At 47.5% G+C, this 115343-nt stretch carries 110 protein-coding genes and 1 tRNA gene (2 of these 111 cut by a window edge); 34 read left to right on the top strand and 77 right to left on the bottom strand.

Annotated features, from left to right (window positions below; genetic code table 11):
- The 3 genes from HGH92_RS16010 to HGH92_RS16000 all read right to left on the bottom strand — a co-directional run.
- Positions 1 to 575, bottom strand: partial view of a shikimate dehydrogenase family protein gene (locus HGH92_RS16010; RefSeq protein WP_168871791.1) — the 5' portion only. The gene continues 157 nt to the left of window position 1, outside the view; only the first 575 of its 732 coding nucleotides appear in the window; its start codon is at positions 573 to 575; its stop codon lies off the left edge, out of view.
- Positions 576 to 669: 94 nt separating this feature from the next.
- Positions 670 to 1434 (bottom strand): phosphosulfolactate synthase, encoded by a 765-nt coding sequence (locus HGH92_RS16005; RefSeq protein WP_168871790.1) that lies wholly within the window; start codon positions 1432 to 1434, stop codon positions 670 to 672.
- A 182-nt stretch (positions 1435 to 1616) separates the two neighbouring features.
- On the bottom strand, positions 1617 to 3038 hold the full coding sequence (locus HGH92_RS16000) for a tetratricopeptide repeat protein (protein ID WP_168871789.1): 1422 nt from the start codon (positions 3036 to 3038) through the stop codon (positions 1617 to 1619).
- Between the two features lie 149 nt (positions 3039 to 3187).
- Between HGH92_RS16000 and HGH92_RS15995 the strand changes: the two genes are divergently transcribed.
- Positions 3188 to 3583, top strand: coding sequence for a hypothetical protein (locus tag HGH92_RS15995; protein WP_168871788.1), 396 nt, complete (start codon positions 3188 to 3190; stop codon positions 3581 to 3583).
- Positions 3584 to 3754: 171 nt separating this feature from the next.
- Here HGH92_RS15995 and HGH92_RS15990 read toward each other — a convergent pair whose 3' ends face one another.
- The 3 genes from HGH92_RS15990 to pafA form a co-directional block, all read right to left on the bottom strand.
- Positions 3755 to 4405 carry a hypothetical protein gene (locus HGH92_RS15990; RefSeq protein ID WP_168871787.1) on the bottom strand — a complete coding sequence of 217 codons (651 nt, stop codon included), beginning with the start codon at positions 4403 to 4405 and terminating at the stop codon, positions 3755 to 3757.
- 40 nt (positions 4406 to 4445) lie between these two features.
- Positions 4446 to 5225 carry an enoyl-CoA hydratase/isomerase family protein gene (locus HGH92_RS15985; RefSeq protein WP_168871786.1) on the bottom strand — a complete coding sequence of 260 codons (780 nt, stop codon included), beginning with the start codon at positions 5223 to 5225 and terminating at the stop codon, positions 4446 to 4448.
- 83 nt (positions 5226 to 5308) lie between these two features.
- A complete protein-coding gene (gene pafA, locus HGH92_RS15980; RefSeq protein ID WP_168871785.1) occupies positions 5309 to 6979 on the bottom strand; it encodes an alkaline phosphatase PafA in 1671 nt (556 codons plus the stop codon).
- Between the two features lie 170 nt (positions 6980 to 7149).
- Here pafA and HGH92_RS15975 point away from each other — a divergent pair, with 170 nt between their 5' ends.
- The 3 genes from HGH92_RS15975 to HGH92_RS15965 all read left to right on the top strand — a co-directional run bounded on the left by HGH92_RS15975 (position 7150) and on the right by HGH92_RS15965 (position 12447).
- The gene (locus tag HGH92_RS15975) at positions 7150 to 8391 is read left to right on the top strand and encodes an aminotransferase class I/II-fold pyridoxal phosphate-dependent enzyme (RefSeq protein WP_168871784.1); all 1242 of its coding nucleotides are present in this window, start codon (positions 7150 to 7152) and stop codon (positions 8389 to 8391) included.
- A gap of 652 nt (positions 8392 to 9043) precedes the next feature.
- Positions 9044 to 10120: a PepSY-associated TM helix domain-containing protein gene (locus tag HGH92_RS15970; protein ID WP_168871783.1), complete on the top strand. Its 1077-nt coding sequence runs from the start codon at positions 9044 to 9046 to the stop codon at positions 10118 to 10120.
- A 2-nt stretch (positions 10121 to 10122) separates the two neighbouring features.
- Positions 10123 to 12447, top strand: coding sequence for a TonB-dependent receptor (locus HGH92_RS15965; RefSeq protein ID WP_247655010.1), 2325 nt, complete (start codon positions 10123 to 10125; stop codon positions 12445 to 12447).
- A gap of 80 nt (positions 12448 to 12527) precedes the next feature.
- On the opposite strand, the gene purL is transcribed toward HGH92_RS15965, so the two are convergent.
- Positions 12528 to 14750, bottom strand: coding sequence for a phosphoribosylformylglycinamidine synthase subunit PurL (purL, locus tag HGH92_RS15960; RefSeq protein ID WP_168871781.1), 2223 nt, complete (start codon positions 14748 to 14750; stop codon positions 12528 to 12530).
- A gap of 495 nt (positions 14751 to 15245) precedes the next feature.
- Between purL and HGH92_RS15955 the strand changes: the two genes are divergently transcribed.
- Together HGH92_RS15955 and HGH92_RS15950 are read left to right on the top strand one after the other, a co-directional pair.
- The gene (locus HGH92_RS15955) at positions 15246 to 17435 is read left to right on the top strand and encodes a glutamine synthetase III (RefSeq protein WP_168871780.1); all 2190 of its coding nucleotides are present in this window, start codon (positions 15246 to 15248) and stop codon (positions 17433 to 17435) included.
- Between the two features lie 216 nt (positions 17436 to 17651).
- On the top strand, positions 17652 to 17987 hold the full coding sequence (locus HGH92_RS15950; RefSeq protein ID WP_168871779.1) for a hypothetical protein: 336 nt from the start codon (positions 17652 to 17654) through the stop codon (positions 17985 to 17987).
- Between the two features lie 62 nt (positions 17988 to 18049).
- Here HGH92_RS15950 and accC read toward each other — a convergent pair whose 3' ends face one another.
- The 3 genes from accC to efp all read right to left on the bottom strand — a co-directional run bounded on the left by accC (position 18050) and on the right by efp (position 20678).
- Entirely contained in the window at positions 18050 to 19387 is a 1338-nt protein-coding gene (gene accC, locus HGH92_RS15945) for an acetyl-CoA carboxylase biotin carboxylase subunit (RefSeq protein ID WP_168871778.1), read from the bottom strand.
- Positions 19388 to 19514: 127 nt separating this feature from the next.
- Positions 19515 to 20003, bottom strand: coding sequence for an acetyl-CoA carboxylase biotin carboxyl carrier protein (gene accB / locus HGH92_RS15940; RefSeq protein ID WP_168871777.1), 489 nt, complete (start codon positions 20001 to 20003; stop codon positions 19515 to 19517).
- A gap of 108 nt (positions 20004 to 20111) precedes the next feature.
- Positions 20112 to 20678, bottom strand: coding sequence for an elongation factor P (gene efp, locus HGH92_RS15935; protein ID WP_168871776.1), 567 nt, complete (start codon positions 20676 to 20678; stop codon positions 20112 to 20114).
- 190 nt (positions 20679 to 20868) lie between these two features.
- Here efp and HGH92_RS15930 point away from each other — a divergent pair, with 190 nt between their 5' ends.
- The 3 genes from HGH92_RS15930 to HGH92_RS15920 all read left to right on the top strand — a co-directional run bounded on the left by HGH92_RS15930 (position 20869) and on the right by HGH92_RS15920 (position 23107).
- Entirely contained in the window at positions 20869 to 21384 is a 516-nt protein-coding gene (locus HGH92_RS15930) for a peroxiredoxin family protein (RefSeq protein ID WP_168871775.1), read from the top strand.
- A gap of 78 nt (positions 21385 to 21462) precedes the next feature.
- Positions 21463 to 22404 (top strand): malate dehydrogenase, encoded by a 942-nt coding sequence (gene mdh, locus HGH92_RS15925; protein WP_168871774.1) that lies wholly within the window; start codon positions 21463 to 21465, stop codon positions 22402 to 22404.
- 241 nt (positions 22405 to 22645) lie between these two features.
- Entirely contained in the window at positions 22646 to 23107 is a 462-nt protein-coding gene (locus HGH92_RS15920; RefSeq protein ID WP_168871773.1) for a MarR family winged helix-turn-helix transcriptional regulator, read from the top strand.
- Here HGH92_RS15920 and HGH92_RS15915 read toward each other — a convergent pair.
- The 3 genes from HGH92_RS15915 to HGH92_RS15905 form a co-directional block, all read right to left on the bottom strand.
- Positions 23104 to 24339 (bottom strand): MFS transporter, encoded by a 1236-nt coding sequence (locus HGH92_RS15915; RefSeq protein ID WP_168871772.1) that lies wholly within the window; start codon positions 24337 to 24339, stop codon positions 23104 to 23106. The genes HGH92_RS15920 and HGH92_RS15915 overlap by 4 nt on opposite strands.
- Before the next feature lie 77 nt (positions 24340 to 24416).
- On the bottom strand, positions 24417 to 25103 hold the full coding sequence (locus HGH92_RS15910) for a DedA family protein (RefSeq protein WP_168871771.1): 687 nt from the start codon (positions 25101 to 25103) through the stop codon (positions 24417 to 24419).
- Positions 25104 to 25151: 48 nt separating this feature from the next.
- Positions 25152 to 26468: a dicarboxylate/amino acid:cation symporter gene (locus HGH92_RS15905; RefSeq protein ID WP_168871770.1), complete on the bottom strand. Its 1317-nt coding sequence runs from the start codon at positions 26466 to 26468 to the stop codon at positions 25152 to 25154.
- 250 nt (positions 26469 to 26718) lie between these two features.
- Between HGH92_RS15905 and HGH92_RS15900 the strand changes: the two genes are divergently transcribed.
- Both HGH92_RS15900 and HGH92_RS15895 read left to right on the top strand, forming a co-directional pair.
- Positions 26719 to 28152 carry an amino acid permease gene (locus HGH92_RS15900; protein WP_211092656.1) on the top strand — a complete coding sequence of 478 codons (1434 nt, stop codon included), beginning with the start codon at positions 26719 to 26721 and terminating at the stop codon, positions 28150 to 28152.
- 179 nt (positions 28153 to 28331) lie between these two features.
- The gene (locus HGH92_RS15895) at positions 28332 to 29042 is read left to right on the top strand and encodes a YebC/PmpR family DNA-binding transcriptional regulator (RefSeq protein ID WP_168871768.1); all 711 of its coding nucleotides are present in this window, start codon (positions 28332 to 28334) and stop codon (positions 29040 to 29042) included.
- A gap of 78 nt (positions 29043 to 29120) precedes the next feature.
- Here the strand turns inward: HGH92_RS15895 and HGH92_RS15890 are convergent, their stop codons facing one another.
- The 3 genes from HGH92_RS15890 to HGH92_RS15880 all read right to left on the bottom strand — a co-directional run bounded on the left by HGH92_RS15890 (position 29121) and on the right by HGH92_RS15880 (position 33690).
- Entirely contained in the window at positions 29121 to 29849 is a 729-nt protein-coding gene (locus tag HGH92_RS15890; RefSeq protein WP_168871767.1) for a response regulator transcription factor, read from the bottom strand.
- Between the two features lie 274 nt (positions 29850 to 30123).
- Complete coding sequence (locus tag HGH92_RS15885; RefSeq protein WP_168871766.1) at positions 30124 to 31089, bottom strand: D-2-hydroxyacid dehydrogenase; 966 nt, start codon at positions 31087 to 31089, stop codon at positions 30124 to 30126.
- A gap of 222 nt (positions 31090 to 31311) precedes the next feature.
- Positions 31312 to 33690: a thiamine pyrophosphate-dependent enzyme gene (locus tag HGH92_RS15880; protein WP_247654957.1), complete on the bottom strand. Its 2379-nt coding sequence runs from the start codon at positions 33688 to 33690 to the stop codon at positions 31312 to 31314.
- Positions 33691 to 33915: 225 nt separating this feature from the next.
- Between HGH92_RS15880 and HGH92_RS15875 the strand changes: the two genes are divergently transcribed.
- Positions 33916 to 34308, top strand: a complete 393-nt coding sequence (locus HGH92_RS15875; protein ID WP_168871764.1) for a DUF1573 domain-containing protein — start codon at positions 33916 to 33918, stop codon at positions 34306 to 34308.
- A 109-nt stretch (positions 34309 to 34417) separates the two neighbouring features.
- On the top strand, positions 34418 to 35617 hold the full coding sequence (locus tag HGH92_RS15870) for a pyridoxal phosphate-dependent aminotransferase (protein WP_168871763.1): 1200 nt from the start codon (positions 34418 to 34420) through the stop codon (positions 35615 to 35617).
- A gap of 685 nt (positions 35618 to 36302) precedes the next feature.
- Here the strand turns inward: HGH92_RS15870 and carA are convergent.
- The 32 genes from carA to rpsJ form a co-directional block, all read right to left on the bottom strand.
- Positions 36303 to 37415 carry a glutamine-hydrolyzing carbamoyl-phosphate synthase small subunit gene (carA, locus tag HGH92_RS15865; protein ID WP_168871762.1) on the bottom strand — a complete coding sequence of 371 codons (1113 nt, stop codon included), beginning with the start codon at positions 37413 to 37415 and terminating at the stop codon, positions 36303 to 36305.
- Positions 37416 to 37550: 135 nt separating this feature from the next.
- Positions 37551 to 38375, bottom strand: coding sequence for a hypothetical protein (locus HGH92_RS15860; RefSeq protein WP_168871761.1), 825 nt, complete (start codon positions 38373 to 38375; stop codon positions 37551 to 37553).
- Positions 38376 to 38503: 128 nt separating this feature from the next.
- A complete protein-coding gene (gene rplQ, locus HGH92_RS15855) occupies positions 38504 to 38998 on the bottom strand; it encodes a 50S ribosomal protein L17 (RefSeq protein WP_168871760.1) in 495 nt (164 codons plus the stop codon).
- A gap of 111 nt (positions 38999 to 39109) precedes the next feature.
- Entirely contained in the window at positions 39110 to 40105 is a 996-nt protein-coding gene (locus tag HGH92_RS15850) for a DNA-directed RNA polymerase subunit alpha (RefSeq protein WP_168871759.1), read from the bottom strand.
- Between the two features lie 67 nt (positions 40106 to 40172).
- Positions 40173 to 40778, bottom strand: a complete 606-nt coding sequence (rpsD, locus tag HGH92_RS15845; RefSeq protein ID WP_078666998.1) for a 30S ribosomal protein S4 — start codon at positions 40776 to 40778, stop codon at positions 40173 to 40175.
- A gap of 154 nt (positions 40779 to 40932) precedes the next feature.
- Positions 40933 to 41334 (bottom strand): 30S ribosomal protein S11, encoded by a 402-nt coding sequence (gene rpsK / locus HGH92_RS15840; protein WP_078666997.1) that lies wholly within the window; start codon positions 41332 to 41334, stop codon positions 40933 to 40935.
- Between the two features lie 111 nt (positions 41335 to 41445).
- A complete protein-coding gene (gene rpsM / locus HGH92_RS15835; protein WP_073083235.1) occupies positions 41446 to 41826 on the bottom strand; it encodes a 30S ribosomal protein S13 in 381 nt (126 codons plus the stop codon).
- A gap of 58 nt (positions 41827 to 41884) precedes the next feature.
- The gene (gene rpmJ, locus HGH92_RS15830) at positions 41885 to 42001 is read right to left on the bottom strand and encodes a 50S ribosomal protein L36 (RefSeq protein ID WP_073083232.1); all 117 of its coding nucleotides are present in this window, start codon (positions 41999 to 42001) and stop codon (positions 41885 to 41887) included.
- Between the two features lie 70 nt (positions 42002 to 42071).
- On the bottom strand, positions 42072 to 42290 hold the full coding sequence (gene infA, locus HGH92_RS15825) for a translation initiation factor IF-1 (protein ID WP_012789309.1): 219 nt from the start codon (positions 42288 to 42290) through the stop codon (positions 42072 to 42074).
- A 148-nt stretch (positions 42291 to 42438) separates the two neighbouring features.
- Positions 42439 to 43239 carry a type I methionyl aminopeptidase gene (map, locus tag HGH92_RS15820; protein ID WP_168871758.1) on the bottom strand — a complete coding sequence of 267 codons (801 nt, stop codon included), beginning with the start codon at positions 43237 to 43239 and terminating at the stop codon, positions 42439 to 42441.
- 147 nt (positions 43240 to 43386) lie between these two features.
- The gene (gene secY, locus HGH92_RS15815; RefSeq protein ID WP_168871757.1) at positions 43387 to 44727 is read right to left on the bottom strand and encodes a preprotein translocase subunit SecY; all 1341 of its coding nucleotides are present in this window, start codon (positions 44725 to 44727) and stop codon (positions 43387 to 43389) included.
- 78 nt (positions 44728 to 44805) lie between these two features.
- Positions 44806 to 45252, bottom strand: coding sequence for a 50S ribosomal protein L15 (gene rplO / locus HGH92_RS15810; protein ID WP_078666993.1), 447 nt, complete (start codon positions 45250 to 45252; stop codon positions 44806 to 44808).
- A gap of 130 nt (positions 45253 to 45382) precedes the next feature.
- Positions 45383 to 45568, bottom strand: coding sequence for a 50S ribosomal protein L30 (gene rpmD / locus HGH92_RS15805; protein ID WP_078666992.1), 186 nt, complete (start codon positions 45566 to 45568; stop codon positions 45383 to 45385).
- 102 nt (positions 45569 to 45670) lie between these two features.
- Positions 45671 to 46189 (bottom strand): 30S ribosomal protein S5, encoded by a 519-nt coding sequence (gene rpsE / locus HGH92_RS15800; protein WP_168871756.1) that lies wholly within the window; start codon positions 46187 to 46189, stop codon positions 45671 to 45673.
- Positions 46190 to 46239: 50 nt separating this feature from the next.
- A complete protein-coding gene (rplR, locus tag HGH92_RS15795) occupies positions 46240 to 46593 on the bottom strand; it encodes a 50S ribosomal protein L18 (RefSeq protein ID WP_168871755.1) in 354 nt (117 codons plus the stop codon).
- An 84-nt stretch (positions 46594 to 46677) separates the two neighbouring features.
- Entirely contained in the window at positions 46678 to 47232 is a 555-nt protein-coding gene (gene rplF, locus HGH92_RS15790; protein WP_168871754.1) for a 50S ribosomal protein L6, read from the bottom strand.
- A gap of 128 nt (positions 47233 to 47360) precedes the next feature.
- Positions 47361 to 47759, bottom strand: coding sequence for a 30S ribosomal protein S8 (gene rpsH, locus HGH92_RS15785; protein ID WP_168871753.1), 399 nt, complete (start codon positions 47757 to 47759; stop codon positions 47361 to 47363).
- A gap of 106 nt (positions 47760 to 47865) precedes the next feature.
- Positions 47866 to 48135: a 30S ribosomal protein S14 gene (gene rpsN, locus HGH92_RS15780; RefSeq protein ID WP_168806964.1), complete on the bottom strand. Its 270-nt coding sequence runs from the start codon at positions 48133 to 48135 to the stop codon at positions 47866 to 47868.
- A 20-nt stretch (positions 48136 to 48155) separates the two neighbouring features.
- On the bottom strand, positions 48156 to 48731 hold the full coding sequence (rplE, locus tag HGH92_RS15775) for a 50S ribosomal protein L5 (protein WP_168871752.1): 576 nt from the start codon (positions 48729 to 48731) through the stop codon (positions 48156 to 48158).
- Positions 48731 to 49069 carry a 50S ribosomal protein L24 gene (rplX, locus tag HGH92_RS15770; protein ID WP_078666985.1) on the bottom strand — a complete coding sequence of 113 codons (339 nt, stop codon included), beginning with the start codon at positions 49067 to 49069 and terminating at the stop codon, positions 48731 to 48733. The genes rplE and rplX overlap by 1 nt, the downstream gene beginning before the upstream one ends.
- Positions 49070 to 49236: 167 nt before the next feature.
- Positions 49237 to 49605, bottom strand: a complete 369-nt coding sequence (gene rplN, locus HGH92_RS15765) for a 50S ribosomal protein L14 (protein ID WP_078666984.1) — start codon at positions 49603 to 49605, stop codon at positions 49237 to 49239.
- 66 nt (positions 49606 to 49671) lie between these two features.
- On the bottom strand, positions 49672 to 49932 hold the full coding sequence (gene rpsQ, locus HGH92_RS15760; RefSeq protein ID WP_078666983.1) for a 30S ribosomal protein S17: 261 nt from the start codon (positions 49930 to 49932) through the stop codon (positions 49672 to 49674).
- A gap of 50 nt (positions 49933 to 49982) precedes the next feature.
- The gene (gene rpmC / locus HGH92_RS15755) at positions 49983 to 50183 is read right to left on the bottom strand and encodes a 50S ribosomal protein L29 (RefSeq protein WP_078666982.1); all 201 of its coding nucleotides are present in this window, start codon (positions 50181 to 50183) and stop codon (positions 49983 to 49985) included.
- A gap of 66 nt (positions 50184 to 50249) precedes the next feature.
- The gene (gene rplP, locus HGH92_RS15750) at positions 50250 to 50669 is read right to left on the bottom strand and encodes a 50S ribosomal protein L16 (protein WP_078666981.1); all 420 of its coding nucleotides are present in this window, start codon (positions 50667 to 50669) and stop codon (positions 50250 to 50252) included.
- A 55-nt stretch (positions 50670 to 50724) separates the two neighbouring features.
- Positions 50725 to 51513 (bottom strand): 30S ribosomal protein S3, encoded by a 789-nt coding sequence (gene rpsC, locus HGH92_RS15745; RefSeq protein ID WP_168871751.1) that lies wholly within the window; start codon positions 51511 to 51513, stop codon positions 50725 to 50727.
- A gap of 61 nt (positions 51514 to 51574) precedes the next feature.
- Entirely contained in the window at positions 51575 to 51925 is a 351-nt protein-coding gene (gene rplV / locus HGH92_RS15740; RefSeq protein ID WP_078666979.1) for a 50S ribosomal protein L22, read from the bottom strand.
- Positions 51926 to 52016: 91 nt separating this feature from the next.
- On the bottom strand, positions 52017 to 52283 hold the full coding sequence (rpsS, locus tag HGH92_RS15735) for a 30S ribosomal protein S19 (RefSeq protein WP_078666978.1): 267 nt from the start codon (positions 52281 to 52283) through the stop codon (positions 52017 to 52019).
- Positions 52284 to 52346: 63 nt separating this feature from the next.
- Positions 52347 to 53180 (bottom strand): 50S ribosomal protein L2, encoded by an 834-nt coding sequence (rplB, locus tag HGH92_RS15730; RefSeq protein WP_168871750.1) that lies wholly within the window; start codon positions 53178 to 53180, stop codon positions 52347 to 52349.
- A gap of 88 nt (positions 53181 to 53268) precedes the next feature.
- Entirely contained in the window at positions 53269 to 53568 is a 300-nt protein-coding gene (gene rplW / locus HGH92_RS15725) for a 50S ribosomal protein L23 (protein ID WP_168871749.1), read from the bottom strand.
- Positions 53569 to 53637: 69 nt separating this feature from the next.
- Complete coding sequence (rplD, locus tag HGH92_RS15720; RefSeq protein ID WP_168871748.1) at positions 53638 to 54276, bottom strand: 50S ribosomal protein L4; 639 nt, start codon at positions 54274 to 54276, stop codon at positions 53638 to 53640.
- Position 54277: 1 nt separating this feature from the next.
- Positions 54278 to 54895 (bottom strand): 50S ribosomal protein L3, encoded by a 618-nt coding sequence (gene rplC, locus HGH92_RS15715; protein WP_168871747.1) that lies wholly within the window; start codon positions 54893 to 54895, stop codon positions 54278 to 54280.
- A gap of 194 nt (positions 54896 to 55089) precedes the next feature.
- Positions 55090 to 55395 (bottom strand): 30S ribosomal protein S10, encoded by a 306-nt coding sequence (rpsJ, locus tag HGH92_RS15710; protein WP_012789286.1) that lies wholly within the window; start codon positions 55393 to 55395, stop codon positions 55090 to 55092.
- Between the two features lie 2993 nt (positions 55396 to 58388).
- Between rpsJ and HGH92_RS15705 the strand changes: the two genes are divergently transcribed.
- Positions 58389 to 58682: a hypothetical protein gene (locus HGH92_RS15705; protein WP_168871746.1), complete on the top strand. Its 294-nt coding sequence runs from the start codon at positions 58389 to 58391 to the stop codon at positions 58680 to 58682.
- A gap of 219 nt (positions 58683 to 58901) precedes the next feature.
- Here HGH92_RS15705 and HGH92_RS15700 read toward each other — a convergent pair whose 3' ends face one another.
- The 4 genes from HGH92_RS15700 to fusA all read right to left on the bottom strand — a co-directional run bounded on the left by HGH92_RS15700 (position 58902) and on the right by fusA (position 64069).
- Entirely contained in the window at positions 58902 to 59519 is a 618-nt protein-coding gene (locus tag HGH92_RS15700; protein ID WP_168871745.1) for an outer membrane beta-barrel protein, read from the bottom strand.
- A gap of 565 nt (positions 59520 to 60084) precedes the next feature.
- Positions 60085 to 60852, bottom strand: coding sequence for a polysaccharide deacetylase family protein (locus HGH92_RS15695; protein ID WP_168871744.1), 768 nt, complete (start codon positions 60850 to 60852; stop codon positions 60085 to 60087).
- A gap of 2 nt (positions 60853 to 60854) precedes the next feature.
- Entirely contained in the window at positions 60855 to 61640 is a 786-nt protein-coding gene (locus HGH92_RS15690) for a glycosyltransferase (RefSeq protein WP_168871743.1), read from the bottom strand.
- A gap of 284 nt (positions 61641 to 61924) precedes the next feature.
- Complete coding sequence (fusA, locus tag HGH92_RS15685) at positions 61925 to 64069, bottom strand: elongation factor G (RefSeq protein WP_211092655.1); 2145 nt, start codon at positions 64067 to 64069, stop codon at positions 61925 to 61927.
- A gap of 501 nt (positions 64070 to 64570) precedes the next feature.
- Between fusA and HGH92_RS15680 the strand changes: the two genes are divergently transcribed.
- The 9 genes from HGH92_RS15680 (at position 64571) to HGH92_RS33835 (ending at position 74639) form a co-directional block, all read left to right on the top strand.
- Positions 64571 to 65077, top strand: coding sequence for a T9SS type A sorting domain-containing protein (locus HGH92_RS15680; protein WP_168871742.1), 507 nt, complete (start codon positions 64571 to 64573; stop codon positions 65075 to 65077).
- Positions 65078 to 65118: 41 nt separating this feature from the next.
- The gene (porV, locus tag HGH92_RS15675; protein WP_168871741.1) at positions 65119 to 66294 is read left to right on the top strand and encodes a type IX secretion system outer membrane channel protein PorV; all 1176 of its coding nucleotides are present in this window, start codon (positions 65119 to 65121) and stop codon (positions 66292 to 66294) included.
- A 27-nt stretch (positions 66295 to 66321) separates the two neighbouring features.
- Complete coding sequence (locus tag HGH92_RS15670) at positions 66322 to 66720, top strand: hypothetical protein (RefSeq protein WP_168871740.1); 399 nt, start codon at positions 66322 to 66324, stop codon at positions 66718 to 66720.
- A 24-nt stretch (positions 66721 to 66744) separates the two neighbouring features.
- Positions 66745 to 69669 (top strand): beta strand repeat-containing protein, encoded by a 2925-nt coding sequence (locus HGH92_RS15665; protein ID WP_168871739.1) that lies wholly within the window; start codon positions 66745 to 66747, stop codon positions 69667 to 69669.
- A gap of 598 nt (positions 69670 to 70267) precedes the next feature.
- Complete coding sequence (locus HGH92_RS15660) at positions 70268 to 70774, top strand: T9SS type A sorting domain-containing protein (protein ID WP_168871738.1); 507 nt, start codon at positions 70268 to 70270, stop codon at positions 70772 to 70774.
- A gap of 15 nt (positions 70775 to 70789) precedes the next feature.
- Positions 70790 to 71974, top strand: coding sequence for a type IX secretion system outer membrane channel protein PorV (gene porV, locus HGH92_RS15655; protein WP_168871737.1), 1185 nt, complete (start codon positions 70790 to 70792; stop codon positions 71972 to 71974).
- Positions 71975 to 72327: 353 nt separating this feature from the next.
- Positions 72328 to 72516: a hypothetical protein gene (locus HGH92_RS33850; RefSeq protein ID WP_247655042.1), complete on the top strand. Its 189-nt coding sequence runs from the start codon at positions 72328 to 72330 to the stop codon at positions 72514 to 72516.
- Between the two features lie 207 nt (positions 72517 to 72723).
- Complete coding sequence (locus HGH92_RS33840) at positions 72724 to 74178, top strand: hypothetical protein (RefSeq protein ID WP_247655041.1); 1455 nt, start codon at positions 72724 to 72726, stop codon at positions 74176 to 74178.
- Positions 74166 to 74639: a hypothetical protein gene (locus HGH92_RS33835; protein ID WP_247655040.1), complete on the top strand. Its 474-nt coding sequence runs from the start codon at positions 74166 to 74168 to the stop codon at positions 74637 to 74639. The genes HGH92_RS33840 and HGH92_RS33835 overlap by 13 nt, the downstream gene beginning before the upstream one ends.
- 453 nt (positions 74640 to 75092) lie before the next feature.
- On the opposite strand, the gene rpsG is transcribed toward HGH92_RS33835, so the two are convergent.
- The 3 genes from rpsG to HGH92_RS15635 form a co-directional block, all read right to left on the bottom strand.
- Complete coding sequence (gene rpsG / locus HGH92_RS15645) at positions 75093 to 75560, bottom strand: 30S ribosomal protein S7 (protein WP_143307685.1); 468 nt, start codon at positions 75558 to 75560, stop codon at positions 75093 to 75095.
- A 30-nt stretch (positions 75561 to 75590) separates the two neighbouring features.
- Positions 75591 to 75971 carry a 30S ribosomal protein S12 gene (rpsL, locus tag HGH92_RS15640; protein ID WP_012789278.1) on the bottom strand — a complete coding sequence of 127 codons (381 nt, stop codon included), beginning with the start codon at positions 75969 to 75971 and terminating at the stop codon, positions 75591 to 75593.
- A 284-nt stretch (positions 75972 to 76255) separates the two neighbouring features.
- Positions 76256 to 77356 (bottom strand): branched-chain amino acid aminotransferase, encoded by a 1101-nt coding sequence (locus HGH92_RS15635; protein ID WP_168871735.1) that lies wholly within the window; start codon positions 77354 to 77356, stop codon positions 76256 to 76258.
- Between the two features lie 129 nt (positions 77357 to 77485).
- Between HGH92_RS15635 and HGH92_RS15630 the strand changes: the two genes are divergently transcribed.
- From HGH92_RS15630 to HGH92_RS15615, 4 genes are all read left to right on the top strand, one after another.
- Complete coding sequence (locus HGH92_RS15630) at positions 77486 to 77983, top strand: hypothetical protein (protein ID WP_168871734.1); 498 nt, start codon at positions 77486 to 77488, stop codon at positions 77981 to 77983.
- An 81-nt stretch (positions 77984 to 78064) separates the two neighbouring features.
- Entirely contained in the window at positions 78065 to 78646 is a 582-nt protein-coding gene (gene rdgB, locus HGH92_RS15625; protein ID WP_168871733.1) for an RdgB/HAM1 family non-canonical purine NTP pyrophosphatase, read from the top strand.
- Between the two features lie 29 nt (positions 78647 to 78675).
- On the top strand, positions 78676 to 79134 hold the full coding sequence (locus HGH92_RS15620; protein WP_168871732.1) for an acyl-CoA thioesterase: 459 nt from the start codon (positions 78676 to 78678) through the stop codon (positions 79132 to 79134).
- A 122-nt stretch (positions 79135 to 79256) separates the two neighbouring features.
- Positions 79257 to 79850 carry a nitroreductase gene (locus tag HGH92_RS15615; protein ID WP_247654956.1) on the top strand — a complete coding sequence of 198 codons (594 nt, stop codon included), beginning with the start codon at positions 79257 to 79259 and terminating at the stop codon, positions 79848 to 79850.
- 76 nt (positions 79851 to 79926) lie between these two features.
- Here the strand turns inward: HGH92_RS15615 and HGH92_RS15610 are convergent, their stop codons facing one another.
- Complete coding sequence (locus HGH92_RS15610; protein ID WP_168871731.1) at positions 79927 to 81495, bottom strand: glycerol-3-phosphate dehydrogenase/oxidase; 1569 nt, start codon at positions 81493 to 81495, stop codon at positions 79927 to 79929.
- A 177-nt stretch (positions 81496 to 81672) separates the two neighbouring features.
- On the opposite strand from HGH92_RS15610, the gene HGH92_RS15605 reads away from it, so the two are divergent.
- The 3 genes from HGH92_RS15605 (at position 81673) to HGH92_RS15595 (ending at position 86685) form a co-directional block, all read left to right on the top strand.
- Positions 81673 to 84252, top strand: a complete 2580-nt coding sequence (locus HGH92_RS15605; protein ID WP_168871730.1) for a mechanosensitive ion channel family protein — start codon at positions 81673 to 81675, stop codon at positions 84250 to 84252.
- A 91-nt stretch (positions 84253 to 84343) separates the two neighbouring features.
- Positions 84344 to 84417, top strand: a tRNA-Met gene (locus HGH92_RS15600).
- Between the two features lie 714 nt (positions 84418 to 85131).
- Positions 85132 to 86685, top strand: a complete 1554-nt coding sequence (locus HGH92_RS15595) for a DUF262 domain-containing protein (protein WP_168871729.1) — start codon at positions 85132 to 85134, stop codon at positions 86683 to 86685.
- A gap of 315 nt (positions 86686 to 87000) precedes the next feature.
- Here the strand turns inward: HGH92_RS15595 and HGH92_RS15590 are convergent, their stop codons facing one another.
- The 10 genes from HGH92_RS15590 to HGH92_RS15545 all read right to left on the bottom strand — a co-directional run bounded on the left by HGH92_RS15590 (position 87001) and on the right by HGH92_RS15545 (position 100301).
- Complete coding sequence (locus HGH92_RS15590) at positions 87001 to 88149, bottom strand: TlpA disulfide reductase family protein (RefSeq protein ID WP_168871728.1); 1149 nt, start codon at positions 88147 to 88149, stop codon at positions 87001 to 87003.
- Positions 88150 to 88243: 94 nt separating this feature from the next.
- Positions 88244 to 89161 carry a peroxiredoxin family protein gene (locus HGH92_RS15585; RefSeq protein WP_168871727.1) on the bottom strand — a complete coding sequence of 306 codons (918 nt, stop codon included), beginning with the start codon at positions 89159 to 89161 and terminating at the stop codon, positions 88244 to 88246.
- 55 nt (positions 89162 to 89216) lie between these two features.
- The gene (locus HGH92_RS15580) at positions 89217 to 90503 is read right to left on the bottom strand and encodes a TlpA family protein disulfide reductase (RefSeq protein ID WP_168871726.1); all 1287 of its coding nucleotides are present in this window, start codon (positions 90501 to 90503) and stop codon (positions 89217 to 89219) included.
- 107 nt (positions 90504 to 90610) lie between these two features.
- Positions 90611 to 92068, bottom strand: coding sequence for a RagB/SusD family nutrient uptake outer membrane protein (locus tag HGH92_RS15575; protein ID WP_168871725.1), 1458 nt, complete (start codon positions 92066 to 92068; stop codon positions 90611 to 90613).
- Between the two features lie 15 nt (positions 92069 to 92083).
- Positions 92084 to 95641: a SusC/RagA family TonB-linked outer membrane protein gene (locus tag HGH92_RS15570; RefSeq protein WP_168871724.1), complete on the bottom strand. Its 3558-nt coding sequence runs from the start codon at positions 95639 to 95641 to the stop codon at positions 92084 to 92086.
- Positions 95642 to 95873: 232 nt separating this feature from the next.
- The gene (locus HGH92_RS15565) at positions 95874 to 97079 is read right to left on the bottom strand and encodes a FecR family protein (RefSeq protein ID WP_168871723.1); all 1206 of its coding nucleotides are present in this window, start codon (positions 97077 to 97079) and stop codon (positions 95874 to 95876) included.
- A gap of 90 nt (positions 97080 to 97169) precedes the next feature.
- Positions 97170 to 97769, bottom strand: a complete 600-nt coding sequence (locus tag HGH92_RS15560; RefSeq protein WP_168871722.1) for an RNA polymerase sigma factor — start codon at positions 97767 to 97769, stop codon at positions 97170 to 97172.
- Between the two features lie 229 nt (positions 97770 to 97998).
- Positions 97999 to 98487, bottom strand: a complete 489-nt coding sequence (locus tag HGH92_RS15555; protein WP_168871721.1) for a RidA family protein — start codon at positions 98485 to 98487, stop codon at positions 97999 to 98001.
- Positions 98488 to 98882: 395 nt separating this feature from the next.
- Positions 98883 to 99668, bottom strand: coding sequence for an alpha/beta fold hydrolase (locus tag HGH92_RS15550; protein WP_168871720.1), 786 nt, complete (start codon positions 99666 to 99668; stop codon positions 98883 to 98885).
- 66 nt (positions 99669 to 99734) lie between these two features.
- Positions 99735 to 100301 carry a Crp/Fnr family transcriptional regulator gene (locus tag HGH92_RS15545; RefSeq protein ID WP_168871719.1) on the bottom strand — a complete coding sequence of 189 codons (567 nt, stop codon included), beginning with the start codon at positions 100299 to 100301 and terminating at the stop codon, positions 99735 to 99737.
- A gap of 133 nt (positions 100302 to 100434) precedes the next feature.
- On the opposite strand from HGH92_RS15545, the gene HGH92_RS15540 reads away from it, so the two are divergent.
- A complete protein-coding gene (locus HGH92_RS15540; protein WP_168871718.1) occupies positions 100435 to 101061 on the top strand; it encodes a class I SAM-dependent methyltransferase in 627 nt (208 codons plus the stop codon).
- A gap of 7 nt (positions 101062 to 101068) precedes the next feature.
- Here the strand turns inward: HGH92_RS15540 and HGH92_RS15535 are convergent, their stop codons facing one another.
- The 5 genes from HGH92_RS15535 to HGH92_RS15515 form a co-directional block, all read right to left on the bottom strand.
- Positions 101069 to 101518, bottom strand: a complete 450-nt coding sequence (locus HGH92_RS15535; protein WP_168871717.1) for a DUF1569 domain-containing protein — start codon at positions 101516 to 101518, stop codon at positions 101069 to 101071.
- Complete coding sequence (locus tag HGH92_RS15530) at positions 101502 to 101936, bottom strand: VOC family protein (protein WP_168871716.1); 435 nt, start codon at positions 101934 to 101936, stop codon at positions 101502 to 101504. Before HGH92_RS15530 ends, HGH92_RS15535 begins: the two co-directional genes overlap by 17 nt.
- Positions 101937 to 102001: 65 nt before the next feature.
- Entirely contained in the window at positions 102002 to 102466 is a 465-nt protein-coding gene (locus tag HGH92_RS15525; RefSeq protein ID WP_211092654.1) for a helix-turn-helix domain-containing protein, read from the bottom strand.
- Between the two features lie 45 nt (positions 102467 to 102511).
- A complete protein-coding gene (locus tag HGH92_RS15520; RefSeq protein WP_247654955.1) occupies positions 102512 to 103327 on the bottom strand; it encodes a helix-turn-helix domain-containing protein in 816 nt (271 codons plus the stop codon).
- A 52-nt stretch (positions 103328 to 103379) separates the two neighbouring features.
- Positions 103380 to 104270, bottom strand: coding sequence for an SDR family NAD(P)-dependent oxidoreductase (locus tag HGH92_RS15515; protein ID WP_168871715.1), 891 nt, complete (start codon positions 104268 to 104270; stop codon positions 103380 to 103382).
- A gap of 318 nt (positions 104271 to 104588) precedes the next feature.
- On the opposite strand from HGH92_RS15515, the gene groES reads away from it, so the two are divergent.
- Entirely contained in the window at positions 104589 to 104870 is a 282-nt protein-coding gene (gene groES / locus HGH92_RS15510; RefSeq protein ID WP_168807040.1) for a co-chaperone GroES, read from the top strand.
- A gap of 34 nt (positions 104871 to 104904) precedes the next feature.
- On the top strand, positions 104905 to 106533 hold the full coding sequence (gene groL, locus HGH92_RS15505) for a chaperonin GroEL (protein ID WP_168871714.1): 1629 nt from the start codon (positions 104905 to 104907) through the stop codon (positions 106531 to 106533).
- 40 nt (positions 106534 to 106573) lie between these two features.
- Here the strand turns inward: groL and HGH92_RS15500 are convergent, their stop codons facing one another.
- Entirely contained in the window at positions 106574 to 107185 is a 612-nt protein-coding gene (locus HGH92_RS15500; protein WP_168871713.1) for a class I SAM-dependent methyltransferase, read from the bottom strand.
- A gap of 96 nt (positions 107186 to 107281) precedes the next feature.
- Entirely contained in the window at positions 107282 to 108100 is an 819-nt protein-coding gene (locus tag HGH92_RS15495; RefSeq protein WP_168871712.1) for a helix-turn-helix domain-containing protein, read from the bottom strand.
- Between the two features lie 125 nt (positions 108101 to 108225).
- Here HGH92_RS15495 and HGH92_RS15490 point away from each other — a divergent pair, with 125 nt between their 5' ends.
- Positions 108226 to 110565, top strand: a complete 2340-nt coding sequence (locus HGH92_RS15490; RefSeq protein WP_168871711.1) for a TonB-dependent receptor — start codon at positions 108226 to 108228, stop codon at positions 110563 to 110565.
- A gap of 79 nt (positions 110566 to 110644) precedes the next feature.
- Here HGH92_RS15490 and HGH92_RS15485 read toward each other — a convergent pair whose 3' ends face one another.
- The 4 genes in view from HGH92_RS15485 to HGH92_RS15470 are tightly spaced (at most 44 nt apart) and all read right to left on the bottom strand, a layout consistent with a single transcriptional unit that may run on beyond the window.
- A complete protein-coding gene (locus tag HGH92_RS15485) occupies positions 110645 to 112072 on the bottom strand; it encodes a trehalase family glycosidase (protein WP_168871710.1) in 1428 nt (475 codons plus the stop codon).
- A 3-nt stretch (positions 112073 to 112075) separates the two neighbouring features.
- A complete protein-coding gene (locus HGH92_RS15480; RefSeq protein ID WP_168871709.1) occupies positions 112076 to 113281 on the bottom strand; it encodes a glycoside hydrolase family 27 protein in 1206 nt (401 codons plus the stop codon).
- Positions 113282 to 113306: 25 nt separating this feature from the next.
- Positions 113307 to 114332: a hypothetical protein gene (locus HGH92_RS15475; RefSeq protein ID WP_168871708.1), complete on the bottom strand. Its 1026-nt coding sequence runs from the start codon at positions 114330 to 114332 to the stop codon at positions 113307 to 113309.
- Between the two features lie 44 nt (positions 114333 to 114376).
- Positions 114377 to 115343, bottom strand: the 3' portion of a protein-coding gene (locus HGH92_RS15470) for a RagB/SusD family nutrient uptake outer membrane protein (protein WP_168871707.1). The gene runs 713 nt beyond the window's last position; 967 of the gene's 1680 nt are visible here — the last part of the coding sequence; its start codon lies beyond the right edge, outside the window; it ends in the stop codon at positions 114377 to 114379.

The raw sequence follows: 115343 nt of genomic DNA, 5'->3' as shown, positions 1-115343 counted from the left end.
TCATAGGGGATCTCCGGACAGGCGTCTACGTTAGGGTACATGCCCAGCGGCGTAGTGTTGATGATCAGCGTGTGCGCCTCCATGATAGCCTGGTCCAGCGAACTATAGGCCACTGTTCCGTTACCGGGCGTACGACTGGCCACCATGTAAGGGATGTTCATTTCCTGCAATGCATACATCACAGCTTTGGCCGCGCCGCCGGTGCCCAGCACGAGGGCTTTTGTATGGTGCTGTTGCAGCAGGGGTTCCAGCGAATTGCGGAATCCGATCACGTCAGTATTAAAGCCTTTCTTTTTGCCATCTTTAAAGCGGATGCAGTTGACAGCCCCGATGTTAGCGGCGGCATCGCTGAGTTCATCGAGATAAGGGATCACCTGTTCTTTATAGGGAATAGTGACGTTCAGGCCGCACAGGTCCGGGTGCTCGGCCAGCAACGCGGGGAACCCGGTGATAGCCGGTATGGGGAAGGTTTCATACTGATGTCCGGCGATGTGTTCTTTTTCAAATTTTTCGGTAAAAAACCCTTTGGAAAAAGAGTGGCTGAGCGGAAAGCCAATAAGGCCGTATGTTTTCATGTGTTGTTTTTTAAAAAAGAAGAGACCTGATTATTTAGAATGTTTTGTTGCATCATAAATAATCAGGTCTCTAATATATCATTCCTTTACGGAATTATTCTTTGTCAAGAAACAGGTGGAAGGTATCGCCTCTCAGGCCTACGCGCATCGCTTCGAGGGAGATCACCTCGTTGGGCGCCAGGTTGCCGAGGTTGGCATTGCAGCCTACCAGCTCCAGGAAGTACAGTTGTTGTGCTTTCTGAGGTGCTTCCCAGATGATTTTTTCAGCGGGGATCTGGGTCAGGATTTCCTGTACCAGGCCTTCGCGTACTTCACCGGTACCGCGGTAAATGCCTACGTTACCGCTTTCGCGGGCTTCTGCGATCACATAGGTAGCGCCGGCAGACAGTTCCGCTCTCATTAATTCGATCCATTTATAAGGAGGAATAATATGTTCCGCGTCTTTGGAGCCCACTTCACTCAGTACCAGGCCGATTTTAGACAGTTTTTCGATGTAGCCGCATTTTTCAGCATGCGGGATGATGATGGAACCATCAGACACCTCCATGTAATTGATACCGTAGTCTTGTACCAGCTTCACGTATTCATCAAACTGGTTACGGATGAGAAATGCTTCAAACAAAGTACCGCCAAAATATACCGGAATATTGGCCGACTGGTAAAGCTCAATTTTCGCGCGCAGGTTGGGCGTGACAAACGCAGTACCAAAGCCGAGTTTCAGGATATCCACGTGTGGTCCCGACGCCGATAAAAAATTTCTTGCTTCTTCCAAACTAAGCCCCTTGTCCATCACCATGGTAAGCCCATGGGTGCGGGGTTTCTTCGTCCTTTCCGGGATTTGTGTCAGATTAAAATTCATTTGAAATATTTTTATCTTCTTATAGGTCAGTAAAACACATACTATTTTTCACCCGGGCAAGTTGGGATAGTGTAGCTGCAATTTTAGTAACCGGAAATACAATGGCTTATGTCCATGACAATTTAAAAAGCCGGCGCAAAAATAAGAAGACTATACTTTATTTTAAAAGTAAATAACATTGGTTAACGTTTCTTGCGGTATTGAGCGATCAGGTCTACCACACTCACATGTTGTAAAATGGCGGGGTCCAGCTCCACCAGCTTTTTGAGGGCCTTGGGAGCCTGCTGCAGCGCGGTTTCCAGGTGCAGCAATCCTTCTTTGGTCTTGCCCTGCGCTATCAGGATAGCGGCCCGGTAATATTGGAACACCGGTTTTCGACCGGCTTTTTCCTCAGCAGCAGCCAGTTGATCGAGCGCTTCTTCCAGAAAACCAAATACATACAGGCCTTTTATCAGCTCCTGCCAGGGCTGCACGCTCTTTGGACGGATACGCACGGCGTTCACGAAATAAAGCAGCGCGTCTTTTTCCTTGCCCAGCTGCAGGTAACATTCGCCGAGGCTCATATTGTATTCTGCACTCTGTTTGTTTATTTTCAATGCGTTAAGCAATGATTTGACGGCGTTGTCCCAGTTTTCCTCCATCATATAGGCCACGGCGATCTTGTAAAACAATTTATCGTCGTTGGGGCTCAGGTGGGAAGCCTTCCGGTAGTAATAACGGGCCTGGGTGTACTTGCGCTGCCGCTCATAACAATGTCCGATGGCCTCATAGATCACATCTTCCGGTTTGGCGATTTCCAGGTGCTTCTGCAATACTTCGATCGCATCAGCATATTTACGCAAACGGATATAGGCATCGCCCATGTTCCGGTAAGCGTAGTCAAATTTCTCGTCAATGGCCACTGCGTATTGATAGGCGTCTATCGCCTTTTCGTACAGCTTCAGCCCCTGGTAGGCAGTGCCCAGGTTAAACCACGCCAGGTGGTTGAACGGGTGCTCGTCTATGATCCAGGTATGTAACCGGATACTCTCTTCGTTTCTGCCGGTAAACTCAGTCCAGAAGCAGATCTTATGCAACGCTTCCTCATTGTTGGGTTCATGTTCCAGCGCCATTTTCAGGCAGTCGAACACTTTCTCGAACTCCTCCCAGTCATCATATACGTCCGCCAGTTCCAGCAACAGTTCCGTCTTGTCTTCCCCCTCAAACTGGTCAATCTGCTCATTCAGTACGTCCGCAGCCTTCTGATGCTGGTTCAGCGCCAGGTATACGTCGGTCTGCAGGATATACAAATTGATATCGTTGCGGTCCAGTAAAGCGGCTTTGTCCAGTAAATGAAGGGCTTCTTTGTACTTTTTGGTTTCTATCAGTAAGTTGGCCTTTTTCAGAAGAAGTGCGGAGGAATAGGGAAACTGTGCTATAGCTATTTCGGCGGCCTGCAATGCAATCGGCATTTCATCCTGCTCGTCATAATAGTCTATGATCTGCTCAAATGAGTCCTCGTCCAGAAAAGAGTGAGATTTACCCGCCCTCAGATTTTCAAACTGCTGCAACAAGTCTCTCAGATCATCAAAATCCTCGTTTAAAAAAGAAAAATCTTTACTCATTAATGTAAATATAAGACTTTTATGTATCCACCAATTCGCAGTATTTAAAACCGTTTATAATTTTTTTAACATTTTATTAAGAATTTATTGTAATTTGCGTTAAGGATTTGTTATATAATAGATCGAAAAGTTTGTATATTTGTGTTACAATGAAAACGAAAATTCACATATCAAGGACTTTTTCATTGTCTTGCCTATTGGCAGGAGCTATGGCCCTGTTCGCCATTAGCGCCCTGGCAAATAATACCATTTTGCCCTCCGATAATGAAAAAGACAAGGCGAAAAAGACCGATAACCACTTCGTGTTGAATACCGCCATGCCCAAAACCAACCTGGCCCTCGACGCCGGTTACAGATTCACAGGCAGCTACAATTCAAATTTTAAGTTCACCAATACCAATGTGATTAACTTTCAGTCTGTAATGTCCTACACCAAAGGCAATACGACTTATGTTGTGCCTTACACTGTACAACCTGTACAGCCGCCGGTCAACAATATGAACTTTCAAAAACTGCAGATTATCCTGCCGCTTAAGAAAGGCTGACCTTAACGTTTCTTCAAGTACAAATACGGGCCTATCAAAAAGTTTAACAACTTCTTGATAGGCCTTTTTCTTTTTATAATTTTTTCGGGAGATGTCCGGGCCCATGCCCAGCCCGGCTGCTGCTTTGCGGAGCATGTGCCTGTCTTTCAGGCCGCCGCTTCGGCCCCTGTCTTACTGCATCGTTTTCAGCTCTTCCGGGCTTACGATCTTGTAACCGGTCTTAGGCACATCAAAATAAGAAGCAGGAATAGGATACAGCTCTACCTTGGTTGCTATTACACGCATTTTAGAGCCGGTTTTGGTCACGATCTCGAATTCAAGGGGTATCCCTTTCAGGTTAACAAACCGGCGGTTATAATGCTTGTTTTCAGGCACTAAATCGGGCGTGTAATACACTTCGAAGGTGGTGCCGTCCGGCATGGTGCCAATCGTCTTTTTACAGGTATAACCTGCTATCTGCCGGGTTTCAGCCTGGTCCTTAAACTGAACATTTTCATACTGCTTCAGCTCCTTTTCGTACTGCCCCTTGTTGGCACGGATGAGGTACTTGTTGCCATGCTGGTCTATCAGCGTGGTCAGCGTTTCATCTTTACTGTTGATCAGGTAAGTGTATTTGACAATGTTGAAGTCCATGTCTATCCTGCTCAACTGGCCCCGCATATACTGGGTAAGCGTACTTCCTTCCTGCATGGCGTCCATCTGGGCGCGCTCAGGCGGCAGGTCTATCTTGTAAACTATCTTGGCGTCGGAAATAACGCGTTGTGCCAGTATAGGGCTGGTTATCCACAGCAGGAAATATGTTAAAAACAACCGGTATGACATAGTTGTGGTGTTGGTTAGTGGTTGTGACAGCAGGTATAGTTTACCATACAAGCTTTTCTTTATGCAAAAACGCAGCTATCCCGCGTTTACAGTCTTCATGTCCACGGGTGGCGGCATTCAGTTCAGCTGCATGCTCCAGTCCGTCTTTTATAGGTAAGTCCAACACTGTGCCAATCAATTTTTTGGTCACCTTCAGGGAATTGCCGGATGCGTCGTTACATAAGCTGGCAGCCACTTTGGCCACATGCGCCTTAATTTCTCCGGCAGGGATAACGGCGGTGATCAGGCCATCATGGGCAGCTTTTTCGGCGGTCACCAGCCGGCCGGTCAACAATAATTCGCGGGCCCTGCCCTCTCCTATTTTTCTGACGAGGAAAACAGCTACCAGCGCAGGGATAAAGCCAATTTTCACTTCGGTGTAGCCCATCATGGCTTGGGGTACGGCGTAACTCAGGTCGCAAACGGTCACCAGCCCGCAGCCTCCCGCCACAGCATGGCCCTCTACCTGGGCTATCACTACCTTATCAAGCAGATAAATTTCCTGGAACAACTGCATCAGCTCCCGAGAGTCTGCGAGGTTCTCATCATAGGTATTTTGTTGCAACTGCTGCAGGTATTCCAGGTCTGCCCCGGCACAAAAAGCTTCTCCGTTGCCTTTCAATACAATCACTTTCACGCCTTCATCTGCGGCAGCTTTGGCGAATGCCTGCCGGAGCTCCGCCACCAGCTGGCCATTCAGCGCATTCCGCTTATCAGGCCGGTTCAGGGTGATGGTGGCTGTGCGGGATGCCACCTCATATTGCAACAAGTTGAATTCCATATGGTAAAGAATTACACAGTACGGATGGCCACAGCGTGCCGGCAACCATCCGTACTTTCATGAGCAATATAAGGAATAAACTTTTAATGAGTAATCTCCTGGATCACTTGTCCTACGTTGCCGCTTGGCATCTGGATATGCAACAGGGCGGCCAGTGTGGGCGCAATATCGGTCATACCCACGGTACGGTTGGTTTTACCCGGCCGAACGCCCCATCCCATCCATACCAACGGGATATGCGCGTCGTAAGGATACCATAAACCATGCGTGGTGCCGGTTTTGCCGCCATCGATATAAGCCGGCGACAATACGATCTGAATATCTCCGCTCCGTTTGGTATTGTAACCGTTGGTCATCATGGTGCGCATAGGCTCAGGCAGCACGGTCACCATCAGGTCACGGATAGGGAACGCCTTCGCAATAGCGGGGGATTTCTGCAGGTTGCTGATGATAAACTGCTGGATATCGTTGTAGTTCTTGCCGGACACCTCGATCACGTCGTGGTTCATCCACAGCTGATAGTTGTCCACAGCTTTGATCGCGTCTTTCACGCCAAATCTGGCAGCGATTTTTTCGTTCAGGTCTTTCATGGCAGCGTGGTCGTCCCAGGTGCCGCCCGGCAGTTTGTTTTCTTCCAGGAATCCCGGTACATGGGCTACGCCGTGATCTGCGGTGATGAAGAACAGGTATTGTCCTTTGCCGATATTAGCGTCCAGGTACTGGAAGAACCTGGCCAGGTCGTGGTCCAGGCGCAGGTAGGTATCTTCCGCTTCGATGGAATTAGGTCCAAACTGGTGGCCTACATAATCGGTAGAAGAAAGGCTGATGGCGAGAAAATCGGTCGCGGCGCCTTTACCCATATTATACGCTTCCATGGCCTTTTTCGCAAACTCCAGAGTCATGGTGTTGCCAAATGGGGAAGCAGCAATAGCGCTGTTGGCAGCTCCGCTCAGGTCATGTGGAAAAGAAGTGCCGGTAGTGCTGTTTTTATATTTGCCTTCATACACTTTTTCATCAGCGGTGCTGAGCGTGTAAGAAGATACAGGATACAGTGTGGTCCAGGGTTTAGACAGGTATTGCTGTGGCCATTTTTCGTTGTTGAACTGTTGTGCCCAGCCTGGCAGCTCATTCATGTAATAGGAGCTGGTTACCCAGTTGCCGGTAGTACCATCATACCAGTAAGCGGCGTTGGCACTGTGGCCGGCCGGCAGGATAGCGCCACGGTCCTTAATGGCCACGCCTACCACTTTGCTCTGGAAATGGTTGGACAGGCGCAGTTCATCACCAATAGTGGTGACCAGCATATTGCGCGGGCTCATTTTACCCGCAGCGGAGGTGCTGCCAACGGTAGTCATGGTGGTATCTTCCGCGCAGTACATAGTGCGGCCTATTTCGGGGCTGTACCAGGTGTTGCCAATGATACCATGGATAGCCGGCACAGAACCGGTATATACGCAAGTATGGCCACAGGCGGTGATGGTGGGTGTATAGTTGATCAGTGTATTTTCGCAGGAGAAACCTTCCTGCAACAGTCTTTTAAAGCCTCCGGCAGCATACCTGTTGCTATAGCGGTACAGGTAGTCCCAGCGCATCTGGTCTACTACCATGCCTACGATCAGTTTGGGTTTGGCAGCTGTTTTGCTGCTTTTGGCTGTCGCCAGATGATTGAAAGGTTTTGGTGAAGTGGCCTTTTGAGCCCGGGTGCCTGTGGTGGCGATCACCAGGGCAAAGGCAAGCAGGGAGATCCTTTTCATTAGATATTATTGCTTTTTATAAGATAAACGTACTTTTGCCGGCAGAGGCCGGTGAAACCGCAGCATTAAAATGACGCTGGCAAATGTAATCGAAGTTTAGAAAAAGCAATATTTTAATACCTTTGTGTCCTCTTTTTATCAAAGCATTTAACTATTACATAATATAGCGTATGGATATTTTCGAGAAACTGCTGAAGCACATGGGCCCCATTGGGGAGCATTCAGACAGAGCCCATGGCTATTTCGCCTTCCCTAAGCTGGAAGGGGAAATAGGCCCCCGCATGAAATTCCGGGGCAATGAAAAAATAGTTTGGAGCCTCAATAACTACCTGGGGCTGGCCAATCTTCCGGAAGTACGGGCTACCGACGCAAAAGCGGCAGCCGACTTTGGTCTTGCAGCGCCCATGGGCGCCCGCATGATGAGCGGCAACACCAACTATCACGAGCAGCTCGAGCGCGAACTGTCCGATTACATGGGTAAAGAAGATACCACCTTGCTGAACTACGGCTATCAGGGCATCATGAGTGCCATCGATGCTATTTGCGGCCGCAGGGACGTTATCGTGTACGACGCAGAATGCCACGCCTCCATCCTGGATGGCCTGCGCCTCCACCCCGGCAAACGTTATGTGTTCAAACACAATGACATCGAAGATTGCGAAAAACAACTGAGACGCGCTACTGAACTGGCTAACGCACAAGGTGGCGGCATCCTGGTGGTAACAGAAGGCGTATTCGGTATGGCGGGCGACCAGGGTAAACTGAAAGAAATCGCCGCACTGAAAGATAAATTTGAATTCCGCCTGCTGGTAGACGACGCCCACGGCTTCGGTACCATGGGTAAAACCGGTGCAGGTACCGGCGAAGAACAAGGCGTACAGGACAAAATCGACCTGCTGTTCAATACCTTCGCTAAATCCGGCGCTTCTATCGGCGCTTTCATCAGCGGCGAAAAAGCCATCATCAACTATCTGCGCTATAACATGCGCTCCCAGATCTTTGCTAAATCTATTCCGCTGCCAATCGTTATCGGCCACCTGAAAAGAGTGGAACTGATGCGCAAACACCCGGAAATGAAAGCAAAACTGTGGGAAAATGTGAATAAACTGCAGAACGGCCTGAAAGCCCGCGGTTTCAACATCGGTAAAACCAACTCTCCCGTTACCCCGATCTACCTGCAGGGCGATATTCCGGAAGCTACAGCCATGTGCCTGGACCTCCGCGAAAATTACAACATCTTCTGCTCTATCGTGGTATATCCCGTTATTCCAAAAGGCCAGATCATCTACCGACTGATCCCAACCGCTGCTCACACAGACGAGGACATTGAACTGACACTGAAAGCTTTCAGCGAAACCAAAGCCAAGCTCGATGAGAAAGTTTACCAGGTAGCTGAAATCCCAATGGTATAAACCATCTGTCTATTCTGACATTTGATATTTATCAGACTATCTATAAGCAAAGGCCTTCTTGTAATACAAGAAGGCCTTTGTCTTTTATAACAATTTAAAATCAATCAGATAAAATCAAAAAATATCAGTCTCCCCCAATAATAAAATGATAAAATATTAAAATACAAAAGGGCTGAGTTTCCTCAGCCCTACTCAAATCGTTCTTTCACTAGGTGTAAAATTTCACTAAATTTTCATCAGGACATGGTAGAATATATGGTCTTCATAGAATTTGGAATAACCAAGTGATTCCAAGTATTTTATATAAATATCTTTTTTAGATTTCGCGTTGTGTTCATTGTTACATTTCAAATGTAGAGCAGTTTTCTCACTATCACATAACACAAATGTGGTATTTTGTTAATAGCTTGTTAAAGTATTCTACTGCAACAATAAATCAGCTAACTGTCAAAAACGCCGGTTTTTCCCGTTCAGCTGAATAAATTTCCCGATTGCGTAAATGCTTCCCGCAGGACAGCAGTACCTTTGCAGCCACGACTGCAAATAGTTGGTGCAACAGCTAACTGATCATTATCAACCGCCGGGACATAGCACTTTCGTGCCCGCCCTGTAATCGTCACCCACTTGCAGCCGGTAAAAACTAATAAGGAAATTGAAGCAATACCTGCATAAACAGCTTTTCACTGTTCACCGCATTACCGGCCTCATCGTAGGCATTATGCTGCTTTTTGCCAGCATAACAGGCACCCTTCTGGTTTTCAGTGAGGAAATAGATGAAGCCCTGCATCATGAAACCTATCACATTGCACCGGGAACTCAACGCAAACCACTGTTCGAACTGCTGCAGCAAGCCGGTAAATCCCTTCGTGGCGGCACCCCCTATCTGTTTTTCTCCCGGCTGCCGCAAACACCGGAAGAACCAGTGATCGTAAGGGCTGAATATGGGCCGGACAATAAAGTATATCTCTTCCTCAACCCCTATACCGGGGAGGTCGTCCATCAGCATACCAACACCGGCTACTTCTCCGGCTTCCTGGTGTACCTCCATTTTTCCCTGCTTAGCGGAAAAACGGGCGCCAAAGTGATGCTGACAGTCGCCGTACTACTATTTATATCGCTCCTCACCGGCATCTGGGTATACCGGAAATCAGTGTTTAAAGTACTGACCTTCCGCCTGAAACCCGAATGGAGCAGCCGTACCCGGCGCTGGCGCAACCTTCACCGCATTACAGGCGTATGGGCATTGCTGTTCAATCTCCTCATCGCATTCACCGGCTTCATGATGCAGCTGAAAGTACTGGACAACCGGAAAACAACCGGGCCTTTTCCCGATGTGGGCGCTCCCATTCCTGTTGACTACGAATCGTTACTGACCAAAGCGGCCGCACAGATCCCTGGCTTTGAAGCGATGGGCATCCGCCCGCCTAAAAAGGCCGGTGACCCTGTCCGTATTCTGGGCCATGCCCACGAAGCCGCTGTCTGGGGCCGTTACAGCTCCTCCGTGCATTTCGATGTCAACGGACAGGTAAAAAAGACCGTTGATTTCAGTAAAGCGCCCCTGGGCGATAAGTTCAACGCTGCCATGGCGCCGCTGCATTTCGGCAACTATGGCGGTATTCCCGTTAAAATACTCTATGCCCTTCTGGGCCTTACGCCCGGCATCCTTTCCATATCCGGTTTCCTGATATGGTACCGCCGGAAATACATCATTAAAAAACATCAGCTTTGAAAATGAAACAATACCTGGTACTGTGCGCACTCACACTCCTGGTTACACTACAGACGACTGCACAAAAAATCACCGGCACCATCCGCGACACGGCACAAACAGCTGTTCCCATGCTGCGCCTTTATCTGGCAGGCACACAGAAACATACTGTCTCCGGCCCGGACGGCTCTTTTACCATCAATAACGTAAAACCCGGCAGCTATAAACTGATCGCTACCGGTATTGGGTACAATACACTGGAACAAGCGGTTACCATCACCGACAGCATCACCACCCTCTCCCTTACGATACAACCGTCAGACATTGGCCTGAATGAAGTAGTGGTGACCGCCGGCCGTAACAAGGAAACACTGGGTACCGTTCCCTCTTCCATCACCATCATCAGCGGTAAACAACTACGGGAACAAAGTGCTATCACTACAGACATCAACCAGCTACTGAGCATGAACGTACCAGGTCTTACGCTGGGCACCAATACCTCCACCAACAAAGGCCAGACACTGCGCGGCCGCGGCATGCTGATCATGATAGACGGTATTCCGCAATCCACCCCGCTGCGTAACGGCGATAAAGACATGCGCAGCATCGATGTTTCTGTCATTGAAAGAGTGGAAGTGATCAAAGGTTCCACCGCTATTTATGGCAACGGCGCTGACGGAGGCATCGTCAATTTCATCACCATCAAAGCCAATCCCAATAAACGTTTCAGCGGCAGCACAGACATCAGCACCAGCGGTTCGCTCACCAGCGCGGCCAACAGCCTCGGCGCACGCGTGGCACAACAGTTTAGCGGCCGGCTCAATAAATTCGATTATGTGGTGGCCGGCACCTACGAACAAACAGGTGTCAACAAAGACGCCAAAGGACAGGTCATAGCTCCTTTCCAGTCACTCAGCCAAAACGAAAACGTAAACCTTTTTGCCAAGCTGGGCTACAACTTCAATGACAATAACCGCCTGGAGGTGATGTACAACTATTACCGCACCATGCAAAACAGTACCTACATTGATTCCGGCGGTAAATTCGGGCAACGCCCCATTATCGGTATAGTAGGTACCAACCCTGGCGATAAACAGGGTACGCCGTATAACCATAACGCCTATGTGAATTTCACCAGTAAAAACATTTTCCGTAACACCTCGTTGAATGTAAACCTATATTACCAGGACTTTTACACCGTATTTGAATACTCCGATTTTTATGCACCACCGGGCAACTCCGCCATTACCTCCAAAAAAATGGGAGCCCGCGTGAATTTCAATACCCTGTTTAACTTCCATCCTAACCTGCATGGCGATGTGACCTGGGGAATAGACGTACTGAACGACAAAACCGCCCAACCGCTTACCGATGGCCGCTCCTTTGTTCCGGAGATGAATATGAAAAATCTGGCGCCTTATGCCCAGCTGAAAACATATTTATTTAAAGACTTCCTGGTGAAAGCTGGTCTGCGTTACGAAAACATTCGGCTCGATATTCCTGATTACACCACCATTAAGTTTGGTAACTATGCCGGCGGCGTGTTCGTAAAAGGCGGCAATTTGCCCTATGAAGCACTGGTATTCAACACGGGCCTGCGATACACGCGTTTCCCCGCTTTCAACCCGTTTGTAAGCTATTCACAGAGTTTCTCCCTGTATGACCTGGGCCGTACCCTGCGATTGGCCAAGGCCGTCAGCAATGGCTCCACCAGCATCAACATCATCGAAACCAAAGCTATTATCACCAACAACTATGAAGCTGGTTTCAACAGTAATATCGGCAAATTCAACGCTTCAGGTTCTTACTTCATCAGCACGTCTGATCTTGGTACCAGCCTGAAAGACGTGAATGGCGTGGCCGTACCCGAAAGAGCGCCTGAGCGGGTACAAGGCTTTGAACTGACAGCTGGCTATCAGTTCCTGCCAAATCTCTCTGCCAGTGCGGCTTACACGCATGTAGAAGGTAAAAAAGACGTGAACGGGGTCAAAACCTGGTTGCCTACAACCCGCATTACGCCGGATAAAATGACTGTCAACGTGAATTATTCTCCGCTGAAACAATGGGACCTGGGCGTGTATTATATCTATTCCGGCATGAGGAAACGTTTTGATCCCAATCCCACTACCAAAGAGTATGACCTCGGCAACGGGCCTGTAGGGGACTTTTCGCTGGTAAACCTGTACACTGCCTATCGTTTCAGCACTGCCGCTTCCATCCGGCTGGGGGTAGACAACCTGCTGAATGCCGATTATTACCCGGTAATGTCACAGGCGAGAGTGAGAACAGATTCTTATATTAAAGGCAGCGGCGCCCGGTTTAACCTGGGTTTCCGTTACGCATTCTGATCAATAACCAGTCTGCATAAAAAAGGGAAGGCGCGAAATTCGCGCCTTCCCTTTTTTATAACATTTATCTGTAAATCAGACTATTTCAGGTGTTCTTCCACAGAAGTATTGTAGATCTGTTTCCAGTCGTTTACTTTACCCCAGTCTTCGCCACCTACTTTCACATGGTCACCGGTTACGGCGCCTACTTTCTCATAACGTACAGAAACGTCGGAGGCGTCTACCAGACCGTGCATCAGTGCTTCGAATTTCTCTTTGTTTTCCGGTTTAACGGTGACGATTACACGGCTTTGGCTTTCACCGAAGAGGTAAGCGTCTTTACGGAATTTATCGTTCAGGTTCAGTTCAAAGCCCAGGCCTCTTGGCATAGCGCTTTCCATCATGGTAACGAACAGGCCGCCTTCGCTGATATCGTGCGCAGACTGGATCAGGTGGGCTTTGTTCAGTTTGGTGATGGCTTGCTGCAGCTGCAGTTCCTCTTCGAGGTTGAAGTGCGGCGCAGGGCTGTATTCGATACCGATGATTTTGTGCAGGTATTCAGAGCTGTTGATATCATTACGGCTGCGGCCGATCATGTATATCAGGTCACCCGCTTCCTTGAAGTCAAGGGTGATACGTTGGTCGATGCTGTCGAGCAGGCCCACCATACCGATAGTTGGTGTAGGATATACCGCGCCATCAGGTGACTGGTTATAGAAGCTCACGTTACCGCCGGTAACAGGGGTATTGAATTTACGGCAAGCTTCGCCCATGCCTTGTACAGCGTGTACGAACTGGTAGTAAACTTCGGGATCGTAAGGGTTACCGAAGTTGAGGCAGTTGGTGATAGCCAGTGGTTCACCGCCGGAGCAAACGATGTTGCGGGCAGCTTCCGCCACGGCGATCTGGCCACCCTTGTGCGGATCAGCAAAAACGTAGCGGCTGTTACAGTCGGTCGTCATTGCCAGTGCTTTTTTGGTGCCTTTCACCAATACGATCGGAGCGTCGCTCGGAGCGTTGGTAGAAGCGTTGGCAGTACCTACCATGCTGTCATACTGGTTATAGATCCAGCGTTTGGAAGCGATGTTAGGCAGTGCGATGATTCTTTCCGCTGCGAAGCGGGCGTGTTCTGTATCCGGAACGTTCTGAATATCGAACGTCTTTATTTTCTGGAAGTAGGCAGGTTCAGTATAAGCGCGGTGATATTGAGGAGCGCCGCCGCCGAGCACGAGGCTTTCAGCAGGAACGTCCGCTTCCAGTTCACCGTTCATATAAAACTTCAGGTTGGTGTCTTTGGTTACTTCACCGATCTGAACGCAGTGCAGGTCCCATTTTTCGAAGATATCGAGGACTGCTTTTTCCTGGCCTTTTTTTACTACGATGAGCATGCGTTCCTGGCTTTCGCTCAGCAGCATTTCCCATCCTTTCATATTTTCCTGGCGGGTAGGAACTTTATCCAGCCAGATGTGCATACCATGTTCGCCTTTGGCGCTCATTTCGGCAGTGGAGCAGGTGATACCGGCAGCGCCCATGTCCTGCATACCAATGATCGCATTGGTTTTAATTACCTCGAGGCAGGCTTCCAGCAGTTTCTTTTCCTGAAAGGGGTCACCTACCTGAACGGCAGGCAGGTCTTCCGCGCTGTCTTCCGTGATATTGGCAGAAGCAAAGGAGGCACCGCCGATACCGTCTTTACCGGTAGCGGAACCTACGATGAAAACCGGGTTGCCTTCACCGTGGGAGGTAGCGGAAACTGTTTGGCCAACTTTTACGATACCCACGCTCATGGCGTTTACCAGCGGATTGGTGCCATAGCAGTCTTCAAAATAGGTTTCACCGCCTACGGTTGGAACACCGAAGCAGTTACCATAGTGGCCGATACCATGTACGATACCTTTTACCAGGTGCTGTGTTTTTTTATCATTGATATTGCCGAAGCGCAGGGAGTTCAGTGCCGCAATGGGGCGGGCGCCCATTGTGAAGATATCGCGGTGGATACCGCCAACCCCGGTAGCAGCGCCCTGGAAGGGCTCAATCGCTGAAGGGTGGTTATGGGATTCTATTTTAAATACAACTGCGTATCCATCACCGATATCTACCAGTCCGGCGTTTTCCTCACCAGCCTTTACGAGGAGGCGGTCACCTTCACGTGGTAATGACTTCAGCCATACGATTGAGTTTTTGTAAGAGCAGTGCTCACTCCACATAACGGAGTACATACTCAATTCGGTAAAGTTGGGATTACGCCCTAAGATAGATTCAATACGTTCAAACTCGTCAGCAGTAAGGCCCAGCTGTTCAGCAATTTCTACGGTGGTTTGCATGTAGTTTAAGTATAAAAAAACGAGTAATTAAAAAGAAGATGCAAACCTACAAGATTTTATGGCAAATGCCAAGAATGAGGGGCCAAAGGGCTTAAAAATGGACGCATTTGTTCCCGGGGCTGAAGCCCCCGGGGCTACGATGTGTTTAGGGTCGTTGTCAAAAAATGCCGATAACCAGGGCTAACCTTCTTCCCGGTAACGTGGATAACCTATTGTTGATTACAAAGGGAAGCTCTTAACGTCCGCATTGCTATAAAAAGGGAGCTCTCTGAACACATCGTAGCCCTGGGCCGCCGAAACGCATAAAAATTTCATCCAATTCATATTAGTAATTTTTTAATTTATCAGTTTCAGACATCAACGATCTATTTTTTTTATTCATTTCTCAAAAAAATCGCCTTTATAAACCAATAAATGTAATTTTTTGGTTAAAGTGAACAATTTATTTGCATTTCCAACGACGTTGGCGTTCTTTTGTATTAAAATTATTACAGCATGCAATCGTTACGTTTCACCGCGCTGGAAGGATTAGCTGGCGTAGACACTAAACTTACCGAACACAACGGAAAAATCACCGAGGTATTTGGCAGCAATGTTTTTGCCGGAAGAATTGTAAGGGAATACCTGAGTGATGAGGCTTATAAAAGCCTGATGAACTCCATTAAAAATGGCACCAAACTGGAACGCAAAATGGCGGAGCAAATTGCTTCCGGCATGAAAGCCTGGGCCATGAAAAAAGGAGTGACTCACTACACTCACTGGTTTCAACCCCTGACCGGCACCACTGCAGAAAAGCATGACTCCTTTTTTACCCTGAAAAGCGATGGCTCTGCACTGGAAACTTTTGACGGCGATGCGCTGGTACAGCAGGAGCCTGATGCCTCCAGCTTCCCTAACGGCGGCCTGAGAGCTACTTTTGAAGCCCGCGGTTATACTGCCTGGGACCCTTCCTCCCCAGCCTTTATCCTGGAACAGGGTTACGGTAAAACACTCTGCATCCCTACTATATTCGTATCCTACACCGGCGAATCACTTGACTATAAAGCTCCGCTGCTGAAAGCACTGGTAGCTATCGACAAAGCCGCTGTGGACGTATGTAACTATTTCGATAAAAATGTTACCAAAGTAACGCCTACCCTGGGTTGGGAACAGGAATACTTCCTCGTTGACGAAAATCTGGCCAATGCCCGTCCTGACCTGATCATGACCGGCCGCACCGTGGTAGGTCACGCTCCTTCCAAAGGTCAACAGCTGGAAGACCACTACTTTGGCTCTATCCCTGAGCGCGTATACGCTTACATGCGCGATTTTGAAGAAGAGGCTTACAAACTGGGCATACCTTTAAGGACCCGTCACAATGAAGTAGCTCCTTCCCAGTTCGAATGCGCTCCCATCTTTGAAGAAGTGAACATCGCCGTGGACCACAACTCCCTGCTGATGGACATCATGAATAAAGTGGCCAAACGCCACAAACTGAAAGTGCTGCTGCACGAAAAACCTTTCGCAGGCATCAACGGTTCCGGTAAACACAACAACTGGAGCATGGCCACCGATACCGGTGTAAACCTGCTGGCTCCGGGCAAAACCCCGAAAACCAACCTGATGTTCCTCACGTTCTTCGTGAACACCATCAAAGCGGTACATGACTACGCCGACCTGCTGAGAGCTGCTATCGCCTCTGCCAGCAACGACTTCCGTCTGGGTGCCAACGAAGCTCCTCCGGCTATCATCTCCGTATTCTCCGGTAAATATCTTTTCGATGTACTGCAGGAAGTAAAATCCCGCGTAAACAACAAGTTCGACGAACAAGACGAGGCCATCCTTAAACTGGACCTGCACCGTCATATTCCTGAACTGATGCTGGACAATACCGACCGTAACCGTACCTCTCCCTTTGCGTTCACCGGCAACAAGTTCGAGTTCCGCGCCGTAGGTTCTACCGCCAACTGTGCTTCCGCTATGACCGTACTGAACACCATCGTGGCCAAAACCCTGACCGACTTCAAAGTGGAAGTGGACGGCCTGATCGAAAAAGGTGAGAAAAAAGAGATTGCCATCATGCAAACTCTTCGGAAATATATTGTAGATTCGGAAAAAATATTGTTCGAAGGCGACGGCTACAGCGAAGAATGGGAAAAAGAAGCCGAAAGAAGAGGTTTACAGAACATCAAAACCACGCCTAAAGCGCTGGATGCGATGATCACTCCTAAAGCCGCCCAGCTGTATTCCGAAACCGGTGTTTATACCGAAAAAGAATTACACGCCCGTCACGAGATCCTGCTCGAAGATTATGTGAAGAAAGTTCAGATCGAAGCCCGTGTAATCGGAGACCTGGCCACCAACACTATTTTACCCGCAGCTATCAGCTACCTCAATGACCTGATCAGCAACATCCGCGGACTGAAAGAAATTGGCATGGGTGAAGCTGCCTACAAAGCACAAACACAAATCGCTGCCAAAATATCTGAACACATCAACGTGATCAGTGAAAACGTTCAGGCAATGATCGAGCAACGTAAAGTGACCAACAAGTTGACCGACAGCCGCCAGAAAGCGATTGAATACTGCGAAAAAATTAAACCGTACTTCGATATTATCCGCTACCACTCCGATAAACTGGAATTCCTGGTAGATGATAAAAGATGGGCACTGCCTAAGTACAGAGAACTGCTTTTCTTGCGATAAAACCGTAAGATTGTTTTGGTGTATGATTAGCCCCGGATTTTTATCCGGGGCTTTGTTTTTTCCACAATTTCTCTGTACGCTACCGGCCACATTATCCGGGACACCACATTTGCCTTCGGTACGTTTGATACGACCACTACTCCTGTCAGCATCAGCGGCCAACAACTCCGCAGCACTACCTATCAGTACGACAGCCTTAACCGCATCGTTCGTGCTGTGACGACAGATCTGACACTACACCCGCCCATCTTCCGCACTACTGTTGACTACTCCTACAACAGCAGCGGTAACGCCTGGAAAATCCAAAGCATCCTGGAAGAAATCACTTCCATGGGTATCCCCAGTGATACTACCGTCACCTATCCAACATATGACAACAAAACCAATTTCCATCGCCTGCATCCGTTGTGGCAGTTCATCGACAGGAACTACAGCCGTAACAATAGCGGCAGCATAAGCAGTTACAACAACGCCGGCCTGCCTACGGAGCTGTCTGCGCCGGCTTTAATATTAGGTATCCCGTTCCAGCATACCTTTATCCGGTATCAATAACCATCTTAAAACAGAAAAGCTCCGGAGACATCTCCGGAGCTTTTCCAATACAGTGCACTTTCCTATACCAGTTTGAAGGTTTCGGTAAACTTGGTCGTAAAGTTGCCTTTACGGAAGTCCTCGTTGCGCATCAGTTGCTGATGGAAAGGAATAGTTGTTTTAACACCTTCAATCACGAACTCGCTCAGCGCGCGCTCCATGGTATTGATGGCTTCCTCACGGGTTTGCGCCATGGTGATGATCTTAGCCACCATAGAGTCATAGAACGGAGGAATAACATAACCAGCATAGATGTGGGAATCCACGCGTACGCCGTGGCCGCCCGGAATATGCAGGGTAGTGATTTTGCCCGGAGAAGGACGGAAATCGTTATACGGATCTTCCGCATTGATACGGCACTCAATAGCGTGCATCTGCGGCGTATAGTTTTTACCGGAGATAGGAATACCGGCAGCAATCTTGATTTGTTCCTTTACCAGGTCAAAATTGATCACCTCTTCTGTCACACCGTGTTCCACCTGGATACGGGTGTTCATTTCCATGAAGTAGAAGTTGCGGTGTTTATCTACCAGGAACTCAATGGTACCTACGCTTTCATAATTGATGGCGCTGGCAGCCTTGATAGCCGCTTCACCCATTTTTTCACGCAGTTCCGGTGTCATGAAAGGAGAAGGAGATTCCTCCACCAGTTTCTGGTGACGGCGCTGGATAGAGCAGTCCCTTTCAGACAGGTGGCATACTTTGCCGTATTGGTCGCCGGCTACCTGGATTTCAATGTGACGGGGTTCTTCCACGAATTTCTCCATGTAGATGCCATCATTGTTGAAAGCAGCGCGGGCTTCATTTTTAGCCATGTTATAGGCATTCTCCAGTTCGCTCTCGTCCCAAACCACACGCATACCTTTACCACCACCGCCGGCAGTAGCTTTCAGGATAACGGGCAAGCCCATTTCCCTGGCGAGTTTTTTGGCTTCTTCAACGCTCTGGAGCAGACCTTCAGATCCCGGGATTACCGGTACGCCGGCAGCAATCATGGTTTCCTTCGCAGTCATCTTGTCACCCATTTTACGGATCATGTCCGGAGTGGGGCCGATGAATTTGATACCATGTTCGCCACAGATTTCAGCAAAACGCGCATTTTCCGCCAGGAAGCCATATCCCGGGTGGATAGCGTCTGCGTTGGTGATCTCGGCGGCAGCCATGAGGTGAGGAATGTTCAGGTAAGATTCGCTGCTCTGTGGTTTACCAATACACACAGCTTCATCCGCAAACTTCACATGCAGGCTGTCTTTATCTGCAGTAGAATAAACTGCTACCGTTTTGATACCCATTTCCTTACAGGTACGGATAATCCGAAGGGCAATCTCGCCACGGTTGGCAATCAATATTTTTTTAAACATTGTTTTCCTTATAAGTTGATATAATAGCTAAGTAGCAATTCAGCCATTAGTTCTCAGTAGTTAGCCTTTAACCCTACAAAAATCTGTCAGAGGCTAAAGGCTAACTGCTAAGCGCTAATGGCTGTTATTACGGTTCTACTAAAAACAAAGGTTGATCGTATTCTACCGGAGTGGCGTCGTCAACAAGTACTTTGACGATCTTACCGCTCACTTCACTTTCGATTTCGTTGAACAACTTCATCGCTTCAATGATGCATACCACCTTGCCGGCAGCAATTTCATCACCGACATTGATGAAAGGAGCTTTATCAGGTCCTGCTGAACGGTAGAAGGTACCGATCATAGGAGATTTGATAGTAATCAGGTTGTCTGCTTTCGGTGCAGCTGGAGCGGCGGCCGGTGCAGAAGTTGCTGCTGCCTGTACCGGGGCGGCGGCCGGAGCTACTGCTGCTACCGTCTGAATCGGCGCTGCGGCCGCAGGAACAGCGATTACCTGTTGTACTTCGTTGTCTTTCTGTTTTATTGTAATCTTGAACTTGTCCTGCTCAATGCTCAGTTCACTGATATTTGATTTGTTGATCATTTTTACCAGTTCCTGAATCTGTTTAAAGTCCATGTAGACAGTTTTTGGTTTATAATTTATGAACGTATATGGTCCTTTACCGGACAACCGGGGCCGCCCTGAGGCAGCCCGGTAGCCAAATAAATAATTTCAGTAAATGAATTAACCCTTTACTCTCTCGATGTATTCGCCGGTTTTTGCATTCACACGGATCAGTTCGCCTTCTTCCACAAACAGCGGCACCATCACGGTAGCACCGGTTTCTACAGTAGCAGGCTTCAGGGTGCGGGTAGCAGTATCACCCTTTACGCCTGGTTCAGAATAAGTAACCTGCATAACAATTTTGTCAGGCAGTTCCACCGCCATGTACTGTTCAGTTTCAGTATTGATCTGAACCATTACTTCCTGGCCTTCTTTCAGGAACTGAGGAGCATCGATGGTTTGTTCAGCCATGGCAATCTGCTCAAAAGTTTCATTGTCCATGAAGTTGTAACCGGTGTCATCCTTATATAAAAACTGAAACGCCTTTTTCTCGATACGAACCGGGAAAATGGTGTCTCCGGAGTTCCAGGTGTGCTCTATAGAACGGCTATTGTCAACGCCCTTCAATTTAGCCCAAACTTTTGCTGCAGCACGGGCGGTTTTGTTTTGACCAAACTCTACAACAGAATACAAACTGTTATCCAGCTTGATGATTAATCCTGTTCTGATATCTGCGGTGGTAGCCATAAATAGGTTACTGATTTTAAGTTAAAAATTTATACGGATTGCAAAAGTAGAAATTTTTGCATATGAACGAACACTAAATTCCTAAAATTAGGCAGATTAGTCTCTTTTCGACCCAATTTTCGTCTTTTTTCTCCAATAAATGACATTAAAGGGCTAAATTGAATTTTAAATAAAGCAAATTCACAGTAGTATGCGTCAGTTTTTCTTATTTGTATTGTGTTGTGTACCAATGTTCCTGAAGGCTCAAAGTACCACCCCATCCAAACCGGCTTATTTACAGTATCCCGTTGTTCCGGCATTCCCGCTGACACTCCCCGACGGCCATACCATCACCAAGAACGACCTCCGCAAAAACGAAAAAACCATGGTTTTTGTTTTTAGCGTGGATTGTGACCACTGTAAACACCTGACGGAAGAAGTGCTGAAAAACATTGACAAATTCAAAAATGTGCAGATTCTGATGGTAACGCCCTTTAAAGTAGAACAGATGAAGGAATATTATGACCACTATAATATCCAGAAATACCCCAATATTGTGATGGCCAGCGAACCTACCCGCCAGATCATGTATTTCTACGACCTGCACTATTTCCCGGGACTTTATCTGTACGATAAAAAACAGCAGTTCATCAAAGGATTTGAGGGCACCGTTAAACTGGATTCACTGGTACATTACCTGGCCAGTCGCCCGCTGAAATGGCAATAAGTACGGCGGCCGGATCTGGTTCCGAATCATTACATTTGTTTATTATAATCATTCTTCACTTTTAAAGCTATCGACAAAATGAAAGTTACAGTAGTAGGAGCTGGGAATGTGGGCGCAACCTGCGCCAATGTGCTGGCCCATAGAGATTTTCTGCAGGAAGTGGTTTTACTGGATATTAAGGAAGGAACAGCTGAAGGAAAGGCCCTGGACACATGGCAGCAGGCTCCCATTGATTATTACAGTACCAAGGTGACCGGCGTTACCAACGATTACGCCAAAACTGCCAACAGCGATGTGGTAGTCATCACCTCCGGTCTCCCCCGCAAACCCGGCATGAGCCGCGACGACTTGATTTCCACCAACGCCAACATCGTTAAATCAGTCACTGAAAATATTACCAAACACTCACCAGACGCCATTATCATCGTTGTCAGCAACCCGCTGGACGTAATGACCTATTGCGCGTACCTCACGGCTAAAAAAAGCAGCTCCAAAGTATTCGGCATGGCCGGCATCCTTGATACCGCCCGCTACCGCGCTTTCCTGGCAGATGAGATCGGATGTTCCCCTAAAGATATTCAGGCCATCCTGATGGGCGGCCACGGCGATACCATGGTGCCCCTCCCCCGTTATACGACCGTAAGCGGTATTCCGGTAACAGAACTGGTAGCTGCCGATAAGCTTGATGCTATCATCCAACGCACCAAAGTAGGCGGTGGCGAAATAGTAAACCTCCTTGGCACCTCTGCCTGGTACGCTCCCGGTGCTGCAGCAGCCCAAATGGTGGAAGCCATCGTGAAAGATGAAAAACGCATCTTCCCCGTTTGTGCATGGCTCACCGGCGAATACGGCCTGAAAGACATCTACCTGGGCGTTCCTGTGGTACTGGGTAAAAACGGTATCGAAAAAATACTGGAACTGCAACTCAATGCCGACGAAAAAGCACTGCTCAATACTTCCGCCCAACACGTGAAAGAAGTAATGGACGTTCTGGACAAAATGCAGTCTGCTACTGCTTAACCTGTATCCAAACAAAATAACGGATTACAGCAACCGAAATTTTTTCGCTGCTGTAATCCGTTGTTATTTATATAACCTCCCCGCTTCATCCACCGGGAAAAATACCGGCAACAACCCCGCAGCGAATGTTAACTAGTGTTAAAAAAGATTCGTAATTTTGATCAACGCCTGCATAAAATGGTATAAATGAAATACTTCTAAATCGAACGGGCACCATTTCGCTAACTCATAGCAACAGCGTATGTCAAATCTTGAAAAACTAATTACACAAAAAAATTTCGGAGACGAATATCAACGGGGACTGGTGAGCCTCATCTTTATCGGCAACTGGATCACCTCCCGCCATCAGCAGTTTTTCAAACGTTACGACATCACCATGCAGCAGTACAACATACTGCGCATCCTTCGCGGACAGCACCCTAAAGCAGCCAGTATCAACGTGCTGAAAGACCGTATGCTCGACAAAATGAGCGACGTGTCACGTCTCGTGGAAAGACTGCGTAAAGCAGACCTGGTGGAACGTAAAAGTTGTGAACTGGACAGAAGAGCAGTAGACGTAAAAATCACTGTCAAAGGTCTGGAACTGCTCAACGCCATTGATACAGAACTCAATCATCTCAATGACACCTTCAAGGCGCTGAACGAAAAAGAACTCAGCCAGCTCAATAAACTGCTGGACAAAATGCTGGAAGCCTATCACTAAATTTCTTCCAGGTAATTCAGGTCTTTTCCAAAAGTTTCTTCAATATTCCAGGCCGCTATCATCGCTATACCAATACATACCACGGCTACGATAGCACCGCTTTGCAGAAAGGTAAAATAATGCTGCACCTGCACAAACAACAGGGATATCAACGGTAACATGCCACGGGCAAAATTAGGCACCGTGGTAGCCACGGTGGCCCGCAGGTTGGTGCCAAAACTTTCGGCGGCAATAGTGACAAAAATGGCCCAGAAACCAACACTGAAACCAAGAATAAAACAAACCGTATAAAACACCCAGGTAGCAGCCCCGAACATATTCAGGTATACCGCCACCATAGCACCTGTCAGCAACAGGAACACCAACATTACCTTACGCCGGCTTCTCCATAACTGGCTGATCAAACCCGATGAAAAATCACCTAACGTAAGCCCTGCATAACAGAAAGCCACAGCATCTCCCGGACTGATAGCGCCCATCACATTCATTTCCTTCGCAAACTTATTGGAGAAAGCAATCAGGATACCTACCACAAACCAGGTAGGCGCTCCTAACAGAATACATTTCAAATATTTGAGAAACCGCTCCCGGCTGGTGAATAACGCATGAAAACTGCCCCTGGCCGTAGTGGAAGTACGCACGGCATTAAACATATGGGACTCCATCACACTCACCCGCAATATCAACAAACATAGGCCCAGACCACCTCCTATAAAATAACAGATGCGCCAGTCACCTACCAGTTTAGCAATCAGATTGGCGGCTACCGCCCCGGAAACCCCAACAGTGGCCACAATCATGGTACCATAACCGCGCTTTTCTTTCGGCAGTATCTCCGATACCAGTGTAATGCCTGCGCCCAGCTCCCCCGCCAATCCAAAGCCTGCCACAAAACGCCATAAAACATATCCGTTGATACTATGCACAAAACCATTGGCAATATTTGCTACAGAATAAATGAGGATGGAACCGAACAATACACTTAGACGTCCTTTTTTATCGCCGATGATGCCCCATACAATGCCGCCTATCAACAGGCCCAGCATCTGAATATTAATGAGCAGCAGGCCGGCGCCGGCATCAATTTCGTTTTGCGGCAATCCCAGTTCTTTCAGGCTGGGGACCCGTACAATGGTGAAGAGGAGCAGATCATAGATATCTACAAAATAGCCCAGTGACGCAACGATCACGGCAATGTTAAAGATAGAAGCTGAGCGGCTATCAGTTTTCATGTGGAACTTTGGTTGATAAAATAAATAACGGTTAAAATAAAAAAAATGGGCCAATTATAGCCCATTTTTTAAAATTCTTATAAAGTCGTGTCCGATGTGTTGGTCACTTCTGACTGATTCGGGTCCGGATGATGTTTCACCTTTCCGGAGAGCAGTTTAATGATCACCGGTAAAGTAGTGATCACAATGATAACCAGTATGATCAGCTCCAGGTGATTTTTCAGGTTGGGAAAGAATTTGTCCAGGTAGTGGCCGGCCAGCATCATGGAAAATACCCACGAGAAGGAACCGATCACATTAAACAGCATGAACTTCTTTTTGTCCATCTGCACCATACCGGCCACAATAGGGGCAAAAGTGCGGATGATGGGAAGGAAACGGGCCAGGAAAATAGCGCCGCCACCGTATTTCACAAAGAAGTCATGTGCCTGGTGCAGGTGTTTCTTTTTAAAGAAAAAAGTATCTTTCTTTTTAAATAACAACGGGCCGGATTTATTACCAAACCAGAAGCCTACCATGTTACCCAGCACACCGGCCAGCGCAATCAGCAGCATCACTACAAAAAACGGCATATCGAAGAAGCTCCGGCAGAGATCTGCACTGTAAATGCCTGCTACAAAAAGCAAGGAATCGCCGGGGAGAAAAAAGCCAATAAATAAACCGGTCTCCGCAAAAATAATCGCCAGTAACAGGTACAGGCCACCGTGTTCAATAATCCACGAGGGATTAATGAGGTGTTTAAAAAACTCTAAAATCTGGTCCATGCTAATAAATTCTGTTCAGAATCGGTAAAATAAGAATAAAACTGTTATCTATTTGTTAACTAAAATCCCATTGCTATCATCGCCCGGTCCCAGCTTATTCTCCCATTTAGATACTACTGCAGTGGCCATTGCGTTACCAATTACGTTGGTAGCAGAACGTCCCATGTCCAGCAGATGGTCCACGCCCAGCAGCAGCAACAAACCTGCTTCCGGAATATGGAACATGGACAGGGTACCGGCTATCACCACAAGGGAGGCCCTTGGTACGCCGGCAATACCTTTACTGGTGATCATTAACACCAGCAGCATGGTGATCTGCTGATCAATGCCCAGGTGCATGCCATAAGCCTGTGCAATAAACAGGCTGGCAAACGTCATATACATCATAGAGCCATCCAGATTAAAGGAATAGCCCAGGGGTAATACAAAACTTACAATACGGTTATCGCAGCCAAATCTCTCCAGTTCAGCCATGGTACGCGGATACGCCGCCTCGCTGCTGGCAGTGCCAAAGGCCAGTAACAGCGGATCTTTGATACCGCCCAGCAACCGGAACACCCGTTTGCCGAGTATCAGCCATCCTACCAATGCCAGTACAAGCCATAAGCTAAACAGTCCCAGGTAAAACTGAATAATAAATTTACCATACACCAGCAGAACAGAAAGCCCTTTGGTGGCTATGATAGCGGCCATTGCGCCAAATACCGCAAACGGCGCGAAGTTCATAACAAAGCCGGTCACTTTCAGCATGATATGCGCCACGCTGTCCATCAGCTTCACCACGGGTTGCGCTTTTTCACCAATCGCCGCAGCGGCCACACCAAAGAAAATTGCAAACACCACGATCTGCAGAATTTCATTTTTGGCCATAGCATCTATCACACTGTCCGGCACCACGTGGTGGAAAAAACCTCTCAGCGTCATATCCGCCTTGGCAATACCGGTAGCGGCATGCGTATCAGGCAGCGGCAGATTGAGAGACAGGCCGGGCTTCATGAGATTTACCAGCACCAGGCCCAGGAACAATGATACAAAGGTTGCACTGATAAACCACAGCATGGTTTTGCCACCTACACGCCCTACCGCTTTGATATCGCCCATTTTGGCCACGCCTACTACCAGCGTGGAAAATACCAGGGGGGCAATAATCATTTTTACCAGTCGCAGGAAAATATCTGTCAGAATAGAAATCCGGTCGGCAAATACCTGGGGAACATCGCTTTGTGTACCGATGGCCACTCCGCCTGGTTTCAGGACCTGATCGGCAGGAACAGTATAGGCCAGCCAAACCGCATAACCAGTACTGATGCCCACCAACATGGCAATAAAAATGAACAGAGTAAGCCTATTTGATGATTTCTTCATGCAACGCCAGGATTTTTTCTTCTTTAAAAAATTTAATAATTGTTGTAACCGGAAAATTTCCCAAAAATAAGGTTCTGCCGGTACAAATAAGCGTTTCAGGCCAAAATAAAAGTATCCGTTCTAGATTTTAGATATTATATTTGACGATCGACGTACAACACAACAGAACTAAACTACCTTAAAACATCAACCACAACTTTTCATTTGTATGGGTCTTCTATTTTCCAGAACCAAGTCTTTAAATCAGCTCATGAATGAGGCGAGCGAGTCAGAGAAAGGACTGAAACGATCTTTATCCGCAACGAACCTTGTTGCTTTGGGTATAGGCGCTATCATCGGCGCAGGTCTGTTTTCCCTGACTGGTCTGGCAGCAGCCAACAATGCCGGTCCCGCCGTTACTATTTCCTTCCTCGTAGGCGCTATCGGTTGCGCTTTTGCAGGTCTTTGTTATGCCGAATTTGCTTCCATGATTCCTATCGCAGGAAGTGCTTATACCTATTCCTATGCTACCATGGGTGAATTCATGGCATGGATCATCGGATGGGACCTTGTGCTGGAATATGCGCTGGGCGCAGCTACCGTGGCTATCAGCTGGTCACAGTACCTGGTGAAATTCCTGCATCATTTTAATATTCATCTTCCGGCACAGCTGACAGCCTCTCCGTTTGAAACCGTTACACTGGTGGATGGCACAACTGTACACGGATATCTGAACTTCCCGGCCATCCTGATCGTAGGCGCGCTCTCCATGCTGCTGATCCGTGGTACCCGTGAATCAGCTTTCACCAACGCCCTGCTGGTAGCGCTGAAAGTAACTGTGGTACTGGTATTCATCGCAGTAGGCTGGAACCACGTAAACCCCGACAACTATCACCCTTATATTCCTGAAAACCAGGGCTTCGGCCACTTCGGTATTTCCGGCGTATTACGTGGTGCTGCCGTGGTGTTCTTCGCCTTCATCGGTTTCGATGCCGTATCAACAGCGGCGCAGGAAGCGAAAAGGCCGCAGAAGGACATGCCTATCGGTATTCTGGGCTCACTGGTCATCTGTACCATACTGTACGTGCTGTTTGCCCACGTGATGACCGGCCTCGCCAACTATAAGGAATTTAAAGACAGCGCTGCGCCGGTAGCGATCGCCATTGCGAAAACACCGTACGGCTGGCTGCAACAGGCAATCATCCTCGCTATCCTGGCAGGTTATACCTCTGTGATCCTGGTAATGCTCATGGGCCAGTCCCGCGTGTTTTACTCCATGTCAAAAGACGGTCTGTTGCCTAAAACCTTCTCCGATGTACATCCTAAATACCGTACTCCGTATAAATCCAACCTCCTGTTCATGGTGTTTGTGAGCCTTTTCTCCGCTTTCGTGCCGGTGCACGTGGTAGGTGAAATGGTGAGCATCGGTACGCTCTTCGCGTTTGTACTGGTATGTATCGGTATCATCATCATGCGCAAAAAACAGCCAAATGCGCCCAGACCGTTCAGAACACCACTGGTGCCTTTTGTTCCGATCATGGGTATCATCATCTGCATTGTTATGATGGGCGCGCTGCCCTGGGATACCTGGTTACGACTGGCTATCTGGATGGGCCTTGGTTTCATTATCTACTTTGCCTACAGCAAGAAAAACAGTAAGATCGGGCAGCAAAGTGAGCAACAGAGTGTTGCTGAGAAATTGTGATCCCGTCATCACTGACCAATATTCAGAGAAAACCGTCCGGCTACCTTTCCGGGCGGTTTTCTGTTATAAAAGGGCTCCATTTTAGCCGAAAGTTCTCTAAATTTGCATCTTTATTAGCCTTTTGAGGTGTCATCACCTCCAATTGTTATCATTCACAAATAATTAATTTATAACCCATTATGGGAAGGATATTTGAAGTAAGAAAGTCAACCATGTTTGCCCGCTGGGACAGGATGGCCAAAGCATTCACAAGAGTCGGTAAAGAAATCGCTATTGCAGTAAAAAATGGTGGCCCTGACCCCGACAATAACCCTGCACTGCGCCGTTGCATACTCAACGCCAAAAGCGCCAACATGCCTAAAGACCGTGTGGAAGCGGCGATCAAACGCGCTATGGGTAAAGACAAGACTGATTACGAGGAAGTAGTGTATGAAGGTTACGCGCCTCATGGCGTAGCAGTAATCATCGATACGGCTACGGACAATACCACCCGTACCGTGGCCAATCTGCGTATGCACTTCACCAAAGGCGGCGGCGCCCTGGGCAATAGCGGTTCCGTAGGTTTCCTGTTCAACCGTGTAGGTGAATTCAAAGTGAAAAACGCAGGTCAGGACCTGGAAGAACTGGAATTGGAACTGATTGATTTCGGTCTGGAGGAAATCGGGGAAGACAGCGAAGGCAACATCATTATCCGTGCAGCTTTCAATGAATTTGGCAATATGGCCAAAGCGCTGGAAGACAAAGGACTGGAAGTGATCAGCTCTGAGCTGAAACGTATTCCCACCACTACTGTGGAACTGAATGAAGAGCAGGCCAAAGAGGTACTGGAACTGGTGGACCGCCTGGAGCAGGACGATGACGTTCAGCAGGTATTCTACAATCTGAAATAATACAGGTTATTTCCATAAAAAGAACGTCCCGGCAAATGCCGGGACGTTTCTATTTCAGGTTTAAAAAACAATCAGGCTTTAAGCCTTCTCAATGATGTGGGTACGGTCCATCTCGTTGATGACCAGCATAAGACCTTTTCCATGAAAGGTTTCTATCCGGATAGAGGGGTCCATGGCAATATGCCGGCGCAAGCGGCTCAGGTACACGTCCATTACCCTTTGTGCCAGGTAACCGTCCGCTCCCCAGACACTCGCCAGGATATGCTCCCTTTTTAGTTTTTTGTTAGAGTTTTCACACAGATAGCGCAGTAACTCCGCCTCCTTTGGTGCGATCCGCACATGATTTTCCACCTCATTGTCTTTATGCCGCAGCTGAAGCTGGGAATAGTCGAAAACAAGGTTACCTACTGTATAGACAATCCGCTTCTCACTCCGAAGCAGACGGCTGCGTTTAATGTAGACTTTGATACGGCTGATCAGTTCATCCGTATTGAAGGGCTTTACCAGGTAGTCATCCGCTCCTATATCAAACCCCTGCAACCTGTCCTGCTCCATATAACGGGAAGATGTAAATACGATGGGGATGTTAAAATCCGTGGCCCGTATTTCTCCCGCCAGTGTAAAACCATCTTTCCTGGGCATCACCACGTCCAGTATACATAAATCAAAAATCGTTTCCTGGAATTTCTCCCAACCGGCTTGTCCGTCGATGGCATGCGTTACTTCAAAATTGGCACGCTCCAGCTGCCGCTTGAGCACTTTGGCAAAAAATTCATCGTCCTCTACCAATAGAATACGTGATTTCATATTTCGGTTGAATTTTGAAGGTGACCTCCTGAGTTTAGCGACTTCCCCCTTCATAAAAACGCGGTCGGTCACGGAAGGTACCGTCCTGTTTTTATATATTTTAATTCTATAAGGGTAAAATATACGTTTTCAAAATTATACTAAAACCGGTGACCATTCTGTTCAAGTTACAGGAGTTGTTCAGCTTATTCATTCGTCAGACAAAAATTAATAGTTATTTATAAGAGGATTACCTGAATATACAAACACATGATCAAAATATCAAAATAATATTTTATTGTATTTTATTGATATTATTTTGACTATTCCCGAGCATATATTGACGTACATTCTCTACGGTCACGTGCATCAACCGGCCGCGTGCTGCCTGCGTTGCCCATGCAATATGGGGAGTAATGACAGTGCCTGGCGCCTGTACCAGCGGATGATCTGCTGCGGGTGGTTCTGTGGAAAGCACGTCCAGCCCCGCTCCTGCTATCACGCCTTCTTTCAGCGCTTCCGCCAGATCGGCCTCCCGGACCAGCGGCCCCCGGCTGGTATTGATCAGCAAGGCTGTTTTTTTCATCGTTTTCAGCAACCCAGCATTCACAAACTCCCGGTTGTCCTCGTTCAGCGGGCAATGCAGCGATACTATGTCCGCTTCCCGGAAACAGGTGGCCTGGTCCACAAAAGTCACTCCCTCCATTTTATCCCTTTCCGGATGTTTATGCGAAACGATCACTTTCATACCGAAAGCCAGCGCGATCTTTGCCACTGCCTGCCCTATCTGCCCAAAGCCCACAATACCAATGGTACGGCCGTCCAGTTCGGTCAATGGCGTCTTCCAATAGCTGAAATCCACGCTGGAAGCCCATTCTCCCGCTCTCACACTCCGGGCATGCAGACCCGTCTGAAAACACAATTCCAATATTAATGCAAAAGTAAGCTGCGCCACTGAAGCAGTACTGTAAGCGGGAACATTCGTAACGGGTATTTTCCGGGCCGTAGCGGCCGGAATATCTACGACGTTATACCCGGTGGCCATCACCCCGATATATTCAAGGAAAGGCAGGCTATTGATCGTTTCCGCGCTGACGATAGCCTTGTTAGTCAGCAGGATATGGGCATCCTTCGCCCGCTCTGCCACCAGCTCCGCCGGCGTCCGATCATAGATGGTGACCTTCCCCAAAGCCTGCAACGGCGCCCAGTCCAGGTCCCCAGGATTTAAAGCATATCCGTCCAATACAACTATGTTTTTCATATACTTCTGTTTGTTCGTTAAATATACATGATGAATTAAATAATTATTAACTCGGGCTGCTATTCTTCCGCACTTTGAAAAAATCCCACACCTTTGCTGCGCCATAATAGCAACAACACTAAGCTTGCAATAACTGCTTGACTACATTAAACTCAGAAGCCACCGCATATGCAGATTGGATGCATGTACGGTGGCTTCGCCTATTATGAGCAAGTTTGTTTGTTATTCTTCCATCATCTCCATCACCATTTTCACCACGTCTTCTGTGTTGGGCTTGGAGAAATAATCGCCATCAGAGCCATAGGCCGGGCGATGCGCCTGCGCTGTCAGTGTGCGCGGGGCCACATCCAGCCAGCGGTAGCCGCCCTGCTGTTCCATCACCTGCTGGAACATATAGGCAGTGCCGCCTCCCGGTACGTCTTCATCGATGAAGGCGATACGGTTGGTTTTCTTCAGTGACTGCACAATGCTGTGATGAATATCAAAAGGCAGTAATGTTTGTACATCTATCAGTTCGCAGGAAACGCCGAGTTCTTCCAGCGTCCCTATTGCTTCTTCCACAATGCGGGTCATGGAGCCATAAGTCACCAGTGTTACATCGGAACCTTCTTTCAGCACTTCCGGCACACCCATCGGCACAGTGAATGTTTCGAGGTTGGACGGCAACTTCTCTTTCAGGCGGTAACCATTCAGTGATTCAATCACCAGCGCCGGCTCATTGGCCTGCAGCAGCGTATTGTACATACCGGCTGCCTGCACCATATTACGCGGCACGCATATGTTCATGCCTCTGAGTGAGTGGATGATCATGCCCATCGGGGAACCGCTGTGCCAGATGCCTTCCAGGCGATGGCCTCGGGTGCGCACGATAATCGGACAATGTTGTGCGCCCTTGGTACGGTATTGCAGGGAAGCCACGTCATCGCTCAATGGTTGCAGGCCATACAGCAGGTAATCCAGGTACTGGATTTCTGCAATAGGACGCAGGCCGCGCAGTGCCATACCGATACCCTGCCCCATGATCGTTAATTCACGTATACCCGTATCCGTTATACGCACCGGGCCATGCTTCTGTTGCAGTCCTGCAAAGGCCTGGTTTACGTCGCCAATCTTACCAACATCTTCTCCGAAAGCAAACACCTTCGGGTTGTTGGTGATGAGCTGATCAAAATATTTGTTCAACACCTCATAACCGTTGAGCGTAGTGGCGTCGTCGTTATATTCCGCCGGTACTACCGGTATCGCATGTACGGAGTTGGCGCCGGTGGCGTGGAGGTAGGAATTATAGTTTTCTTTTTCTCCCTGAAGGTACTGATCGTAGTACTGCTGTAAAGCCTGTACTGCAGGATCGGTTTTCAGTTGCCGGTGCCTTATCAGAATGGTGACAGCGGCTTTCAGGATGTCCCTGCGCTGTGGCTCGCGGTTGGCCTGCAGCTCACGTATCTGCTGCGCTACCAGCTCAGCATTGACGCCGGCTACTGCGGTGAGAGGTGTAGCCAGTGACACAAAACGCTGTACTTCCTGTTTAATGGGCGTAATATATTTTTCCCATGCAGCCTTGCGTGCGTCCTGTGCAGTGGTTTTGGCGTTTGCTTCTATCTGCACCAGTGTCTCCTCATCACACAGGGCATTTTCCAGTATCCAGGACCTCATTTTGAGGTTACAGTCGAATTCTTTTTCCCATGACAGGCGTTCCTTGCTCTTGTAGCGTTCGTGTGAACCGCTGGTAGAGTGGCCCTGTGGCTGGGTGATTTCTTCCACGTGGAATAACGCAGGGATATGTGTTTCCCGTATTTTGCGGATAGCCGCTTCAAATACTTCACACATACCGGCGTAATCCCATCCTTTCACGTTATAGATATCAAAGCCGTTGGTGCCGTCCGCTTTGCGGAAACCTTCCAGCGCAACGCTGATAGAGTTTTTGGTAGTCTGGTATTTGCGGGGCACGGAAATGCCGTAGCCATCGTCCCATACGAAAACCGCCAGTGGCACCTGCAATACGCCCGCGGCATTCATGGTTTCCCAGAAATGTCCTTCTGACGTAGAGGCGTCACCGATAGTAGCGAAACAGATTTCGTTACCGTTATCGGAAAGATGTTTGAGATCGTGGAGCGATTCCGCTTCACGGAACATTTTGGAGGCATAAGCCAGTCCCAGGGCGCGTGGCATCTGTCCTGCCGTGGGCGCCATGTCCGCTGCGGAGTTTTTCATCTCCATCAGGTTGAGCCAGTTACCGTCGTTGCCGAGATTGGGCGTCGCAAAATGCGAGTTCATCTGGCGGCCGCCGGAGAATGGTTCGTGTTGCTGATCGGGATCAGCGTATAACTGCGAGAAAAATTGTTCGGGGGTAGCGATACCAGTAGCAAATGCCACAGTCTGGTCGCGATAATAACCGGAGCGGAAGTCGCCAGGCTTGAAATATTTTGACATCGCTACCTGCGCCACCTCTTTACCATCTCCAAAGATGCCAAACTTAGCCTTGCCCGTGAGAACTTCCCTGCGGGCCAGCAGACTCACTTCCCTGCTTTCGCAGGCCAACCTGTAGTCATTTAATACCTCCTTACGGAATTCTTCGAATGACAACCGGCTTTCTATATTCATAGATAGTGCTTTATTTTCTATCATGCCTCTTGGTTAAAGTACAAAAGTAAGGTTAATTATACAGTTGAAAAATCAGTCGCTGACATGCATTTAAAATAATCTGATTTTTTTTAATAAGATTTTAATAAATTACAAGGTAACAATTACTTTTTGGCCGTAAATTTGTCCTTGGTCGAAAAGAAATTTATATTTTTTAACCAGTCGCGCTAAAACCATCATATGAAAATGAAAAAATTCATCTTGTCCCTATTCGCCAGCTTGTTGATTACTACAGCTTTGTGGGCACAGTCTCAGCCGAATGCGGCAGACACGAAAGTAAAATTCGTTAAAGAAACGGTTGATTTCGGTAAAACAGCACTGAACAAACCAGTAACTGTTGATTTTGAATTCACCAACATTTCAAAAGAACCAATTCTGATTGAAGCTGCACGTGCCAGCTGCGGCTGTACTACACCGAAATGGACACAGGAGCCGATCCTGCCTGGTAAAAAAGGTAAGGTCACTGCTAACTATAGCGCCAACGGTTTAGGCCAGCAGAACAAAACCATCTGGGTGAAGTTCAAAGGTGTGGACCAGGACAAAGAACTGCACCTGACCGGTACAGTGGCCAACAACTAGTTTTAGGTTTTAAAAAATATTTAAAAAACCTTACAGCAGCGCGCTGTAAGGTTTTTTTGTTGCCCTGCCTAACCCCTATCTTTGCAGGGCAAAAGATCAAAACAATTTTATGCCTACCATTAGCCAGAGAGGTGTGCTGATGCCTCCTTCTCCCATCAGAAAACTTGTTCCCTTCGCCGAAGCAGCCAAGAAAAGAGGTGTGAAGGTATATCACCTGAACATCGGACAGCCTGATATCGAAACTCCGAAACCGGTGCTCGACGCGGTGCGTCATTCTGAATTCAAAGTCCTGGAATACAGCCACAGCGCGGGCAACGAAAGCTACCGCCGCAAACTGGTGGAGTACTACGGCCGGTTTGATGTTTCTTTGAACCACAACCAGATCATTGTGACCACCGGAGGTTCTGAGGCAATCGTTTTTGCCTTTATGGCCTGCCTCGATCCGGGTGACGAAGTGATTGTACCGGAGCCTTTCTACGCCAACTATAATGGTTTTGCCGTAGAAGCAGAAGTAAAGATCAAGACGATCACTGCAAATATCGAGACCGGCTTTGCACTGCCTGCCATGGAAGCATTTGAAGCAGCCATTACACCGCGTACCAAAGCTATCCTGATCTGTAACCCGAACAATCCTACCGGCTACCTGTACAGCAAGGAAGAAATGGAAGTGTTGAAACAGCTGTGCCTGAAGCACAACCTGTTCCTTTTCTCTGATGAGGCTTACCGTGAGTTCTGCTACGCCGGCACCCACTTCTCTGCCATGAACCTGGAAGGCATGGACGATAACGTGATCCTGATGGACACTATCTCCAAGCGTTACAGCGCCTGTGGTGGCCGTATCGGTGCTTTTGTGACCAAAAACCAGTCTGTGCTGGATGCTACGATGAAGTTTGCACAAGCCCGGCTGAGCCCCCCCTCCTTTGCGCAGATCGCAGGTGAAGCGGCCGTGGACCTTCCGCTGGATTATTTTGACGGCATCAAAGCCGAATATCAGAGCCGCCGTGATGTGCTGGTAGAAGGCCTGAACAAGATCCCGGGTGTTTTCTGTCCTAATCCGGGTGGTGCGTTCTATGCTATGGCGCGGCTGCCGATTGATGATTCCGATAAGTTCTGCCAGTGGATGCTGGAGGCTTTTGAATACGAAAAACAAACGGTGATGATGTCTCCGGCGACCGGTTTTTATGCTACTCCCGGCCTGGGCAAACAGGAAGTGCGGTTAGCCTATGTGCTGAACCGTGACGACATTCGTCATGCAATAGTTTGTCTGGAAAAAGCGCTGGAAGTATATCCCGGTCGTACGGACAAATAATTCTTTCAAAAAAACAGGACGTAAAATAGAAAATGATGAACCCGAAATATATTATATTAAATTATATATATTAAAAATGATCCAAATTCATCATTTTTTAACACTCGACTATTGTTTTTTTAATGTTTTCTTTTGTATATTTGATACAGAAACAACAAAAAGCTAAAAAATAATCACAAATAAAATATTTACATATACGATAGATTGCAAAATCTAAACTTGTTTAAGAAAAATTTAACCTGGAGAATTTCAACAAACGTTTTTTTGGAGCGAACTTTGGATCACTTTACAGGAAGAGAATTATCAGTAATCTGTAAAAAGTATAAAGCTTACTAAAACGTTTTAGCAAAATATCGTATTTTTGTATCAGTTTTTCATAACGTGGAATTTATAAAGGCAAACGGCTCTGATCACAGAGCCGTATTTTTTTGTCCTTATATACCGGTTTTCAGGCCGAAACTGCCGAAAATCTTCATTTTAATCTGGTTTGCTAAAATTTTCACCTCCCTGGTTTAACATTACACACCTTTTTTTTATAATATTGTTATGTAATAAAACGGCGGAAAAGCTAATGCCTAGTTGCATAGTATTTTCGTTTGTTTTCATAACGTGGAATTTTAAAATGCAACGGTCCCGATTCCTCGGGACCGTCTCCATTATATTCCAGTCTTGTTAAACCTGTTTCTTATTTTTTGTTTGCCTTGATCATTTCGAAGAAATCATCGAACAGATAGCGGGAGTCGAACGGGCCAGGAGTGCTTTCGGGGTGGTATTGTACGGAGAAAGCCGGTTTGTTCTTGATACGGATACCTTCTACGGTGTTATCGTTCAGGTTGACGTGCGTTACTTCCACCTGTTCACTGGCGGCTATAGCTGCAGCATCTACTGCAAAACCGTGGTTCTGGGTAGTGATTTCACACAGGCCGGTTTTAAGGTTTTTAACCGGGTGGTTCAGACCGCGGTGGCCGTGGTGCATTTTGTAAGTCGGGATGCCATTGGCCAGTGCCAGCAGTTGGTGGCCGAGACAGATGCCGAACATCGGTCTTTCAGCAGCCAGGATCTGTTTTACTGTTTCCACGGCATACTTCAGCGGGGCCGGATCACCGGGGCCGTTAGAGATGAAGTAAGCATGCGGCTTGAATTCCTCACACACCTCAAATTTGGTGTCTGTCGGGAATACTTTCAGGTACGCGCCTTTGTCGGACAGGCATTTCAGCATGTTTCTCTTTACGCCGTTGTCCATTACCGCAATACGGATCTCAGCTTCCGGATCGCCTACGTAGTAAGGCTCTGCGGTAGTCACCTCCTGGCAGAGGGCCAGTCCTTCCATGGAAGGGACCTGTGCCAGCTGGGTTTTCAGCTGCTCCACGTCCAGGATTTCGGAGGAGATGATGCAGTTCATAGCACCTTTGCTGCGGATATGGGAAACCAGCGCGCGGGTATCTACATCATAGATGGCTACCAGGTTATTATCGGTCAGGAACTTCTCCAGCGATTCATCGGCCATCTTCCTGGAATAGTTATACGCGATATTCTTCGCAATCAGACCACTTATCTTCACGCTGCCGCTTTCCACGTCATCCTTGCGGGTGCCGTAATTGCCGATATAGCAGTTGTTCATGATAAGTACCTGTCCTTTGTAAGAAGGGTCAGTAAACACTTCCTGGTAACCCGTCATACCGGTATTGAAAGCTAATTCACCGGCGGCAGTGCCAATTTTCCCAAAAGCTTTTCCCTGAAAAACCGTACCGTCGTCGAGCAACAGTATGGCAGGCTGGATGGTTCTTGTCTGAGGCATTTCTGGTATCTGTTCTTGTTTTATATTTTAAAAAAAACCTTCAAGGGTTAGTACGCCCTGAAGGTTCGGATAAAAAACCGTGCAAAGTTATGAAATGCAAGGTTTAATTACAGATTTTTTTTGCTTTCTGCCCTGTTATTTAATTTTTACTGACTTCAGCACGCGCTGGGCCACTTGTGGACCGATGGGGTCGTCATCCCGGTAATGGATTTGTATCTCCCAGCGGTTGGCCCCTTTTACGACCACCAGGTTCTGGAATGCCAGGCGGATACCACCTTTATACAGGTAATTTCCTTCCTCCAGCTGGCCTTGTATACCGGAAACCAGCACCGGGATGGATTTGGCGTGTATATCAGACAGATCGTCCTGCGTCATGGCCTGGTGGCTGTCTTCCCTGGCATTTTCGAGCGTATTGGCCACGTTTCCGAAGTAGCTGTACATATTCACAGTAATACGGATGCCGCCGCCGTCCTCATTCCGGTAGCTTTTGGCATATTCCGTCACCTGGGCGATCTCCGGTGGCAGTGGCTGGTCGTGTATCCACAACTTTACCGGCGTGCTGATTTCCAGTGCCTGCCGGCCGATGGTAGCCGTTTGCCAGCTGGAATAGAGATAGGATTTAGGCACTTTAGCGTACAACAGCGTAAATACCGCCCTTTTGCCAAACAGGGTACCTGCGGTGGCCAGCAGCACAAATACCAGGGAAAAGAACACGATGACCTTGCCTTTATTGGCTGGTTGCAATTGTCTTTTGAACCAGGAGGAGGTGCGGTTGGGCTTTTTTTCTTTTATGGAGATGCCCACCGTTTGCTGATATTCCGCGAAAGAGCCCATAGGATGGATTTTTCGCCAGTCAGCGAAAGTATCGGGCAGTTTTTTTCCACATTGATCACAGAAAGTGAGGTATTCGGATTTCAGGGGGCTGGCATAGGAGCAGCTTCCACAAAGCAGGTATTTCATAGGCAATGATTAGGTGTTGGTTATTCCCCGGAGGGAAATCACCATAATATTACAAAATAAATACATTTATTTAGACATAAAAAAAGGACAAAGCGGGGCTTTGTCCTTTTGTGTATCGTAAAGTACGATTACTCAGCTGTTTTCTCTTCAGTGGCATCAGCAGCTTTTTCTGCAGCAGGAGCAGCAGCGTCAGCTTTCTTTTTAGCACCACCGGCACGACGGGTTTTCTTGGCAGCAGCTTTTTCTGTCGGAGCACCGTAGATTTCGTTGAAATCAACCAGCTCGATCAGGGCAACTTCTGCGTTATCCCCATGACGTTTACCCAGCTTAATGATACGGGTGTAACCACCAGGACGGGTAGCAATTTTTTCACTGATCGCACCGAACAGTTCTTTGATCGCTTCTTTGTCCTGCAGGTAGCTGAACACGATTCTACGGTTGTGGGTAGTATCGTTTTTGCCTCTTGTGAGCAGCGGTTCAACGTAAACACGCAGTGCTTTCGCTTTTGCGAGGGTAGTGGTGATACGTTTGTGGCTGATCAGTTCGCAAGCCAGGTTAGACATCAGGCTTTTGCGGTGGGCAGCAGTTCTGCTTAATTTGTTTAATTTAACTCCGTGACGCATGACATTTGTTGTTTTACCCCTTACACCGTGTCAGGAATTGTAAGGTACTGTATTAAAAAAAGAAGATGCCTTGCCGGATGAAGTCATCTGCAAGGCATCAGTATTGTTTGACTATTCTTCTTCGAGTTTCAGTTTGGACAGGTCCATACCGAAGTGCAGGCCTCTTTCGCCGAGCACTTGTTCGATTTCGCTGAGGGATTTCTGGCCGAAGTTTCTGAACTTCATCAGTTCTTCCTGTTCGTATTGTACCAGTTCGCTCAGGGAGTTGATTTTCGCTGCTTTCAGACAGTTGAATGCACGCACGCTCAGATCGAGGTCTTCCAGTGGTGTTTTCAGGATCTTGCGCAGTTGCAGTGTTTGTTCATCCACAACATCTTCTTTTTCAGCGTCTTTGGTATCAAAGCTGATGTTTTCATCGGTGATGATCATCAGGTGCTGGATGAGGATGCGGGAAGCTTGTTTTACTGCTTCTTCCGGGTGGATGGTACCGTCAGTGACAACCTCCATGATGAGTTTCTCATAGTCGGTTTTTTGTTCCACACGGGTATTTTCTATGCTGTACTTTACGTTTTTGATAGGCGTAAAGATAGAGTCAATAGCGATGTAGCCGAATACTGCATCTTTGGGTTTATTTTCCTCTGCTGGCACGTAACCGCGGCCTTTGCCGATGGTCAGTTCGATGTCCAGTTTGGCAGAAGGGTCCAGGGTGCAGATCAGCAGTTCCGGGTTCATGATCTGGAAAGCGCTGGTGGCTTTTTCGATCATGTCAGCACGAAATTCTGTTTTGCCTTTGATGGACAGGGTGATCTTTTCGTTCGTTACGTCGTTTTCAGCGATCTTCTTGAAACGAACCTGTTTCAGGTTCAGGATGATCTCTGTAACGTCTTCGGTAACACCTCTGAGTGTAGCGAATTCGTGATCGGCGCCTTCAATTTTAATACCCACAATGGCATAGCCCTCCAAAGAAGACAACAGTACGCGACGCAACGCATTACCGATAGTCACAGCATAACCTGGTTCTAATGGACGGAATTCGAATTGAGCTTCAAAGTCGGTAGACTTCTGCAATACGATCTTATCAGGTTTCTGGAAATTTAAAATTGCCATTGATATGATAGATTTATTAGTTTAAATATGAAGTTAGTCCATGGCAATAGCCATGGACTAATATTTATTACTTAGAGTACAATTCTACAATCAGTTGTTCCTTGATGTTTTCAGGAACGCTCTCTCTCTCAGGATAAGCAATGAATACGCCTTTCATTTCTTTTTCATTCCAATCCAGCCAGCTGAATTTAGGATTTTTACCACGGATAACGCTGGTGAGGGCGGTATTGTTGGCAGTTTTGTTTTTCAGGCTGATAACGTCACCTGGTTTCAGTTGGAAAGAAGGTGTGTTTACCACGATACCGTTAACGGTAATGTGTTTGTGGGATACCAGCTGACGGGCAGCAGGGCGGGAAGGAGCGATACCCAGACGGAATACGGTGTTGTCCAGACGTGCTTCCAGCAATTTGATCAATACTTCACCGGCAACGCCTTTTCTGCGGGTAGCTTCGTCGAACAGGTTGCGGAATTGTTTTTCCAGCAGGCCATAAGTGTATTTGGCTTTCTGTTTTTCTCTCAGCTGCAGTGCGTATTCGCCCAGTTGTTTACGTTTGCGGTTAGCACCGTGCTGACCCGGAGGGTTACTGTTTTTACCTAAATATTTACCGTTACCTAAGATCGGTTCGCCAAAAATTCTGGAAATTTTGGTCTTTGGGCCTGTATACCTTGCCATGATTTAAATATAAGTTAGATTTTTTAGTTAATGATGTATGCTCTTCAAAAAATCTGAAAACCTGATCATACACCCAATTATAAATATAAATTACAAAGTCCAGATACCCAACTTCTTCGGAAGTCCGGTATCTGGAATCTGTTATGATAGCTGACTATACTCTTCTTTTCTTGGGAGGACGGCAACCGTTGTGCGGTAAAGGCGTAACGTCTTTAATCATGCTCACTTCGATACCGGAGTTAGCGATAGCACGGATAGCGCTTTCACGACCTGCTCCTGGGCCTTTTACAAATACATCTGCTCTTTTCAGACCGGCGTCCATAGCAACTTTTGCAGCATCCTGTGCAGCCAGCTGAGCAGCATACGGAGTGTTCTTTTTAGAACCTCTGAAGCCCATTTTACCAGCAGAAGACCAGGAGATAACCTGACCGTGTTTGTTGGTGATGCTCACAATGATGTTATTGAAGCTGGCGGAGATGTGTACGTCTCCGTAGTTGTCTACTTTTACTACCCTTTTTTTACTAGCAGCAGTTTTTGTATTATTTGCTTTTGCCATAATGATTTAAATTCCAAATATGAAATTCCAGATCCCAAATCTTCCGATCCTGTTGACATCGAAACCAAACCCCTCGTTTGGGAATTTGGGATTCCAACCTGGGATTATTTATTATTTCTTAGTTGCTTTTTTCTTACCAGCCACTGTCTTACGTTTACCTTTGCGGGTACGGCTGTTGGTACGTGTACGCTGACCTCTTACCGGTAAGCCTTTCCTGTGACGCAGACCACGGTAGCAAGCGATATCCAGCAGACGCTTGATATTCATTTGTACTTCAGAACGCAGTTGACCCTCTACCTTAAACTCGCCGTTGATAATGTTACGGATGGCAGCTTGTTCATCGTCATTCCAATCCTTCACTTTCTTGTTTACATCAATTTCCGCCTTGTTCAGGATATATTGGGCGGTAGAACGGCCTATACCAAAAATATAGGTGAGGCCAATTTCTCCTCTTTTATTTTTAGGAAGATCTATACCGGCTATACGTGCCATATTTATATTTTAGATTTTATGATTCTGATTAAAAAATCAAATTCCGTGGGGGAACAGATTATCCCTGACGTTGTTTGAAACGAGGGTTCTTTTTGTTGATCACCAACAGAACACCTTTCCTACGAACTATTTTACAATCCGCACTTCTTTTTTTGATTGCAGCTCTTACCTTCATGATAATTATTTTATAAAAGGTTATATTATTTGTTAATTTATCTGCCTTAATGCACGAATCCGGGTCCCGCCTATTTGTATCTGAAAATTATACGGCCCCTTGACAAATCGTATGGGCTCATCTCCACTCCCACCTTATCTCCTGGCAGAATGCGTATGTAGTGCATTCTCATTTTTCCAGAAATGGTGGCCAGGATCTCGTGCCCATTTTCCAGTTTTACACGGAACATAGCGTTTGACAAGGCTTCTAATATAATTCCATCCTGTTTAATGAGTGCCTGTTTTGCCATAAAAATTTTTAGGACTGCAAAGATAGCATTTATCTTTTGAAATAGAAAAATTTCCCTTAATTATTATTAATATTGCCGGTCCGGTCATTAATGCCTGTCTGTCGCCATTTAAAACTCCTTCACTATGAATCAAATACACTAACAGATTTTAGTAATTTGTGTTCAGTTCCGGGTTGTTTTTTTCCGCTTTTTCGATTTCTGTAAAGGAAGACAGGATATCCGGCTTACCTTTTCCTACCGCCACGGTATGTTCGAAGTGGACTGACGGGCTTCTGTCGCGGGTAACCACGGTCCAGCCGTCTTCCAGGTATTCCACGTCCTTGGTACGGAGGTTGATCATCGGTTCAATGGCGATGACCAGGCCTTCCTTTATCACCGGGCCGCTGCCACGTTTGCCGTAGTTAGGCACCTGCGGGTCTTCATGGAGATGACGGCCAAGGCCATGCCCTACCAGTTCCCTTACCACGCCGTAACCGCGTTCTTTTTCGGTATATTCCTGAATAGCGTAGGAGATATCCCCGATACGGTTGCCGATAACGGCCTTTTCGATGCCTTTATAAAGAGATGCTTTCGTGGCGGCCATAAGGCGGCGCACATTCTCGGGCACATTGCCAATAGCGAAAGTATAGGCGCTGTCAGCATGGAAACCGTTCATATACACGCCTACGTCCACTGTGAGGATATCACCGTCTTTCAGCACATGTTTATTGGGAATACCGTGTACCACTGCCTCGTTCACAGAGATACAGCAGGCGTTGGGGAAACCTTTATAGTTTTTAAACGAAGGCACGGCTCCGTTTTCCACGATAAATTTATCCGCCACCGCGTCTACATCGAGCGTGGTCATACCTGGTTTGAGGGCTTTCGCCACTTCAGCCAGGGCAGCGCTGAGGAGGAGGGCACTTTTACGGATCAGCTCTATTTCTTCCTTCGTCTTATAGTGAATCATCTTTCGTAAACTTTTGGCCGGACGGCCCTTTTAACGGGGCGGTTGACGGCCTTAACAAAATATAATAGCCACCAAAGCGTGAAAGCTCTTGTGGCTATTTTATTGCGTTTGTCGCATCCGGCGCCGGAGCACCGGGCGATCAATCATTTAAGCATTAGCCGGGGCAGTTCTGCCCTTGATGCGGCCGGTGCTCATGAGGCCATCGTAGTGGCGCATCAGGAGCTGGCTTTCGATCTGTTGCAGCGTATCAAGGATAACCCCTACCATGATCAGGAGGGACGTACCACCGAAGAAGGTGGCGAAGTTGCTGTTGATCTTGAAGGCAGCTGCCAGACCGGGCATAATACCCACGAGTGCCAGGAAAAATGCTCCCGGGAGGGTAATGCGGTCCATTACAGCACCGATATAGTCGGCAGTCGCTTTACCGGGTTTAACACCAGGAACGAAGCCATTGTTGCGTTTCATTTCATCCGCCATCTGAGTGGGGTTGAAGATCAGCGCAGTATAGAAATAAGTAAATACAATCACGAGAACAGCGTAGATCAGGTTGTACCAGCCATTAGTGTGGTCACTGAAGATACGAACGAAACCGGAAGCGCTTTCAGAGCTGGTAGCGAAACCGATGGCCGTAGCAGGGATGAACATAATAGCCTGGGCAAAGATGATCGGCATTACACCAGCTGCATTCACTTTGAGGGGAATGAACTGGCGAACTCCGCCGTATTGTTTGTTGCCCACAATACGTTTTGCGTAGTTAACGGGAATTTTCCGGGTACCCTGAACGAGCAGGATAAGGCCCACGGTGATCATGATAAACACCGCGATTTCGATCAGGAAGAGGATCGGACCGCCGGAGCCGGCCACTTTAGAGGAGAATTCCCCGATCAGGGCTTGTGGGAGGCGGGCGAGGATGCCCATCATGATGATAATGGAAGTACCGTTACCAATACCTTTATCTGTGATCTTTTCACCGAGCCACATCACGAACAGGGTACCTGCTGTGAGGACGATAGTGGTAGAGAGCCAGAAAAAGAAGGTTCCGTATTCTGGAATAATAGCGCCACCTGACTGATTACGGAGATAAGCTACGTAAGCACTTGCCTGGAATCCGGTTACCACCACAGTAAGGATGCGGGTATACTGGTTGATTTTCTTGCGGCCGCTTTCACCTTCCTTCTGCAGTTTCTGGAAATAAGGTACTGCTATGGTCAGCAACTGAATAGCAATGGAAGCGGAGATGTAGGGCATGATACCCAACGCAAAAATAGAGGCCCTTGAAAACGATCCGCCGGCAAACATGTTTACCAGTCCCAGAATGCCCTGGTTAGAATTTTTTTCAAAGTTGCTGAGCGCGTTTGCATCAATACCGGGCAAGGCTATATACGATCCAACACGGTAAATGAGGACCAGGAGCAGGGTAGTTAAGATGCGATTACGCAGATCCTCGATACTCCAGATATTCTTAATCGTTTCGATAAATTTCTTCACAGGAAGATAAAGGTTTAATAGCGCTATTAAATATGAAAAGACGCACTACTCCGTAGGCGTCTCCTCAGTCGTAAAGTCTTATACCAGTTCTACTGATCCACCTGTTGATTCGATGGCCTGTTTAGCTTTTTCGCTGATAGCGTTTACTTTAACAGTCACCTTGGATTTCAGTTCACCGTTAGCCAGGATTTTAACTTTAGCTGTCCGGTTCACCAGGCCGTTCATATACAGGTTTTCGAGGTTGAATTCCTGCAGGCCATATTTTTCAACTAAGTGGTCAATCTGACCCAGGTTGAAGATGGTGTATTCCTCGCGGTTATTGTTTTTGAAACCGCGTTTAGGCATACGGCGCTGGATTGGCATCTGGCCACCTTCAAAGCCTCTTTTGCTGGCGTAACCGGCGCGTTGCTGGATACCTTTGTTACCTTTTGTAGAAGTACCACCTTTACCGGAAGCCTCACCACGTCCGAGACGTTTTTCTTTATGTACGGCGCCTTTAGCAGGCTTTAATGAATGCAGATTCATAATTTAATTGTTTTTACTTACGCGGAAATTAACCGCTCGCATGTAATTGTAAAAAGTATGACTTTGTAAAGTTACAAATGTAAAAGTAAGATTATCAGCAGACAATCCCACAGCAGTGTTACTTAATTAATTAAGCGTTAACTGTCTCTACTTTTACCAGGTGATCAACTTTACGGACCATTCCCAGCACCTGAGGAGTAGCTTCTACTTCAACAGTAGCGTTCATTTTAGTCAGGCCCAGTGCCTTCAAGGTCAGTTTCTGCCTTTCAGGACGGTCAATACCACTTTTCACTTGAGTGATCTTAATCTTTGCCATAAATCCCTATCCGCTGAAGGCGGAGTAATTTAATTGTTAATAATGAGTATCAATATATCCCGGAGATATATGTTTACACCGGATGATCGCCCCGGAAGGGAATTAACCGTTGAAAACCTTCTTCAGGGAAACAGTTCTGGTTCTTGCTACGCTGATTGGTTCACGTAACAGGCCCAGTGCTTTGAAAGTAGCTTTCACCACGTTGTGCGGGTTGGCAGAACCCAGGGATTTAGCCAGTACGTCTGTAACGCCTGCGCTTTCCAGTACTGCACGCATAGAACCACCCGCGATCACACCGGTACCGTGAGCAGCCGGTTTGATCAATACTTTGGCAGCACCTTCTTTCGCGAACTGGTCGTGAGGAATAGTACCGTGCATAACCGGAACCTTGATCAGGTTCTTTTTAGCATCATCGATACCTTTGGTGATAGCCTGCTGTACTTCTTTAGCTTTACCAAGGCCATGACCTACCACGCCGTTTTCATTACCTACTACTACCAGTGCGGAGAAACTGAAAGTACGACCGCCTTTGGTGGTTTTGGTAACACGGTTGATCGCCACTACTTTTTCTTTCAGCTCCAGATCACCGGCCTTTACTTTATTGAATGAATTCTTTGCCATTTTATTTTATAAGAATTACTTGTTCAGAATGATAAAATTAGGACCCAGCATTAGAACTGGAGACCACCTTCTCTTGCTCCGTCAGCTACACTTTTAATGCGGCCATGGTATAAGTACCCACTTCTGTCGAAAACGCAGGTAGTGAGGCCTAAAGCGGTGGCTTTCTGAGCCAGGGCCATACCTACCAGTCTGGATTTCTCGGATTTGGTACCGGATTGCGCTTTGATATCTTTATCACGGGAAGAAGCGGATGCCAGGGTAGTACCGTTGGTATCATCGATCAGCTGTACGTAGATATCGCTGTTGCTGCGAAATACAGATAATCTTGGTGTTTTGGCAGTACCGGAGATCTTTTTACGGATGCGGTAGCGGATCTTTTCCCTTCTGCTAACTTTTGTGCTCATTGTGAGTTTTATTTTATTATCCCGATGCTGCCGGGATATGTTAAAACCAGCTAACCAGCCGGAGGCTGATTAGCTAGTTAAAAATTATTTACCTGCTGACTTACCAGCTTTCTTACGAACCACTTCATCGCTGTAGCGAACACCTTTACCTTTGTATGGTTCAGGTTTGCGGAGGCTGCGGATTTTAGCAGCTACCTGGCCCAGCAGTTGGTTATCGGAACCTTCCAGCATAATTTTAGGGTTCTGACCTTTTTCAGTCAGGGTAGCCACTTTCAATTCTTTTGGAATTTCGATCACGATGTTGTGGGAGTAACCCAGAGACAGGTCCAGCAGCTGACCGTTGTTAGCAGCTTTGTAACCCACACCAACCAGTTCGAGTTGTTTTTTGAATCCTTCAGTAACACCAGTCACCATGTTAGCGATGAGTGCGCGGGTCAGACCGTGCAGTGCTTTGTGGCGGATCTGATCTGTAGGACGAATTACAGTCAATACTCCGTCTTTCACTTCTACTTTCAGGTCTCTGTCGATGGATCTTTTCAGTTCACCTTTAGGACCTTTTACAGTAACTTCATTAGCCGGGGAAACAGTGATGGTAACACCGCTGGCCAATTTGATAGGAGCTTTACCTATACGTGACATAACTTGAGTTTAAGTATATTTTTGATAGTTGTTTCTGCAGTTATCCGTGTTCAGCGCCGTATAGAAAGCTTAATTGTCAGATAACCGTTTGGGCTTACCGGGACCAGAAGTCCCTGTAAGCCAATATATTAATAAACGTAGCAAACTACTTCGCCGCCTACGTTCTGAGCTTTAGCTTCTTTATCGGTCATTACGCCTTTGGAAGTGGAGATGATAGCCACGCCGAGCCCGTTTTTAACACGCTTGAACTCTTCTGGTTTAGCGTACTGACGCAGACCTGGACGGCTGATGCGTTGCAGTTCTTTAATAGCGGGTTCTTTGGTTTGAGGATCGTATTTCAGGGCTATTTTGATGATGCCTTGTTTGTTGTCCTCTTCGAACTTGTACTTCAGGATATAACCTTTATCGTACAGAATTTCTGTAATGCGTTTTTTCAGCTTGGAAGCCGGAATTTCCACGATCCTGTGGGTGGCCATTTGCGCGTTCCGGATTCTAGTCAGGAAGTCTGCTATTGGATCAGTAACCATTGTTTAAATAGTTTGAATAATGTTTACAATGCGATATCCAATCGAAAGAGATGGGAATCAAATAACTTTGTTAATATTTAAATATTTTACTATTTAAATATTGAATTTACCAGCTGGCTTTAGTTACGCCAGGGATTTTGCCTGCGAGAGCCAGGTCGCGGAACATGTTCCTGCAGAGGCCGAAGTGACGCATGTATCCTTTAGGACGACCGGTCAGCTGGCATCTGTTTTTCAGACGAACAGGAGAAGCGTTTTTAGGAAGTTGGTCCAGTGCAGCGTAGTCACCGGCAGCTTTCAGGGCAGCGCGCTTTTCAGCGAATCTTGCTACCATGGCTTCTCTTTTCCTTTGTCTGGCTTTTACGGATTCTTTTGCCATAATTATATTATCGTTTCGATTTACTGATTATCTTTTTTCATGTTCCTGAACGGCATACCCATTTCTTTCAGCAGCTCGTAAGCTTCTTCGTTGGTTTTAGCCGTAGTAACGAAAGTAATATCCATACCGGACATTTTGGTTACTTTATCGATATCGATCTCAGGGAAGATGATTTGTTCGGTGATACCCATGGTGTAGTTACCGCGACCGTCGAAAGCTTTTTCGTTGATGCCTTTGAAGTCACGTACACGAGGCAGGGAAACAGAAACCAGGCGGTCCAGGAAGTCAAACATGTTGGTGCTGCGCAGCGTTACGCGGGCGCCGATAGGCATGTTTTTTCTCAGTTTAAAGTTTGAGATATCTTTTTTGGACAGTGTGGCAACAGCTTTCTGGCCGGAGATACGGGTCATTTCATCTACAGCGATGTCAACCAGTTTTTTATCACCAACGGCGCCATTGATACCCTGGTTCAGGCAAATTTTCACCAGACGGGGAACCTGCATTACACTTTTGTAGTTGAATTTCTTCATCAGTGCAGGAGCTACCTCGTCGAAGTATTTTTTCTGCAGTCTTGGAGTATATTTAGAGTTTGCCATTATTTAATTACCTCCCCTGATTTTTTAGCGATACGAATTAATTTACCGTTTTCCCGCTGTCTGTTCACACGGGTAGGTTTACCTGCTTTGGCATCCCACAGCATCACGTTGGAGATAGCAATCGGAGCTTCCTGCTTAACGATACCACCTTTGGTGTTCTGAGCAGTAGGCTTGGTATGCTTGGTAATAATGTTAACGCCTTCTACAAGAACGCGGCCTTGTTCAGGGTGAACTTCCAGCACTTTGCGTGCTTTGGTCCTGTCCTTGTCGTCGCCGGCAATCACCGCAACCAGGTCGCCCTTCTTAATGTTGAATTTAGGCTTAAATCTAGTTTTCATCACTTTGATTTATTTATAAACGCCAAGCGAAACAATTGTTTCGCTTGATTAATGTTTTGTCTCGTTTTGCAAACGGGCTGCAAAGATAAGAAATATTTTGACATTTATCCATTTTGCTATTTCAGGGGATAAAACCCAAAATATCAAAATGGATAAATTAGCAAATCTTATAATACCTCAGGAGCGAGGGAGATAATTTTCATATATCCCTTGTCTCTCAGTTCACGGGCAACCGGACCGAAAATACGGGTACCGCGTGGTTCGTCTGAGTTATTCAGCAGTACAACCGCGTTGTCGTCGAAACGGATATAGGAACCGTCTTTACGGCGTAATTTGTTTTTGGTTCTTACGATTACCGCTTTGGTAACCATACCTTTTTTAGCACCACCGCCAGGAATCGCGTCCTTTACAGTTACCACAATTTTATCGCCTACTTTAGCGTAGTCCTGACCGGAGTTGCCCAGCACGCGGATGCAAAGTACTTCTTTGGCACCGCTGTTGTCAGCTACACTCAGTCTTGATTCTTGTTGTATCATCGTAATGAGTTTTTAATCAGCGGCTGAAGCCGGGTAAGCCGGCAGCAGCATGAAACACTTGATAAATTATTTTACTTTTTCGATAATTTCTACCAGTCTCCAGCATTTGTTTTTGCTCAGAGGGCGGGTTTCCGCGATTTTCACGGTATCGCCGATGCTGCACTCGTTTTTATCGTCGTGCGCCATGAACTTGGTAGTTTTTTTAACGAATTTACCATAGATAGGGTGCTTCACTTTACGTTCTACCTTCACAGTAATGGTTTTATCCATTTTGTTGCTGGCCACCACACCAATCCTGGTTTTTCTTAATTGTCTTTCGGTCGTCATTGTTGAAAGTATTTAATCCTCCGGGGAGGTAAATTTTGTTATACGAATGCTTAGAAGCCCAGTTGTTTTTTGCGCAGTTCGGTTTGCATACGAGCGATATCGCGTCTCACAGAGCGGATGCTCATGGGATTTTCGATGGGCGTAATTGCATGACCGAATTTCATTTTCTTCAGGCGCAGCTCTTCAGCAGAGATTTTCTCCTGGAGATCCTGAATGCTCAGGCCGTTCAGATCCAGCTTTTCTTTTGCCATTTGTATTTTATTTGGTCCGTTTACAGCGTGAGCGGCAAACGGGATATATTAGTGATTGATAAGTAATTAAGCAACGTAGTCGCGGCTGGTTACAAATTTTACTTTGATGGGCAGTTTTTGTGCTGCGAGTTCCATCGCTTCTTTCGCTACCTGTAAGGGAACGCCGTCTGCTTCAAATAAAATTCTTCCAGGTTTTACTACAGCTGCCCAATGGTCTGGAGCACCTTTACCTTTACCCATCCTTACTTCCAGTGGTTTGGCAGTGATAGGTTTGTCAGGGAATATGCGGATCCATACGTTACCTTCACGTTTCATGTGTCTGGTGAGGGCTACACGGGCAGCTTCGATCTGCCTGTCAGTGATCCACTTAGGTTCTAATGCTTTAAGACCGAATGTACCAAAGGAGAGGGTAGCGCCTCTTTTAGCGTTCCCTTTGATGCGGCCTTTGTGCATCTTCCTATGTTTCACTCTTTTTGGCTGTAACATCGTCTGTATTGTTAATGTTAATAGTAATTGTTAATGTTTGCTATGCCTGCAGGGATTATCTGCGGCCACCGCCACGGTTTTCACCGCCTCTTCTGTCACCACCGCGATGTTCTCTTCTTTCGCCGTGTTCTCTTCTTTCTCCACCGTGTTCACGTCCACCACCGCGGTTATCGCCTTCTTTGCCAGTCAGCACGTTCGGGTTCAGATCGCGTTTACCCAGTACTTCACCTTTACAGATCCATACTTTGATACCGATTTTACCGTATACAGTCAGTGCGAACAGGGAAGCGTAGTCGATGTCCATGCGGTAAGTATGCAGGGGAACACGACCTTGTTTCACTTCTTCAGCACGGGCGATTTCAGCACCACCCAGACGGCCGCTTACTTTAATTTTGATACCTTCTGCTCCCATTCTCAGTGCAGTAGCGATCGCCATTTTGATAGCACGTTTGTAGTTGATACGGCTTTCAATTTGTTTGGCGATGGTTTCGGCAACGATGTTAGCATCCATTTCAGGACGACGGATTTCGAGAATATTGATCTGTACGTCTTCTTTACCAGTCAGTTTTTTCAGTTCTTCCTTGATACGATCAACTTCGTTACCACCTTTACCTATGATGATACCTGGTTTGGAAGTATGCACAGTGACGATCAACTTACCTAAAGTTCTTTCAATCACAACTCTGGAGATGCCACCTTTATTGATACGGGCATTCAGATAAGTTCTGATCTTGTTATCTTCGATCAGTTTGGTAGCAAAATCTTTTTTGCTGCCATACCAATTAGAGTCCCATCCTCTGATGATACCTAACCTGTTACCAATAGGATTTGTTTTCTGACCCATGTTTCGGTTATTTGTCTATTAGTTTAATAGTTTTAATTTATATCTCTTTGGTATGAAACGCTTACTGTGCATTTTTACCATCCACTACAATCGTAACGTGGTTACTTCTCTTGCGGATACGGTAACCTCTACCTTGTGGAGCAGGGCGCATCCTTTTCAGGGTGCGGCCACCGTCAACGAAGATGGTTTTAACGATCAGGTTGGCATCTTCTACCCGAGCACCTTCATTCTTCACTTTCCAGTTTGCGATAGCGGATACCAGCAGTTTTTCCAACGGAACGCTGGGGTGCTTTGGATGGAACTTCAAAATATTCAAAGCCTTTTCCACATCCAGACCACGGATTAAGTCTGCCAGCAAACGCATTTTGCGGGTAGATGTGGGATTATTATTCAGCTTAGCTACTGCTTCCATTGTTATTAATTTCTTTTATTATTTAATGTCTGATGTCTGGAGTTTGAGATTGGGCTTGAGCCTTCTCAAACCTCAAACCTCAGACTATAATTTACATTTTCTTGTTAGCGTGTCCTCTGAAGTTACGTGTAGGTGCAAATTCGCCCAGTTTATGGCCTACCATAAATTCCGTTACATAAACCGGAATGAATTTATTGCCATTGTGAACAGCGAAAGTGTGACCAACGAAATCAGGCGTAATAGTAGAACGGCGGCTCCAGGTTTTGATAACTGTGCGCTTGGTGCCAGCGTTCATTTTTTCAACTTTAGTTTCTAATTTCTGGTCTACGTAAGGACCTTTTCTTATGGAACGAGCCATGTCTTCTTATTTATGATTTTTCAAATTTGGGTCCCGGGTTAGCAGGACCCGAATTCCGAAATATTATAATTTTTTACCGTTTTTCCTGCTGATGATCAGTTTATCAGAGCTCTTATGCGGTTTTCTGGTTTTCAGACCTTTCGCATATTTGCCTGTTCTGGATCTAGGATGGCCGCCGGAAGATTTACCTTCACCACCACCCATCGGGTGATCTACAGGGTTCATGGCCACACCACGGTTACGGGGACGGATACCTCTCCAACGGTTAGCACCTGCTTTACCGATAGACTGCAGGGCGTGGTCGGAGTTGGAAACGGTACCTACAGTTGCCATACAGGTGTTCAGCACTTTACGCAGTTCACCGGAAGGCATTTTCAGTACAGCGTATCTTTCTTCCTTGTTCGACAGCTGAGCGTAGGCGCCGGCGCTTCTTGCGATAGCACCGCCTTTACCAGGCTGCAGTTCGATATTGTGTACCACAGTACCCAGCGGCATGTTTTTCAGCGGCAGGGCGTTACCTACTTCAGGAGCAACATTTTCACCGCTGATAACGGTGCTGCCAACCTGGAGGCCTTGTGGAGCGATGATATAACGTTTTTCACCGTCTGCATAGCTGATCAGAGCGATGAATGCGCTACGGTTAGGATCGTATTCGATAGTTTTAACAGTAGCAGGGATATCGGTTTTTTCACGTTTAAAGTCTACCACACGGTAAGCTTTTTTGTGACCGCCACCGATGTAGCGCATAGACATCCTACCCTGAGCGTTTCTACCGCCGCTTCTTTTAGCGGGCTCGAGCAGGCTTTTTTCGGGGGTATCCGTAGTCAGCTCAGCGTAAGCGTTGCCTATTTTCCAGCGGGTACCGGCCGTCATTGGTTTGAACTTCTTCAGTGCCATTACTTCCTAAAAAGTTAAATGTTATTGATAAATATAAATCGTGATCTGTATATACATCCACATCCCGGCTGTTCAGGCCGGAACGGCACTACATGTTAGCATACAGATCTATAGTTTCACCAGATGCGAGGGTGATGATCGCCTTTTTGTAAGACGGTTTTTTACCTGCAATGAAACCGGCTTTAGTAAAGCGGAATTTAGCTTTACCCGGCATTACGGCAGTATTCACATCCTGTACGGTTACACCGTAGAATTCTTCCACTGCTTTTTTGATCTCCAGTTTGTTGGCTTTTTTGTCAACAATGAAGTAGTAGCGGTTGAATTTTTCGGTGGCTTTGTTCACCTTTTCGGTTACTACCGGTTTGATTAAAACGTCTGAAAGTTTCATCTTCTTTATAGCTTATAGCTTTTAAGCTGTGAGCTTTGTAGCTTTGTTATTGAATTGGTTTACAACACCTTATGCTTCTGCAGGCTCTTCAGTGAAGATTTTTGCAGCGCTTTCTGTGAACACGAGGTAGTTGCTGTTCATGATATCATAAGTATTGATATCGCTCAGCATTGCTCCGTCTACAGTAGGGATGTTTCTTAAAGACAGATAAACGCTATCGTTGTATTCCGGAGTGATGAACATAGTCTTCTTACCGTCTACATTGATGTTCAGGTTCTTTAAGATACCAACGAATTGTTTGGTTTTAGGAGCCTGCAGCGCCAGATCTTCAACGATGATGATGCTGTTTTCCTTAGCTTTTACTGACAGGGCGGAGATCTTGGCGAGATCTTTCACTTTTCTGTTCAGTTTGATGCCCCAACCATGAGGTTTGGGACCGAAGATGGTACCACCACCTTTATACAGCGGGTTACGGATGTTACCTTTACGGGCACCACCAGTACCTTTTTGTTTGTGCAGTTTGCGGGAAGCACCTTTTACTTCAGCTCTGGTTTTTACCTTGTGGGTACCCTGACGCTGAGCGGCGAGGTATTGTTTAACAGCCAGGTAGATCACGTGGTTGTTAGGTTCCACACCAAAGATCTCCTCAGGAAGTTCGATGGATCTTCCGGTTTTCTTACCTTCTATATTTAAAATATCGAGTTGCATGTTACTTCTGGATTAAAACGATTGAACCATTGTGGCCGGGAACGGAACCACTTACCAGGATATAATTCTTTTCAGGGAATATTTTCAGGATCTTCAGACCTTTCACTTTCACTCTTTCGTTACCTGTCTGGCCGGCCATACGCATGCCCTTGAAAACGCGGGAAGGATAGGAGGAACCGCCTACAGAACCAGGAGCCCTGCTTCTGTCGTGCTGGCCGTGGGTGGCTTCACCCACACCGCTAAAACCGTGGCGTTTAACAACACCCTGGAAGCCTTTACCTTTGGAAGTGCCTACAACGTCAACAGATTCACCTTCAGCGAAGATTTCGCAGGTGATAGATTCACCAAGGGCTTTCTGTACGTCCGGATTGCGGAATTCTTTAACAAAACGTTTGGGAGAGGTGCTTGCTTTCGCGAAGTGATTGAGCTCAGCTTTTGTAGTGTGTTTTTCTTTCTTCTCACCGAAAGAAACCTGAATTGCATTGTAACCATCTGATTCCAGGCTTTTTACCTGTGTTACAACGTTGGGACCTGCTTCGATAATGGTGCAAGCAGTTTGCTTACCATTGGACTCGAAGATACTGGTCATACCAATCTTTTTACCAATAATACCTTTCATTTTATATATGATTTTACCCAGCGCCTGGGGGATTTCCAGCTATCCCCAGGATGGGCGGTTAAATACATTTATTGGGCGGCCGCCCAGAAGGCGCGACCTATGTGTTATTTGTTAAAATTGTTATTGGCTGATAATCAACCAATAACCATAAAATCAGTAAAAGGCGGGCCTTTTGCCCAGCCTTGCTGTTGTCCTTATGCTTTAATTTCAACTTCTACCCCAGAAGGTAAATCCAGCTTACTCAGCGCATCTACAGTCCTGGAAGAGGAGGTATAGATGTCCAGTAAACGTTTGTGAGTACACAACTGGAACTGCTCGCGCGCTTTCTTATTTACGTGCGGAGAACGCAGTACCGTAAAAATTTTCTTCTCTGTAGGTAAAGGAATTGGACCTGTTACCACGGCGCCCGTGTTACGCACGGTTTTAACGATCTTCTCAGCAGACTTGTCTACCAGGTTATGATCGTAGGACTTCAGCTTGATTCTTATTCTCTGAGACATATGCAATGAACTTCTTCGTGTTTTTTCCCTTTACAATTTGGGAGGGCAAAGGTAACCCGGTTTTTTTGAATTGGCAAATAAATCTCAGGAAAAAAATAAAAAGATACCCGGCAGAAGTTTGCCATGGTCACGGGAAAGAGGGCGATGGGGTACGGACTTTATGCAATTAAGCCTCCGAAAACATTCATTTTGTGCGTATTAAGTCTTACGCTTAGTTGACATGCTGATTTTGACAAATATAGGAAAACAAAAATCAAAACAAAAAATTTTTCAGCTGCCACAGGAGAAAAATGTATTCATCCCCCTCCCCTGCTCCCTGTACGCCGAAACGGGCTCTGACGGCAGATATGCCCGGCCGGCGGCCCTGCTAAAAAAAGCAGCCCTCCCCTTCTTCCCTGCCTGGAAGCCGGCCCGGTAGCCGGAGTAGCCTGTTTAAACGGGCCAGTTACATCTCTGGTCCGTCCTGGGCTATCCGGTCAACTTACGACCGCTACCCAGCCCGTCGGGGGACTTACACGCCTGCGGGTTATCAACTATCGGAGGGAACGACGCCGGGACAAACAACAGCTGGTGAGCATGTTGCAATAAAAACCTTCGCCTGCCGGCGGAGGCAGCCATCCGGTAAAAATTCATCGTGCAGGGGTATATACGGCCATCTGTTGCGAAAGCTGCCTGACTCGGCCGGGCCTGTCAGACAGATGACTGGAAGAGGATTATTCAGACTGTATTTGTAACCAGGAAAAGCCGCTTGACAGACTGCCGGTCAAAACAGCCCTATAAGGGAAGGACACCATACCATTAATAAAGCACCTGCACTATACGATCATAATACCGGCAGACGGGCACTACACAAAAGACAACCGCTCCATTTTGTGCATGTGCATCAAAATGAAGCGGTCCTGAATTAGTTAAAGCAGATACGATGCATCCGGTGCCTCTTACAGAGGTAAACCGCCACCGATACCGCCGAGTAATGATTTTACTAATCCTAAGATCAGTGCGAGCAATTGGTTCAGCAAATCCATAGTTTTAGGTTTTCATTGTTATGCCTACTCTATTGACTGGTTTTCGGCAATCCCAGTGATAATGTTAACATCCGGTGCCGAATTTAAAAGAGGTTCTGCAATTAGCATGAGCCCATTTTGTTCATTTCCTTCACCTTCGATCATTTTGTTCAATCCTTTACGCTGGCGACATAGCAGATTATTTCCACTCTTTTTCCCGGAGATGGAAAGCGCCTCAGAGAAAGCCGGAAGCGACGTTATTGTCTATTCAAAGAGTGTCTATAGTGAGCGCAGAAAAGCTTCTCCAGCCGTTCCCGGATACTGGTCACATTGTGTAACTCCTCTATGATATTTGAAAGACGAGATGCCTGGAATAAAAAAACTCCGGGAACAAGTCCCGGAGCTAAATGCGTTGCAAGGGAATTCGAACTAAGGATAGGACCGTTCCCTTACGGAGGCCGTTAATTAAAGGCCACCCAGCAGAGATTGCAGCAGAGCAACGATGGTTGCGAGCAGTTGACTCAGAATGTTCATAAAAAATGGATTTTCACCTGTTATGCCTACTCTTTTTTTGGTTTTCGGCGATCCCAATAAGTTACATACGTTTAAAAGGGAAATAGAACCAGAAACAGTACAGTTCTTCCCGTGGACGATCACAGATTACAGGCCGCCCAGCAGATTTTTCAGCAGCGCAACGATAGTAGCGAGCAATTGACTCAGTAAGTTCATAAGAATGGAATTACTCCTGTTTAGCCTACTCTTTTTTTGGTTTTCGGCAATCCCAATTGGCTTCATAGCAAGAACCAACATGTTAAAAATAAGGGCAATTCGCACAATAACATACATTCATTTTGTTCATTCCATTAGTCAAAACATGTTTGTTGTTCAATCCGCTGAACACGCTATTTACAAGGTTTTCAGGGGACACTAAACATCTTCCGAAATAATATCATATCTGCAAAAATCATTACCAAAAGCAGGAATCCTACTGATATAAGTTCCTCACCGGGCACAAAAAAACCGCGACTGAATCGCGGCTTTTTCGAAATACAAGTAAAAAATGTTTTCCATAATCACAGGATACAAGCGCAATAACAGTCCTGTATCTGTGGGGGATTACAGGGCACCGATAACCGTGTGCAGAAACTTCAGGAAAGCGTTGAGAATTGTGTTTAACATACGGAAACGATTAAGATTCTGAGCTTACTCTTTTTTTGGTTTTCAGCGATCCCAATGACCAGACCCAACCGGCCACACTGCAAAATAGTGCTTCCCTGCAATAATTTCCCGTTCAGTTAATCCATTGATAACACAGCCGTTCATTTTGTTCATTGCAATACCATCCTATAAAAAGAGCCATGACGTTGGTCATGGCCCTAAGGGTAACAAACGCGGCATGCTCTCTGACCGGGTGCCGCCCAGTGCGGGTTTCAGCTACGCAAAATAACCTGGCTACAGGGAAAGAGTACATCGAGGACCATCAGAAGAGGTTTTTTATATCAACTACACTTTTACATGGTTTCGGCAGTCTCATTTGATCATGCGTCTGGAGAGGGCTAACAAGCCGGTGAGGTTCAGGAGCAAAATAGTTTACGGGCCACTTAGTGGTGGCAATGATGGCAATCATCATCATGGTGACAACCACCGCCGTTGTTGTTGTTGCCGCCAAACAGCAGCTGGAGCAGAAATGCGAGTAATTGAGTGAGAAACATAAAATTTGATTTAAAGGGGTTAAATGCTTACTCTTTTATTGGTTTTCAGCAATCCCAAATGACCTACAGTAATCGGTCATGGTTACAAATGTAACCGCTTCTCTCAAAGACAACGATGACCCTGGTCACCTGTTATCCATTCATTGCTTTGGGTATTCATTACCTGCCTGCCAATAAAAAGCCATGACCTCGGTCATGGCTCTACGGGTAACAAACGCAGCATGCTCTCTGGCCGAATGCCGCCCAGTGCGGTTTTTCAGCAACGCAAAATAACCTGGTGACAGGGAAAGAGTACATCGATGACCATAGGAAAAAGGTTTTTAATCTCAGCTACGCTTTTACATGGCTTTCGGCATTCTCATTGTTCATGCGTCTGGGAGGGGCAGACAAGCCGGTGGGAATTCAAGAGCAAGAGTACTTCGTCAGATGCTTAGCCGTTGCAATGACGAGGATGGCAACGATCGTCGTCATCATCATCACGGCGGCAACCACCACCTGGTCTAGTGTCGCCGCAAAGCAGCCGACGGAGCCATTCAAGCAATTCACAAAGGAACATAACAAATGGTTTTAGGGTTAAAGCCTACTCTTTTATTGGTTTTCAGCAATCCCAAATGACCAGGGAACTGGTCATGATACAAATGTAACCGCTTCTCTTAAATCCAACCATGATGCCCGTCACTCATTTGCTACTATGACATTCATTTATTAAAATATAGCAGGAATCCTAATAAAAAGGCCCCGGCCGCCATGGATCATGACTACCGGGACCATTTTTTCACTTGCCAGTGGATTATTTTCCGCTTCTTTCTTCTCTGTAAATAGCTTTTGCTTTAGCAGACGGCAGGTAGATCTGGAAACCTACGCCCAGGCTAAGACGGTTAGCCGTAGTGGAATTACCGCCACCTACAGTCAGATCATATTTTACCAAACCTTCCAGCCCTACATTGGGAGTAATAAAATAGGAAATGCCAGGTCCGATACCAACGTTAAAGCCGTTTGTAGAAGCGCCGCTGGCCGGATTTTGTCCGGCAAAACCGGCATTGGCTTCTGCAAAGAACCGTACTCTCTTGGAAAACTCCAGTTTCCGGACATTTTTATCCTCTACAAAATAACGGGCGAAGGCTCCTACCCCATAGTTTGTATTCGAAGCCCTGGTATCTGTAACTTTATTCTTGGTGGTATTGGCGCCAAATTCAACATAACCGCCAATTGCCAAACCATCTTTAATAAACCAACCGATTTTGGGAGACAGATTAAAACTGAAGGCAGTGCTTTCCTTCTGAAAAGTGACGCTCATATTTGTGAGATTGGCACCCACCATAATGTTTCCTTTCTGGATCTGTGCTTTTACGGTTGATCCCATCAGTACGCTCACTGCAACAAGGGTTAGGAGACGAATTTTTTTCATAGTGTGCATTTTAGTTTTAACATTTAACATGCTGAATGAATAAATATGCCGATCGCGCAAAACAGCAAATCAGAGTTTGAGGTTTGCAGCTATAGCAGGTTGCTATTGAATAATGAACTGAAAAAAATTAGCGGCAGGGGGATAATGGGTAGCTTTTACAATGCTTCAAACAATCACAAACAATCAACAAACACATGCTCGAATAATATCTGAACTTGAAAACAAAAGTACTGAAAATGAAGCATATAAGTTATCCTTTTGTTAAAAAAAATATAATTTTTTTTCTTGTTGTACTGTTTGCTAAGCTTTCTTTTCCGGTTACGCTTACGGCTTATAACAATTATAATCGAATGTTGTTGTATAAAAATCTTTTCCCACCTGTGCTTTTTTTTCCATGTTTTCCGGGCGATTTTTCCGGAGAGAATAGTTTGGAAACCTGACAGGACGGAATGCAAACAGCACTCCTTCTCCGTGCATTTGGGCACAGCATGTTAACAGAAGACGACATAAATAGTTATACGGGCCGGCAGCAGCACCGGGCAAACAGGCATCTTACAACAACAGATCACAGCATGTCGATATGTGCACAGAAGCGGCCTTGTTGCTGCAAAAAACGCAGGAAACCTTCCATTTTCTGTTCCATTCTGGAACCGGAAACGCGGCTGATATACGAAGGCAGGGCATAACCCCGGATATCTACCAGTTCCCATGGGTGGAAATAAAAAGAGAGGTAATTGTCTTTCCGGAGGATTGTTTTACTGAAGTGGCGGGTAACCCATAGCGGAGCATTTTTCACGCTCAGCCAAAAAACGGGATACCGGATGAGGGGGGAAACAGAGGAAGGGATGATCCACATGTTATGATCACCCCGGAACATGGTACGAGGCAGGTGGCGGTTGTTGTAGCGGCCAGGCAGCCAGGTAGGGTTCAGGGAAGCATCGTAGAGATATCCGGCGTCTTTAAGAGCCTGCATGTTCACCTTACGGAGGCGGGGCATACGGAAACCGCGTACCTGTTGGCCGCTGATTTCCTGCAGGGCCAGTCTGGAGCCTTCCAGGTCTGCGTCGGAAAAAGAGCTGTGATAGTATGCGTGGGAGGCTATTTCGTGTTTGGCGGCCACCTGTCTGATCAGTTCAGGATAATGTTGCGCCCAGTAGGCAGTGATAAAAAAAGTAGCGCGCACATTGTATTGATCAAAGAGGTCGAGGGTAGTTTGCAGGCCTTTTCTGGAAATTTCCAGTTTTTCCTGCAGGGGTACCTGTCGGCCAAATTCTTCGGGGATATCAAATTCTTCCACGTCAACACTAATCAGTATCCTTTTCTCCTGGTCCATAATTATTTAGCGGCGTTAGCACTGGTAATAATCCGGCAATAGTTCCGTAGTTCTTTCAGCAGCAGTTTAATTTTAAATGCACTGAAGCTGATACCGGGGCGGCAATATACATCTACTGCTCCGATTTTGAGGCGTGGATTTTTACCGGCTTTGTACAGGAACTCGCTGTCGTACAGGAAACCGTCGATGGTAGTATTGAGCAGCACTGATCTGCCGTGGGCATTGAAGCCTTTCAGGCCGGCCTGGGCGTCGTTTACTTTCAGGCGGAGCACTACCTTATTGAGCAGGCGGCTGATGCGGGTAATAACTCTTCTTTTGCGGGGCAATTCTTTCAGGTAAGCCGCTCCCCTTTCGCCGGCCACTACATCGAGGCCTTGCTGAAGCTGGTCGTAGGCTTTTTTGACCGCGTCCACTCCAAACGGAAAGTCGAGGTCGGTATATACCTGGTAGGCATGGCGGGAATTTTTCACGCCTTCGCGTACGGCATGGCCTTTACCACGGTTTTGTTTATTGTTGACGATGATAATGCCGGGGATGGCAGCTTCGAGCCAGGACATATGCTGGCTGGTGAAGTTGCGGAGCGAACCATCGTTTACGAGAATGAGCTGCACGGGCACATCGCCCATGAGGCGAAGTACGTCATGATAGTGCCTGATGAGCGATTCTACCCAAGGGCCCGACGGGTTCCAGCAGGGCAGAATCACATCCAGGCCAGGAGCCAGTACTATCTGTTCTCCTGTTTCGTATATAACAGTTGCAGGAGGTGCTTGTGTTAATTCTAAGTACATATTGGTCAGTCGGCTATCAGTAAAAAGATACAGGCTCAGTTAGATATGCATTTTCATATAGTATAACGGTAAAACGTTGACCACCCCCTATTGCCCCTATAAGAAATCATAAAAAAAGGTCCTGAAGAGCAGGACCCTGGCATTTTGGCAAAAAGTACGTTCAGTTGTAGGTTATGTTTATCGAATTTATCGAAAAACTATCAGGTGGCAATAGCATGTTCATGTAAGCGAAAAAGGTTGTCCCGCTTTCGCAGGACAACCTTTTTCTATGGAAAAATATGTAATTAGGCGTTTACTTTACCCTTTACTTTCGCTACCACTTCTTCAGCCACGTTGTTCGGAGCCGGAGCGTAGTGGGAGAATTCCATGATGGAGCTGGCACGGCCGGAAGACAGTGAACGCAGTTGCGTTACGTAACCGAACATTTCGCTCAATGGAACTTTAGCTTTGATCACCTGTACGCCATTTTTGGAGTCCATACCTTCCAGCATACCACGGCGGCGGTTCAGGTCACCTGTAACGTCACCCATGTACTGGTCAGGAGTTTGCACTTCCACTTTCATGATAGGCTCCAGCAATACTGGTTTAGCTTTGCGGGCAGCTTCACGGAAGGCTTGTTTGGCGCAGAGCTCGAAGGACATTGCGTCGGAGTCCACTGCGTGGAAGGAACCGTCAAACAGTCTTACTTTCAGGTTTACCAGCGGGAAGTTGGCCAGTACACCCTGGTTCATAGATTGTTCGAAACCTTTCTGAACGGCAGGGATGAACTCTTTCGGAATAGCACCACCGAAGATATCGTTGATGAACTGGAAGGATTTTCCGTCGTTTTCTTTCAGCCATTCTGCATCAGCAGGAGAAATTTCGATCTGGATATCAGCGAATTTACCACGACCACCGGTTTGTTTCTTAAATACTTCGCGGTGTTCAACTTTAGTAGTCAGCGCTTCTTTGTAAGCCACCTGAGGAGCACCCTGGTTAACTTCCACCTTGAATTCGCGACGCATACGGTCAACGATGATTTCCAGGTGAAGCTCACCCATACCGCTCAATACGGTTTGGCCGGTTTCTTCGTCAGTTTTAGCTTTCAGGGTAGGATCTTCCTCTACCAGTTTAGCGAGCGCCATACCCATTTTATCAACGTCTGCCTGAGTTTTAGGCTCGATGGCGATGCTGATAACCGGTTCCGGGAAGGTCATAGATTCCAGGATGATCGGGTTGTTCTCGTCGCAGAGGGTGTCACCGGTTTTGATATCTTTAAAACCAACAGCAGCACCGATATCACCAGCTTCGATGAAATCGATTGGGTTCTGCTTGTTAGCGTGCATCTGCATGATACGGCTGATACGCTCGTTTTTGCCGGTACGGGTGTTCAGGATGTAGGAACCTGCATCCAGGTGACCGGAGTAAGCCCGGAAGAACGCCAGACGACCAACGAAAGGATCGGTCATGATTTTGAACGCCAGGGCTGCGAATGGTTCTTTAGCGTCTGGTTTACGGTCAATTTCTTCACCGGTATCAGGGTGGGTACCTTTTACTGCTTCGATGTCCATTGGAGAAGGCAGGTAACGGCAAACCGCATCCAGCATTTTCTGAACACCTTTGTTTTTGAAGGAGGAACCGCACATCATCGGGATGATAGCGATGTCGATAGTAGCTTTACGGATCGCTTCGTGGATTTCCGCTTCGGAGATAGAGTTAGGATCTTCGAAGAATTTCTCCATCAGGGTATCATCGTATTCAGCAACGGCTTCTACCAGTTTAGCTCTCCATTCGTTCGCTTCTTCCTTCATGTCTTCCGGAATTTCGATTTCCTGGTAGGTAGCACCTTTACCTTCTTCGTCCCAGATGATACCTTTCATGGTGATCAGGTCAACCACGCCTTTGAAAGTATCTTCCGCGCCGATAGGCAGGGTCAGGGGAACGGGGTTAGCACCCAGCATTTCTTTCACCTGTTTTACCACGTTCAGGAAGTCGGCACCGGAACGGTCCATTTTATTAACGAAACCGATACGGGGTACGCGGTAGCGGTTAGCCTGGCGCCAAACGGTTTCAGACTGAGGTTCAACGCCGGATACAGCGCAGAACAGTGCCACCAGACCGTCCAGTACGCGCAGGGAGCGCTCTACTTCCACGGTGAAGTCCACGTGGCCCGGAGTATCGATGATGTTGAATTTATATTGCTTAGTGTCCGGGAGAGCTTTACCCTGTAAAGTTGGGAAATTCCAAAAACAAGTGGTAGCAGCAGATGTGATGGTAATACCTCTTTCCTGCTCCTGTGCCATCCAGTCCATGGTAGCAGCACCCTCGTGCACCTCACCAATCTTGTGGGATTTACCTGTATAATACAGGATACGCTCTGTGGTAGTGGTTTTACCCGCATCAATGTGCGCCGCAATACCAAAGTTCCTTTGAAATCTTAAGTCTGCCATAATATTAAAATGACTAAATAATGCAATTTGGGGGGCAAAGGTAATTTATTTTTAGCAATAAATAAAACGCACCACATTGTGCAATTGTTATTTCTTTTTTAACAAGCACGGGCATTCTAACGCATTAATTCAAATCATAATAAGTATCTGTTGACCGAACCAGTTTTTAAGTGTAATCCACCATTTTTTTTAAAAATCCGGCCAGGAACAAAATCTATATTTTTCCTGAACAATAAATCGTCCACATTTGTAACATGATTTAATAAATTTGTCCCCGAAAATGTCCTGTTTTATTCCTGTGTCTTTGTTAGCGACCGAATACTGAGCATCAACCATATAAATCAACGGTGGTATACAGAACGGCCTTATTGCGAATTATTATCAACTAAAATCCAAAAACATAACTGTCATGAAGAGAAATATACTTTCTTCCTGAGCTGTCGGCTGTTGATAACAGCCGGGCCATATCATACATACATTTTCTAACCCCCAGATTTCATTATGACATCTTACAGCTCCAAGTGCATCCCTGCACTAGTGGTACTGGCATTGCTATGTACTACTGCAAGGGCACAACTGATCCTGAACAGACAGGTGACGGCCAGCAACGGAGGCAGCGGTGTGGTCAACGCCATCCGGCTGCAGTACACCATAGGCGAGTCTGTAGTAACGCCTGTGACAGACGGCCGGCTACTCCTTACCCAGGGCTTTCAGCAGCCGGAAGAACTTCCGGCATTGCCACCCGGCGCGAACCCGGTCAGAAACTACATCATCTTTCCTAATCCGGCCATTACCAATGCCAAGGTCCAGTTTGACCTGTTGAGAAACGCCACAGTGACCATCCAGGTACTGAACCCTGCCGGGCAAACCCTGTATCACCAGTTCCTGGAAATGGGCGCGGGCAAAACCACGGTACTGCTGCCGGTGAATCACTTTGCCGCCGGTATTTACACCGTGGTGCTGAAGGTGAACGCCAGTATTTACTTTGAAAAGCTGATTGTCCAGTAGCCTTCTTCGTTATTGCTCATCCTCATTTTAAAAATGTAATCATGAAATATGGTCGAATCATTTTACTGTTATGCGGTATGTTGGCCGTAAAACCGGCCGTACATGCTCAAAAAGCGGAGCAGAAAGCGCCCAATACCGGCGCCAGCTTCCTGCTGGTCAACCCCGATGCCCGTTCGAGCGGGGCCGGAGATGCCACCATCGGGCTTGAAGCCGACCCTAACGCACTGTTTTCCAACGCTGCTAAAATTGTTTTTGCCGGTGATTGGGGCGTGAGTGCCAATTATTCCCCCTGGATGTGGGAGTTAAATAACAACCAGTCCAACATGGCATATGTATCAGCCTATAAAAACATCAACACGGTGGAGGGAGTGGGTTTATCCATGAAATACTTCAATTACGGAGAAGTGACCTTCAGGGATGATAACGGCACAGCCCTGCAAACCTATTCCCCTAAAGAGTTTGCAATAGATGCGTCTTATGCCAGAAAGCTGGGGCAGCATATGTCGCTTGCCATCAGTCTGCGATATGTGCGCAGCCAGCTCGGCCAGGGCTCCTTCAACGGGCTGCAGCAAAAACCTGCATCCGCCGTGGCCGGAGACATTGGCTATTATTATCAGAACAGCAGCGACAACCTGGAATTTGGTAACCGTTATTCTTTCGGTGTGAGCTTTACCAATATCGGTACCAAGCTGCAATACACTGATGACAACACACGTAAAAGCTTTCTGCCGATGAACCTGCGCATCGGTGGCGGTTATACGTTTGTGCACACCTACGATCATGAATTTACTGTTGCAGTAGATATCAACAAGCTGCTGGTGCCCACTCCCCCTTTGTACGCCGTCAACAACGACGGTATTCCCACAGACCAGATCCTCAAAGGCAAAGACCCAAACCGGGGAGTGGTTAATGCGTTGTTTTCCTCCTTTGGCGATGCTCCAGGAGGTTTCAGTGAAGAACTACGTGAGTTTACCATCGCCAGCGGACTGGAATATGCCTACCGGCAGCTATTCTTTGTGCGGACCGGCTACTTCTATGAGCATCCTCAAAAAGGGCTGCGACAGCATTTCTCCGCCGGTTTTGGCGTCCGATACACCAATATAGGATTTGACCTGGCCTACCTGGTCCCTACCGGTACCAGTTTACGCGAACGGAGAACCTTAAAATTCTCGCTGGTATATAACATCGGGGGGCGCAAGGATGCGCAGCTCCAGTGAATTTGCTGACACATTTAAATCACCCATATGAAACTTTCCATTTTTCTGCTCCTGCTGCTGGCAGGCATCGCCATACAGGCAACTGCACAAAACAAAACCCGGGACGTCCTGTTTCCTTCCTTTCAAAAGGACTTTTCGAAATTTCAGTCGCCCGCTTCCGATAAAAACGTCAAAGAAAGCCAGTTTCGTGGCCGTTCCACCAAAGAGCTGATTTTTAATGATTATAAACCGGCAATGCCCCGTGGCAGCGCCAGGATGGCGGCCCCTGCTGCCGCCAAAAAAGCAGCCATCCCTTCAGATATTAACAGCGAGACTGCCGCCGCTGCCCATCAGTCATCCGCTCCGCCTGCCGCTCCGTTCAAAATACCCGACCAGGGTGGAGAACCAAAGAACAATGGCAGCACACCCCTGAAAAACAAACCTTAACACCTCCTATTTAAATCAGCCGACATGAAAAAAAGATACTTGCTTTCTTTCTTTTGTAGTATACTGTTTATAACACAATTGTCATACGCACAAAACGGGTTAAAAACGATCAACTACCAGGCGGTAGCCCGAAACAGCAATGGTACTGCGCTTGCCAATGAGAGCATTAAAGTGCGGATCTCAATTCTGGGAGGTTCCGCCGACGGACCGGTACAATACCAGGAAACGCACGATGCCATTACCAACCAGCTGGGATTGTTCAACCTGCAGATTGGCGCCGGCGTTCCGGTGAGTGGCACATTCTCCGCCGTACCATGGGCTAACGCCAATCAATATATCAAAGTGGAAGCCGCCACCGGCGGCGGCAGTTTTCAGGTATTGGGCGCGTCACCGCTGGCCAGCGTGCCTTTTGCACTGTATGCTGCCAATGGCAATCCCGGCCCAGTTGGCCCGGCAGGACCAGCAGGACCGGCGGGACCACAGGGGATTCAGGGACCGGCAGGACCGATGGGACTTCCGGGTGCTGCAGGACCGGTTGGCCCGGTGGGACCGGTGGGCCCGGTGGGACCAGTAGGACCAGCAGGCGTAGTAGGACCTGCGGGGCTAGTTGGACCGGCTGGGCCAGTGGGGCCGGTAGGACCAGCGGGACCACAGGGTGATATCAATGGTGTATCCGCGGGTGGTGATCTGAGTGGCACCTACCCCAATCCGGTAGTAGCGAAGCTTCAGGGAATACCGGTAAGCAATACAGCGCCGCTGGCAGGGCAGCTTTTAAAATTTGATGGCGCCCAGTGGATAGCAGGAGCCGGCGGTGGCGGACTAACGCTTCCCTATGCAGCGACGGAAAACAACGCCGCTACGCTTTTCAGTATCACCAATAACGGTGACGGCACCTCGCTGGAAGGTGTTAATAACACCACCACGTCCAATATTGCATCTATCAGGGGAATTGTGTCTTCTGTCAGTCCCGGTGGTTTTTCCTCCGCCGTGAGAGGAATCAATAACGGTACCGGCGGTTTAGGTATTGGCTTGTATGGCTCGCAGGCCGGCTCCGGCTGGGGTGTTTACGGCGTCACGCCCAACGGACTGGGCGTATATGGTAACGCTTCTGCCAGTGGCACCGGCGTTTATGCCAATAGTACTAGCGGCACCGGACTGACAGCCACCAGTGTTAATGGCATCCCTGCCAGCATTAGTATTTACAATAATGCGAATAACAATACAGCGCTGAGTGTCAACTCCGTAGGTAATGGCACGGTGGTAAATGTAACGACCACCGGTAATGGCGAAGGTGTACGTTCCAGTACCAGTGCCGGTTTTGGTGTACATGGTATTACTACGGCCCAGACTTCTGCCGGGGTCGTGGGCGATAACAACGGTGGTGGCGAAGCAGTAGTTGGCCGCACTACCAGCGATATTGCCGGCGCTGTGGTGGGCCGCAATGATGGTGGTGGCTATGGCGTGAGAGGTTTTATTGCCACCAGTACCGCAGGTACCGCCATTGGCGTATTGGGGCAGGTAGGCCTCAATAACAGCACAGGGCGGGCCGGAAGGTTTGAGAACCTCAACAATACCAACACTACCGGTAATACGCTGGAAGTAGAAACCAATGGTAATGGTAACATCCCCGACAACACGCAAGGCAATGCAGCTTCTTTTCTCGTCAACAATACCAATAGTGTGGCTGCGGCCGTGCGTGGCGAGGTAAAAACCATATTTGGCAACTTTGGTGCTGCCGGTGTTTTCGGGGTTTCCTCCGGTACCGGCGGTTTTGCAGGGCTTTTCCATGCCTCCAATACATCCGGTAATGGTCCGGCACTAGTATCCATTAACGACGGAAATGGTAATGCCATTACAGCCAATGCCAGCAAGAATGGTAACGCCGTAGAAGCCAATATCGACGGGGCCGGCAACGCCTTGTATGCCTGGGTACCTTCTTTTGCTACCGGCAGGGCCGGAAAATTCGATATTTTCAATGGAAGCAATACCAGCGATGTTATTACAGTCACCACCGTAGGAGACGGTATTGCCGGTAATTTCAAGGTAGACAGGACCACAGGTACTTCTCCTGCGGTCAAGGGAGAAGTGAACTCCATGTTTGCCAACTTTGGTACCGCCGGGGTTTTCGGATTATCTTCCGGTACCGGGGGCTATGGCGGCTTGTTTTATTCTTCCAACCCTGCCGGCAACGGGCCTGCATTGCTGGCGCTCACAGAAGGCAACGGCAACGGTTTTACCGCTAATGCCGGCGGTAATGGAAACGGGGTAGAGAGTTCCTGTGACGGCAATGGCAATGCAGTTTACGGGTGGATACCCAATTTTGGCACCGGCAAAGCTGCCCGGTTCGCCAATTTCAACAGTGCCAATGGTCAACCCACTGTGCAGATTACCGACGCAGGAACCGGTAGTGCATTGCTGATCAACCACACCGGCGCCAGCGGTAACCTGGGTGTTTTTCAGAGTGGCGGCGCTAATATGGCGCGTATCAATAAAGCCGGTGTGGGCTTCTTTAACGGAGGTACTCAGAACAGCGGCGCTGACGTAGCCGAGGCCTTCGACGTGACCGGCAATGTACAGCAATATGAACCTGGGGATGTGATGGTGATTGCAACGGATGCTGACCGGACCATTGAAAAGTCAACAGAAGCCTACTCTTCCCTTGTGGTGGGCGTATATGCCACCAAGCCCGGCGTATTGCTGACAGAGGAAAATATTGAGACCGATATTTCAGATAAGGTACCTTTGGGCGTGGTAGGTGTGATACCGACCAAAGTTTGCAATGAAAACGGGGCTATCCGCCGTGGCGATCTGCTGGTGACAGCCAGCAGGTCAGGATACGCCATGAAAGCAGATCTTAACAAGTTAAAACCGGGTCAGGCGATAGGCAAAGCCTTACAGGAATTTGACGGAATAGAGGGCAAGATCAAAGTACTTGTAAATGTGAGATAACACCAGGAGCATACAATGCATTAGGGCCGCCGACAGGAAACCGGTGGCCTTTTTCTTTGTATTTGTTCAGATTCCCCCTCACTAACACGAAGGTTGGAATATATTAATCTAAATTAAAATAGTTATTAGAGATCCTAACCAATTTTATAGCGAATTCTACCGTTTTTCAGCAAAAACCTGCCACTTGAAAACTAGGCATTTGTTCAGACCGATAATTCGTTGATATTCGTGCTATTATCGAGTGCTTATAGCATAATCCCCCAAGTTCCGCTTCACACATTTATTGTCATGTAGAATAATCTGATTTCCCCCGGAAACTAATTGGCTTATTTATACCTGCTTATCAAAATTTTACCATGTCTATACCATGCCTGGACCTATATCTGGTCCCAGGTTTATATCCATGCTTTTTATTCTGTTCATGATTTCATTATCTATCTATTCATCCCAAAGTGAAAAATTTATGGTTACATCTGTACACTCCTCCTAATCAATAGGCGGCTGTTTCCTTTTCATTCATATTTCCGTACCAGAGCTTGATTTCGGGTACCGGAAACGGCCTTCTATTGCGCATACACACCCTTTAACTCCACAATTTATGACATCGTTTATCTCCAAGTGCATTATTGCGCTGATGGTGCTGGCAGCGCTATGCACCAAAGCGGACGCACAACTGATCCTGAACAGGCAGGTCGTTGGCACTAATGGCGGCAGTGGCAACCTTCAACAGGTATTGATTCAATATACCATAGGGGAACCGGTCGTGCTGCCTATTACAGACGGGCGGTTGCTGCTGACACAGGGGTTTCAGCAGCCCTATGAGCTTCCTCCCCTGCCACCCGGAAAGAGCCCTGTGAAAAGTTACATTCTGTTTCCCAATCCTGCTCTCACCACTGTAAAAGTACAGTTTGAACTGCTCGCCGATGCGATGGTGAACATCCTGATGCTCAATACAGCCGGGCAAGAGGTGTACAACAAGCAACACCAGGCCGGGCAGGGCACTTCCACGGTAGTGATACCGGTCAACCGTTTCGCTGCAGGGATTTACACCGTTGTGCTGAAAGTGGGCGTCAACATTTATTTCGAAAAACTCATCGTGCAGTAATTAAATGTCGTAATCATGAAATATGATCGAATAATTCTACTTATTTCCGGCATACTGGCCGGCATGCCGGCAGTCCACGCGCAGAAGACACCTCAGCAACCACCTAATATCGGAGCGAGCTTTTTGCTGGTCAACCCCGATGCCAGGTCAAGCGGGATGGGTGATGCCGCCACAGGCATCAGCCCGGACGCCAATTCCATTTTTTCCAATGCGGCTAAAATCGTCTTTGCAGGAGACTGGGGCGCAAGTGCTACTTATTCGCCCTGGATGTGGGAGTTGAACAACTACAAATCAAACATGGCCTTTGTATCGGCCTACAAAAACCTGAATGACAACGAAGGCATCGGGGCATCCATGAAATATTTTAATTATGGGGATGTCACGTTCCGGGATGAAAACGGCACTATACTACAGAACTATTCTCCCCGGGAATTCGCCATAGACGGCGCCTATTCCCGCAAACTGGGAGAACATATGTCGATGGCCATCACGATGCGCTATGTCCGCAGTCAGCTGGGGCAGGGCTCTTTCAACGGGTTACAGCAGAAGCCCGCTTCCGCCGTGGCCGGAGATGTGAGCTACTATTACCAGAACAGCAAGGACTACCTGGATTTCAGTAACCGGTATTGTCTGGGTGTCAGCATCACCAACATCGGCACCAAACTTCAATACACGGACGATAGCCGCCAGAAGAGTTTTTTGCCCATGAACCTGCGGATAGGCGGCAGTTACACGTTTGTGCATACCGGAGACCATGAGTTTACGCTGGCATTAGACATCAACAAGTTACTGGTCCCCACCCCACCGCTGTATGACAGCACCGGCCTGATCTTAAAAGGCCAGGACCCTAACCGTAGCGTTGTCAATGCCATTTTTTCCTCTTTTGGCGATGCACCCGGAGGTTTTGGAGAAGAAATAAGAGAGTTTACGATTGGCAGTGGTATTGAATATGCTTACAGGCAGTGCTTCTTTGTACGGACCGGCTATTTTTATGAGAACCCCCATAAAGGCTACCGGCAACATTTTACCAGCGGCCTTGGTGTAAGAGTGGCCAATCTGCAGCTGGACCTGGCTTACCTGATCCCCACTTCCAACAGTCTGCGGGAAAGGAGGACCCTTAAATTTTCCCTGTTATACAATATCGGCAGACATACCGCTGCTACTATCACCCCTTCTGTAAACCCCGACATCACACATTAAGCAATTATTGAATAAAATACCAGTTATGACAAAAAGATACTTGTTTATCCTTTGCTGCACGCTGTTTTCCTTACAGCTTTATGCACAAAACGGCCTTAGGACCATCAACTACCAGGCAGTGGCCAGAAATGGCAATGGCACCATGCTGGTCAATGAAAATATAAAGGTGAGAATCACCATTTTGGGCGGTTCACCGTCAGGACCGGTACAATACCAGGAAACTCACAGCACCACTACCAACCAGTTAGGGCTTTTCACCTTGCAAATTGGCGGAGGAAATGCTACCAGCGGTAATTTCAGCGCCGTTCCATGGGCAAATGCCAACCAGTTCATTAAAGTAGAAGCTTCCACTGATGGCGGCAACTACCAGGAACTGGGCACTTCTTCCTTTGCTGCCGTTCCTTATGCACTATATGCCGCCAATGGGGTGTCTGGCCCCAAAGGAGACAAGGGTGATACAGGGCCGGCCGGACCAGCAGGCGTGGCTGGCATTGCCGGTGTTACAGGTACAGCGGGTGCTACCGGACCTACAGGGCCAATAGGGCCGGCGGGTGCGAAAGGAGACATGGGGCCGGCGGGGCCAGTTGGGCCGACTGGATCGGCAGGACCGGCAGGACAGACCGGCCCCACTGGTGCAACAGGTGCCAAAGGAGACAAAGGTGATGTAGGTGATACAGGTCCTGCCGGACCGATTGGACAAACAGGACCAGCCGGTATCCAGGGTGTAAAAGGAGATAAAGGAGACCCTGGTGAACAAGGACCAGCAGGGCCTCAGGGGCCAGTCGGCCCTCAGGGACCAGCCGGAGAGCCTGGATCGTGTGGCCCACAAGGGCCCAAAGGTGACCCAGGTGATCCTGGAAATCCAGGTGCGCAAGGACCACAAGGTCCTAAAGGTGACCCAGGAGATCCCGGAAATCCAGGTGTGCAAGGACCACAAGGCCCCAAAGGTGACCCGGGCGATCCCGGAAATCCAGGTGCGCAAGGACCACAAGGTCCTAAAGGTGACCCAGGAGATCCCGGAAATCCAGGTGTGCAAGGACCACAAGGCCCTAAAGGTGACCCGGGCGATCCCGGAAATCCAGGTGCGCAAGGACCGCAAGGTCCTAAAGGTGACCCAGGTGATCCCGGAAATCCAGGCGCGCAAGGACCGCAAGGCCCTAAAGGTGACCCGGGTAATCCCGGAAATCCAGGCGCGCAAGGACCACAAGGCCCTAAAGGTGACCCAGGTGATCCCGGAAATCCAGGCGCGCAAGGACCACAAGGCCCTAAAGGTGACCCAGGTGATCCCGGAAATCCAGGTGCGCAAGGACCGCAGGGGCCCAAAGGAGACCCAGGTGATCCCGGAAATCCAGGTGCGCAAGGACCGCAAGGGCCCAAAGGTGACCCGGGCGAGCCCGGAAATCCAGGTGCGCAAGGACCGCAGGGTCCTAAAGGTGACCCAGGTGATCCCGGAAATCCAGGCGCTCAAGGACCACAAGGGCCCAAAGGTGACCCAGGAGATCCCGGAAATCCAGGTGCGCAAGGCCCACAAGGCCCTAAAGGTGACCCAGGTGATCCCGGAAATCCAGGTGTGCAAGGACCACAAGGCCCCAAAGGTGACCAGGGGGATCCCGGAAATCCAGGTGTGCAAGGACCACAAGGTCCTAAAGGTGACCCGGGTAATCCAGGAACTCCAGGTGCGCAAGGACCACAAGGTCCTAAAGGTGATCCGGGTGATCCCGGAAATCCAGGTGCGCAAGGACCACAAGGTCCTAAAGGTGACCCGGGTGAGCCCGGAAATCCAGGTGTGCAAGGACCACAAGGTCCTAAAGGTGATCAGGGCATACAAGGTCCAGTTGGTCCGACTGGGGCTACTGGCGCGCAAGGCCCTAAAGGTGACCAGGGAGTTCAGGGCGCACAAGGTCTTAAAGGAGATCCTGGTGCGCAAGGCCCCGCTGGCCCGACTGGTGCTATTGGGGCTACTGGAGCTACCGGTGCGCAAGGTCCTAAAGGTGATCAGGGCGCACAAGGTGCAACCGGAGCGAATGGTCCTCAGGGAGCAACCGGCCCCCAGGGGCCACAGGGAGCGCCTGGTACGATTGCTATTCCTTACAGCGGTAGTGGTACCGTTAATGGCTCTAATTCTCTCTTCAGTCTGGTGCTCAATAACGGAAACGGGAATTTTTTCGTTTTCAAGAATCAGAATTCCAATGTGGCCCGTATAGATGACAATGGAAAAGGATTCTTTAATGGCGGCACTGCCAATAGTGGTGCAGATCTGGCGGAAGCATTTGATGCTACGGGCGGTATTTTATTATATGAACCGGGGGATGTGATGGCGATTGCCACCAATACGGACCGTACCATCGAAAAATCTGCGGGGGCATATTCCTCTCTGGTTGTTGGCGTGTATGCCACCAAACCGGGGGTATTGCTGACAGAAGAACATATCGACACAGATATTTCCAGCAAAGTTCCGCTAGGTGTAGTAGGTGTAATTCCGACCAAGGTATGTAATGAGAACGGTCCTATTCATCGCGGAGATATTTTAGTTACGGCCAGCAAACCTGGTTATGCCATGAAAGCCGACCTGAACCTGTTGAAACCGGGCCAGGCAATCGGTAAGGCGTTACAGGAATTTACCGGTGAAACCGGCAAGATCAAGGTATTAGTCAATGTGAGATAAGCAGTAAATCTAACCAATTAGCTAAGGCCGTCGGGTTCTCCCGACGGCTTCTTTATGTCTGGCATATCCGGAGATAAAGCTTTTAAGTCAGGCCTGCAGCGGCACTGGCGCTAACGCAGGAAGGAGAAACAGGTTGAAATGATGATTTTAGCAGACGGTGGTATGAAAAGAAGAAGTTTAAAAGACGACCGTTATAGCACGTGCCAGGTAAAAAGGACGCGTTCAAAAAAGCGGTTGTATTGAAAGGGGGGGGGAATTATTCCGGTTATCCACATTCCGGGCAGGCCGGACGATGCTCCTGCAAATCTGCTATGGTAATGGGGTGTTCAGTTTATCAACCGGGTTATGCAGGGGTTACGCACACTAAAAGCACGGGTTATCCACATAAAAAGGCAAACAGCTCCGGAGAGGAACTGTTTGCCAAATATATTGAGTTGCCCTTTCGGGTTATAACTATACTCTGAAGTGAGAGAAAGCTTTGTTAGCTTCAGCCATACGGTGAGTATCTTCTTTCTTCTTGAATGCTGCGCCTTCACCTTTGCTTGCTGCTACGATTTCATTTGCCAGCTTATCAGCCATGCTCTTACCGTTTCTTTCTCCGGCGTAACGAACCAGCCATTTGATGCTCAGGGATACTTTTCTATCCGGACGAACTTCAGCAGGGATCTGGAAGGTAGCACCACCGATACGGCGGCTTCTAACTTCTACAGCAGGAGTTACGTTGTTCAATGCTTTTCTCCAAACTTCATAACCGTTTTCACCGGTCATCTGGCTTACCTTATCCACGGCATCGTAGAAGATTTTATAGGCAATGCTCTTTTTTCCTTGTTCCATTACGTTATTAACGAAGCGGGTTACCAGCTTGTCGTTAAACCGAGGATCCGGAGCCAGAGGCAATTTTTTTGCAGCTTGCTTTCTCATTTATTGAAAATTACGACTATTTATAATTGATTATTTTTTAGCCTTTTCCTTTTTAGTACCATATTTGGAACGGCTCTGCTTTCTGTCTTTCACACCGGCAGTATCCAAGGAACCGCGAACGATGTGGTAACGAACACCTGGTAAGTCTTTTACCCTTCCACCACGGATCAGTACGATAGAGTGTTCCTGCAGGTTGTGACCTTCACCAGGGATATAAGCAATCACCTCAACTTTATTGGTCAAACGCACCTTTGCAACTTTACGCAAAGCGGAGTTAGGTTTTTTAGGCGTGGTTGTGTACACACGAGTACAAACACCACGACGCTGAGGGCAGCTATCTAATGCCCTGGACTTAGACTTAGCCCGGATAATTTCTCTTCCTTTTCTTACTAATTGTTGTATAGTAGGCATTCTTTACCTAGTTTTTTATGTCGGTTTACAATGACATCCAAATTTCCCATAAGGGATTTTGGGAGGGCAAAGGTAAAACTATATATGTGAATAACAAAATTGTTTCGAATATTTTTTGCCGGTTTTGAAGTTCCAGGTAGTCGAAGACTGGTCAAACGTGATCTGGTATAAGCAGGATATCAAAATCCGGATTGCAAAGGTAAGATTTCCTTTAGAATCTACCATAAAAAAATAGGGTCGATTGCCAGACCCTATCTTTTATTATTTTGATAATATATACCTGCTTATTTTTCACCAACCTGATAATTCCAATGGCGGGTATCTTCTGCACGGCCGGTGCGGATAGCATCGAGCCGGCGGATAACTTCCGCGCCGGTTTCATATTTAGTGGTGTCCAGTTTGATCTGGGTATCCAGGTAATCGAGCTGTTCCACATAGGCCAGTGAGGAAGCGGTACCGGTGCCAAAGACTTCGCGGAGAGTGCCATTTTTATAGGCGGCCACCACTTCGTCAATAGATATTGGTCTTTCTTCCACGGTAAGACCGAGGTCTTTCAGCAGATCGATCACGCTGGCGCGGGTAACCCCTTCCAGGATGGTGCCTTGTTCCAGATCAGGGGTAATGGCCGTATTGCCAATAATGACAAATACGTTCATGGTGCCGCACTCCTGCAGGTATTTGTGCTCATAGCCATCTACCCAGAGGATTTGGTCGTAGCCTTTCTTTTTAGCCTGCATGGTTGGATACATGGTACCGCCATAGTTGCCCGCAGCTTTAGCATACCCTACACCGCCGGGGAAAGCCCGTACATATTTATCCTGCACCAGGAGTTTAATCGGTTTGTTGAAATAAGGACCGGCCGGCGAGTTGATAATCGCAAAACGGTAGGTATCAGAAGGGCGTACCCCGATGAATTCATCCATTGAGATCATAAACGGACGCAGATATAGGGAGCAACCCGGTCCTGTTGGCACCCAGTCGCGGTCCAGATCTATCAATATGTCCATACCGCCGATAAAGAGCCATTCCGGCACCTGGGGCATACCCATCCTTTCGGCAGAGAGGTTAAATCTTTTGTAGTTATCATAAGGACGGAAGATCATCGGGTTGTCCTGAGTATCTTTATAGGCCTTGATACCTTCAAAAATGGCCTGTCCATAATGCCAGGCGGCATTGGAAGGGCTTACAGAAAAATTCTGAAAAGGCAGGATTTCGGCATTTTTCCACTCTTTTCCATCAAAATCGGCTACCAGCATGTGGTCAGCATACTTTTTACCGAACACCAGATTATTAAAATCCACTTCACTCAAACGGCTATGCGTAGTTTTTGTGACTTTGATCTTCTGTAATGCTTCTTCCTTTACTGTTGATTTAGCTACCATCATGGTTAATCAATTTTATCTCAATATTTTTACACTTTCTTGCGTTGGATGGCCGCATTTGCGGATACGGCAGTGCAAATAAACTGATTTTTCCCCACGCGGGATTTTGATATTAAATTAAATTATAATAATATGTCGCTCGACCAATTAGACCTTGATCCGTATTATCTGGCTAAAATCTTTACCCAGCCGATCATTCCCGGGAAAAGCGTACCGGTTGCAGCGCCGCAAATTGAGGTACCCAAAGTCAAATATTTAGGAGAAAATCAAAAAAACGTTGCGCTCTTCATACAAAACGAAAATGAAGCCTACTTAAATGATGAATTATTCAACCTCCTTACCAATATATTAAACGCCTGTAAACTCGGGATGCAGGACGTATCCCTGATGAACACCTCTCCTTACCCGCAACTGGACTACACTTCGTGGCAGGCTGCTGTAAAAATAGAGAAGGCCATTGTATTTGGCGCCGCATCGGCACCGCTGGGCCTGACAGATGCGCCTCTTTACCAGCTGCTGACCGTCAACAGCACTACCCTGCTGCTTTCTGACGAACTACAGGTAATCGGGGCCGACAAAGTGTTGAAAGCCAAATTATGGGCTGGATTAAAGCAACTACTTGGCATTTAATTATTTTAATATTTGCTCATTTTATTATTTTATTTGGGGATTTTGGAATTTTGAGATCCGGAGATTTAGAAAATTAAACAGATGAAACTGATTTTTGCTACCAATAACGAAAATAAAGTGAAGGAGTTCCGCTCCCTGCTGGGCGATCATTTTGAGATCATCACGCTGCTGGAAGCGGGTATTGACATCGATATCCCTGAGCCGCACGATACACTGGAAGAGAACGCCCGTGAGAAATCGACCACCATTCACCGGATGACAGGCCAAAACTGTTTTGCTGAAGACACCGGACTGGAAATCAACGCACTGAACGGCGCCCCCGGCGTATTAAGTGCCCGTTATGCCGGTGAACAGAAAAAGTCAGCTGACAATATCGTTAAGGTACTGGAGGAGATGGAAGGCGCCAGCGACCGCAGCGCCCAGTTCCGCACAGTCATTTCCCTGATCCTTGACGGAAAAGAGCACCAGTTTGAAGGTATCAGTCGCGGTAACATTACGGACCATACTTCCGGAGAGAAAGGCTTCGGCTATGATCCGATCTTTATCCCAGAAGGCGCCAACCGCACTTTTGCCGAAATGGACCTTGCCGAAAAAAACCAGTACAGCCATCGTGGCCGTGCCTTTGAAAAATTCGTGGCCTTCCTGAAAACACTACCTGTTTAACATCTACCTAAACATCTACCTAAAAAATAATGGCAAGAATAAAAATAGACCTACCGGAGAAATTCGGGTTCAACACAACGATACCTATCAGAATACAGGATGTTAACTATGGCGGACATGTTGGCAATGATGCCATTCTGTCCATTATGCACGAAGCCCGCATGCAGTTCATTCAACAGGCGGGCTACAAGGAACTGGACCACGAAGCAGGCACCGGCCTTATTATGGCCGATGTTGCCGTAGCCTATAAAGGAGAAGGTTTCCATGGCGATATCTTTACCGTGGAAGTGGCAGCAGGAGAATACAGCCCTTTCGGTTTCGAACTGTTCTATCACCTTACCACACAGCGCAACGGTCAGACGATCACTATCGCCGCCGCCAAAACCGGTATGGTGTGCTTTGATTACAAAGCCCGTAAAGTCATGAAATTACCGGCCGAGATGAAAGCCGCTATGGAAGCGTTGGGTAACGTTGACACACAAGGGTGAAGCCAGGCCTCCCAGGGCTGTGCGCCCTGGGTTACGATGTTACTCAGGTATCATTATCAGCAGAAAACATTAGTTAATTACAAAAGCCTTTTAGGGCATCATTACTATATAATATACTCAATATGATGGAAACAAATACTACAGCCAGTTATCTGGAAAAAATAATTGCCAGTCGCCGTACCGTGAAGCCTACCAGCATGAACGGCCGGAAAATAGCCGACGAAACCGTACAACAGCTGCTGCAATTGGCAGACTGGGCCCCCACCCACGGCTATACGGAGCCCTGGTACTTCGTTGTATATGGTGGTGAAAAAGTGCAGGAGTTCTGTACCGCTCATGCCGATCTGTACAAGCAGTTCACTCCGGCAGACAAATTCATTCCCGGCAGCTATGACAAACTGAAAAGTCAGGGTGACCTGGCTTCCCATGTGATTGCCATCTGCGTGAAAAGAGGCAGCAATCCGAAAATTCCGGTAATAGAGGAAGTTGCGGCGGTATCCTGCGCCGTACAGAATATGTGGCTGAGCGCTACCGCCCAGGGCATTGCCGCCTACTGGGGCTCCGGCGGGATGACCTTCCACCCTGCCATGCAGGACTACCTGGGACTGGGCGACGAAGACCAGGTACTGGGCTTCTTCTATCTTGGTTATACAGACGAACCGGCACAACCCGGCAAACGCCTGAAACCATTGTCTGAAAAAGTGAAATGGATGTAATTATTTAGAATTTAGTTATTAGGTTATTTAACTATTGGGGAGCGGTTTGCAAATCCAATGGTTAAATAACCTAATATCAAGATAGTATATATCCTTTGGCGAGCGTTTCAAATGTTTGCAGCTGTTCGTTGACCCAATGCCCGTCCCTTCCCAGTTCCTGCGCCATAATATTTGCAACGGCAGGGGCTATACGTAAAGCTTCCCGTGCGTCCAGAAAAAGCAGCCGCACCCTTCTGGCCAGAAAATCAGCGATGTTCCGTGCCATTTCTTCCCTTACTGCCCATACCACCTGTACTTTGAGGATACCGAAAGGTTCGCTCAGCACCTCCTGTAATGCCGGATGTTCCTTCATCAGCTGTTGCAGCCCGGGCACGTCGCTGCCATAGAAATACCAGGGATCTTCCCAGTTCATACCGGAAGCAGCGCCATGGACAGGCATTGAATGGGTCGCCGATTCCGTCAGTTTCCAGCGCAGGGATTTTTCCAGCTGATGGATGACATCTTCCGCCATACGGCGGTAGGTGGTCCATTTGCCGCCGATGATAGTCACCAGTCCGGAAGCGGCCACAATGATTTTATGGCTGCGGGATATCTCTTTCGTTTTATGTCCTTCCGCTTTTGCAGCCGCCAGCGGACGCAGGCCCGCCCATACGCTCAGCACATCGCTGCGTTGCGGCGCTCTGACCAGGTATTGTCCGGCGGTCCGCAGGATAAAGCTGATTTCCTCCTCCAGCGCATGCGGCTCCAGGCTGATATGGTTAATGGGCGTATCCGTGGTGCCTACCACCACTTTGTTGTGCCATGGCACTATGAACAGCACACGTCCGTCGCTGGTGGCGGGGATCATCAGCGCGTTGTGCCCGGGCAGGAAACTGCTGTCAAGCACCAGATGCACGCCCTGGCTGGCCGCTATGGACTTCGGAGCGTCGGGGTCGTCCATCTCCAGAATATCATCCGCAAAAACGCCGGTCGCGTTGATTACCGCTCTGGTATTAAGATATATTTCAGGACCGCCGTTCAGTGTATCCCTGACCGTTAGTCCGCTGATATTACCGCCTTCATCTTTACGGAGACTGGTGATTTTCATATAGTTCAGCACCGTACCTCCTTTATCTGCGATGGTTTGGGCCAGGTTCACCGCCAGGCGGCTGTCATCGAACTGGCCATCGTGATAGAGGACGCCGCCGGCGAGGTGTTCCGGTTTCAGTGTAGTCAGTTTTTCCAGTGTGTCCCTGCGGGAGATATGCACCGATTTGCCAAGGCTGAGGCGGCCCGCCAGCCAATCGTACATTTTGAGGCCGATCGTATATTTGAGGTTTTCCCATGCGCTGAAAGTGGGGATAATGAAGCTGAGGTTGCGCACCAGATGGGGCGCATTATGTGCGAGGCGGCCACGTTCCACGCTGGCCTCCCGGACAAGGGAAACATCGCCCTGGGCCAGGTAACGCACCCCTCCGTGCACCAGTTTAGTGCTTTTACTGGACGTGGAGGCCGCAAAATCGGCCTGTTCCAGGAGCAGGGTACGGTAGCCCCTTGTCACCGCTTCCAGCGCGGCACCTAAACCGGTAGCACCACCTCCGGCCACAATAATATCCCAGGGCTCCAGGTCTTTTCTCAGGGCTGCAACAATAGCTTCTCTTTTCATATACGATTTTTCGGGTACTTACAAAATACTGCGGAAATACCGGCTGCGCAAATAACAACGGCTTCTGCCCTTAAACTTAACGGACAGGTAAAGGAAAAGTTCTGGCGGCCGGAACTTTTAGGCACAAAAAATGTTCCTCTAAGTAACGTAACTTCCTGTTCCATATCATTTATTCATATGTCCATTCAGGTTATCACCAGACCACGATATTTTTGTTGGCCGTTGCTGGCATTACTATGGCTGTGCATCGTTTTGCCTGCCGCCGGTCAGCGGAGCAAACCGAAGACACCTGCGCCTGACACCATTCATATGGCGGTTATTGACAGTGCCACGATCAGTAAAAACATCAGTAAGCTGGCGCGCGACAGCACCAAGATGAAGAAGTCCGATACCGCCGTGGCCGTGATCATCAACAGGATAGAAGGTTACACTTTGCTGCTCAACCAGCTGATGAGCAGCCTTCGACGTGGGTTTGATACTGCCAGCATCACCCGGGAGGTGCCACTGGTAGATACTTCCCTTGCCCTCATCAAAGAAAATATTGCAGGGCTGGACCGTACTCCCAACATCAATGATATTTACACCAACAAGGTGATGCTCGAACAGTTGCTACGTAAGCTGAGCGGCTGGCAGAACAACCTTTTCTCCAATTATAACGCCCTGGTGGCCATCAACGATACCCTGCACTCCCTTCGGCGCGACACCTCCATGCGTAATATTCCCGCAGAAGATGAGCTTTATGGTTTTTATATCGGTCAGCTTACCCGCCTGATCAACAAATACCGCGTGGTAGACAGCGCCAACAAAGTAAGTCTTGTTAAAATGGGGTTGCTGCAGAACAGGATCGCCAACCGGTACATCGACGTGTCCAATCTGCTGGAAGACAGTGACTATCAGCTGGAGCAGTTCTCCGCCAATATGTTTACCCGCGACTACCGGTATATCTGGGCGCCGCACCGTGACAGTATCAATCCGCTGGAGTTTTTCCCTGTCGCCCAACGGTCGTTACACAAAAGCACACGGGTATTGAGCATCTTCTTTTCCATCCAGTGGCCGATCTTCATTGTATGGGTATTGCTGGCGTCGCTGTTTGCCTGGTGGATTTATGCCAATGTGCGGCGTATCCGGCGCAACCACCCCGAGCAGGAAGCAGAAGCCATCCTGCAGCACGCGCAGTACGTGTACCGTCATCCTGTGGCCAGCACCGTTATTTTTGTAACGACATTATCGTCCGTATTTTCCGTGCGGTACCCGATCCTGTATACCGAAATCATCTGGGGACTGACGATGTTCGCCCTTACGTATCTTTTCCGGTCGCATTTTCCGAAGGTATTATACCGCTACTGGCTGATGCTGATGGCGCTACTTTTTGTGTATTGTGTCAATAACCTGTTGATCGAAGTGACCTATGCCGAGCAATGGGGACTGCTGATCTGCGCCGTCCTCTGTATACTGCTGGGTTTGCGGCTGCTGAAGGAAACGTCGCTGACCACCTTCGCCCATCCGAAGTATACGGCCCCCACTATTAAACTGTTTATTGGCACTTCCGCTATTTCCTTGCTGCTGGTCATATTTGCGCGGGTGGGCAGTGCCAAAATATTCGGCTCCAGCGCGGTGGTGAACACCGTCATGGCCATGAACCTGTACGTGCTGGTGAAAATTATGCTGGAAGCGGTGTTCATCCAGGTAGAAGCCAATAAAAACTCCAGCACCTTTATTTCCTTCATGGACTACCAGGACGTGCAGACCAAGCTGAAAACATTTCTGACGGTACTGGCTTTTGTAGGCTGGCTGATCATTATAGCCCGCAACCTGTACCTGTATGACGCTATCTACGAAGAGATCAGCAATATGCTCTCTGCCACCCACCACATCGGTAATTCCGACTTTACTTTCAGCAGCGTGATCATTTTTATGCTTGTCATCTGGGTGGCCTTTGTCGCTTCCCAGCTGATAGCCTATATGTTCGGCAATACCGGTCAGAGTGCCAGTCCCGCCCAAAAGCCACGTTTCGGCTCTACCCTGCTGTTGTTACGTCTTGCTGTACTTGCCGGCGGTATATTACTCGCCTTCGCCGCTTCCGGTATCCCGATGGACAAACTGACCATTGTGATAGGTGCGCTTAGCGTGGGCATAGGCTTCGGTTTACAGAATATTGTCAACAACCTGGTGTCCGGTATTATCCTGGCTTTCGAAAAACCTATCGAAGTGGGTGATGTGATAGAGGTGGGTCCCCGGTCCGGCGTAGTGAAAGAAATCGGTATCCGTTCCAGTAAAATCTCCGCCTACGACGGCTCTACCGTAGTAGTTCCCAACGCCGACCTTATCTCCCAACAACTGATCAACTGGACGATGACCAACCGTGTGCGTCGTGTTAACTTCATGCTCGGCGTAGGCTATGGCAGCGACATCGCACAGGTGACCAATATTATCAAGAGCGCCTTCTCCGGCCAGGAAGGTATTCTGACCACACCCGAGCCGGTCGTACAGCTTTCCCAGTTTGGCGATAACGCCGTTAATTTCCAGGTGTATTTCTGGATTTCCGATCTTGGCAATGCCGGCACCTTACAAAGCAAAGTGCTCACTTTCATCTACGACGCCCTCAACAAAGCCGGTGTAGACCTGCCTTTCCCGCAACGGGACCTGCATATCCGCAGCATCGATGAAGCCGTGCTGAACAAGTGGAAAGTCAATAAGGAAGCGGAATCGGGGCCATCAGACGATAAGCCGGCGGAGAACGAAGAAAAAAAATTGTAAAAAAACGGGCTGTACATTTTGAATTTTCATTTATTAGCCGTTATCTTTGCACTCCCGTTTTGAGAATGAGAATTCAAGACAGACAGGAAATGGCGAGGTAGCTCAGGTGGTTAGAGCACAGGATTCATAACCCTGAGGTCTCGGGTTCAAGTCCCGATCTCGCTACAGGTTAAAAGCCGCAAATTCTTTATAAAAAGGGTTTGCGGCTTTTTCGTTTGGGAGAAGTGATCTTTGAATGATCTGACCATCTTTCAAACAAAACATCTATCTTCGGGCTATTCTATACAAGCGAATTCTAGTAACTATTTTTATACAAAAGTTATTATCATAGTTAGAAAAATGCTTTGCACGTTTTTGTCTCCTCTTTAAAAATGACAATCTATTTTTTAATTCTTCCGCTTACTTTTTGTCGATTGTAAAATTATTAATAGAGAATCTCATTTCACAAATATCGATCATCTGATCACGTCTGTCAATCACCAGGTCAATTTACACACGAGTAGCTTTACTAATGCTTATCCATGATGATGTTGTTGTTTGCCCACCGCGTCGTAAACAGTATATATTATACTAAAATAAAATTCATTATAACTTTTTGCCCGATTAACATTACATTTTAGAGAATAACTCAACCTGTGCATTTGATAAGATTTTTTTGCCAACTAAAAAATTGGCTTGCATTTAAGAATGACTTATATTTCCTTTTATATTCACTTCATTTATAGATTGTCAATGATTCCCAAATAAAGATCAACTATATCCCGTTTATGTTAACTGTCATGCGCAAACAGCATTTCATGATAATATTCGTAGAGCATATACACCACCCAAAGAAACCATTCAGATTTATCACCAAAACACTAAATACATTTTATCACAATGGCCAAAATAAATTTAGACGCTTTAATTCAAAGAGAAGATTTTGAAGTACAGGAAACTATCAACCCTGGTAAAAAGAAAGAAACAATATCAATTGAGGACTTAAAAAATGATTCCTTTTTCTTTTCCAATATCCGAAAACCAGACTTTCAACGAGAAACAAACGAGTGGGATGCAAAAAAGATTGCCGATTTCATTGAAAGCTTTTTAGACGGAGATTTAATCCCGGCGCTTATATTATGGAGAAGCCCATCTGGTTATGTTTTCGTAATTGACGGCTCCCACCGCCTCAGCTCTTTGCATGCATGGATTAATGATGATTACGGGGATGGGGAAATATCAAAAAAGTTTTATGATAGCGTGCTCCCTGATGATCAAATACAACTTGGTACAGCAGCAAGAAAGCTAATTACCAAGAGAATTGGTTCATATAAAGACTTCAAATTAGCATTGGAAAGCCCTGAAAAAGTAAAACCTATCATTGTTCAAAGAGCAAAAAACCTCAGTGCACTAGCTATCCAGCTGCAGTGGGTGGAAGGAGACGCCAATAAAGCCGAAAGCTCCTTCTTTAAGATTAACCAACAGGCTGCACCCATTAACAAAACTGAGTTAATACTTCTTGAGTCAAGAAAGAAGCCTAACTGTATAGCAGCACGAGCGATAATAAGAAGCGGTAAAGGACATAAGTATTGGTCCAGCTTTGCTCAAGAGAATCAAACAAAGGTCCAAGATCTGGCAAAGGAAATTAATTCCATTCTTTTCACCCCCCTTTATCAAATTCCGATAAAAACACTTGATATTCCAATTGGTGGCAAAGTTTATTCAGCTTCAACACTTCCATTAATCCTGGATTTTGTTAATATTACCAACAATATACCTGACAATTTCAGAGAACAGCTTCCTGATGATGAAACCGGAGATGCTACCATTCGCTACCTGGAAGGTGTTCGAAAAATAGCTAACAAAATAAATAGCAATCACGCTTCATCACTTGGATTGCATCCAATAATATACTTCTACTCTCATGATGGGAGACATAAAGTAGCATCATTTTATGCAACAGTCTCTTTCATAATGGATCTGGAACAAAACAGGCAGTATAAAAAATTCATAACTGTAAGAGAGTACTTTGAAGCTTTTTTATTAAAATATGATTACATAGTACAGCAAATTGTCAGAAGATATAGAAGCGCCCTAGCCAGTTTTCCCCACATCAAGGATTTTTACTTCGAGATCATTGACCAATTGAATATTCCAGGAAATACCATTGATCAAGCTGCCGAAAATTTAGTAAAGAAAGAAACTTACCGTTATTTATCACTTTCAACAGAACGAGAGTCAATAGAGTCAAAAGACTTTAGCTCAGAGAGGAAATCTGCCATTTACATCACCAATGCATTGAGTACTGCTCCTAAATGTGGGATCTGTAAAGGACTTATCCATAGAAACTCAATTTCTATTGACCACAAACAACGAAAACAGGACGGAGGCTTAGGTACTATAGACAATGGACAACTGACACACCCATATTGCAATACCGGAATAAAAAATTAGACTATTTGGTAGTGGAATGGTGGATAAAATTGGTTTAGATTATTACGGGAGTTGTACCGCCACGATTAGGAAAATCTCGCATAATGTTTGGTTGGAGATTCCACCCATTCTCGCTACGAAAGAAACAAAAATCCCATAGAATGTAAGTTCTATGGGATTTTTTAGTTTTATACCTGTCTAAATTGCTATTCACCTTTCCATCCAATATGAGAGCAGTTTTGAACCATTTCTTTAAAAGTTTTTATTTGCATTTATACGCCAGGACGATATTGCTTATTCATGCAGTTTAACTCATCAATGCACTCCCCTCCGATGTCAGTTAGCCGCCTGCTCAGGATAAAATATTTTGCTTAATGTTTCATCCAACGCCTTTCCTGACAATGTTTTCCCCACTATAATTCCATCAGGACCGATCAAAAAATTCTGAGGAATTGCCTGGACGCCATATGATTTCGCAGCCGCACTATCCCAAAATTTCAGATCAGAAAGTTGAAGCCATGGAAGTCCGTCATTTTTAACTGCCGCCAACCACAACGCCTTGCTGTCAGACTTATCGAGGGAAATGCCGACAATTGTGAAGTTCTGGTCCTTGAATTTATTGTAGACTTTAACCAGGTTTGGGTTTTCTGCCCTACATGGCCCGCACCAGGAAGCCCAAAAGTCGACCAATACATACTTGCCACGAAATGACGAAAGTTTAACCAGCTTCCCTTCCGCATCGGGCACTTCAAAATCCGGCGCCGGTTGGCCTATTGCAGTCACTCTCATTTTATCCAGGTTTGCGGCCACTTTCTTACCTTCCTTAGTATTTTTAATTTTGAATGATAAACCGTCGAACAAGGGCTTCACTACATCATAGCGTTGTTCGTAAGCTACTTTGGGAAACAATTCCAGGCTGAGCATTGATGCAGGATGGGACCTGATGAACTTCATATAGGCATCTTTGGTCATGTCACTAAACCGCTTCCGAAAGCCTTCCAGTCTGGCCTCGTAGTCCTTCGTGGCCTGCGGTGATACCTTTCCTGTCATGAATTGCCTGTCTTCATCGGTCATTTGTGCAAAGCCGGCATCCACCAGGCTATTAAGATCACTATAATCATTATTCCTGGGCGTTCCGGTTACCTGAACTCCTTCTACTGTAGCTCCGTTCGTTTTAACATGAATGTTACCCGGCTCAAGATAAACGGGTACCTGTTCGAGGCTGTTAGTTCTCCCAACGCCTTTCGTATCAAAGATTAATGTAGCGGATACCGGCGAAGTGGACGCCCTGCCGGCAAATCTGAAAGCACCATTCTTCAATTCAACGGAATCAATAATAGCTTTACCCTCCATCGTATACTCCAGGTATGCCTTTTCAGGAGCGTTGCCCGTGCCATATTTGCCATTGATAGTAAATTTATTATTACTCTGGGCGAAAGCTGTCAACGGCACTATTGACAAACCGGCTATAATTAACTTTCTCAATTTAAACAGGATTAATTAGGATTCAGAAATCGAATTATAATAAGAATGACAATGGGTGATTAAATCCGTTACCACCAGGAAAAACGCCTCTCATTTAGTCAAACAGTTCCATCAGCTTTGCTTCCAGCTCTTTCCCATGGAGATCTTTGGCAACAATTACACCTTTGTTATCGACCAGAAAATTCCTGGGAATAGCTTTAATCTGATATTTCTTAGTAACAGGAGAATCAAATCCCTTCAGATCTGCCAGGTTTGTCCAGGTATAACCATCCTTCTCTATTGCCTTTTTCCAGGCAGCAGCGTCCGTATCGAGAGAAACGCCAATTACACCCAGTCCTTTGGCCCTGTACCTGGCGTAAAGCGGAACAAGCGCTTTTGCCTGCATTCTGCATGGCGAACACCAACTGGCCCAGAAATCAATAAATGTGTACCTATTATGGGAGATGATTGTTTTGGTATAGATTTTTTTCCCTTTTACATCCGGCAGCGAAAAGTCCTCATACTGTACTGTTTCCTGTATACCCGGCGCCTGTATATTTTTTTCATTTTCAGCAGTAACAGTAATGCCGTTAGCATCATTGACAATCAGCGTATACTCCTTTGAGGAAGGAGGAAGACACATTTGATTATTACATGCCATATACCTGATCCGGAAATGCAATACTGTCTTCTCATCTGCCTTGAGTTTGATAGTTTGTGAAAACGTAACACCCTTCGCGTAATAAGCCACCGTTTCCCCGGCAACAGAAGCTGCTCCTTTTTCCTCCATCTCTCCTATCAACTGAACATTCGGATTTTCTCCCCAGGTAATGGTAGTAGGCATTCCCATCCCTCCATCATAAGACTGTGGATAAATATGAAATGGTTCGTTGATAGACGCCACGAAGGCAATCTTAAAAGTGAGCGGCGCTATTGAGTCGCTTTGGAACTTCCATGAAACCGGGTGATTGTCCTGCGCAATGCCGGACAAAGCTGCCAGACTGGTCAATATCAAAAAAATCGCTCTTCTCATAAATACTTTTTGCAGGGTAAAAGCCACATTCGTTTAAATTCAGTTATTAATTGCATTACCCTTTATACCGGGATTTTGTGATCTCCACCATGGACTTCAGTTTATAGTACTCCCTGTCTGTAGAACCAGCGTAACCAGAACTAAAGAATCTTATATTGCCCAATGGGTCAAATATGATTTTAGTGGGTGTTCCCTGGACATCAAAGAACTTGTTTTCCTCATCCTGTAAAACATCGAGGGTAATTCCTTTTTTCTTCACGAAAGTTTTCACGGTAGCCCTGTCCTCAAACAGGCTTACCACAAACATTTGAAATACATCTTTTTTATAATCTGCCACCACACGTTCAAATCCGCTGAAGGCAGCTACGCATGGGGTACATCCTGTAGACCAGAAATCAAGGGCCAACACCTTGTTCCTATAATCCTTCAGATGAACTACTTTTCCGTCCAGGTCCGGCAATGATAACTCTTCTACAGGTTTCGTAGCGTGGAAAAGCGTAAACATTTTACCATCTCCTCCCGGGGTTGGAACTGCACCATCGAGCGTTTTTTTCGGTGATGCTATGTACAATTTTTCCACTTCCTTATAACAGTGATGGTATGCTTCATCTTTCAGGGATTTAAGATATTTCTCAAATCCGTTTTCGGTACCTTTTACCTTTTTATATATCAACCTGAATGTATTAACCATAACCGGGTTTGACTCCGCCTCCCTGAATGCTTTACTCAGGGTATCGAATGCCACCTGGTACTTTCCCGCAGCAAACATCACTACCCCATACCGGTTCAGGTAGTTGGATTTGGCATCTTTGAAATAGTGCATTTCGCGCATACCGTCTTTTACTTCGGAAGATTTCGCCAATAACTGTAATGCCTTATCTGTATTTCCCAGTTGGGCATTAGTTGCTGCGTTTATTTCCATAACGGCCTGCGTTCTGCCAATTCCATCTTTCAGTGCTCCTGTGTTCAGATCTTCCAATATACCGGCTGACACCTTTTCCACTTCGCCCGGGTTGGTATTTGCATCAAATAGATTATCCAGCGCATAAGTCAGAGACAGGAATTGAAGTACGTTGAATTTTGGCCTGGTGTTTTTATAAAACCAATAACGTTCAAAGTTTCCTTTGGCAAGCCATCCCATAGCCAGCTGCGCACGGTATTCCTCATACATGGATGGTTTGGCGGGGTCTATTGGATTTGCTTTCAGCATTTCATTGTATTGCTTCTCCTGGTCTTCCACGTTTACTATGGAAGTAAAATCCTGAAAGTTATACTTCGCAGATGGCGATTGCTGTGCGAAGACGGAACCGGAAATCAGCAACAGCAAGATTAACTTTTTCATTTTCATCATATTCAGATTAAACGGTATTAAAAATTTTGAATTATTACGATTAAATTTCCTGGCAGGTAAATACGGAACAACTGCAGGCTGCCATTGACTTACCAGTTCTATTCATTTTCCACCAATCCCTTGTTTGCGGCCAGCATCCTTTCCCCGAACTTCAGGGCAAATCTCGCGGGCCTGAGCGTATAGGTAGCCACTACGTTGCCGGCGTCATCATACAGTTTATGTGTGTAGTTAACTGTATTGCTGTAAACCGGGTCAACTGAAAGCCGGCGCATATCCCACCAGCGCATGCCGGAGGTGGCGAATTCACGAATACGTTCATCAAGGATATAACGGACCAATGCTTCTTTGTTTTCGGCTATATTAGCAGGTACCGTGGCGATATTGGCAGGCATTCTTTTGGACCGCAGCACTTCGAGATCGCTCTTTGCCCCCACAAGGTCGCCGGCCCTTGCTTTAAGCTCTGCGCGCATCAGGTAGAGGTCAGGTAATGAGGGGCCGATTTCCAACCCGGAAAAAAGTGATGCGGAGTAGCGTCTCATTCCTCCCGGGAAGGTTTTGTCGGGATTAAACATTTCAGTTCCCGAGAACAGTTTCAGGCGTTTATCTGCCGGATCGTACAAGGCAGCCGTTTCCGGAGAAAACACATAGGTATTGGCTTGTTGCAGCTGAAAATTAATCATACTGAGATTGTATATCACCTGTGCGTTATTGGCAGCCAACGGATAATTTGAAAGTCCGAAACCGAAGTCAGGAAACCATGAATTATCGTTATCAGGATCAAGCACTACGTTATAATCGTATAGCGCGAGCGGCACTTCAGCTTTGCCAAGCTCCGCGAATGCAGCATCCACATGTGCGCTGGCCTCGCTGAACTTTGTCATATACAGATAAACACGGCCCAATATAAATTCTGCCGCCAGCCTGGAAAATTTTCGTCTGTGTGTTAATGGACCAAGGTCTGGCAAGGCATCTGTTAAATCCTTTATGATAAAATCGTAACATTCCTGTACAGAGGCCCTTACAAAGGTTGTTTGGGTCACATCTGCCTTTGTTAGCAGCGGCACCCCCAGATCGGTAGCAGCTGTAGCAGCATTATAGGGCAACGAAAAATCATTCAGAAAATAAAGATGGCAAAGCGCCCGTCCCACTTTGGCTTCTGCGAGGATGGCACGTTTTTGCTGATCGGTCCCTCCCTGCGATTGCATCACTTCGTTTATGACTTTATTAAAGGTATAAATGTTGGTCAGTGGCCAGGTTTCATTGGGAAGCTGATCTTCATCATATACCCTTGCTTCAAACCTGAACAGCCTTTGCGTCCTGATCTGGGCCGCATCCATGTAGGTTGCCTGGGCTGCCATTTCATCACCCATATACAAAGACGGAGGGTAGGAAACCTGCAAGCTCACTGCATTCATTAATTGCTCGTAGTCCGGCGTCATTTTTGCCACACGGGAGCCTTTAGGCTCAATTTCCAAAAAGTCTTTGGAGCATGAGGTCTGAAGCATCAACGATATAAACAGAATGGGTAATAATGCCCTATGAATGGATTTCATCATCTTAAGCAGGTTTAATTAAAGAGTAATGTGTGCGCCAACTGTGAATGTACCTTGCCCTATACGGATATTTCTGACACCTGCAGGCGACTGAAACTCCGGATCGATCCCGAATTGGTTCTTTTTCCAGAGCATAAGATTGGATACCTGTGCCCTGAAAGTCAATCCTTCCGCGTGCAGTCTCCGGACCAATGTCTTACCTACATCATAGGAAAGCGTGATCTCCCGGATCTTTGCATAGGACGCATCAAATGAATTCAGGTTGGAGTAGGTGTAGTAATAGATATTTCTGCCGTTGTCGATGGTAGTGTTATAGGCATACCTGGGGATATTGGTTTTATTTTCATCTCCCGGCGCCTTCCAGCGATTAGCAAATTCGGGTTGAAGCGTGTTCTGATAAAGGGGGTCCTGCCAAAAATTATTAAAATCCCGGAACAATACATGTCCTAAGTTAAAGCTGATATTAATTCCCAATTGAAACCGCCTGTAATAAAATGTGTTGAAGAATCCACCTGTCACGATGGGTTGAGAAGTTCCTGCCAAATGAACGTCTTCCGGCTTGGAGCCATTTTTATCAGACAGTATTTTTCCGTCGGCCTGGATGATCTGCGGATCTCCCGCAGCGTTAAGTCCGCCGTTGATGAATTCAAATACAGCGTATGCAGGTTTGCCTTCCATAAAGGATGTTCCAATCATTCCTGTACCGGTTGTAATAGCGGTTGCCGTCGCCATCCTCGTTATCTTATTTTTGTTGTACGACAGGTTCAGGACGGTATTCCAGTTAAAATCCCGGGAAATGACATTAAGCGATGTCAGGCTAAACTCAAATCCTTTATTTTCAAGGTCCCCGTAATTACCGATAACAGTTGCATATCCGGTCAGCGGCGCCGTCATCAATGAGCCGATCAGGTTATTGGTCCTTTTTATATATCCGTCTATCGAACCGCCCAATCTGCCACCGAGCACTGTAAAATCCAGTCCTGCATTATAGACAGTGGTTCCCTCCCAGGTGAGCCTGTCGTTGCCGGGAGTTCCTATAACCAAACCAACTCCTGTTACATAGTTTACGTTCGATGAGTCTTTCAGGATATCGAATGATGCTGCCTGAGCAGGCTTGGGTGCATTACCTGTTATGCCATAGGTAAATCTCAGGTGGAGGCGGTCCAGCCATGTAAATGATTTCATAAAATCTTCCCTGTTCAGCAACCATTTACCGCCTATGCTATAAACGGGCCTGTTCTGAGCAGCTTTGGCAAGACCGAATAAGTTGCTCTCATCAATCCTCCAACTCGCATTCAGTGCATACTTCCATTGGTACATGTATCCCAATGTAGAATAGTAAGAGGTGGTCCTTGCGATAGCCCCTTCTCCTCCACCCACATTATTTGATGGCAACACTCTTCCCAGCAGGCCGGATACTGTTCCGGTAATCCCTTTCATGAGTGTATCAATATTTACCGGACGGGAAACCTGCAACTGATCATCCCATCCATAGTAAGTAGCGTATGATGTCAATGGTGTGGAACTTGTAGCTTCCTGTCCTGCCATTACCGTTAGCTGGTGCGGGTCCCAGTTCCGATCAAATATCAGTTGATTTCTTACCGTCCAGTTTTTCTGAGACGCATTATTTACATTGAGCATCCCTCCATCCTTTGGCAACCAATACCTGGGCGTGCTGTTTACAGTTGGTGCCTGTGTAAAACCTACCAGCTGGTCCCTTACCGCGTAACTTTCCTGGTACTGAACTGTCCTGTTGTTTCTTGCAAACGTCTGGTAGCCATAAGTACCTTCAAAGCGAAGTCCTTTCAGCAATTGTAATTTCGCGCTTCCCACCACTCTTCCGGATATACTGCTGCTCTTTGAATATCCCCTGTTAAACTCATCAAGCGGAACGTAGTCCAGGTTAACCCGGCTTCTGGCAGCATAATCAAGCCTGAGAGAATCACTGTAATTTCCCATGAAATTCACCGCCAGCGGATTTCCTGCATTATCGCGGAACCGCTGATAAGGTACGATGGAAACATCCGGGGCCAACACTCCTACACCCAGATTTGAAGTACTTGCTACAGTATTAGTGAGATCAGTGACTACCGATAGCTGTAGTTTTTTATTGAAATTGAAATCCTGTCTGACATTCAACTTATACGAATTGTTCCGTTCACCTGGTGTACTGCTTTGAATACCGGTATAGCTCAGCGATCCATAAAAACTGTAGATGTCGCCGCCTCCTGAAAGGGAAACCGTATGATTAGTTGCGGCTGCATTTCTGTAAAAAATACTGGAAATTTCACTCCTGTTATCGATGGCAGCCAAACTATCCAGCGCCTTGTCCGCCTGCGCACCGGTGATCAGCCCCCGATACTCATTATATTGAATCTGCAGGTGCGGAGGGACCGGAGCAAGGGTCTGTACTGCATTCCAGTTATAATAAGGCGCAAATTGAGGAAAGATTTCTTTTGCGGTAGCAATAAAATCCCTGCTGTTCATTTTCGGGATATAGGACAGATCCGGTTTACCCTGGAAATTATAATAACCGTCGTAATCGACCCGTAGTTTTTGTCCTGTTTTACCTTTTTTGGTAGTAATAACAATTACCCCGTTCGCCGCTTTTGCGCCCCAGATAGAAGCTGCGGAGGCATCTTTCAGCACAGTTATATCCTCAATATCCTGTGGATTGATATTAGCGATGGGATTAGAGGTGTTCATAATATTACTGCGGGATGCGTCACTGGTATTATCACCCGGTAATTCCACACCGTCTACCACGATCAACGGCGATCTGGTGGAGTTGAGGGAAGTCAGACCCCGAACCAGCAACGGCTCTCCGCCCGGTGCATTGTTTACCACCAGGCCGGGCACAAGCCCGTCCAGTCTTTGAAGAATATTGGTACTGCTGGACCTGCTGGCAACAGTGCCCATGTCCACTTTCGCCACTGCCCCCGTATTCCGTTCCCTGGTAATATTCTGATAACCTGTAGAAACAATTTCGATAGATCCCAGCTTTTGTTCCGAAGGCGCCAGAATAACGGAAATCATTTCCGCATCGTTCACCTTCACCTCTTTTTCATTGAACCCAATGAAGCTTATTATCAACACTGCGCCTTTTTCCGCTTCTATATGAAACGTTCCCTTTTCATCACTCACAGCTACTACCTGGCTGCCTTTAATACGGATGGTAGCCCCGGGCAGCGGGTTTTTATCAGAGTCCGTGATTAATCCCGACACTTTCGTTTTAGGCTCCGCAGCAGCGGATAAATTTCCATTTTTATCGGATGCGCCAATATCTTTGCGCATCACTACCACATTCCCCTGCTTTATCTCGAAAACAAGTTTCTCCGGCTTTAAAATGGCGGCAAGAAAATCATCCAATGGCATCTGCTGTGCTTCAATAGTCACAGGATGCGCATTCTTAATATGTTCATCATTATAGAAAACAGTTACTCCCGTCTGTTTCTCAATAATTTTAAACACGTTACGCAAAGGCTCTTTGTGTAATTTGGCAGTGATAGATTGCGCCAGTCCTATGGCTCGTACCTGAATTAGGAAAACAGTTAGTAAAACAAAAGTTAGTTTCATCGTAAACCCTATTTTGGTTGATATTGGACGGCAGGAGAACCCACGCCAGGGTACTCCCAGCCTCCACGGCTGGTTTAAAGCAGAAAAACGCATACTCTCTAAATAATTTTGGTTGGTTTTTGTATTTACATACCAGATCATTACCGGAGATATACCGGCATGCCTGTTCTTTACTAAGCGGCCTGCTCAATGCGTTATTAATAATACCTGATAAAGGGCTAGTGAATAGCCATCAGGGAAGTATAATTAATGTCCTGTTACCTTCCAGTTTGTAGTGAAGTCCCACGTTGCCCAGAAAATACAGAACATCGGTAAAGGGAAGGCTCCTCTTAATAGTACCGCCCAACTGTACTTTCGGAATTGTTTGCGGATAAATTACTTCAATATCATACCACCTTGCAAGTTGCCGCATAGCCTCTTCCAGCGGAACATCATTAAAGTCAAAGACGCCGTTTTTCCAGGCAACAACCGAAGCCGCATTTACATCGTCAAAAACCTGAACAGGTCTGTCTCCGGTGGTTGTGAGCGCCTGTTGTCCGGGCTTCAGCAGTTTGTTGGCTGCCCCTTTCATTGATACCCGTATCGCTCCATCCAGCAGCGTGGTTCGAACGGATTCCTCATTGTTGTATGCATTCACGTTAAAACTTGTTCCGAGCACTTCAACAGAAGTTCCGCCGTTAACCTCTACCCTGAAAGGAATAGAAGGGTTTTGGGCTACTTCCATGTACGCTTCTCCGGTAACACTAATAAGTCTTTCCTTGCCCGTGAATACTACCGGGTATTTAACGGAGCTTTCCGCGTTCAACCACACGGCGGTCCCATCTGATAACCTAAGCCGGAACTGCTTTCCCTTCGGGGTGGATATTGTATTATACTGAACTTCCGAACCTGTTTTTTCGTACTCAAATATCCCATTGGCGACTTTGGCAACTGTCCCGCCCTGTAATGTTATCCGGCCATTTTTAACAGTATCCAAAAGTACCTGTGATCCGTCTGATAAGGTAATCAGAACGCCGCTTTGCCCCTGTTGCACATTTGATATCGACTGCACAACACCAGTTGGTACTTCCGCTTGCTTTTGGTGATATAAATAATAGGTACCAACACCCATTATCAATGCCACAGAAGCCGCTACCGTCCAACTCCATTTTCGTATGAACGGATTCCTGTGACTAACATGCATACCCTTCCCTGTTTCCCTATCAACAGGAACCTCTCTGCCGGGATAGCGATCCAGGATATTTTTGATCATCGTTTGCTGCCGGACTTCACTAAAAAGACCTTCATCCTCTATTTTTCCCCACATGTCCTCCAGTACAGGAATGATTTCCTGTTCAGTGGAAGCTGATTGCAACATATCAATAAGCTCCTGTCTTTCTGCTTCGGTAAACTGGTCATCTGACCATCGCTCCAATAGGTATTTTAGTCTGCTATTCACAGTCAATCAATTTATCTCAACAGATATGATCCACCTTTATCTTAGGAGAAGGTTTCTGTAAAAAAGGGGGTATTCCAATGGAAAAAAAATTTACAATTTTATAATCAGGAACGAAATTATGATTGGCAGGCCATTATTCCTGATGTAGTCAGCGATAGAAGAAGAAGCAATCTGGAGGTATTTTTTTACGGTTTCCCGGCTAATCTGCATTTCCTCTGCTATTTCGGCATATTTTTTCCCTTCTAACCGGGCAAGCGTCCAAACCTTCTTTTGCTGCGCCGGGAGCCGGTCAACCGCATTTTTCACTAATATATCGTACGCTTCCTTTAAAGAGGCCTCGTCCTGTGCCTCCAGGCCGTCGGCCGCAGTTTGTGTAATTTGATGCCACTCCTCCCGTTTTTTGTACTCCCTGTCGATGTTCTTCAGCATCCTGACTGCATGATGCCGCGAGATTACGAACAACCAGGAACGAAAGCTTTCCACTTCTCTCAGAGATTCCCTTGTCAGCCATAGCTGAGTGAAAATTTCCTGTACCACATCGGAAGCTATATCCTGATCTTTGGTAATTTTGACCAGGTATGTAAAAAGAAGGCCGGAATACGCTTTCACAAGCATAGCAAACGCCTGCTCGTCCCCTTCAGAGATCTGTAGCAGCAGTTGGCGGTCACTGTTATGTTTAATGCCTGACAATTAATAAGTTGATTGATCCGAATTAGCCACAATGTTATAAAAAATTTCACACAGTTAGTATTAGTCTTTGGCTCATAATATAACTTCGGCAAATCAGACCTGTGATCATTCAGCCAGTAATCCGGTTGCCGGCTTCAGGATGGTATCAACGGGGCTGAACAGGAAACCTGAGGAAGTGACATAATAAAAGCTACCAAAAGTATGATCACCGGTATTCTGCGGGATCGCTTCATTGTATTTTATTCCCCGAAATAACAGCAGTGGCCTCAATTTCAAGTAAAACATCATCCCGAAATAACCTGCTCACCTGCACCAGCGTGCTGGCCGGCGGATGTTGTACATCCACATATTTATCCCTGACTGCGCGAAGTGTTTTCAGATTTTTGGTGTCCAGTATGAAATAGGATAGTTTCACGATGTCCGACATCTTTCCGCCGGACGCTTCTATAATTTTTTGAATATTGACAAAAACCTGCTCTGCCTGTTGCTCAAAATTATCTTTTCCTACCAGTTCCCCTTTAACATTCAACGGCACCTGCCCTGAAAGGATGATCATTTTACCCGTTCCCAGGTTGATAACAGCTGCCTGTGAATATCCGTTGGGTTTAGCCACTTCTGAAGGATTTATGAGGTGAACTGTTGACTTGTCCGATTGGGCGTTGGCAAACGATGTAACCAACAACAGGGTTACAGCTACTGAAATGAATTGTTTTCTCATAGCGTTGGATAGTTTATTTCAAGATAGCTATTTATGGGCGATTGATCATCTTCAACTTGTTGTCATTAAGTTTTTAAATATATTGTTGATCTAAACCCACAGGTCTGGTTAAACAGTCCAAACATTTTAAAAGTATTTCAAATGGGATTGATCATTTGTCCAAACTGCCGGGAACAGGCATTTACCTGGTCCTATGATGAAGAAAACACTCCCCCTACAACATGGAATTGTTCCAGCTGCAGCTATACTGCATGGGAAGATGAATCCGTTGAGAGGATATGTGTTACCTGCGGTACAAAAAGTGAAATGAGGCTGAAAGATGAAGTCAAAATTTACTGGTACTGTCATGTTTGCGAAAAGACCACGACAATTGCAGAAAAATAGTTCCCTGAATTTTAGAGAAACGCAGAGACCATCGCCGTTAGCAGCACTGTCTTTGTGGTTAAAGCTGTATGCATTGTTCCTGGCAATATGGCCAGTTGCGATGCAGGCATGGACAATTCTCCAAGAGTACCACCGCCCAACAGCCTGAACAACGCCACCGCATGCTCCGGCTGAACGATATCCGCATCGCCGGCAATAATCAACGCCGGCGCCTTTATATGGCTGATGTCATCGGCAGGCCAGTCCTGCAATGCTTTGTTGAAGGCAGTTACTTTAGCCAGATGCCTGGGCCAGTCTTCCGGCCTCGGTGCAGTCCGGAGGTATTCGGTTTCATAGGGTGTGCCTTTCAGGCCTTCAACGGTAAGCAGCGATTCCAGTCCGCCGAGTTGCGGATGACGTCCATTACTATTGAAAGTGCAGGAAGCCAGGATGAGCTTACCAACCAGCGAAGGCTTACGCATGGCGATCTGTAAGGCCACACCAGCTCCGGTGCTATAGCCAAAAAAATCTGCATTGTTTATTTCCAGCACCTGCGATAATGTTATCACATCATCTGCTAATTGCTCATAAGAAAGCGGGCGTTCCGGGATATCGGCAGTATGGCCATAGCCCTGGAATTCGAGGGCTATGACCTGCCTGTCCGCCGCTAGCAGCGGAATGAGGCTTCCAAAAGCAGTACCTACTCCGGAGACGGCTCCGGGCAGCAGGAAAAGAGGTCTTCCCTGGCCATGTACCTCATAGTACATTTTTAATCCGTTTACGTTGGCGTAACTTCCGTGACTATCTACATTCATCATAGCTTTCTGTTTTGTTATCACAAAGCTCGGAAGCAGTACGCAAACGATTCTTGGTTTACACCAACATCAGATTTTTACCTGATTAAATAATTTACTGAAGTTTGTCGGGTCTATGCCCAGATAGGAGGCAATATACTTATGTGGCACCAGTTGCAGCAGCTGCGGGCTTTTCCTGCAAAACGACCGATAACGTTCTTCTATGGTCATGGCACGCAGGTCAATAGGAAGGTCTACCATATCCGCGAGCATGGCTTCTATCATCCGCCGGAAAAGCCTTTCTATTGCCCGGGACTGGTCAAGCAGTTTTTGCAGCTGCTCATAACTGAGATACGCCAATTCACTGTCTGTCAGACAGGTGATAAAATATTTGGAAGGCACCTGAAACGAGAAGGATTCCGCGATGGCACACAGTCCCGGGAAATAGCTGAAGTCGATGACATAGGTTTTATCATCGGTATCAAAGTAAGCCATCTGTACACCGCTCTTGACGAAATACAGCTCCCGCTGGACTTGTCCGGGCACGATAATGGATTCTCCTTTTTTAAAGGAACGAGGCTGTAGATGTTCCGTTAGCAGATTGTAATCCGCCGGACTGATATCATGAAATTGTCTGAAGTAGTTGTAGCGTTCCATACCAGTCGGTCTTGGAACAAAGATAGGCAAGTTCAGCTATAAGGTTGTTTACGCTGGTTTTAAGACATAATTTCCTCCTGTTTTATACCACAACCAATTTTTGTAACTTTGTTGCAAATTTTAACTTTTCACGATGAACAACGAAACCGGCAAACCAGAATTCTGGGAAGCGGCTTTTGTAGAAAAGCAGGAGATGTGGGGCTTTGAGCCTGCCAACTCCGCGATACTGACAAAAGACTTCTTTATTGAAAAAGGCATCAAAAACGTGCTTGTCCCTGGCATGGGCTACGGCCGCAATGCCCGCATTTTCAGGGACAACGGCATGGCGGTGACAGGGATAGAAATATCTCAGACAGCCATCGATATCGCACACAAACATTTTGGCACAGACATGCCCGTGTACCATGGGTCTGTAACGGACATGCCATTTGACGATAAGAAATATGACGGCATATTCTGCCATGCGCTGATTCACTTACTGGACGAAAATGAAAGGGCAAAACTCATCCGTGACTGCTACCACCAGCTGTCCTCAGACGGTTACATGGTTTTCAGCATGATTTCAAAGGCGGCATCCACCTATGGCCAGGGTACGCTCATCAGCAAAGACCGCTACGAAATGTTTGGTGGCGTCAACATGTTCTTCTATGACCAGGAGTCTGTTCATGCAGCATTTGATACTGCCGGATTGTTTGAGATCACTGAAGTAAGCGAAAACTATCCCATGTTTTTAGTGAAATGTAAAAAAGAGGAACGGTAGTACTGCTTTATACCCCAAACTGCCTCAGGTGATGGTCGGCATGTTTGTAAGCGAAAACGCCGATTTGTTCTGTTGTCATTTTACCAAAAAAATCGTGGATAAAGGCGGGATTTGAGTAGTGTTCACATTCTGCGATCAGGTTGATCCATATTTTTTTCTGCTGTTCCACATCACCGCCTTTTTCTTTTACGGCCTGTTTTCCTGCCGGCATGTTCTTCTGCATGGGCCGGTCGTCTTTGGTATTACTTTTCAACGCCATTTTCCCGAATATCCTGCCTAACCATTCCTGCTTGTATGTTGGGTTGTTTTTTCCCATGATCCATTCAAACCATATGGTGCAGTGTTTGGTCATCTGCCAGACGTCCATTTTTCCCCATTGCGCCTTGCTGCGGTCATTGAGGGTATCAATTCTGTTTATTAATTCAGTCCGTGTGGAGTGGTCAAATATTGTCTTCATGGCTAAAATTATTGATGGACTGTAATGAAAAGTAATTTCCGGAATCGTCCTTAAACAAGGCTTCTGTGCCATAGAACTCTTTTGTGGGTGGTTTCAGGAATTCCACTCCTTTAGCCTTTAGTTCTTCATAGGTGGCGAAAATATCTGTACAGGTGAGCACGCCACAACCAAATACCCCTTGTTTGATCAGGGTGATGAGCATGTCTGCCGTTTCCTGGGGAAACATTTTGCTTACTTTTACCGGGAAAAGGACCAGTTGCAAATCGGGCTGTTCCGGCGGTGATACCGTCAGCCAGCGGGTATCCGGTCCCATAGCGATGTCATCGATCAATTTAAATCCCAGTTTGTTAACATAAAAATCGTAGGCGCTGTCCTGGTCCAGTACATGAATATTGGTGACGGTCATTTTAGTAATCATAGTCTTCGTTTTTGTTACTGAAACAAAGATCAACAACTGCCTAAATATTCACCTCTTCAAAATTGCTATTTTTCGAGCCAGCCATGCTGGTAGGCATAACAGGAAGGGACAAACGCGAGGGGTTTCTCACTGATTTTCTTTTTCATGGCTTTATGGCGGGCTGCATAGGAAGACGGAGACTCTCCCGTTATCTTTTTAAATAGGCCGCTAAAGGAGGTCAGGCTTTGAAAGCCAACCGAAAAACAGGCTTCCGCAACCGTTTTATCTTCTTTTAACAGTTCCCGGGCCTTCTCTATTCTTACCGATTTGAGATATTGGTGGGGTGTTTTGCCGTAGGCCGATTTAAAGAGCCGGATAAAATGAAACCTGGAGAAATACGCTTCATCAGCTATATTTTCCAGATCTATTTCGTCAGCATAGTTATTGTCTATAAACAATTTGGCCTGAACAATACGGATATACAGGTACACCCTCGGATACTCCGGAGTGATGATTTCCCTGTCGTCTCTATTTGTATCTGCATTACTCATAACGTTCACAGCTATCCGAATATACAACAATACCGCGAAATGACCTCAACTTAACAGCTTTGATGGCGCTACCCCGTACATTTTCTTAAACGCAAAAGAAAAATGCGACAAGTCTTCGAACCCGGTTTCAAGGTATACGTCAGACGGCGCTTTCCCTTTTTCCCTTATCAGGAAATGCGCCTCCTGCAGGCGCCGGTGCAGCAACCAGCGGCTGGGGGAAGTATGGAAGATATGTTCAAAATCACGTTTAAAAGTAGCAAGGCTGCGCCCGGTAAGGTAGGCGAAACGTTTCAACTGAACATTAAAGTGAAAGTTTCTGTTCATAAACTCTTCCAGGTCGATTTTACCCGGTTCCCTGAAATCAAACAGGATATCTTTCAGCTTCGGCTGTGTCTGCAACAAGACCATAATGGTTTCCCGTTGTTTGAGCCGTTGCAGGTCATCATTGATCAGGTGATCTCCCTGTACATAGGGCATCAATGAATCTATCAGACTTTTGCACAAGGGCTGGTGCTCCAGTCTTATTATCCCCTCTTCTTCCGCATTACCGGTTGTTGAAGCATGATAGCCGTATTCCAGGCTGAAGCTCTTTAATGTTTCCTGATCGAGATAAACGGAGATGGTTTTAAAGACCCCGTCTTCCAGGGGCTCTTTCAGAAATTTCACCAGCTGGTTACGTTTGATAAACCGGAGTTCCCCTTCGTTAAAAACATAGGTTTTATCCGCACTGTTAAGCGTCAGCCGGCCAGTGACCTGGTAACTCAACACATGTTCCGGTATAAACTGCTCCCCGTCCCGGTTACGGGCGTAGTAACAGGAATAAGCGATACGGGATGGATTTGTCTTCGGTTCAGTCATCATCTAAATTACAAAAAGCAGACGGCATGTGGATACCGTCTGCCTCGTTCGTTATTTAATTCTTACGCTGTACACCGGTGCCGACCCACTGCGCCACCTGTGTTTCGGGAAATACCCCGGCCTCGTCATGGTCGGTGGAGAGGCTTACCGGCAGCCATTCTTCCATTTCTGCCTGTCGTGCTTTGTCGGCATTTTTCAGGAGACTGATTGCCTCGCTGCCCAGTACCAGGTGTAACGGTGGTGCGGGATGTTGTGCCAGGTCTACCATGGCTTTGGCAGCCTTAACGGGATCGCCTACCGCCACGAACTTCCCTTCTTTGAAGTAAGCAATACGTTGGCTGACAGTCTCATAAGCCGCTATTTCCGGGGCATAGGTCATAGAAGCGCCGGCCCAATCGGTGCGGAAACCACCGGGTTCCACGCTGGTCACGTAAATACCCAGTGGCCCGGTTTCTTTGGCCAATGCTTCAGTGAAGCCGCTCAGGCCGAATTTGGCCGCCTGGTACATGGTCAGGCCGGCATTGCCCACTCTCCCGCCGATGGAGCTGATCTGTAATATTCTGCCACCACCCTGTTGGCGCATGTAAGGCAACACTGCGCGGGTGATTTCAATCGGGGCATACAGGTTGGTTTCCAGCTGGCCGCGTACCTGTTCAGCGGTGTAGGCTTCCGCTGCGCCTATAATGCCAAAGCCGGCATTGTTGACCAACACATCGATGCGACCGAAATGCGCTACCGCTGTGGCCACCACCTGATGTACTTTTTCATAGTCGGTGACATCCAGTGCCAGCGGTAATATCTGATCGCCGTATTGTTGTACCAGCTCGTTCAATTGACTGATGTTGCGCGCAGCAGCTGCGACTTTATCGCCGTTTTGTAATACGGCTTCTGTGAGGCACCGGCCCAGTCCGCGGGAACTGCCGGTAATAAACCATACTTTTTCCATTTTTGGTGATTTTTTAATGATACCTCAAAGGTACACCGGTGGTGAGCCCGCAGCTTTGTTGTATGGCTCAAAGATGGTTTGTTGAAAAGCTCATGGCAAATTGGCCATAAGTACATTTATTCAGTGGGTCTTGGCCAAATTGAAATGACAAAATTTCAACCTGTCAGTTGTCATTTTTTCAAGAAAAATGACAAAATGTAATTACTTTTTTTGATGGCACACCACTTGAAAAGCCATTTTTAAAGCAAGCACCGTCAAGATTGCGATACCTTATCACATGACTTTGTGTTTAACCTTAAATTCAAAATCATAAGAACTATGGCAAACAATTTAACGGCCACTCCACTCCATGACAGGGTCATCATCAGGCCCGCACAGACAGAAGAAAAAACCAGTGGTGGTATCATTATCCCCGATACTGCCAAAGAGAAACCACAACGCGGCGTAATTGTAGCTGCCGGTCCCGGAAAAAAAGACGAACCGGTAACCGTTAAGGCCGGCGACACTGTCCTTTACGGTAAGTATGCCGGTACGGAAGTCCGCATCGGCAATGAGGATTTACTCATCATGCGTGAATCCGACATTCTCGCTATTATTTAATTGAATGTTTTCATTTATTTAAAGAACAAATCCTATGGCAAAGCAACTTTTCTTTGACGTTGAAGCAAGAAACAAAATGAAGAAAGGCGTTGACACATTAGCCAACGCCGTGAAGGTTACACTGGGCCCTAAAGGCCGTAATGTAGTACTGGAAAAGAAATTTGGCGCCTCCCATATTACAAAGGACGGCGTTAGTGTAGCCAAAGAAATAGAACTGGAAGACCCCATCGAAAACATGGGCGCCCAGATGATTAAAGAAGTAGCTTCCAAAACAGCTGATGTTGCCGGTGATGGCACTACCACTGCCACTGTGCTGGCACAGGCCATCATTGGGGAAGGACTTAAAAACGTGGCTGCCGGCGCTAATCCGATGGACCTGAAACGTGGCATCGACAAAGCGGTGGAAGCTATTGTAGCAAATCTGAAAGAACAGGCGCAACCGGTTGGCCATACCGAAGAGAAAATCCGTCAAGTGGCAGCCCTTTCCGCCAACAACGACGATACCATCGGTAAGCTGATCGCTGAAGCCTTCGGCAAAGTAGGCAAGGAAGGCGTTATTACCGTGGAGGAAGCCAAAGGCACCGATACCACTGTAGAAGTGGTGGAAGGCATGCAGTTCGACCGCGGCTATCTGTCGCCCTACTTTGTGACCAACACAGAGAAAATGCAGACAGAACTGGACAATCCCTACATTCTCATCTGCGACAAAAAGATCAGCTCCATGAAGGATATCCTTCATATCCTGGAGAAAACCGCCCAAAGCGGAAGGCCGCTGCTCATTGTAGCAGAAGACCTGGACGGGGAAGCACTGGCCACACTGGTAGTCAACAAACTCCGCGGAACGCTTAAAATAGCGGCTGTTAAAGCTCCCGGATTTGGCGACAGAAGGAAAGAGATGCTGACCGACCTGGCCGTGCTCACAAAAGGCACTGTGATCAGCGAAGAACAGGGCTACAAACTGGAAAACGCAGATCTCAGCCACCTCGGCACCGCCTCTTCCGTTGTCATCACCAAAGACACCACCACCATCGTTGACGGCCACGGCAACAAAGAAGATATCGATGGCCGCATTGCGCAGATAAAAGCGCAGCTCAGCACCACTACTTCTACCTATGACAAGGAGAAACTCCAGGAAAGGCTGGCTAAACTCAGCGGCGGCGTAGCTGTATTGTATGTAGGCGCCGCTACGGAAGTGGAAATGAAAGAGAAAAAAGACCGTGTGGACGATGCGCTGCACGCTACCCGCGCAGCCATAGAAGAAGGCATCGTACCCGGCGGCGGGGTGGCCTATGTACGTGCGGTGGCGGCCCTGCCGGAATTAAAGGGACTGAACACGGATGAAAACACAGGCATCGCGCTCGTAAAACGGGCAGTAGAAGAACCGCTGCGCCAGATCGTTGCCAACTGCGGCATGGAAGGCAGCGTGGTAGTACAAAAAATAAGGGAAGGCCAGGGTGACTATGGCTTTAATGCCCGCACTGAACAATATGAACCATTACTTCAGGCCGGCGTTATAGACCCAGCCAAAGTAACCCGTATAGCACTTGAAAACGCCGCTTCTATCGCCGGTATGCTGCTTACCACCGAATGTGTGGTGGCCGACAAACCGAAAAAAGAAGTTCCGGCGGCCGTTCCTGCCGGTATGGGAGGAATGGACTATTAAAACTCAAAGGTAACGGAGGGACTCTTCCCTCTGTTACCGTCTATTTTTTCCGGCCTGCAAAACGCACTACCGCCCCTTTGCCAACATGAAACTGTCCTTCATTCAACAGGATTTCTTCTTCCTCCAGCATCAGGATATCATAGTTTCCGAAATAAGTGGTGATCTCTTCTTTTGAATACAGGTCGTCTGTTCCATCAGGGCCGCCTACACGAGGGTTTGCAGCCTTAAAACCCCGATGCTGTTTACTGAAAGCTTCAAAAATAATGATGCCTCCCGGTTTAAGATAACTGTCCAGCTGTTGATGGAACGGTGCTTTTTTATCGCCGGCAAAGTGTGCGTAAATCAGGCCCATGGCATCGAAGGAAGCTGCTTCAAACTGAAGGTCTTCAAGGTCGCCCACAATATAATCCAGCGACACCTGCCGTTCTGCGGCCAACTGCATGGCTTTCACTTTTCCGGCTTCGCTTTGATCGAAAGAGGTCACCTGCCAGCCTTGTTGCGCGGCAAACACGCCGTTGCGGCCTTCTCCGTCGGCGGGCATCAGTATAGTGCCGGGTGTGAATTTGGGCAACCATTCCCTGAAGAATTCATTCGGTTCCTTTCCATAGACAAAAAAATCGTTTTGGTATCTTTCATCCCATTTCTGTTTCATAGCCAGGTTATTTTTCTTCAAAGGTACGGTGGCCCGCCTGGAAAGGGACAGGACAAAAGTGGAATTCAACCGGACTGTAATGAAGTTATTGCCGCATCAGCTGTTATTATTCCTGAACACCTCCGGCGTATACCCCGTCTGCTTTTTAAAGAAACGAATGAAGTAAGAGACGTCTTCATATCCCAGTTGTTCCGCGATCTGGCTTACCTGCGCGGTGGTGGCCAGCAGGTTTCGCTTTGCTTCGAGGACGATCTGTTCATTGATCAGCGCAGAGGTGGTCTTGCCCAGCGCCTCGCGGGTGACCGCATTCAGCTGATAAAGAGAAAGGTGTAGCATCGCTGCGTACTGCGATGGCCGTTTATGCGTATGGATATGTGTTTCCAGCAGTTCCAGCAGGGCTTCCAACCGCTCCTGCGTATAGGTGTCAGCGTTGTTTTTTGCCGGTTGCTGCTGTAGCCGGAGCAGTGTGATCAAAAAGACATGCAGGTATGATTTGATGGCTTCCCGGTATTGGTCCTGCTGTTGTTGATATTCCCGGAAGATGGTGTCCAGCAGGTGCAGGGCCTTCCCTTCCCCGTCGGCGTAAACGTTGGCTGCCCCGATCTTGCGCAACAGCTGTGCGTTGTGGTAAAAGCCGGCGGTAAACTGCATCATCCAGCCGGTGCTGCCGGCTTTGATCCGGAGCTGATGCACCTGGCCCGGCCGCAGAAAAAAGATGGTACGGTCCTGAAGCTGGTAAGGCGTAAAATCTATTTCATGCTCACCGGCGCCTTTCTCCAATGCAAGCACATAAAAGAAATTGTGCCGGTGCAGTTCCTGCACCATGTCCTTGTCCGCCATGTTTTCCCGGATATCCTGGATACCAAAGTCCAGGGGATGGCCACGCCGAATATTTCTAACAGGAATTTTTTCCATATCGATATTTCAAGGTAACGATTTCCTGCCTTTCATTTTTTCCGTTTCATGCAAAACAAATTCCCGATTAGATTACCAGCCTGCTGCATACCAGGATAGTTTTGCGGAAATTCTTACAACCAAACATGACGACTTCATTTAAAGCCATCGTTTCAGGCTTTCTCCTCAGCCTGATTACCCTGGCGGCAGTAGCGCAACAAGCCACCATCAGCGGTACTGTACGTTCTTCCGAAGGACCGCTCAGGCATGCCACCGTGCGGGTCAACGGTACCAAAGAGGCAGCTTTTACAGACAAAGACGGTAAATATTCCCTTTCCATCAATCGTGACACGTTTTCATTGACTGTAAGCCTGATGGGCTATACCCCGCAAACGCGGTCCTTTGCCGGCAGCCAGTCCACAACGGCCGACTGGTCCCTGGAACAGGCATCCCGCGCACTCGGCGAGGTGATCGTATCTGCCAGCCGTAAGCCGGAATCACTGGACAATGTACCATCTTCTGTTACCGTACTGAACCGCAAAACACTGGAAGATAACCTTGCTGTAACCTCCGATATCACCCAGATACTGGCCAACGAAGTTCCCGGCCTTGCACCATCCGCACAAAGCAACAGCAACGTAGGACAGTCCCTCCGCGGCCGTTCAGTGCTCATCATGATCGATGGTATCCCGCAGTCCACGCCACTGCGTAACGGCGAGGTGGACCTCCGCTCCATCGACCCGGCAGTACTGGAACGTATCGATGTGATCAAAGGCGCCACCGCCATCTATGGAAACGGCGCTTCCGGCGGGTTAATCAACTATATCACCCTCACCCCGAAAGACAATACGCCCATTGCAGGCAAAACATCCATCAACCTCACCGGTTCACTCGCCGGCCTGAAAGGCAGCGTAGGCGGCCGCCTCGGACAGTTGCTGCATGGAAAGCTCGGAAAATTCGACTATGCTGTCAGCGGTGTATATGAGCGCACCGGCGAATGGAAAGATGCCAAAGGGAAACTGATAGGCACCAATTACAGCCTCGGAGAAACAGACAGTTACAATGGCTTTGTAAAACTCGGCTACGCTCCTAACCGCCGTCAGCGCATCCAGCTGATGTACAATTATTACAACAGTCAGCAGCACTCCAATTACACACTGGTGAATGGCAACTATCTCACCGGGCAGCCCGCTACCGGCGTACTGGGCAAACAGGCCGGTCAACCGACAGGTATCAACGGCAACCATAATCTGCAGCTATCATGGCGTGCAGACAGCCTGATAGGTAGCACCAGCCTGCAAACAGACGCCTATTATGAATCGCGGGACGATGTGTTTTACGTTTCACTGGGACGCTTCGAAGGCGGCGACGGACAATCCCATACACTGTCAAAGAAAAAAGGGTTCCGTTTTATGTTCAACTCCCCGCTGACCAGCCAGGGTAGCCTGTCTTACGGCGCGGACTTCGTCAATGACGTCACCTCCCAGCCGCTGGTAGACGGCCGTATCTGGGTACCGGAGATGAACATGTTCAACGTAGCACCATTTGCAGAAACCCAATGGAAACTGTTTGACGACCTGATACTGAAAGGCGGTGTTCGCATGGAAAGGGTAAAAATCAGTGTGAACGACTACACCACGCTGCGCATTACCAACGCCAACGGACAAACGATAACGCCCAGCTTTGCGGTAAAAGGCGGCGATCTGACCTACACTTCCACCCTGTTCAACGTGGGCGTCCGTTACAACCGCCTCCCGGCTTTCCAGCCTTATGCCAGCTTTTCCCAGGGCTTCTCTGTGGCTGATATAGGGCTTGCACTGCGCGACGCCAAAGTGGACAATATCAGCAAAATCAATACAGAAGCGGTGCTGGTCAACAATTATGAGCTGGGTTTCGTCAGCAAGGCACAACAGTTCCGTTTTGAGCTGACCGGCTTTATCAGCACCTCTAAACTGGGCGCGGAAATGATCTACGACGCAGCGACTGATCTGTTCAAGGTGAGCCGCACACCGGAACGCATCTATGGTTTTGAAGCCACCGCACACTATCAGCCTGTGTCCAAACTGGACCTGAACCTGTCTTTCAGCTATGCAGAAGGCAAGTCAGATACCGGCCGCACAGGAGACTACAACATGTTCCTCAACAACCGGCGCATTGCCGCCCCGAAAGTTGGCAGCAGTATCTTCTACCGCCCCCTGAGCGGCCTTGAATTACAGGTACACTACAATGGCGTCCTGAAGCGGGACCGCTTCGATAAACTGCCCGGCGGCCTGTACAAAGGCTATGAAGGCATCGTCAACGCCTACCACCTGTTTAATTTCAATGCCAGCTACCGGGTGGCCCGCAATACGCTGCTGACATTAGGTATCGAAAACCTGTTCAATGCAGATTATTTCCCTGCCAGGTCACAATGGTTCATGATCCCGGGATTTTATTCCAAAGGAAGAGGAACAGCATTTAATATAGGCATCACCGTTAATTATTAATCTCTCCGGCCGAAATCCGGGTTAAAATAAAAAAGGCCGGGAAGCACATGCTTTCCGGCCTTTTTGGTGTCATTCTTCCTTAATTTATCCGGGCCTTTATAATACTACCGGCCGGCACTTTCAGGTCTATAAAAGAAATGGTATGTCCCTTGTTGTCTGTCCTGAAACTGGCTTCCCTGGACGTGTTCCCCACCATGATACGGTCATGCCTGCCCGCAAAGGCAGCGCGCCAAATCAACGTTTGTTTGCCTGTATGCTGAAAGGTGGATTGTTTTCCGGTATGCGTTACCGTTATCTCCGTATGCAGCACTTTTAATCCTTTTACGATAGCGGTATCCGCAGCGTTGCCCCGATAGAGGGTGGTAATGCGCTGTGATGCCGCGTCCGGCTCTATGCCCATCAGGCCATGTATCACGCCTTCCACTACGCCGAAAGACACTTCCGGATATTCCCGCCGCGGCGTGGCCGGATTGAACAGCCACAGGATATAGTTGCGGGCCTGCTGCCAGTAGCCTTGCCGGTAGCAGATCACCGGCAGATAGGAAGTAGTTTCCACATTCCATTGGCCTTCCAGCAGATGTGCCATCGTCTGGTTGCTTCTGGCGGTGTCTTTCAGTGCATCGAACCAGAGGAGGAACATCTCTCCTTCTCCTGTTCCGAACTGACCGGCGCCGTTGTACCAGGTGTAATAACGATGATCAGCGGCATTCCACCAGTGAGCATCTATTTTTTCCCGGTATTGATTTGCTTTTCTTTGATACAGGGCCGCTTTAGCGGTATCGCCGTTCAGTGACTGTATGGCAGCGTAACAAGATAATCCCTGATAGATGGCCGCGATAAGGTCCACGCCCATTTTCAGGTCCGGGACATTTTCCACATAGGAGGCCAGTCCACGGCAGCGATGGAAATAGTCCTGTTTATTGAAAGGCATGGGGGCATTGGGATGCAGCGGCCTGGTGAAAAGGGAATCCGGCTGCAACACCCACTGGTCAATGTATTCATTCACCGTTTTCTCAAAGAAGCGGACGAACACAGGATGTTGTATATACGACTGGTCGCCGGTCCAGCGGTATAACTTCAAACAGGCGAACATCACATCGAAGTTGGCGTTCAGGTTATACCAGAATTCCCGGTCGTTGCGATAATCTTCCGGCGCAGGAAGACCAAATTTGTTGATCTCCCAATAAGAGCACCAGTCTCTTTTTTCGTCTATGTGCGCGGCAAATGCCTGCAGCATATTGCTATTTTCCTTATCCAGCCCGCAGATGGCCGCCCCGATGGTCTGGTGTGCCACATCGCGCATGCAGAAGGCGTTGCGGGAAGGCAAAGCGGCCTCGTACCAGGGACCAACGGCGTCATTCGGATTGCCCCGGTAATGTTGTACCATACCGGCAGCCCAGCGGTAAGCCTGCTGTACCGCCGTATCGGTAGTAATAAAAACGGCGCCCTGCGAAAGGGCCGTGATGCTGCTGCTGACAAGGCAGCATGCCAATAGAAATCGTTTCATGGGTTACTGTTGCTTTAACCGGAACATCACTAGATCATGTGGTTTGATGGCAGCGGTAAACGGCTTTTTGGTAGTGCCTTCGTTTTTGCCTGTCCATACGTTGTACAGGGTGTAGTTGATATCCTGTTTTAACGTATAGTGGAAAACGTTATCCACCACCGCTGTTTGTTTCCAGTTGAAATTCACGGCGGTCTCACGGCTGCCGCGGTTCAGGAAACAAACGGCCCAATCGCCGTGCTGCAAGGGTTTAAACCATATCTGCAGGCTGTCTTTACCGGAGAATTTGAACCCCTGTACGCCTAAAGGGTCCTGGTCGATGGCGATCACATCTTTATTGGTGAGTATGGCTTTTGTGGCGGGCGTCATTTTACGGATATCATTACCGGCCATCAGCGGAGCGGCCATCATGGCCCAGAGGGAGAAGTGCGTCCTGTCTTCCTCATAGGTCATTCCATTACCCACTTCCAGCATATCCGGATCATTCCAGTGATCGGGGCCTGCATAGCGGCGCAGTGTATCCTGCAGGTCGGCGATGCGCATCACGCTGAGGGCGTCCCAGGTGCCGTGACTGTGTACGGAGTCAAACACCTGCCAGATATCCTCGGTGGTACGCCATAGCTGGCCTACCGGAGCGCCCCACTCCCATGGCTTGTTAACGCCCCATTCGCACAGGCTGAATATCATCGGGCGGCCTGCCTTGCGCAGCGCGTTGCTCATAGTGGTATATGCTTCGCGGGCGTTGATGCCTTTGGTATTGCACCAGTCGTATTTCAGGTAGTCGATGTTCCATGCTGCATAATTGCGCGCGTCCTGGTATTCATAACCGCGGGTACCAGGATATTTGGCGCAGGTGAGCGTGCCGGCGCAGTTGTACATACCGAATTTCAGTCCTTTGGCGTGTACATAGTCCACCACGGCTTTAAGGCCATGCGGGAATTTCTTCGGGTCGGGCACGAGGTTACCGAGACTGTCGCGTTCCATGGTCATCCAGCCGTCATCGAGGACGAGGTAAATGTAGCCGGCGTCTTTCATGCCGGAAGACACCATGATGTCGGCCGTTTCCATGATCAGTTGCTCGCTCATATCGGCCTGGAAAGTGTTCCAGGTGTTCCAGCCCATAGGCGGCGTAGGCGCCAGCCCTTCAAATTTCTGTGCGTTGGCGGTATGCATCAGCGCTAGTGCCAGTATACCGCATATCAGTTTTTTCATTTGTTTTCTGTGAGATGGTGAACGATTAATCCTTACAGGCATTGGTTGCTTTTTCGCGGACAGAGCAGCCCAGGAAAGCTTCCGGGCCGATGCCGAGGTAACGTGGCGAGCCGCTGGCGTTGACCACACTGCCTGCCATGAAATCGCGGTACCAGTCCATCCAGGGGAAAACGTAGTTATACATTTCCGCTGCGTGTACTACGAGGCCGTCGCCTGCTTTGGCCGGCAGTTGCAGGCCTTTGTCCTGGTAGAAATTTTCACCTACGGTATGCAGCCACTCGTGCAGCCATACGCCCGGATCGGTGGTTTTGTAGTAGTTGATCCTGTCTGCCAGGCTGGCGCCGGCGTCGAACTTAACAGTGACATAGCCGGTTTTGATGTTTTCCTTCAGCGGATTGGTCCATGCGAGGCCGAAGTAATTGCTTTTAAAGCTGCAGGCGCCTTCACTTTCCCGCCAGAAAACGAACACACAATCATAGGCCCCGGGTTGTATCTCCGGGATCAATGCCGCGATGGTAGACGGTTCTACGGTGAAATTGCCATTCGCTCCGCGTGTAAGCGGTACCGCCTGTGTAATGTCTTTTCTTGTTACGTCCCAGTGGATGGTGTTATAGGCATATTTCTCAAAGTGCTGCTGAATGCTCCACTGGAAAAAGTCATAACCCATATTCAGCTCCGCCTGGGAAAAATGGGTACTGCAATCGCCGGTGGCGGAAATGCCTTTTGTTTCGTACAGGCCTATCCACAGCGCTTTCCATACTTTGGGCGCGGGCTGGTCTGCCGTGGTGAAATTCAGTGTAGCCGCAGCAGTTACATTGCTTTCTTTCCGCAGGTACTGCCACGAGTTCCGTAAAGCCACGCCGACTATGTGTTTGCCGGCGGTAACGGCGATATTGCCGGGTGCCTGCACGCCGGTGTAGGCGCCATCGAGGTAGATGTAGCCTGTCTCCGGGGCGGTGACAGCGATTTGTATTTTATCATTTTGATGGCTACCACCGTCGGGGGCGGTGCTTTTTTTGCACGCCCCCAGTATTACCAGCAGTAGTGTCATTATGCATCGGTGTTTCATGCGCTTGACTACTTTAATGGTTATTGTTAATATCCCGGATTCTGAGGCAGGTTTGTTCTTCTGATCTCTTCACGGGGAATAGGCAGAAGATAATGCTGCGCTTTAAACATCCTGTCCTGCACTTTGATAACAGTATAGGTTTTAGAGCCGTCAGCGTTTTTCACGATCTTCATGCCGTTCAACGGTTTGTTTTCTGTCTCGTCTGCTATCTTCCACCGGCGGACATCATAGTAACGATGTCCCTCCAGGCATAGCTCCACTTGCCTTTCATTCTGTATTTTTTTCAGCAGGGCCGGGCCGCTGAGCGTAGTGGGCAGGTTGGTCGTTATACCTACGCGGTGGCGCAGTAAATCGAGGTATTGCCTGGCTGTACTTTCATGTCCGAGATTGAACTCTGCTTCCGCATAGTTCAGGTACATCTCGGAGAGCCGTGCTATCACCCAGAACTTATTGGTTTGAGTTTCTACATTGAAGTTGAAGGTAGTATCCTGGTATTTGCGAAAGCTGTAACGGGTAAAGCTGGCATTCCATGTATCCCATCCTTTTTCAGAATCGAGGCCGCCTTCATAGGTTTCCACGACGTTACTATGTCCGGCATTGTAGCGGTCTTTGAAGAAATCAGGCCTGCCATAGGGACGGCCATCGTAAATAATATCATTATAAAAACGCGGATCGCGGTTAGCGTATGGATTTTGAGGATCATATCCGGAAGACGGGTCGGTAATATCTTTTCCATCAGCGGTACCAAAGGCGTCTACCAGGCCCTGGCTGGGCGCAAAGGAAGACCAGCCATGAAAACCATTAGGAGCGAGGAACATTTCAACTCCCTGGAAGGCGCTCCACTGATATTGTTTGTTGGTAGCACGGGTCATGATCAACTCAGTGTTCCAGGTAGTGAACAGGTTGGCATATGGTCCGGTAAACAACTGATAGTTAGGCATATCAATGATGGCTTTAGCCGCATCAGAGGCCAGTTGCCATTTACGGCTATCG

It is taken from the genome of Chitinophaga varians (genome assembly GCF_012641275.1).
Classification (GTDB): Bacteria; Bacteroidota; Bacteroidia; order Chitinophagales; family Chitinophagaceae; genus Chitinophaga; species Chitinophaga varians_A.
This window is presented reverse-complemented; position numbering and strand designations above follow the sequence as displayed.

Bases quoted from the DNA above. Each gene is read 5' to 3' on its own strand.
- HGH92_RS15890 (WP_168871767.1), bottom strand. From the start codon at position 29,849: ATGAAATCACGTATTCTATTGGTAGAGGACGATGAATTTTTTGCCAAA.
- HGH92_RS15965 (WP_247655010.1), top strand. From the start codon at position 10,123: ATGAAACAATACCTGGTACTGTGCGCACTCACACTCCTGGTTACACTA.
- rpsQ (WP_078666983.1), bottom strand. From the start codon at position 49,932: ATGACGACCGAAAGACAATTAAGAAAAACCAGGATTGGTGTGGTGGCC.
- groES (WP_168807040.1), top strand. From the start codon at position 104,589: ATGGCAAACAATTTAACGGCCACTCCACTCCATGACAGGGTCATCATC.
- HGH92_RS15670 (WP_168871740.1), top strand. From the start codon at position 66,322: ATGAAACTTTCCATTTTTCTGCTCCTGCTGCTGGCAGGCATCGCCATA.
- rpsH (WP_168871753.1), bottom strand. From the start codon at position 47,759: ATGGTTACTGATCCAATAGCAGACTTCCTGACTAGAATCCGGAACGCG.
- HGH92_RS15540 (WP_168871718.1), top strand. From the start codon at position 100,435: ATGAACAACGAAACCGGCAAACCAGAATTCTGGGAAGCGGCTTTTGTA.
- HGH92_RS15575 (WP_168871725.1), bottom strand. From the start codon at position 92,068: ATGATGAAATCCATTCATAGGGCATTATTACCCATTCTGTTTATATCG.
- rpsE (WP_168871756.1), bottom strand. From the start codon at position 46,189: ATGGCAAAGAATTCATTCAATAAAGTAAAGGCCGGTGATCTGGAGCTG.
- HGH92_RS15930 (WP_168871775.1), top strand. From the start codon at position 20,869: ATGCGTCAGTTTTTCTTATTTGTATTGTGTTGTGTACCAATGTTCCTG.
- HGH92_RS15605 (WP_168871730.1), top strand. From the start codon at position 81,673: ATGTCCATTCAGGTTATCACCAGACCACGATATTTTTGTTGGCCGTTG.
- fusA (WP_211092655.1), bottom strand. From the start codon at position 64,069: ATGGCAGACTTAAGATTTCAAAGGAACTTTGGTATTGCGGCGCACATT.
- rplR (WP_168871755.1), bottom strand. From the start codon at position 46,593: ATGAGCACAAAAGTTAGCAGAAGGGAAAAGATCCGCTACCGCATCCGT.
- rpmC (WP_078666982.1), bottom strand. From the start codon at position 50,183: ATGGCAAAAGAAAAGCTGGATCTGAACGGCCTGAGCATTCAGGATCTC.
- HGH92_RS15680 (WP_168871742.1), top strand. From the start codon at position 64,571: ATGACATCTTACAGCTCCAAGTGCATCCCTGCACTAGTGGTACTGGCA.
- rplD (WP_168871748.1), bottom strand. From the start codon at position 54,276: ATGCAACTCGATATTTTAAATATAGAAGGTAAGAAAACCGGAAGATCC.
- rpsN (WP_168806964.1), bottom strand. From the start codon at position 48,135: ATGGCAAAAGAATCCGTAAAAGCCAGACAAAGGAAAAGAGAAGCCATG.
- HGH92_RS15555 (WP_168871721.1), bottom strand. From the start codon at position 98,487: ATGAGAAAACAATTCATTTCAGTAGCTGTAACCCTGTTGTTGGTTACA.
- HGH92_RS15885 (WP_168871766.1), bottom strand. From the start codon at position 31,089: ATGAAAAACATAGTTGTATTGGACGGATATGCTTTAAATCCTGGGGAC.
- HGH92_RS15990 (WP_168871787.1), bottom strand. From the start codon at position 4,405: ATGTCATACCGGTTGTTTTTAACATATTTCCTGCTGTGGATAACCAGC.
- rpsJ (WP_012789286.1), bottom strand. From the start codon at position 55,395: ATGTCTCAGAGAATAAGAATCAAGCTGAAGTCCTACGATCATAACCTG.
- rplX (WP_078666985.1), bottom strand. From the start codon at position 49,069: ATGAAAACTAGATTTAAGCCTAAATTCAACATTAAGAAGGGCGACCTG.
- HGH92_RS15535 (WP_168871717.1), bottom strand. From the start codon at position 101,518: ATGAAGACAATATTTGACCACTCCACACGGACTGAATTAATAAACAGA.
- HGH92_RS15610 (WP_168871731.1), bottom strand. From the start codon at position 81,495: ATGAAAAGAGAAGCTATTGTTGCAGCCCTGAGAAAAGACCTGGAGCCC.
- rplP (WP_078666981.1), bottom strand. From the start codon at position 50,669: ATGTTACAGCCAAAAAGAGTGAAACATAGGAAGATGCACAAAGGCCGC.
- infA (WP_012789309.1), bottom strand. From the start codon at position 42,290: ATGGCAAAACAGGCACTCATTAAACAGGATGGAATTATATTAGAAGCC.
- HGH92_RS15500 (WP_168871713.1), bottom strand. From the start codon at position 107,185: ATGAAACAGAAATGGGATGAAAGATACCAAAACGATTTTTTTGTCTAT.
- rpmJ (WP_073083232.1), bottom strand. From the start codon at position 42,001: ATGAAGGTAAGAGCTGCAATCAAAAAAAGAAGTGCGGATTGTAAAATA.
- HGH92_RS15585 (WP_168871727.1), bottom strand. From the start codon at position 89,161: ATGAGAAGAGCGATTTTTTTGATATTGACCAGTCTGGCAGCTTTGTCC.
- HGH92_RS15475 (WP_168871708.1), bottom strand. From the start codon at position 114,332: ATGACACTACTGCTGGTAATACTGGGGGCGTGCAAAAAAAGCACCGCC.
- accC (WP_168871778.1), bottom strand. From the start codon at position 19,387: ATGTTTAAAAAAATATTGATTGCCAACCGTGGCGAGATTGCCCTTCGG.
- HGH92_RS15880 (WP_247654957.1), bottom strand. From the start codon at position 33,690: ATGAATATAGAAAGCCGGTTGTCATTCGAAGAATTCCGTAAGGAGGTA.
- rpmD (WP_078666992.1), bottom strand. From the start codon at position 45,568: ATGGCAAAGATTAAGATCACTCAAGTGAAAAGTGGTATTGACCGTCCT.
- HGH92_RS15615 (WP_247654956.1), top strand. From the start codon at position 79,257: ATGATGGAAACAAATACTACAGCCAGTTATCTGGAAAAAATAATTGCC.
- HGH92_RS15620 (WP_168871732.1), top strand. From the start codon at position 78,676: ATGGCAAGAATAAAAATAGACCTACCGGAGAAATTCGGGTTCAACACA.
- rplO (WP_078666993.1), bottom strand. From the start codon at position 45,252: ATGAATCTGCATTCATTAAAGCCTGCTAAAGGCGCCGTACATAAAGAA.
- rpsK (WP_078666997.1), bottom strand. From the start codon at position 41,334: ATGGCAAAAGCAAATAATACAAAAACTGCTGCTAGTAAAAAAAGGGTA.
- HGH92_RS15530 (WP_168871716.1), bottom strand. From the start codon at position 101,936: ATGATTACTAAAATGACCGTCACCAATATTCATGTACTGGACCAGGAC.
- map (WP_168871758.1), bottom strand. From the start codon at position 43,239: ATGATTCACTATAAGACGAAGGAAGAAATAGAGCTGATCCGTAAAAGT.
- HGH92_RS15860 (WP_168871761.1), bottom strand. From the start codon at position 38,375: ATGAAATACCTGCTTTGTGGAAGCTGCTCCTATGCCAGCCCCCTGAAA.
- mdh (WP_168871774.1), top strand. From the start codon at position 21,463: ATGAAAGTTACAGTAGTAGGAGCTGGGAATGTGGGCGCAACCTGCGCC.
- HGH92_RS15920 (WP_168871773.1), top strand. From the start codon at position 22,646: ATGTCAAATCTTGAAAAACTAATTACACAAAAAAATTTCGGAGACGAA.
- HGH92_RS15895 (WP_168871768.1), top strand. From the start codon at position 28,332: ATGGGAAGGATATTTGAAGTAAGAAAGTCAACCATGTTTGCCCGCTGG.
- rpsC (WP_168871751.1), bottom strand. From the start codon at position 51,513: ATGGGTCAGAAAACAAATCCTATTGGTAACAGGTTAGGTATCATCAGA.
- HGH92_RS15550 (WP_168871720.1), bottom strand. From the start codon at position 99,668: ATGATGAATGTAGATAGTCACGGAAGTTACGCCAACGTAAACGGATTA.
- HGH92_RS33850 (WP_247655042.1), top strand. From the start codon at position 72,328: ATGGCGGCAACTACCAGGAACTGGGCACTTCTTCCTTTGCTGCCGTTC.
- rplV (WP_078666979.1), bottom strand. From the start codon at position 51,925: ATGGAAGCAGTAGCTAAGCTGAATAATAATCCCACATCTACCCGCAAA.
- rplQ (WP_168871760.1), bottom strand. From the start codon at position 38,998: ATGCGTCACGGAGTTAAATTAAACAAATTAAGCAGAACTGCTGCCCAC.
- HGH92_RS15495 (WP_168871712.1), bottom strand. From the start codon at position 108,100: ATGGAAAAAATTCCTGTTAGAAATATTCGGCGTGGCCATCCCCTGGAC.
- accB (WP_168871777.1), bottom strand. From the start codon at position 20,003: ATGGACTTTAAACAGATTCAGGAACTGGTAAAAATGATCAACAAATCA.
- HGH92_RS15630 (WP_168871734.1), top strand. From the start codon at position 77,486: ATGTCGCTCGACCAATTAGACCTTGATCCGTATTATCTGGCTAAAATC.
- HGH92_RS16005 (WP_168871790.1), bottom strand. From the start codon at position 1,434: ATGAATTTTAATCTGACACAAATCCCGGAAAGGACGAAGAAACCCCGC.
- rdgB (WP_168871733.1), top strand. From the start codon at position 78,065: ATGAAACTGATTTTTGCTACCAATAACGAAAATAAAGTGAAGGAGTTC.
- rplN (WP_078666984.1), bottom strand. From the start codon at position 49,605: ATGATACAACAAGAATCAAGACTGAGTGTAGCTGACAACAGCGGTGCC.
- rplE (WP_168871752.1), bottom strand. From the start codon at position 48,731: ATGGCAAACTCTAAATATACTCCAAGACTGCAGAAAAAATACTTCGAC.
- HGH92_RS15525 (WP_211092654.1), bottom strand. From the start codon at position 102,466: ATGAGTAATGCAGATACAAATAGAGACGACAGGGAAATCATCACTCCG.
- rpsM (WP_073083235.1), bottom strand. From the start codon at position 41,826: ATGGCACGTATAGCCGGTATAGATCTTCCTAAAAATAAAAGAGGAGAA.
- HGH92_RS15850 (WP_168871759.1), bottom strand. From the start codon at position 40,105: ATGGCAATTTTAAATTTCCAGAAACCTGATAAGATCGTATTGCAGAAG.
- HGH92_RS15570 (WP_168871724.1), bottom strand. From the start codon at position 95,641: ATGAAACTAACTTTTGTTTTACTAACTGTTTTCCTAATTCAGGTACGA.
- HGH92_RS15985 (WP_168871786.1), bottom strand. From the start codon at position 5,225: ATGGAATTCAACTTGTTGCAATATGAGGTGGCATCCCGCACAGCCACC.
- HGH92_RS15875 (WP_168871764.1), top strand. From the start codon at position 33,916: ATGAAAAAATTCATCTTGTCCCTATTCGCCAGCTTGTTGATTACTACA.
- HGH92_RS15975 (WP_168871784.1), top strand. From the start codon at position 7,150: ATGGATATTTTCGAGAAACTGCTGAAGCACATGGGCCCCATTGGGGAG.
- rpsL (WP_012789278.1), bottom strand. From the start codon at position 75,971: ATGCCTACTATACAACAATTAGTAAGAAAAGGAAGAGAAATTATCCGG.
- HGH92_RS15545 (WP_168871719.1), bottom strand. From the start codon at position 100,301: ATGGAACGCTACAACTACTTCAGACAATTTCATGATATCAGTCCGGCG.
- HGH92_RS15910 (WP_168871771.1), bottom strand. From the start codon at position 25,103: ATGGACCAGATTTTAGAGTTTTTTAAACACCTCATTAATCCCTCGTGG.
- rplW (WP_168871749.1), bottom strand. From the start codon at position 53,568: ATGAAACTTTCAGACGTTTTAATCAAACCGGTAGTAACCGAAAAGGTG.
- rplB (WP_168871750.1), bottom strand. From the start codon at position 53,180: ATGGCACTGAAGAAGTTCAAACCAATGACGGCCGGTACCCGCTGGAAA.
- HGH92_RS15485 (WP_168871710.1), bottom strand. From the start codon at position 112,072: ATGAAACGATTTCTATTGGCATGCTGCCTTGTCAGCAGCAGCATCACG.
- HGH92_RS15995 (WP_168871788.1), top strand. From the start codon at position 3,188: ATGAAAACGAAAATTCACATATCAAGGACTTTTTCATTGTCTTGCCTA.
- HGH92_RS15520 (WP_247654955.1), bottom strand. From the start codon at position 103,327: ATGATGACTGAACCGAAGACAAATCCATCCCGTATCGCTTATTCCTGT.
- purL (WP_168871781.1), bottom strand. From the start codon at position 14,750: ATGCAAACCACCGTAGAAATTGCTGAACAGCTGGGCCTTACTGCTGAC.
- HGH92_RS15915 (WP_168871772.1), bottom strand. From the start codon at position 24,339: ATGAAAACTGATAGCCGCTCAGCTTCTATCTTTAACATTGCCGTGATC.
- HGH92_RS15515 (WP_168871715.1), bottom strand. From the start codon at position 104,270: ATGGAAAAAGTATGGTTTATTACCGGCAGTTCCCGCGGACTGGGCCGG.
- HGH92_RS15900 (WP_211092656.1), top strand. From the start codon at position 26,719: ATGAATGAGGCGAGCGAGTCAGAGAAAGGACTGAAACGATCTTTATCC.
- HGH92_RS15905 (WP_168871770.1), bottom strand. From the start codon at position 26,468: ATGAAGAAATCATCAAATAGGCTTACTCTGTTCATTTTTATTGCCATG.
- efp (WP_168871776.1), bottom strand. From the start codon at position 20,678: ATGGCTACCACCGCAGATATCAGAACAGGATTAATCATCAAGCTGGAT.
- rpsG (WP_143307685.1), bottom strand. From the start codon at position 75,560: ATGAGAAAGCAAGCTGCAAAAAAATTGCCTCTGGCTCCGGATCCTCGG.
- HGH92_RS15595 (WP_168871729.1), top strand. From the start codon at position 85,132: ATGGCCAAAATAAATTTAGACGCTTTAATTCAAAGAGAAGATTTTGAA.
- HGH92_RS15665 (WP_168871739.1), top strand. From the start codon at position 66,745: ATGAAAAAAAGATACTTGCTTTCTTTCTTTTGTAGTATACTGTTTATA.
- HGH92_RS15955 (WP_168871780.1), top strand. From the start codon at position 15,246: ATGCAATCGTTACGTTTCACCGCGCTGGAAGGATTAGCTGGCGTAGAC.
- HGH92_RS15690 (WP_168871743.1), bottom strand. From the start codon at position 61,640: ATGTACTTAGAATTAACACAAGCACCTCCTGCAACTGTTATATACGAA.
- HGH92_RS15660 (WP_168871738.1), top strand. From the start codon at position 70,268: ATGACATCGTTTATCTCCAAGTGCATTATTGCGCTGATGGTGCTGGCA.
- rplC (WP_168871747.1), bottom strand. From the start codon at position 54,895: ATGAAAGGTATTATTGGTAAAAAGATTGGTATGACCAGTATCTTCGAG.
- HGH92_RS15700 (WP_168871745.1), bottom strand. From the start codon at position 59,519: ATGAAAAAAATTCGTCTCCTAACCCTTGTTGCAGTGAGCGTACTGATG.
- rpsD (WP_078666998.1), bottom strand. From the start codon at position 40,778: ATGGCAAGGTATACAGGCCCAAAGACCAAAATTTCCAGAATTTTTGGC.
- HGH92_RS15480 (WP_168871709.1), bottom strand. From the start codon at position 113,281: ATGAAAAAACTGATATGCGGTATACTGGCACTAGCGCTGATGCATACC.
- rplF (WP_168871754.1), bottom strand. From the start codon at position 47,232: ATGTCACGTATAGGTAAAGCTCCTATCAAATTGGCCAGCGGTGTTACC.
- groL (WP_168871714.1), top strand. From the start codon at position 104,905: ATGGCAAAGCAACTTTTCTTTGACGTTGAAGCAAGAAACAAAATGAAG.
- carA (WP_168871762.1), bottom strand. From the start codon at position 37,415: ATGCCTCAGACAAGAACCATCCAGCCTGCCATACTGTTGCTCGACGAC.
- porV (WP_168871737.1), top strand. From the start codon at position 70,790: ATGAAATATGATCGAATAATTCTACTTATTTCCGGCATACTGGCCGGC.
- pafA (WP_168871785.1), bottom strand. From the start codon at position 6,979: ATGAAAAGGATCTCCCTGCTTGCCTTTGCCCTGGTGATCGCCACCACA.
- HGH92_RS16000 (WP_168871789.1), bottom strand. From the start codon at position 3,038: ATGAGTAAAGATTTTTCTTTTTTAAACGAGGATTTTGATGATCTGAGA.
- HGH92_RS15870 (WP_168871763.1), top strand. From the start codon at position 34,418: ATGCCTACCATTAGCCAGAGAGGTGTGCTGATGCCTCCTTCTCCCATC.
- porV (WP_168871741.1), top strand. From the start codon at position 65,119: ATGAAATATGGTCGAATCATTTTACTGTTATGCGGTATGTTGGCCGTA.
- HGH92_RS15635 (WP_168871735.1), bottom strand. From the start codon at position 77,356: ATGATGGTAGCTAAATCAACAGTAAAGGAAGAAGCATTACAGAAGATC.
- HGH92_RS15490 (WP_168871711.1), top strand. From the start codon at position 108,226: ATGACGACTTCATTTAAAGCCATCGTTTCAGGCTTTCTCCTCAGCCTG.
- HGH92_RS15695 (WP_168871744.1), bottom strand. From the start codon at position 60,852: ATGGACCAGGAGAAAAGGATACTGATTAGTGTTGACGTGGAAGAATTT.
- HGH92_RS15580 (WP_168871726.1), bottom strand. From the start codon at position 90,503: ATGAAAAAGTTAATCTTGCTGTTGCTGATTTCCGGTTCCGTCTTCGCA.
- rpsS (WP_078666978.1), bottom strand. From the start codon at position 52,283: ATGGCTCGTTCCATAAGAAAAGGTCCTTACGTAGACCAGAAATTAGAA.